General features: G+C 42.0%; 108 protein-coding genes (2 of these 108 cut by a window edge). 40 read left to right on the top strand and 68 right to left on the bottom strand.

Annotated features, from left to right (window positions below; all coding sequences use genetic code 11):
* Together P2W82_RS00795 and P2W82_RS00790 are read right to left on the bottom strand one after the other, a co-directional pair.
* Positions 1-2,064, bottom strand: partial view of a choice-of-anchor tandem repeat GloVer-containing protein gene (locus P2W82_RS00795; RefSeq protein WP_336513921.1) — the 5' portion only. 1,050 nt of this gene lie to the left of the window's left edge; only the first 2,064 of its 3,114 coding nucleotides appear in the window; it begins with the start codon at positions 2,062-2,064; its stop codon lies off the left edge, out of view.
* 250 nt (positions 2,065-2,314) lie between these two features.
* A complete protein-coding gene (locus P2W82_RS00790) occupies positions 2,315-3,733 on the bottom strand; it encodes a Gfo/Idh/MocA family protein (protein WP_336513920.1) in 1,419 nt (472 codons plus the stop codon).
* Between the two features lie 251 nt (positions 3,734-3,984).
* Between P2W82_RS00790 and P2W82_RS00785 the strand changes: the two genes are divergently transcribed.
* The 6 genes from P2W82_RS00785 (at position 3,985) to P2W82_RS00760 (ending at position 11,639) form a co-directional block, all read left to right on the top strand.
* Positions 3,985-4,323, top strand: a complete 339-nt coding sequence (locus P2W82_RS00785; protein ID WP_336513919.1) for a tRNA-binding protein — start codon at positions 3,985-3,987, stop codon at positions 4,321-4,323.
* A gap of 5 nt (positions 4,324-4,328) precedes the next feature.
* Positions 4,329-4,847, top strand: a complete 519-nt coding sequence (locus P2W82_RS00780) for a methylated-DNA--[protein]-cysteine S-methyltransferase (protein ID WP_336513918.1) — start codon at positions 4,329-4,331, stop codon at positions 4,845-4,847.
* A gap of 709 nt (positions 4,848-5,556) precedes the next feature.
* Entirely contained in the window at positions 5,557-5,763 is a 207-nt protein-coding gene (locus P2W82_RS00775; RefSeq protein WP_336513917.1) for a thioredoxin domain-containing protein, read from the top strand.
* Between the two features lie 443 nt (positions 5,764-6,206).
* Positions 6,207-7,253: an efflux RND transporter periplasmic adaptor subunit gene (locus P2W82_RS00770; protein WP_336513916.1), complete on the top strand. Its 1,047-nt coding sequence runs from the start codon at positions 6,207-6,209 to the stop codon at positions 7,251-7,253.
* A gap of 23 nt (positions 7,254-7,276) precedes the next feature.
* Positions 7,277-10,372: an efflux RND transporter permease subunit gene (locus tag P2W82_RS00765; RefSeq protein WP_336513915.1), complete on the top strand. Its 3,096-nt coding sequence runs from the start codon at positions 7,277-7,279 to the stop codon at positions 10,370-10,372.
* On the top strand, positions 10,335-11,639 hold the full coding sequence (locus tag P2W82_RS00760; RefSeq protein ID WP_336513914.1) for a TolC family protein: 1,305 nt from the start codon (positions 10,335-10,337) through the stop codon (positions 11,637-11,639). Before P2W82_RS00765 ends, P2W82_RS00760 begins: the two co-directional genes overlap by 38 nt.
* 165 nt (positions 11,640-11,804) lie before the next feature.
* On the opposite strand, the gene P2W82_RS00755 is transcribed toward P2W82_RS00760, so the two are convergent.
* From P2W82_RS00755 to P2W82_RS00745, 3 genes are all read right to left on the bottom strand, one after another.
* Positions 11,805-12,290: a cytidine deaminase gene (locus P2W82_RS00755; protein ID WP_336513913.1), complete on the bottom strand. Its 486-nt coding sequence runs from the start codon at positions 12,288-12,290 to the stop codon at positions 11,805-11,807.
* Positions 12,291-12,329: 39 nt separating this feature from the next.
* On the bottom strand, positions 12,330-13,862 hold the full coding sequence (locus P2W82_RS00750) for a S26 family signal peptidase (RefSeq protein ID WP_336513912.1): 1,533 nt from the start codon (positions 13,860-13,862) through the stop codon (positions 12,330-12,332).
* Positions 13,863-14,048: 186 nt separating this feature from the next.
* Positions 14,049-15,212: a sigma-54-dependent transcriptional regulator gene (locus tag P2W82_RS00745; RefSeq protein ID WP_336513911.1), complete on the bottom strand. Its 1,164-nt coding sequence runs from the start codon at positions 15,210-15,212 to the stop codon at positions 14,049-14,051.
* Positions 15,213-15,278: 66 nt separating this feature from the next.
* Between P2W82_RS00745 and P2W82_RS00740 the strand changes: the two genes are divergently transcribed.
* Positions 15,279-16,049, top strand: a complete 771-nt coding sequence (locus P2W82_RS00740) for a DUF4846 domain-containing protein (protein ID WP_336513910.1) — start codon at positions 15,279-15,281, stop codon at positions 16,047-16,049.
* Positions 16,050-16,350: 301 nt separating this feature from the next.
* On the opposite strand, the gene P2W82_RS00735 is transcribed toward P2W82_RS00740, so the two are convergent.
* The 7 genes from P2W82_RS00735 to P2W82_RS00705 all read right to left on the bottom strand — a co-directional run bounded on the left by P2W82_RS00735 (position 16,351) and on the right by P2W82_RS00705 (position 25,259).
* Positions 16,351-18,441 (bottom strand): TonB-dependent receptor, encoded by a 2,091-nt coding sequence (locus tag P2W82_RS00735; protein WP_336513909.1) that lies wholly within the window; start codon positions 18,439-18,441, stop codon positions 16,351-16,353.
* Between the two features lie 249 nt (positions 18,442-18,690).
* Positions 18,691-20,097 (bottom strand): glycoside hydrolase family 140 protein, encoded by a 1,407-nt coding sequence (locus tag P2W82_RS00730; protein ID WP_336513908.1) that lies wholly within the window; start codon positions 20,095-20,097, stop codon positions 18,691-18,693.
* Positions 20,098-20,428: 331 nt separating this feature from the next.
* Positions 20,429-21,415, bottom strand: a complete 987-nt coding sequence (locus P2W82_RS00725; protein ID WP_336513907.1) for a pyruvate dehydrogenase complex E1 component subunit beta — start codon at positions 21,413-21,415, stop codon at positions 20,429-20,431.
* A gap of 296 nt (positions 21,416-21,711) precedes the next feature.
* Positions 21,712-22,143: a hypothetical protein gene (locus tag P2W82_RS00720; RefSeq protein ID WP_336513906.1), complete on the bottom strand. Its 432-nt coding sequence runs from the start codon at positions 22,141-22,143 to the stop codon at positions 21,712-21,714.
* Positions 22,144-22,390: 247 nt separating this feature from the next.
* On the bottom strand, positions 22,391-22,981 hold the full coding sequence (locus P2W82_RS00715) for a hypothetical protein (protein ID WP_336513905.1): 591 nt from the start codon (positions 22,979-22,981) through the stop codon (positions 22,391-22,393).
* A gap of 119 nt (positions 22,982-23,100) precedes the next feature.
* Entirely contained in the window at positions 23,101-24,282 is a 1,182-nt protein-coding gene (locus P2W82_RS00710; RefSeq protein ID WP_336513904.1) for an acetyl-CoA C-acyltransferase, read from the bottom strand.
* Positions 24,283-24,365: 83 nt separating this feature from the next.
* Positions 24,366-25,259 (bottom strand): alpha/beta hydrolase, encoded by an 894-nt coding sequence (locus P2W82_RS00705; protein WP_336513903.1) that lies wholly within the window; start codon positions 25,257-25,259, stop codon positions 24,366-24,368.
* Positions 25,260-25,692: 433 nt separating this feature from the next.
* Between P2W82_RS00705 and P2W82_RS00700 the strand changes: the two genes are divergently transcribed.
* Positions 25,693-26,097: a hypothetical protein gene (locus P2W82_RS00700; RefSeq protein ID WP_336513902.1), complete on the top strand. Its 405-nt coding sequence runs from the start codon at positions 25,693-25,695 to the stop codon at positions 26,095-26,097.
* Positions 26,098-26,232: 135 nt separating this feature from the next.
* On the top strand, positions 26,233-26,925 hold the full coding sequence (locus tag P2W82_RS00695; RefSeq protein WP_336513901.1) for a YceI family protein: 693 nt from the start codon (positions 26,233-26,235) through the stop codon (positions 26,923-26,925).
* A 34-nt stretch (positions 26,926-26,959) separates the two neighbouring features.
* On the opposite strand, the gene P2W82_RS00690 is transcribed toward P2W82_RS00695, so the two are convergent.
* Both P2W82_RS00690 and P2W82_RS00685 read right to left on the bottom strand, forming a co-directional pair.
* Positions 26,960-27,781, bottom strand: coding sequence for a CHRD domain-containing protein (locus P2W82_RS00690; protein WP_336513900.1), 822 nt, complete (start codon positions 27,779-27,781; stop codon positions 26,960-26,962).
* 161 nt (positions 27,782-27,942) lie between these two features.
* Positions 27,943-28,782: a CHRD domain-containing protein gene (locus tag P2W82_RS00685; RefSeq protein ID WP_336513899.1), complete on the bottom strand. Its 840-nt coding sequence runs from the start codon at positions 28,780-28,782 to the stop codon at positions 27,943-27,945.
* Between the two features lie 565 nt (positions 28,783-29,347).
* Between P2W82_RS00685 and P2W82_RS00680 the strand changes: the two genes are divergently transcribed.
* Positions 29,348-29,752: an RNA recognition motif domain-containing protein gene (locus P2W82_RS00680; protein WP_336513898.1), complete on the top strand. Its 405-nt coding sequence runs from the start codon at positions 29,348-29,350 to the stop codon at positions 29,750-29,752.
* A gap of 60 nt (positions 29,753-29,812) precedes the next feature.
* On the opposite strand, the gene P2W82_RS00675 is transcribed toward P2W82_RS00680, so the two are convergent.
* A complete protein-coding gene (locus tag P2W82_RS00675; RefSeq protein ID WP_336513897.1) occupies positions 29,813-30,523 on the bottom strand; it encodes a hypothetical protein in 711 nt (236 codons plus the stop codon).
* A gap of 663 nt (positions 30,524-31,186) precedes the next feature.
* Between P2W82_RS00675 and P2W82_RS00670 the strand changes: the two genes are divergently transcribed.
* Entirely contained in the window at positions 31,187-32,431 is a 1,245-nt protein-coding gene (locus P2W82_RS00670) for an exo-beta-N-acetylmuramidase NamZ family protein (protein ID WP_336513896.1), read from the top strand.
* Positions 32,432-32,702: 271 nt separating this feature from the next.
* Here the strand turns inward: P2W82_RS00670 and P2W82_RS00665 are convergent, their stop codons facing one another.
* Positions 32,703-34,070, bottom strand: a complete 1,368-nt coding sequence (locus P2W82_RS00665; protein ID WP_336513895.1) for an MATE family efflux transporter — start codon at positions 34,068-34,070, stop codon at positions 32,703-32,705.
* Positions 34,071-34,387: 317 nt separating this feature from the next.
* Positions 34,388-35,347, bottom strand: coding sequence for an App1 family protein (locus P2W82_RS00660; protein WP_336513894.1), 960 nt, complete (start codon positions 35,345-35,347; stop codon positions 34,388-34,390).
* A gap of 70 nt (positions 35,348-35,417) precedes the next feature.
* Between P2W82_RS00660 and P2W82_RS00655 the strand changes: the two genes are divergently transcribed.
* Positions 35,418-36,296, top strand: coding sequence for a diacylglycerol/lipid kinase family protein (locus P2W82_RS00655; protein WP_336513893.1), 879 nt, complete (start codon positions 35,418-35,420; stop codon positions 36,294-36,296).
* Here P2W82_RS00655 and pulA read toward each other — a convergent pair.
* Positions 36,293-38,248: a type I pullulanase gene (gene pulA, locus P2W82_RS00650; protein ID WP_336513892.1), complete on the bottom strand. Its 1,956-nt coding sequence runs from the start codon at positions 38,246-38,248 to the stop codon at positions 36,293-36,295. The genes P2W82_RS00655 and pulA overlap by 4 nt on opposite strands.
* Positions 38,249-38,379: 131 nt before the next feature.
* Here pulA and P2W82_RS00645 point away from each other — a divergent pair, with 131 nt between their 5' ends.
* From P2W82_RS00645 to P2W82_RS00635, 3 genes are all read left to right on the top strand, one after another.
* Positions 38,380-39,261, top strand: coding sequence for a bestrophin family protein (locus P2W82_RS00645; protein ID WP_336513891.1), 882 nt, complete (start codon positions 38,380-38,382; stop codon positions 39,259-39,261).
* Positions 39,262-39,318: 57 nt separating this feature from the next.
* Entirely contained in the window at positions 39,319-39,711 is a 393-nt protein-coding gene (locus tag P2W82_RS00640; RefSeq protein WP_336513890.1) for a hypothetical protein, read from the top strand.
* A gap of 97 nt (positions 39,712-39,808) precedes the next feature.
* On the top strand, positions 39,809-40,012 hold the full coding sequence (locus P2W82_RS00635) for a dodecin family protein (RefSeq protein WP_336513889.1): 204 nt from the start codon (positions 39,809-39,811) through the stop codon (positions 40,010-40,012).
* Between the two features lie 47 nt (positions 40,013-40,059).
* On the opposite strand, the gene P2W82_RS00630 is transcribed toward P2W82_RS00635, so the two are convergent.
* Positions 40,060-42,195: an elongation factor G gene (locus P2W82_RS00630; protein ID WP_336513888.1), complete on the bottom strand. Its 2,136-nt coding sequence runs from the start codon at positions 42,193-42,195 to the stop codon at positions 40,060-40,062.
* A 122-nt stretch (positions 42,196-42,317) separates the two neighbouring features.
* Positions 42,318-42,698 carry a hypothetical protein gene (locus P2W82_RS00625; protein ID WP_336513887.1) on the bottom strand — a complete coding sequence of 127 codons (381 nt, stop codon included), beginning with the start codon at positions 42,696-42,698 and terminating at the stop codon, positions 42,318-42,320.
* Positions 42,699-42,913: 215 nt separating this feature from the next.
* On the opposite strand from P2W82_RS00625, the gene P2W82_RS00620 reads away from it, so the two are divergent.
* From P2W82_RS00620 to P2W82_RS00585, 8 genes are all read left to right on the top strand, one after another.
* Positions 42,914-45,271 carry a PSD1 and planctomycete cytochrome C domain-containing protein gene (locus P2W82_RS00620; protein WP_336513886.1) on the top strand — a complete coding sequence of 786 codons (2,358 nt, stop codon included), beginning with the start codon at positions 42,914-42,916 and terminating at the stop codon, positions 45,269-45,271.
* A 2-nt stretch (positions 45,272-45,273) separates the two neighbouring features.
* The gene (locus P2W82_RS00615) at positions 45,274-46,725 is read left to right on the top strand and encodes a DUF1501 domain-containing protein (protein ID WP_336513885.1); all 1,452 of its coding nucleotides are present in this window, start codon (positions 45,274-45,276) and stop codon (positions 46,723-46,725) included.
* Between the two features lie 41 nt (positions 46,726-46,766).
* Entirely contained in the window at positions 46,767-48,938 is a 2,172-nt protein-coding gene (locus P2W82_RS00610; protein WP_336513884.1) for a c-type cytochrome domain-containing protein, read from the top strand.
* A gap of 122 nt (positions 48,939-49,060) precedes the next feature.
* Positions 49,061-51,013, top strand: coding sequence for a DNA primase (dnaG, locus tag P2W82_RS00605; RefSeq protein ID WP_336513883.1), 1,953 nt, complete (start codon positions 49,061-49,063; stop codon positions 51,011-51,013).
* 333 nt (positions 51,014-51,346) lie between these two features.
* Positions 51,347-52,138, top strand: a complete 792-nt coding sequence (locus P2W82_RS00600; RefSeq protein ID WP_336513882.1) for an NUMOD4 domain-containing protein — start codon at positions 51,347-51,349, stop codon at positions 52,136-52,138.
* 174 nt (positions 52,139-52,312) lie between these two features.
* Positions 52,313-52,807: a hypothetical protein gene (locus P2W82_RS00595; RefSeq protein ID WP_336513881.1), complete on the top strand. Its 495-nt coding sequence runs from the start codon at positions 52,313-52,315 to the stop codon at positions 52,805-52,807.
* A 90-nt stretch (positions 52,808-52,897) separates the two neighbouring features.
* Complete coding sequence (locus P2W82_RS00590; RefSeq protein WP_336513880.1) at positions 52,898-53,437, top strand: cupin domain-containing protein; 540 nt, start codon at positions 52,898-52,900, stop codon at positions 53,435-53,437.
* Between the two features lie 34 nt (positions 53,438-53,471).
* Complete coding sequence (locus P2W82_RS00585; RefSeq protein WP_336513879.1) at positions 53,472-53,960, top strand: DUF1579 family protein; 489 nt, start codon at positions 53,472-53,474, stop codon at positions 53,958-53,960.
* Positions 53,961-54,115: 155 nt separating this feature from the next.
* Here P2W82_RS00585 and P2W82_RS00580 read toward each other — a convergent pair whose 3' ends face one another.
* The gene (locus P2W82_RS00580) at positions 54,116-54,283 is read right to left on the bottom strand and encodes a hypothetical protein (protein WP_336513878.1); all 168 of its coding nucleotides are present in this window, start codon (positions 54,281-54,283) and stop codon (positions 54,116-54,118) included.
* A gap of 658 nt (positions 54,284-54,941) precedes the next feature.
* Between P2W82_RS00580 and P2W82_RS00575 the strand changes: the two genes are divergently transcribed.
* From P2W82_RS00575 to P2W82_RS00560, 4 genes are read left to right on the top strand one after another with little or no spacing between them, the layout of a single operon-like run.
* Positions 54,942-56,567: a carboxylesterase/lipase family protein gene (locus tag P2W82_RS00575; protein WP_336513877.1), complete on the top strand. Its 1,626-nt coding sequence runs from the start codon at positions 54,942-54,944 to the stop codon at positions 56,565-56,567.
* Positions 56,568-56,572: 5 nt separating this feature from the next.
* Positions 56,573-56,941: a DUF1304 domain-containing protein gene (locus P2W82_RS00570; protein WP_336513876.1), complete on the top strand. Its 369-nt coding sequence runs from the start codon at positions 56,573-56,575 to the stop codon at positions 56,939-56,941.
* 11 nt (positions 56,942-56,952) lie between these two features.
* A complete protein-coding gene (gene gloA2 / locus P2W82_RS00565) occupies positions 56,953-57,336 on the top strand; it encodes an SMU1112c/YaeR family gloxylase I-like metalloprotein (protein WP_336513875.1) in 384 nt (127 codons plus the stop codon).
* Positions 57,333-57,926: a DapH/DapD/GlmU-related protein gene (locus P2W82_RS00560; protein WP_336513874.1), complete on the top strand. Its 594-nt coding sequence runs from the start codon at positions 57,333-57,335 to the stop codon at positions 57,924-57,926. The genes gloA2 and P2W82_RS00560 overlap by 4 nt, the downstream gene beginning before the upstream one ends.
* On the opposite strand, the gene P2W82_RS00555 is transcribed toward P2W82_RS00560, so the two are convergent.
* The 11 genes from P2W82_RS00555 to P2W82_RS00505 all read right to left on the bottom strand — a co-directional run bounded on the left by P2W82_RS00555 (position 57,923) and on the right by P2W82_RS00505 (position 67,165).
* Positions 57,923-58,684 carry a hypothetical protein gene (locus P2W82_RS00555; RefSeq protein WP_336513873.1) on the bottom strand — a complete coding sequence of 254 codons (762 nt, stop codon included), beginning with the start codon at positions 58,682-58,684 and terminating at the stop codon, positions 57,923-57,925. The two genes, P2W82_RS00560 and P2W82_RS00555, sit on opposite strands and share 4 nt — an antisense overlap.
* Positions 58,685-58,983: 299 nt before the next feature.
* On the bottom strand, positions 58,984-59,367 hold the full coding sequence (locus P2W82_RS00550) for a DUF3037 domain-containing protein (RefSeq protein ID WP_336513872.1): 384 nt from the start codon (positions 59,365-59,367) through the stop codon (positions 58,984-58,986).
* Positions 59,345-60,133: a HipA family kinase gene (locus tag P2W82_RS00545; RefSeq protein ID WP_336513871.1), complete on the bottom strand. Its 789-nt coding sequence runs from the start codon at positions 60,131-60,133 to the stop codon at positions 59,345-59,347. The genes P2W82_RS00550 and P2W82_RS00545 overlap by 23 nt, the downstream gene beginning before the upstream one ends.
* Before the next feature lie 35 nt (positions 60,134-60,168).
* Positions 60,169-60,687, bottom strand: a complete 519-nt coding sequence (locus tag P2W82_RS00540; RefSeq protein ID WP_336513870.1) for a class IV adenylate cyclase — start codon at positions 60,685-60,687, stop codon at positions 60,169-60,171.
* 74 nt (positions 60,688-60,761) lie between these two features.
* A complete protein-coding gene (locus tag P2W82_RS00535) occupies positions 60,762-61,271 on the bottom strand; it encodes a hypothetical protein (protein WP_336513869.1) in 510 nt (169 codons plus the stop codon).
* A 115-nt stretch (positions 61,272-61,386) separates the two neighbouring features.
* Positions 61,387-62,205 carry a M48 family metallopeptidase gene (locus P2W82_RS00530; RefSeq protein WP_336513868.1) on the bottom strand — a complete coding sequence of 273 codons (819 nt, stop codon included), beginning with the start codon at positions 62,203-62,205 and terminating at the stop codon, positions 61,387-61,389.
* A gap of 85 nt (positions 62,206-62,290) precedes the next feature.
* Positions 62,291-62,950 (bottom strand): glycerol-3-phosphate 1-O-acyltransferase PlsY, encoded by a 660-nt coding sequence (gene plsY / locus P2W82_RS00525; RefSeq protein WP_336513867.1) that lies wholly within the window; start codon positions 62,948-62,950, stop codon positions 62,291-62,293.
* A gap of 81 nt (positions 62,951-63,031) precedes the next feature.
* Positions 63,032-63,853 carry a 50S ribosomal protein L11 methyltransferase gene (gene prmA, locus P2W82_RS00520; protein WP_336513866.1) on the bottom strand — a complete coding sequence of 274 codons (822 nt, stop codon included), beginning with the start codon at positions 63,851-63,853 and terminating at the stop codon, positions 63,032-63,034.
* A 141-nt stretch (positions 63,854-63,994) separates the two neighbouring features.
* Positions 63,995-66,157, bottom strand: coding sequence for a polyribonucleotide nucleotidyltransferase (gene pnp / locus P2W82_RS00515; RefSeq protein WP_336513865.1), 2,163 nt, complete (start codon positions 66,155-66,157; stop codon positions 63,995-63,997).
* A gap of 79 nt (positions 66,158-66,236) precedes the next feature.
* Positions 66,237-66,509, bottom strand: a complete 273-nt coding sequence (gene rpsO, locus P2W82_RS00510) for a 30S ribosomal protein S15 (protein ID WP_336513864.1) — start codon at positions 66,507-66,509, stop codon at positions 66,237-66,239.
* 119 nt (positions 66,510-66,628) lie between these two features.
* Entirely contained in the window at positions 66,629-67,165 is a 537-nt protein-coding gene (locus tag P2W82_RS00505) for a hypothetical protein (RefSeq protein WP_336513863.1), read from the bottom strand.
* A gap of 128 nt (positions 67,166-67,293) precedes the next feature.
* Here P2W82_RS00505 and P2W82_RS00500 point away from each other — a divergent pair, with 128 nt between their 5' ends.
* Entirely contained in the window at positions 67,294-68,379 is a 1,086-nt protein-coding gene (locus P2W82_RS00500; protein ID WP_336513862.1) for a glycosyltransferase, read from the top strand.
* The gene (locus P2W82_RS00495) at positions 68,380-69,501 is read left to right on the top strand and encodes a glycosyltransferase (RefSeq protein WP_336513861.1); all 1,122 of its coding nucleotides are present in this window, start codon (positions 68,380-68,382) and stop codon (positions 69,499-69,501) included. It begins immediately after the preceding gene.
* Here P2W82_RS00495 and P2W82_RS00490 read toward each other — a convergent pair.
* Complete coding sequence (locus tag P2W82_RS00490; RefSeq protein WP_336513860.1) at positions 69,482-70,171, bottom strand: cell division ATP-binding protein FtsE; 690 nt, start codon at positions 70,169-70,171, stop codon at positions 69,482-69,484. The two genes, P2W82_RS00495 and P2W82_RS00490, sit on opposite strands and share 20 nt — an antisense overlap.
* A gap of 131 nt (positions 70,172-70,302) precedes the next feature.
* On the opposite strand from P2W82_RS00490, the gene P2W82_RS00485 reads away from it, so the two are divergent.
* The 4 genes from P2W82_RS00485 (at position 70,303) to P2W82_RS00470 (ending at position 74,508) form a co-directional block, all read left to right on the top strand.
* The gene (locus tag P2W82_RS00485; RefSeq protein ID WP_336513859.1) at positions 70,303-70,665 is read left to right on the top strand and encodes a BlaI/MecI/CopY family transcriptional regulator; all 363 of its coding nucleotides are present in this window, start codon (positions 70,303-70,305) and stop codon (positions 70,663-70,665) included.
* Positions 70,662-73,106 carry an N-acetylmuramoyl-L-alanine amidase gene (locus P2W82_RS00480; RefSeq protein WP_336513858.1) on the top strand — a complete coding sequence of 815 codons (2,445 nt, stop codon included), beginning with the start codon at positions 70,662-70,664 and terminating at the stop codon, positions 73,104-73,106. The genes P2W82_RS00485 and P2W82_RS00480 overlap by 4 nt, the downstream gene beginning before the upstream one ends.
* Before the next feature lie 83 nt (positions 73,107-73,189).
* Positions 73,190-74,197: a S41 family peptidase gene (locus P2W82_RS00475; RefSeq protein ID WP_336513857.1), complete on the top strand. Its 1,008-nt coding sequence runs from the start codon at positions 73,190-73,192 to the stop codon at positions 74,195-74,197.
* Positions 74,198-74,289: 92 nt separating this feature from the next.
* Complete coding sequence (locus P2W82_RS00470; protein WP_336513856.1) at positions 74,290-74,508, top strand: hypothetical protein; 219 nt, start codon at positions 74,290-74,292, stop codon at positions 74,506-74,508.
* A gap of 170 nt (positions 74,509-74,678) precedes the next feature.
* On the opposite strand, the gene P2W82_RS00465 is transcribed toward P2W82_RS00470, so the two are convergent.
* Positions 74,679-75,851 (bottom strand): AIR synthase-related protein, encoded by a 1,173-nt coding sequence (locus P2W82_RS00465; protein ID WP_336513855.1) that lies wholly within the window; start codon positions 75,849-75,851, stop codon positions 74,679-74,681.
* 78 nt (positions 75,852-75,929) lie between these two features.
* Between P2W82_RS00465 and P2W82_RS00460 the strand changes: the two genes are divergently transcribed.
* Complete coding sequence (locus tag P2W82_RS00460) at positions 75,930-76,874, top strand: bifunctional riboflavin kinase/FAD synthetase (RefSeq protein ID WP_336513854.1); 945 nt, start codon at positions 75,930-75,932, stop codon at positions 76,872-76,874.
* A gap of 113 nt (positions 76,875-76,987) precedes the next feature.
* Here the strand turns inward: P2W82_RS00460 and holA are convergent, their stop codons facing one another.
* Complete coding sequence (gene holA / locus P2W82_RS00455) at positions 76,988-77,989, bottom strand: DNA polymerase III subunit delta (RefSeq protein WP_336513853.1); 1,002 nt, start codon at positions 77,987-77,989, stop codon at positions 76,988-76,990.
* A 23-nt stretch (positions 77,990-78,012) separates the two neighbouring features.
* The gene (locus tag P2W82_RS00450) at positions 78,013-78,738 is read right to left on the bottom strand and encodes a ribonuclease H-like domain-containing protein (RefSeq protein WP_336513852.1); all 726 of its coding nucleotides are present in this window, start codon (positions 78,736-78,738) and stop codon (positions 78,013-78,015) included.
* Positions 78,739-78,779: 41 nt separating this feature from the next.
* On the opposite strand from P2W82_RS00450, the gene P2W82_RS00445 reads away from it, so the two are divergent.
* Positions 78,780-79,760, top strand: a complete 981-nt coding sequence (locus tag P2W82_RS00445; RefSeq protein ID WP_336513851.1) for a hypothetical protein — start codon at positions 78,780-78,782, stop codon at positions 79,758-79,760.
* A 235-nt stretch (positions 79,761-79,995) separates the two neighbouring features.
* Here the strand turns inward: P2W82_RS00445 and P2W82_RS00440 are convergent, their stop codons facing one another.
* The 17 genes from P2W82_RS00440 to P2W82_RS00360 all read right to left on the bottom strand — a co-directional run bounded on the left by P2W82_RS00440 (position 79,996) and on the right by P2W82_RS00360 (position 98,617).
* Positions 79,996-80,346 carry a four helix bundle protein gene (locus P2W82_RS00440; RefSeq protein WP_336513850.1) on the bottom strand — a complete coding sequence of 117 codons (351 nt, stop codon included), beginning with the start codon at positions 80,344-80,346 and terminating at the stop codon, positions 79,996-79,998.
* A gap of 173 nt (positions 80,347-80,519) precedes the next feature.
* The gene (locus P2W82_RS00435) at positions 80,520-83,927 is read right to left on the bottom strand and encodes a hypothetical protein (RefSeq protein WP_336513849.1); all 3,408 of its coding nucleotides are present in this window, start codon (positions 83,925-83,927) and stop codon (positions 80,520-80,522) included.
* Between the two features lie 422 nt (positions 83,928-84,349).
* Positions 84,350-85,426, bottom strand: a complete 1,077-nt coding sequence (locus P2W82_RS00430) for an iron-containing alcohol dehydrogenase family protein (protein ID WP_336513848.1) — start codon at positions 85,424-85,426, stop codon at positions 84,350-84,352.
* The gene (kdsB, locus tag P2W82_RS00425) at positions 85,426-86,163 is read right to left on the bottom strand and encodes a 3-deoxy-manno-octulosonate cytidylyltransferase (RefSeq protein ID WP_336513847.1); all 738 of its coding nucleotides are present in this window, start codon (positions 86,161-86,163) and stop codon (positions 85,426-85,428) included. Before kdsB ends, P2W82_RS00430 begins: the two co-directional genes overlap by 1 nt.
* Entirely contained in the window at positions 86,160-87,362 is a 1,203-nt protein-coding gene (locus P2W82_RS00420; RefSeq protein ID WP_336513846.1) for a DegT/DnrJ/EryC1/StrS family aminotransferase, read from the bottom strand. The genes kdsB and P2W82_RS00420 overlap by 4 nt, the downstream gene beginning before the upstream one ends.
* A gap of 593 nt (positions 87,363-87,955) precedes the next feature.
* Complete coding sequence (locus tag P2W82_RS00415) at positions 87,956-88,573, bottom strand: DUF3667 domain-containing protein (RefSeq protein ID WP_336513845.1); 618 nt, start codon at positions 88,571-88,573, stop codon at positions 87,956-87,958.
* 123 nt (positions 88,574-88,696) lie between these two features.
* The gene (locus P2W82_RS00410) at positions 88,697-89,092 is read right to left on the bottom strand and encodes a VOC family protein (RefSeq protein WP_336513844.1); all 396 of its coding nucleotides are present in this window, start codon (positions 89,090-89,092) and stop codon (positions 88,697-88,699) included.
* Positions 89,093-89,130: 38 nt separating this feature from the next.
* On the bottom strand, positions 89,131-89,619 hold the full coding sequence (locus P2W82_RS00405; protein WP_336513843.1) for a YdeI/OmpD-associated family protein: 489 nt from the start codon (positions 89,617-89,619) through the stop codon (positions 89,131-89,133).
* A 378-nt stretch (positions 89,620-89,997) separates the two neighbouring features.
* On the bottom strand, positions 89,998-90,408 hold the full coding sequence (locus tag P2W82_RS00400) for a VOC family protein (RefSeq protein WP_336513842.1): 411 nt from the start codon (positions 90,406-90,408) through the stop codon (positions 89,998-90,000).
* Between the two features lie 268 nt (positions 90,409-90,676).
* Complete coding sequence (locus tag P2W82_RS00395; protein WP_336513841.1) at positions 90,677-91,618, bottom strand: NADP-dependent oxidoreductase; 942 nt, start codon at positions 91,616-91,618, stop codon at positions 90,677-90,679.
* Between the two features lie 172 nt (positions 91,619-91,790).
* On the bottom strand, positions 91,791-92,582 hold the full coding sequence (locus P2W82_RS00390) for a nuclear transport factor 2 family protein (protein WP_336513840.1): 792 nt from the start codon (positions 92,580-92,582) through the stop codon (positions 91,791-91,793).
* 209 nt (positions 92,583-92,791) lie between these two features.
* Positions 92,792-93,184 carry a tRNA (N6-threonylcarbamoyladenosine(37)-N6)-methyltransferase TrmO gene (tsaA, locus tag P2W82_RS00385; RefSeq protein ID WP_336513839.1) on the bottom strand — a complete coding sequence of 131 codons (393 nt, stop codon included), beginning with the start codon at positions 93,182-93,184 and terminating at the stop codon, positions 92,792-92,794.
* A 123-nt stretch (positions 93,185-93,307) separates the two neighbouring features.
* Complete coding sequence (locus tag P2W82_RS00380; protein ID WP_336513838.1) at positions 93,308-94,954, bottom strand: M28 family metallopeptidase; 1,647 nt, start codon at positions 94,952-94,954, stop codon at positions 93,308-93,310.
* Positions 94,955-95,066: 112 nt separating this feature from the next.
* On the bottom strand, positions 95,067-96,257 hold the full coding sequence (locus tag P2W82_RS00375; RefSeq protein WP_336513837.1) for a DUF2911 domain-containing protein: 1,191 nt from the start codon (positions 96,255-96,257) through the stop codon (positions 95,067-95,069).
* 88 nt (positions 96,258-96,345) lie between these two features.
* Positions 96,346-97,146, bottom strand: a complete 801-nt coding sequence (locus P2W82_RS00370) for a class I SAM-dependent methyltransferase (protein WP_336513836.1) — start codon at positions 97,144-97,146, stop codon at positions 96,346-96,348.
* Positions 97,147-97,218: 72 nt separating this feature from the next.
* Positions 97,219-97,869, bottom strand: coding sequence for an SDR family oxidoreductase (locus tag P2W82_RS00365; protein ID WP_336513835.1), 651 nt, complete (start codon positions 97,867-97,869; stop codon positions 97,219-97,221).
* 115 nt (positions 97,870-97,984) lie between these two features.
* A complete protein-coding gene (locus P2W82_RS00360; RefSeq protein WP_336513834.1) occupies positions 97,985-98,617 on the bottom strand; it encodes a hypothetical protein in 633 nt (210 codons plus the stop codon).
* Positions 98,618-98,837: 220 nt separating this feature from the next.
* Here P2W82_RS00360 and P2W82_RS00355 point away from each other — a divergent pair, with 220 nt between their 5' ends.
* Positions 98,838-99,380 carry a hypothetical protein gene (locus tag P2W82_RS00355; protein ID WP_336513833.1) on the top strand — a complete coding sequence of 181 codons (543 nt, stop codon included), beginning with the start codon at positions 98,838-98,840 and terminating at the stop codon, positions 99,378-99,380.
* A gap of 71 nt (positions 99,381-99,451) precedes the next feature.
* On the opposite strand, the gene P2W82_RS00350 is transcribed toward P2W82_RS00355, so the two are convergent.
* From P2W82_RS00350 to P2W82_RS00295, 12 genes are all read right to left on the bottom strand, one after another.
* On the bottom strand, positions 99,452-100,345 hold the full coding sequence (locus P2W82_RS00350; RefSeq protein WP_336513832.1) for a bestrophin family protein: 894 nt from the start codon (positions 100,343-100,345) through the stop codon (positions 99,452-99,454).
* A gap of 64 nt (positions 100,346-100,409) precedes the next feature.
* Entirely contained in the window at positions 100,410-100,784 is a 375-nt protein-coding gene (locus tag P2W82_RS00345) for a cupin domain-containing protein (protein WP_336513831.1), read from the bottom strand.
* Between the two features lie 53 nt (positions 100,785-100,837).
* Complete coding sequence (locus P2W82_RS00340) at positions 100,838-101,227, bottom strand: DUF1398 domain-containing protein (protein WP_336513830.1); 390 nt, start codon at positions 101,225-101,227, stop codon at positions 100,838-100,840.
* 64 nt (positions 101,228-101,291) lie between these two features.
* Positions 101,292-102,056, bottom strand: coding sequence for a helix-turn-helix transcriptional regulator (locus P2W82_RS00335; protein ID WP_336513829.1), 765 nt, complete (start codon positions 102,054-102,056; stop codon positions 101,292-101,294).
* Between the two features lie 443 nt (positions 102,057-102,499).
* Positions 102,500-102,880: a cupin domain-containing protein gene (locus tag P2W82_RS00330; protein ID WP_336513828.1), complete on the bottom strand. Its 381-nt coding sequence runs from the start codon at positions 102,878-102,880 to the stop codon at positions 102,500-102,502.
* Positions 102,881-103,043: 163 nt separating this feature from the next.
* Positions 103,044-104,246, bottom strand: coding sequence for a DUF418 domain-containing protein (locus P2W82_RS00325; protein WP_336513827.1), 1,203 nt, complete (start codon positions 104,244-104,246; stop codon positions 103,044-103,046).
* Between the two features lie 29 nt (positions 104,247-104,275).
* Complete coding sequence (locus P2W82_RS00320) at positions 104,276-104,926, bottom strand: hypothetical protein (protein WP_336513826.1); 651 nt, start codon at positions 104,924-104,926, stop codon at positions 104,276-104,278.
* A gap of 75 nt (positions 104,927-105,001) precedes the next feature.
* Positions 105,002-105,961 (bottom strand): NAD(P)-dependent alcohol dehydrogenase, encoded by a 960-nt coding sequence (locus P2W82_RS00315; RefSeq protein ID WP_336513825.1) that lies wholly within the window; start codon positions 105,959-105,961, stop codon positions 105,002-105,004.
* Positions 105,962-106,081: 120 nt separating this feature from the next.
* Positions 106,082-107,362: a M24 family metallopeptidase gene (locus P2W82_RS00310; RefSeq protein WP_336513824.1), complete on the bottom strand. Its 1,281-nt coding sequence runs from the start codon at positions 107,360-107,362 to the stop codon at positions 106,082-106,084.
* A 69-nt stretch (positions 107,363-107,431) separates the two neighbouring features.
* The gene (locus tag P2W82_RS00305; protein ID WP_336513823.1) at positions 107,432-107,734 is read right to left on the bottom strand and encodes a hypothetical protein; all 303 of its coding nucleotides are present in this window, start codon (positions 107,732-107,734) and stop codon (positions 107,432-107,434) included.
* Positions 107,735-107,803: 69 nt separating this feature from the next.
* A complete protein-coding gene (locus tag P2W82_RS00300; RefSeq protein ID WP_336513822.1) occupies positions 107,804-108,397 on the bottom strand; it encodes a hypothetical protein in 594 nt (197 codons plus the stop codon).
* Positions 108,398-108,517: 120 nt separating this feature from the next.
* Positions 108,518-108,946 carry a hypothetical protein gene (locus tag P2W82_RS00295; RefSeq protein ID WP_336513821.1) on the bottom strand — a complete coding sequence of 143 codons (429 nt, stop codon included), beginning with the start codon at positions 108,944-108,946 and terminating at the stop codon, positions 108,518-108,520.
* Positions 108,947-108,988: 42 nt separating this feature from the next.
* Here P2W82_RS00295 and P2W82_RS00290 point away from each other — a divergent pair, with 42 nt between their 5' ends.
* Positions 108,989-109,384 carry a hypothetical protein gene (locus P2W82_RS00290; protein WP_336513820.1) on the top strand — a complete coding sequence of 132 codons (396 nt, stop codon included), beginning with the start codon at positions 108,989-108,991 and terminating at the stop codon, positions 109,382-109,384.
* Positions 109,385-109,424: 40 nt separating this feature from the next.
* Positions 109,425-110,963 (top strand): GMC family oxidoreductase, encoded by a 1,539-nt coding sequence (locus P2W82_RS00285; protein WP_336513819.1) that lies wholly within the window; start codon positions 109,425-109,427, stop codon positions 110,961-110,963.
* A gap of 58 nt (positions 110,964-111,021) precedes the next feature.
* On the opposite strand, the gene P2W82_RS00280 is transcribed toward P2W82_RS00285, so the two are convergent.
* On the bottom strand, positions 111,022-111,783 hold the full coding sequence (locus P2W82_RS00280) for a hypothetical protein (protein ID WP_336513818.1): 762 nt from the start codon (positions 111,781-111,783) through the stop codon (positions 111,022-111,024).
* 518 nt (positions 111,784-112,301) lie between these two features.
* On the opposite strand from P2W82_RS00280, the gene P2W82_RS00275 reads away from it, so the two are divergent.
* Positions 112,302-113,036, top strand: coding sequence for an O-methyltransferase (locus tag P2W82_RS00275; protein WP_336513817.1), 735 nt, complete (start codon positions 112,302-112,304; stop codon positions 113,034-113,036).
* Positions 113,037-113,238: 202 nt separating this feature from the next.
* Here P2W82_RS00275 and P2W82_RS00270 read toward each other — a convergent pair whose 3' ends face one another.
* Positions 113,239-113,637, bottom strand: coding sequence for a GreA/GreB family elongation factor (locus P2W82_RS00270; RefSeq protein ID WP_336513816.1), 399 nt, complete (start codon positions 113,635-113,637; stop codon positions 113,239-113,241).
* 5 nt (positions 113,638-113,642) lie between these two features.
* Entirely contained in the window at positions 113,643-114,974 is a 1,332-nt protein-coding gene (locus P2W82_RS00265; protein ID WP_336513815.1) for a glutamate synthase-related protein, read from the bottom strand.
* 317 nt (positions 114,975-115,291) lie between these two features.
* Here P2W82_RS00265 and P2W82_RS00260 point away from each other — a divergent pair, with 317 nt between their 5' ends.
* Positions 115,292-115,343: the 5' end (the start) of a hypothetical protein gene (locus tag P2W82_RS00260; protein WP_336513814.1), read on the top strand. Its footprint extends 77 nt past the window's final position; only the first 52 of its 129 coding nucleotides appear in the window; the start codon lies at positions 115,292-115,294; the stop codon falls past the right edge of the window.

Raw genomic sequence — 115,343 nt, 5'->3', positions numbered from 1 at the left:
GGAGAAAACAACACCCGCAGCTGCGGCTCCGCCACTTCTGGTCATCCCATATAATTTGCCATCATTTCCCTGTGTGAGACTTCCCTCGGGATAATGTCCGTAGATATACCTGAAATCATACAGTCTGGTATATACATTTAAACGAGGATCAAATGAAAAGAGGACACCAATATTGTCTTTTCCTCCAATCCGCGTTAATCCATATAAATTTCTGTCTTTAGCCTCGAATAAATTACCCGCATTATTTCCACCATTCACACCGTCAAAATCATAGTGAACTGACGTTTCTCCCGTCAGTGTATCATATGAGTATATTATCCCGAAATTGTTTGCACCACCTGCTGCCATTCCATACAGCCGGCCATTACTTGTTTGAATAACATTTGCCACAGGATATTGACCTTTATGTGAGTCAAAATGAAACAGCACTTCGTAACTGCTATCAGTAAGGTCGAATGAAAACAACACACCGAGATTTAAGTTCCCCCCGGTTTGTGTGGTGCCAATCAATTTGTCTGTTTGGGTGATCAGCAGGCTACCTTCGGGACCATTACCATTGCTGCCGTTGAAATCGAATAACCTGGTAAAGATATGGGTGGCCGGATCAAATGAATAGATAGTACCGAAACCATATTGCCCGCCTCCACCTGTCAAACCGAACAGTTTTCCATGTTGACCTTTGACGAGTTTACCAGATGGATTGGCTCCGTCTGAAAAATTAAAATCGTACAGTTTTGAATACCGGTTGAGCGTAGTATCAAAACAGAATAACACCCCCAGCCCATTATTTCCACCGCCGTTTGTAACACCATATAGTTTTCCTGAGTTACCAAATACAAGGCTTTCCTGGGGCCTTGAACCATGTACATTGCGGAAATCGTACAATAGTTCGTCTGACCCGTCAGTCGGATTGAGCGCATATAGTGTTCCAAGTTCCGGAATCCCGCCGGCTTCAGTAGTCCAGTACCATTTTCCATCGTTCGCCGCAAGGATCTCGGTACAGTGAAATTTTCCCAGTGTTTGTGAAAGATCAAGATTTGATGTAAATATGTGATGAGCTATATCGAAAGATTCAATAGTTCCCTCAGCGCCGTCTTCTCTGTTTTTAAAACCCACCAGCCGCATTTCATCCTTTTTAAGGAAACTAATAGTGATCGCAGTATCAGCAAGCTTAGTATATTTTTTAGAACGCGGATCAAATGAAAAGATCACGCCTTTATCCGAAGTTCCACCTTCAGCGGAACCGTATAAAATACCACCAGGACCAGCAATCAGATGACTGGTTGGATCTATGGCTTCGGAGGGTTGAAGCCTGTATAATTCCTGAATTGAATTTTGGTAAACGCTGAAAACTATTCCGCTTCTTCCGATTCCATAGATTCCTCCACTACTGCTCACCGTTAGTCTGCTGTAAAATGAATATCTGTCGACATCGGTCGAATTAAATATCAGGTAATATCCGCCGCTTTCAGGATCAATACCATATACAGTCCCATACGATACCGGAGTTTGCGTGGGAGTAGTCCCATAGAGTTTTCCGTCAGGTGCCGCTACCAGTCCTGAGACCGGGCTGACCCCCGGGAATGCCGAACTGAATTCATGTAACTTGTTATAGACATGAGAAACCGGATCAAAGGAAAAAACGACGCCGGAGATACCACTTTCTCCCTGTGTTACGCCGTAAAGCAAGCCATTTCTCGCCTGCACTAACGGACCTACCGGGTTCACACCGTTTTCCGGAGAAAATTCAAATTCTTTCTGGAAAATTTTGCCAACAGGGTCCCAGGAAAAAATTGAACCAACTCCGAATTTTCCCCCGTTGCGCGTCATCCCGTACAGTTTCCCATCTTTTGCCTGCATTAGTCCTCCTGCCGTGGCAGGATTCAGAATATCTTCAGGAAAACCGTACAATGAAGTAATGGTGCCCGTGGAAGTTTCCACCTTTATAATATCACCATTATTATACCCTTCAGATTGAGTCACACCATACAATACCGGCTGGGCAAACAGCATTTTCACCGGCCAGATCAGGCACGAAAGAATAAGAATAGGTAACCGTTGCATTCAATATCTGTTAGTGAACTTCAGAAGATATCTTCTGCATGCAGAAAAAAGTCTTTCAAAATAAAATACCAGTTTCGGAAATCCGAGGATGCAGATCACCTGTTGGTATGATTGAAATCATTTCATACCGGGCTGAGATCAGGTAGGTATAAAATGAAAACCACCCGGGACGGGTGGTTTGTTATCTATTAAAATATCCTCGTTTAGCTCAACCGGACTTTTACATATCCTGAGAAAAGTATGTTTTCGTTTAGAACTTACGGTACACTCTTTTTACAAACTGATTGGCTGGTTCAAAATTCGTGATGCGCATGTTCTTTCCGTCCCACAACAATTGCTTGCGACCAGCATAGGCACTGTCTCCTTTTTTAGAAGGATCGCGATAAGCGTAGCTTCGGGTGGCAAGATTTCCCATCAGCACCGTTTCTGTAAGAGGCCCTGCCAGAGAAAACGCGGAGCTGGTATAGGTACCCCATCCTTTTTTGCAGGCATTGGTCCATTGGGTCTGGTGGCCTTCAGAACCGCGAGGTACAAATTCCTGTTTTGCCTTAGGTAACGCAGCCTCATTCATATTTCGGGTAGGCAATAACGTTGGCTTCCTTCCGAAAAGGCCTGCCATCAGTTTGCCTTTGGTACCTTCGAAGATAATGCCGCCATCCCACTCTCCCATCGCTTCGTCGGGGAGCAGCTCTGCCGGACGTTTGGGTTTGATCCCTCCATCATACCAAATCATTTCGACAGGCACCATGTTATTTCGCGCAGGGAACTGGATGTGTATTTTTGCAGATGGCGGACAGCTGTCATCGTAATGAGCTTCCTGGAAAAAGCCTGTGTACACCGAACCAACACTGCATTCTACCGCTGTCGGGTAACCGAGTCGGAGTGCACGGAAAGGGACATCGATAAAGTGGCACCCCATATCACCCAGAGCTCCTGTTCCATAATCCCACCAGCCGCGCCAGTTGGTAGGCAGGTACACATGATTATATCCACGTTGCGGAGCTGTGCCCAGCCAGAGATCCCAGGCAACTTCTTTGGGAACCGGTTCTACTTCTTTTGGTGTCGGGATACCCTGCGGCCATGCGGGTCGGTTCGTCCATACATGAACCGTATGCACATCTCCGATCACCCCTTCCTGAATCCATGTTTCTACTTTGCGTGTATCATCACCACTGCTTCCCTGGTTGCCCATTTGGGTAACTACTTTGTATTTCTGTTCTGCTTCTGTAAGTAACCGAGCTTCAGAAATATCATGTGTCAGTGGTTTTTCTGTATATACATGTTTCCCCAATTGCATTGCCGCAATGGTCTGTACATAGTGCATGTGGTCAGGCGTACTTACAAGTACTCCATCGATTCTTTTTCCTTCCTTATCCAGCATCTCCCTGTAATCTTTATAATAAGGAGCATTGGGCCAGTTTTTGCGCGCCTCAACAGATTGACGATCGTCGACATCACAAAGCGCTACAATATTTTCAGCACCTTTATTATAAGACAGGTTCAGATTGACAATACCCTTACCACCGGTTCCGATTGCTGCAATGTTGAGTTTATCGCTCGGAGAGATATAACCTTTACCAAGAACATGACGCGGTACAATATAAAAGCCCGCAGCAGAAAGGGAGAGATTGCGGATAAATTTTCTACGGGATCCAGATACATATGGCATAATTGGAATTTTTTTTTAAGGTAGGAAAAAAATGTGAGAGGGAGTTGAAAGTTGAAGATTGAATGTTTACAGTAGTCATAGTTCATAGTTCGTAGTTCATAGTGAAACAGCCGTATTTTTGGGAGATCAGAATACAGCTTTTGAAAACTGAAAACCGAAAACTGAAAACTGTAATAAAAAATCAGGTTAACTGTTATGTAGAAACAGAAACAGAAAGAGAAACAGTAAACCGGCTGTTCAAAATATGAACTATGAACTATGAACTTTCGTGGGAAGATTTTGAAAAAGTAGATATGCGTGTTGGTACGATAATAAGCGCGGAAACATTTCCGAATGCAAGAAAACCTGCATATAAATTACAAATCGATTTTGGTGATCTGGGAATTAAAAAATCATCGGCACAGATCACCAAATTCTATTCACCAGATGAGTTGACAGGAAGACAAATTATCGCTGTTGTGAATTTTCCTGTAAAACAGATCGGCAATTTTTTCAGCGAATGCCTGGTGCTGGGAGTATATAATGAAGAAAAAGATGTCATTCTTCTTCAACCGGGTATGAAAGTAACCAATGGAATGAAAATCGGTTAGGCCTGATGGTAGAACAGTTAACAACTTACGGGTTTTTAAGTCCGGCAGGGATGCTGCAAATCAAGGCCAGTGATAGAAGCCTTGTAGCATTGCACTTTATAAGTAACGACCCGATGCAGCCAAGGGGCGAAATTAAAATGAATGAATTGCCCGACAATATCATTATTTATGAAACTGTGGCACAATTAAAGGAATATTTTGCAGGCAGCAGGATTGATTTTTCCATACCCCTTCGCCCCGAAGGGACAGAGTTCCAGTTAAGAGTTTGGGAAAAACTAACACATATCCCCTACGCCAGGACCATCAGCTATCAGCAACTGGCAATCCTACTAGGCGATCCTAAATGTATCCGGGCTGCAGGTACCGCGAATGGCAGAAATCCCATTGCTATTATCATTCCATGTCATCGGGTGATTGGCTCCAATGGCTCTATGGTGGGATATGGCGGCGGTGTTTGGCGGAAACAATTCCTGCTCGCACTCGAAAACCGAATTGGAAATGGTGCAGCAGAATTGTTCGATTGATCTTCCTATAACAATTCTTCAATACAATGCGGGCCTGTAATATCAGTACTTGAATCCGGGAACCAACTCCATCCATACATTCCAGAACAGAAAATATTCGCGACGTTGATTGACATAGTAAGGTCATGGAACGAAGAAAATGAATGGATAAACAATCTCTGTTCAAATGACAATGTTTTCTCAATTCGTTTCTGCCGCTATGCTTATCCGTTACCTGTATGGACGTACAGGGACAGGAAGTATACGAAAAGTTCAGTGTATTAAGAGATCGGAGCGACAATGGTAAAGACACTACCTGTGCCATGAATTTTTTGGGGCGACCTGGTGTAAACTCTGTGTGGAAGTGTGACCTATTTTTAAAGAGCTTTCTGAAAATAAGGCTGGAAATGGTGCGCCGTTTAAATTGATTCTCATCAGCCTGGATTTCAAAAATGATCTGGAGAAAAATGAACTAATTAATTGCGGATTTTGTAAAGCAGTAATATCAACTTTTCATCGATAAAAACCGGTTATGAAATGAACATCAAAAATCGGTATCACAAAGTTGTTGCTTTTCATTGGGACAGCAGCTTTTCCTAATTCCAGCGATGGATATCAACTGGGACAAAAAGCGGATGATTTCAGATTAAAAAATTTATACGGTAAAATAATATCACTTAAGGACTATTCAAGGGCTTTCTCGTGATATTCACGTGCAATCATTGCCAGGTTGCGAAAGCATATGGGCAAAGGAGTATCGATTTTAGTAATAAGTCTGCATCACAGGTTTATCCTGTTTATCGCGAATAATCCTGCAAATCCGGATCTTTTCGCAGATGATGGCTTCGAAGCTATGCAGGCCAGAGCAAAAGAACAGAAACGTTTTATCTGCCTTTTTGATGAGGACAAAAAGTATATCCAACGCTCGGGGCAATAAAAAATTTTCATGTGTTCCTGCTGTCTAAGGACAGGATTTAAATACATCGGTGCTATTGACGATAATTCACAGGACGCTTCAGCTGTGAAAGTCAAAATTGGTGGAAAATGCAATAGCCGCATTGGATAAGGGTTCTATGTCTGACCCCTCATAGAATAAGGCAGTGGCCTGCGGAATCAAATAGCTAAAACATGATATCATTCATTAAACGGGAAATCTGAATCTTCCCGTTTTTTACTATCAGCTCCGAATCAGAATCGATGATTCTCATTGCCCATCACCTGCAAAATTTCTCACAAATTGGTTTCAGCCCAGCAAGTTATTTAAAGCGAAGGCATCTAAACACCGTCACTCGAATGGACCTTTTTGATCCATATGCCATCAATCCGATATATTAACATTTTCAACCTATTATTTTGGGGATGGCTTAATTTCGCAGTCTCATGAAAAAAAACAGCATTTGTTTCCTTGCTTTTTTGTTTTTAGTCGCTTCCTGTAAAGAGAAAAAAAATGTGGTTGCGGCGCCTCCTCCCGGCTCACCAAATGCAGCCGCAGTTTCTGTGGAAGGATTTATGATCAAGCCTACTGCGATCAGTGAAACCTTTGATGTTACCGGAAATATTCTGCCGTACGAAGCGACCGAGATAAGACCTGAAATTTCAGGCCGGGTAGTTCAACTGAATATTAAAGAGGGAACCAATGTCGCCAGGGGTACATTGCTGGTCAAATTATTTGACGGTGATCTCCAGGCCGAATTGAAAAAGCTGAAAGTCCAGCTGCAGATCGCTGAAAAAACCGAGGAACGCCAGCGGGAACTTCTGAAGATCAGCGGTATCAGTCAGCAGGATTACGACTTAAGTCTTCTTTCGGTAAATAATATTAAGGCAGATATTGAACTGGTAGAAGTGAATATAAGCAAAACGGAGATCAGGGCACCTTATGCAGGCAGGCTTGGACTACGCAACATCAGTCCTGGGGCATATATCACTCCTGTTAATGTATTGACTACAATCAGCCAGGTCAACCAGATGAAAATGGAATTCAGTATTCCTGAAAAATACAGCTCACAGATCAGGAACGGTATGGATGTCAATTTCAGGATTGATGGAAGTAATGAAAATTACAAAGCCAAAGTGGTAGCCACTGAAAGCAGTGTTGAACAGAATACAAGAAACCTGCGGGTGAAAGCGGTGATTAACGCGGCTGATAAATATCTGGTTCCGGGAAATTTTGCAAAGGTTGAAGTGGTATTAGGGAAAAATAACGAAGCAATCATGATACCAACAGAAGCTGTAATTCCGGTTTCAAGAAACAAGCAGGTGGTTTTGTACCGGGGCGGAAATGCTTCTTTTGTTGATGTGTCAACGGGTATCAGGGATTCTAGTATGATACAGGTAACGCAGGGGTTGAATTTTGGAGATACGCTCATAACAACAGGTTTACTGTTCTTACGTAACGGCTCCAAAGTAAAGCTGTCCAATATTAAATAACGATTAGCCGAAAAAAGGATCTGATGAATTTATCAGAAATCAGTATAAAACGGCCGGTACTCGCTGTTGTATGTTCTATCGTGATCATCATCTTCGGTGCTATCGGTTATACGTTCCTGGGAGTAAGGGAGTATCCGGCCATTGACCCGCCGGTGGTAAACGTTAACACCTCTTATATTGGTGCGAATGCTGAAATTATTGAACAGCAGATCACCGAGCCATTGGAAAAAGCAGTGAACGGTGTTGAAGGCGTAAAGAGCATAACTTCTTCAAGTGCACAGGGTTCCAGCAGTATCAACGTGGAATTTGAATTGGGTGTTGACCTGGAAAAAGCTGCAAATGATGTACGTGAAAAGGTTTCACAGGCGAGTCCTAATTTACCGCAGGATATTGATGCACCTCCAACTGTGTACAAGCAGGATTCGGATTCCGATCCGATCATCTTTCTCCAGATGCAGAGCAGTAAACGCACATTGCTTGATCTGACTGATTTTGCTGAGAATATTGTACAGGAAAGATTGCAGACAATCAGCGGGGTTAGCGGCGTTAATATTTTTGGGCAGCGAATTTCAATGAGGATATGGTTTGATCCGGTTCGCCTGGCGGCCTATCAACTGACGATTGCCGATGTAAGAAATGCATTAGACCGCGAAAACATCGAACTGCCTGGTGGAAAAGTAAGAGGAAGCAATACAGAACTTACTGTTAAAGCATATGGAAAACTTACGACAGAAGATGATTTCAATAACCTGATCATCACACAGGATGCAGGCCGTATCATCAGGCTGAGAGATATTGGTTATGCGCAACTCGGACCAGAGAATGAAGAAAGTTCTACCAGGAAAAATAATATTAAATCCGTAAACCTTGCAATAGTTGCATTGCCTGGCTCCAACCAGGTAGCAATAGCGGATGAAGTTTATAAAAGACTCGAAGTGATCAAAAAGGATATGCCTGATGATATCCTTCTTGAAATTGGATTTGATCGTTCAACGTTTGTCCGTAAAGCCATCGATGAAGTTGAAGAGACATTAGTGATCGCCATAGGATTGGTAGTAATCATTATTTATCTCTTTTTCCGTGAGTGGTCGATCGCATTCCGTCCCTTGATTGACATCCCGGTTTCATTGATTGGTGCATTTTTCATCATGTACATTGCCGGCTTCTCGATCAATGTACTTACTTTATTATCCCTTGTACTTGCGACCGGTCTTGTGGTGGATGATGGTATCGTTGTGACGGAGAATATATTTAAAAAGATGGAACAGGGTATGGACAGATTCAAAGCTGCCCGTGAAGGTTCCAACGAAATCTACTTCGCCGTAATCGCAACTTCCATTACACTCGCGATTGTATTTCTACCGATCATATTTCTGCAGGGATTTGTCGGACGGCTCTTCCGTGAATTCGGCATCGTTGTAGCCGGCGCTGTTTTGATATCTGCATTTGTATCACTAACGCTGACGCCTGTACTTAATATTTACCTGACGCGCAAAGGTGGCATCAGGCATTCCTGGTTTTACAGAAAGTCAGAACCGTTTTTCCGCGGAATGGAAAATGGTTACCGAAATGTACTGGCAGGCTTCATGAAAGCCAGATGGGTTGCATTGATTATTGTTCTTGCCTGCGTTGCTTTGATTTATCTTATTGGTAAAGGGTTACCCTCTGAGCTGGCACCGCTGGAAGACAGAAATCGTTTAAGGGCAACTATTCTGGCACCTGAAGGAACCGATTTCGACTATATGGACAAAGTAGTCTATGACGTGGTAGAGAAAATAATTGATTCAGTGCCCGAACGTTTTGTCGTGCTATCTTTTGCACCTGGCTTCCGGGGATCTGGTGGTTCAAATTCTGCAATTATCAGCATGGGGCTGACTGACCGTGAGGAGAGAGTGAGAACGCAGGATCAGATTGCCGCCCAAATGAACCGGATGTTTAGAAATTTTTATGAAGTTCGTGTTCTGACCGTCCAGGAACAGACGATATCCGTGGGGTCAGGTGGACGTACTTCCCTGCCGGTACAGTTTGTAATTCAAAACCTGAGTTTTGAAAAACTAAAAGAAAAGGTTCCCGACTTTATGGACGAAGTTGGAAAAAGCCCGGTGTTCCAGGGATTTGATGTGAATCTGAAATTCAACAAACCGGAACTACAGGTAACAATCGATCGTTTGAAAGCAAGCGAGCTCGGAGTTTCCATCCTGGATATTACGAACACTTTGCAGATGGCTCTCAGTGGACGACGCTTTGGGTATTTCATCCGCAATGGTAAACAGTACCAGGTGATCGGGCAGGTAGATCGTAAGGACCGGGATGCTCCTCTGGACCTGAAAGCCTTTTATGTCCGCAACAGAAACGGACAACTTTTTCAACTTGACAATGTTGTCAATGTTGCTGAAGCTGCGAACCCGCCTACGATTTATCATTTCAACAGGTTGAAGAGTGCCACCGTTCAGGCGGGTCTTGCACCGGGCAGAACACTTGGAGAAGGCATCAAGGAGATGGAAAGGATAAAAGAAAAAGTGCTTGATGAAACTTTCAGTACTTCATTGAGCGGTTCATCCCGTGACTTTGCTGAAAGCTCATCCAATACCATGTTTGCATTCGTGCTTGCCATCGTGTTGATCTATCTTGTACTTTCTGCACAGTTTGAAAGTTTCGTCGATCCGTTCATTATCATGATCACGGTACCACTTGCGCTTGCGGGTGCTGTAGTAAGTCTTGCGATATTCGGTCAATCGCTGAACATATTTTCACAGATCGGCATTATCATGCTGATAGGTCTTGTGACAAAGAATGGTATTCTTATTGTGGAATTTGCAAACCAGATCCGTGAGTCCACAGGTAAAGATAAATTTGCTGCGGCGCAGGATGCAGCTGTAGCTAGGTTGCGCCCGATCCTGATGACAACTCTTGCTACATCACTTGGTGCGTTACCGATTGCTGTTGCGTTGGGTTCTGCGGGAGCGAGCCGTGTTCCGTTGGGAATTGTGATCGTCGGTGGGATGTTATTCGCACTCGTACTGACTCTTTTCGTTGTACCTGCTTTATATAGTTATATCTCGAGGAAAAAACATAAAGTTCATGAAGAGGAGCCTCTTGTTCATAAGTCTGATCATTAGTGTTGGTGTCAGTGCGCAGGATAGTTTACTTACTGCGCAGCAGGTATTGGATATGGCCATTCAGAATAACCTAAGGGTTCAGATTGCCAGGGCAGATATCGATATTGCAAAAATCAATAACAACTGGGGTAATGCCGGCAGGTGGCCGGTAATTACTGCGGGCATTTCCAATACTGAAGCATTTACCAATATCAATCAGAAGTTAACCAATGGTAACGAGATCGTCAGTAAGGGAGCTACCAACAATATTCTTTCTGCTAACCTTTCGGTGAACTGGAGGTTGTATAACGGTATGCGTGTTGTTGCCACTAAAGAACGCTTCAAAGAACTGGAGAAAATTGGCGAGATCGCATTCAGACAGGAAGTAACGCAACTGAGCTACGATGTGCTTATCGTATATTATAACCTCGTGCGATTGCATCAGCAGGTGCAGGCTACTTCCGGCATTATTGCTTTATCTGAAGAACGCTTCAAAATAGCTGAAACAAGATTTAATGTAGGTAGTGCTGCGAAAACAGACATGCTCCAGGCTGAAATAGATCTGAATGCACAAAAAATAGTACTCGAAAATCTCCAACAGCAAATCCGCCAGACTAAAATCATTCTTAACAATCTTCTCAAACGTGAACCCGAACAACCAGTCGATGCAGCAGACACTGCAGTTCTGATTCAGCCGATATCATTGAAAGACTATACTGCACGGGCAGATACACAGAATTTTCAGCTGCTACTTGCGCAGCGCGACAGAGCAGTATTGCTGCAGGACAGAAGAATCATCAATGCTCAAAGACTGCCTGTTCTCAGTCTTACCAGTGTGACCAACTATAACCGAAATGTCGCTTCTGCAGGTTTCTTCCTTACCAATCTTACCTACGGCCCCAATATAGGTATAGGGCTGGCGGTTCCTATTTTTAACAGCAATATTGTAAAAACCCAGTTGCGTGTCAATGAGGTGCAGCTTAAACAACAACAGTTACAAACCGATCTGCTTCGAACACAGATTCAAAGTGACCTGCATGTTGCTTTCCAGGAATACCTGACAGCACTGCGTGTTGCTGAAGTAGAAAAAAAGAATGTTGACATTGCAGAAGAGAACAACTTTATTGCAACTGAAAGATTCAGAAAACTGCAAAGTAATTCCATCGAACTCAGGCAGGCGCAACTGAGCTTAACAGATGCGCGTGACCGTTATATCAATGCACAGTATCGGGCAAAACTCGCAGCGACGAATATTCAATTGCTGGCGGGAGAAGTGATGATCTATTAGGTTGAACGTTATACGTTCAACGTCAAACGTAATAACCCATGAGTGAAAGAACCTGCTGAATTGCAATTGTTTCTTTCCGGTAATTCGTAGGACGGGAAAAATCTTCCGGACAATCATCCGCCAAAAAATCGCAAGCGCTCACGTTCTACGTTCTACGTTTAACGTTCAACGCAATTCGGTTCCTTCAAAAGCAAATGGCAATAAGCTTTTAGCGGATTCAAATACAAACACTTCGCCTTTCATTCCGCTCAGGATTAGTCTCACCGGGTGTTTCATCCTGTCTTCGAATTCGGCAAGACTCTGACGGCAGATTCCGCAAGGTGCCACGGGATGATCGCTTCCGTCGCGGTGGTTATCGTAGCTCACTGCAAGCGTATCAATTGATTCACCAGGACAAACAGAAGAAACAGCCGCAAGTAATACGCGTTCGGCGCAAAGGCCAACAGGAAAAGATGCATTCTCCTGGTTAGTACCATGAATGATTTCACCGCTATCCATTCGTGCTACAGCAGCTACATGATAGTTGGAATATGGTGCATAAGACAAGCTGGTTTGTGATCTCGCTTCATTCAGCAGCCATTGATCATCCTTTCCCAGTTCATCGATTGATGTATAAGAAGTGTATTGAATCAGCTTTTGTTTTTTTTCCATATGCAATCCATGTTTCGCAAAGCAGAAAAAAATCATGCTTTACCTGATCGACTTAAACAACCTGTTCCACCTTGGCCCATGTTGCCAGCTGAAAAATATCAGGGAAGCTTTACCAACCACATGGTCCTCGGGTACAAAACCCCAGAATCTTGAATCCTGTGAGTTGTGCCGATTATCACCCATCAGCCAGTAATAATTCATCTTAAAAGTATATGTCGTTGCAGGAACCCCATTGATGATGTATTTACCACCCTGGATATCAAACTTATTATTTTCATAAACTTCGATGATCCTTTGGTATAATGCAATGTTTTCGGGTGTGAGCGTCACTGAACTTCCTTTTGCCGGTACCCAAAGCGGACCAAAATTATCTTCTGACCACCTGAAGTGAGCAGTGTCGTGAGGAAAAGTATTACCGAAGCCCGCGCGATTAAGATCTTTCATCACTGAACCGCGAATCACAAAAGGAAAACTCATCACTTTCCTTGCCTGCTCTTCAGTCATGTTTATCAACCAGGTATTCGGTTTGCCCGGTACCTGCATCATGTCACGCTGACCATCATCATCACCTGTAATATTCAGCTCTTCGGTAAGAAACTCTTCCGGGAACGTTCCCTTGCCATCTGTGGTGACGTAATAAGGAACTTCAGATTTCGGTGGTACTTCACCGGGTTTTCCATTCACATACAAAAGCCCATCTTTAATCTGCAATGTATCACCAGGTATTCCCACGCAACGCTTAATGAAATTCTCTCTTTTATCTACTGGCCTGACGAGAATATCATCGCGTTCCGCAAGCAGCGTCTCCCTTGTTCCGCCAGGTCTGAACGTAGGATAACTCCTGAGATAATCATAATAGTTGACCTCTGATTGATATTCCGCAATGACTGTATCTCCCACGGGGTAGTTGAAAACAACAACATCATTTCTTTTCACCGGGCTTTCGAACAATCTCTTGTAAGGAAGTTCAATCCACTCGAGGTAAGATTTCGAATTAGTAATAGGTAAAGTATGATGAACAAAAGGAAAGGATAAAGGAGTTTTTGGAAGACGCGGACCATAACTGGTCTTACTGACGAAAAGAAAATCATTCACCAGCAAAGTCTTTTCCATTGATCCCGTTGGAATTGTGTATGCTTCAAAAACGAAAGTGCGGATAATCGTAGCTGCCACAATTGCAAACACACCTGCGTCTATCCATTCCCGTGCGGAAGATTTTTTATAGTTATCAACAACCTTTTTCCCTGCGAATCTTTCATTTTTCGAGTACCCGAGATAAGGAAAATAAATGAATGGAAAGAAAACGGCGGCTGCATGATGTAATACTGAAAACCGACCGAAATATTCTACAAATCGTATGTACAACCAAATCGTGATGAACTGACCGGCGATCGGAATAAACTGCAGGAAAAACCAGTATTTTTTGATCTGCATTTTATTCACCATCTCCCATGTGTTATAATATGGGATCAGTGCTTTCCATGGTTCAATTCCGGCTTTGCGGAACATACCGTACAAGCCTATGTGAAAGCCGATGGTACAGACAATAAATATAATCCAGCCAATACTCATTCAATCAGGAATTTAGGGTGCAAAATTAGTGTAAAATGAACGATTCCCTTAGTTTGTCGCAATTGCAGTTTAAAAATTACAGATCCCGTGGCGATGGCCATAAAAATGCTGAATTCACCCAACGGGGGATTGTTCACAATACATACTGCATTTCAGTCAGATGATCTGTAAAGCAGGCAGTTCTGACTATTTACGGGGGATCACATAATTACTTACATCAGAGGATGAAATAGATTTTCCTGAAAGGATTATTAATCTTTCGACAACATTTCGCAATTCCCTGATATTACCTGTCCAGTTATGCGACTTTAAAGCCTCTATTGCATCACTATCAATGGCTTTCCTGGCGATCCCGTATTCCTGACAGATATCATCAAGGAATTTCTCTACCAGCAGCGGGATATCATCTTTTCTGTCGTTAAGCGATGGAACATGAATGATGATAACACTTAGTCGATGGTAAAGATCAAGGCGGAATTGTTTCTCTTCCACTTCTGCCAGTAAATCCTTGTTGGTTGCTGAAATGACTCTTACATCTACACTGATATCTTTATCGCCGCCTACGCGGGTGATTTTGCCCTCCTGCAATGCACGTAAAACTTTGGCCTGCGCACTCAGACTCATATCTCCTATTTCATCCAGAAACAGAGTTCCTCCGTGAGCCTGTTCAAATTTTCCGATCCGTTGCTTCACGGCAGATGTAAAAGATCCTTTTTCGTGACCGAAGAGTTCGCTTTCGATCAGTTCGCTGGGGATCGCAGCGCAGTTGACTTCAATCAGCGGGGATTTATTGCGATTGCTTTTTTCGTGTAGCCAACGGGCTACCAGTTCTTTACCGACTCCGTTTTCACCGGTTACCAGCACACGGGCATCTGTAGGTGCAACTTTCTCTATGGTATCTTTTATTTTGACAATCGCAGGGGACTGGCCAATCATTTCATCCACCCTGGTGACCTTTCGACGCAGAACTTTTGCTTCGGTAACGAGGTTGGTTTTGTCGAGCGCGTTACGTATGGTAATCAATAAGCGATTGAGGTCTGGTGGCTTTGCGATGTAGTCATAAGCACCCTTTTTAACCGCCTCTACCGCTGTTTCAATGGTGCCGTGACCGGAGATCATGATCACAGGTACATCAGCGTTCAATTCATTCGCTTTGTCAAGAAATTCGAGCCCATCGATTTTTGGCATTTTGATATCACAAAGCACCACGTCATAAGCCTTCTCTTTAAATTTTTTCAATCCTTCTTCACCATCGCCCGCCTCTTCAATTTTATATCCTTCATAGGAAAGTATTTCTGATAAAGTTTTTCTGATGGCTTTTTCGTCATCGATAATCAGAATATTCGACATAAGTTTTAACAAACTTTTTGTATGGATTCACAATAGCGATACATCTCCGGGTAAAAATAGTAAATAATGATTTCATTGCCGGGCCAGCTGCTTTTTTTATCCCTTTTCCTTTCCACATTATTATCAACCAAATATTCAGAAGATTCATTACCAGGCTCATCCGAGAACGGAAGCTACGCGCAGATTAAACAGATACCAGCCCCCGAAGGTTTCTATCGTCCATCCCTGAAACCTGGCGAATTCGGCTACTGGTTGCGGCATATAGAATTAAAAAAAGACAATACTGTTTATTTATTCAATGGTTTGCAAAAGGCAAATCAGTCTGCACAATTTGCAGTTCTGGATATTTCTGTCGGTGATAAAAATCTGCAGCAATGTGCTGATGCTGTTATGCGCTTACGGGCTGAATGGCTTCGTTCAATAAATCGCAGAAGCGATATTGTTTTTTATGACAATAACCGAAAAGCCTATCGATATAACGGAAGCGATTCGGACAAGGATTTTAAAAAATACCTTGAATATGTGTATTCATGGTGTGGTACCGCCTCCCTTGAAAAACAGCTTCACTTACTGAAAAGTACAAACGAAATTTCACCAGGTGATGTAATTATCCAGGGAGGATCACCTGGTCATGCAGTAATTATTGTCGATGTTGCGGAGAACAGGAAAGGAGATCATATATTTTTACTGGCTCAAAGTTATATGCCCGCTCAGGATATTCATATACTGCGTAATCCAGTTAACAGCGACAGTAATCCATGGTATTCATTATCTATTGGGTCTGGAACTGTTACTCCGGAATGGAATTTCCCTGCGAAGACGATCAGGACCTGGTAGAAGAGAAACAGAAAACAGAGAAAAAAGATAGAATACGGAACACAGGAAGAAAATACAACAGCTTGCTTGATACTGAAGCTTACATTTTAAATCTCCTGCCTCAGCCGAAACTGAAAACTGTATCACAAATGCAAGAATAGCAAATTTAACAGAAACGTCCTGTAACTGTTCTGACAACCGACAACTCAATTGGAATACGGAATACAGGATACAGGAACTATGTGTCACAACACGCATGATTCTATCAACTAAATACTAACCCTCCTGCCTCCTGCCTCCTTACTCCTCCCTCCTGCTTTATTCAGAATTTAAAAATCGCGCCGCCGTAAATATTGCTGGTGGCCGCAGGGTTATAGTATCGGCCCCCGAATGCATTCAGATCATTACCTAGACTATATTTCTCATTCGTCAGATTATCTCCGCCAATGAAAAGCTCAAGCCTTGTTGGATTGAAATTTTTCTGCCATCCGAGGCGAAAACCTAACAGCGAATAAGGATCAGCAAAAACATCGTTTGCATCGTTCAATGGCATTGACGAAGTATAATTAAAAGTTGTATTGAGGTAGAAATTTTTCAGGAACCGGATATCTATTCCTGCAACAATTACTTCTCTTGGAACACCTGTGATCCTGTTTCCGGAATATTCATTGCTGTTTACGGTGTACTCTTCAAATGTAAAATCGTTAAGTGTAACGGTGGTGAACAGCCGAAGTTGGCTTATCACAGAAGAAGCGGGTTTCTGAATCAGCCAACCTTCGAGATATGCTTCTATTCCATTCTGCTTTGTGCCACCTGCGTTAATAAAGTATTCTGCTCCGGACGGATTAGTTCTTCTCACGATCGCATCTTCCAGGTTAAACCGGAAAAAGCTCAGATCGAACTGGAGACGACTCCTGATCAGGGTTCCTTTCACTCCAAATTCATGACTCCAGCCTTTTTCTGCCTGTAACCCGGTAGAAATTCCTCCCGCAGAAGGCCTTATCTCGGCTGTAGAAGGCGGAGAAAAGCCCCTGGAAGTTGAGACGTGAATCGCCAATGTGGGAACAGGCTTATACAAAAATCCGATGCGTGGCGCTACCTGCGCGTTAAAGTCAACAGGGACCTTTCCATTTTGCGGCTGACCGACAACACGCTCAAAACTGTTTTTGAAATCATTTACACTTAAACCAGCCTGTAGTATGAGTTTGGAAATAAACTCAAATTGAAGCTGTGTGAAAGCAAATTTTTGCGATGCCCGGACCTTATCACTTACAAGGTTCCCATCCGGTTGCCCTTTAACGTTACCTGTGCTGTCTATCCGGTAATAACCCTCCTGCCATTCAAATCCGGTGATCCAGCTCACTGGTGTATTGCCCCAGTTTCCCTCATAAATCAGCTTCTCTCTAACGCCAAAATTGTTCTCATTTCTTTTTTCATAATTTGAAATGAAAGGATTTTTGAAATCAGTAAAAGAAAAAGTTGCTGATAATGTATTTGACCAATGCGGATTGAATCTGTAGATGTCAGAAACACCGAATAGCGCCGTCCGGTTGTAGATACCTGCCTTTTGTTCTGTGGCTGAAGGCAATGCGGGAGTTGCAGGCCTTGCCTGTCTTGGATCAACTTCCATCTGTGCCTTCGTGAGTCCTCCGGGCGTCGCATAGAAGAGATCGCTTAATAGTATAAGTGCTTCGATCCTGTTTTTTTCACCGGTATTTGCCTGGAGATTTGCCTGTATCACTTCCCGCCTCATCCTGCTGTTCTCCCGGTATCCATCTGCCTGGTAATGCCCTTGCATGAATTGCCATTTTATCTTTTTCGTCCCGGAACTCCATCTGAATTCTTCAGAAAATTGTCCATAAGCACCACCGGTCAATTGAAGAGTAAAATCCTGTTTCTTTTTTAAAGTATCGACATCGGGTAAACCTGCCGGACTTTTCAATACCACAACCCCACCAGTTCCTGCACCATACATACTTCCGGCTGGTCCTTTCAGTAATTCAATATTTCCTGCTGAATTAAAATCAACCAAATTCAGATACGTGTTTCCACCAGCATCAGTCAATATGAAATCATTCCAGTAAATCTTAATATTCCTGATTCCAAACGGAGATCGAAGTAAACTACCGCGCATGGATAAACGATAACTACCTGGAGAACGCTCTTCCATTCTCACGCCTGCAACTGTATTTAAAACAGGAACGAAACTGGTATTCGAAAATCTTTGCAAATCCCGGGTACTGATATTACTTACCGAAGCCGGGATGTCCAATCTTTTTTTACCTGTTTCAAAACCCTTTACAGTTATCTCGCCAATTGATGGAATACTGTCGGCCTCTGCGGGTTGGACATCCTGCGCATTAGACCAAAAGCCAGAAAGAAGTATTGTGATCAGAAGCAAAAATCTGCACATAGAAATCAGTTTGGTTTCCGGAGCGCTAACCGGCAAAAAATCAGCCCTTTCTAATCCGGGTTTAATCTGTAAAATTAAGCCTTGAAGCCATTCATCAAAATGGCAGTTTATTGTACCCTTCCCTATAAATTTTTAAACAATCATTTATATCAGGGGTTGATCCAGTTACAGACGTATAACGGCTTTTGCGTTGATAAAAAAACCCTGCCGGGTTATAATGAGTTCCTGCCTGAATAGATAGGATAGATTTTACCGCGACGTTGGTACCGGATAATTTTTTGAAGCATCATCCACCACCAACACCCAATCATTTCCATAATCACTACTGGGAGGCTGAAATTTCACAAATGACTTTTTATTGTCTGCAGCCGGAAGGGATTGCGTTTGTCCATTCCTGGGATTGTACCAGAAAGCCGAATAGGTTGAGCCGCTTATTTTCCCGGTTTGAAGTTCAAATGATTTTCCCTGCGTACTATAGACGATGATATAACTGTTTCCCCTGCTAGCCTGTATACGGTCATGCTCAGCCGAATTTTCTTTCAATATCGTCTGATCCGGTACCCTTTCCAGCATCGGCCTGGATTCAATCAATCTCCGCAGGTACTTCATTTGTAAGGCGCCTTGCAGATTGACTGCCTCATACCAGGGAATATGTGCACCGTTCACCGGTTCCCGCTCCGGCGTATACATTTGCCAGATATCATGGCATCCATAGGTATGACCAAACCCTCCCGCCATTACATCCAGCCATGCATGTTTGCGGATATCATAGGCACTTGAAATGCCATTCTCCTTCGCATTGAAACAGACCGGGTGATCCTCGTAAAGGGTTTCCCCGTCAATCACAGGTTTGGTGGGTTTCAGATTATAGGCCACCTGCAATCTGTCCCAGATGCGGTTGTCCCGGCAATGACCTGTCTGAAACATATTGAAATCCAGCCAGGCATCATTATGAAACCATTTTGCAGAACCTGCATCCTGCAAATCATTCGGCTGTGGATGGAATGTCATTAACGCCTTATCAGCTCCTCCTGCCCCTGCTTCTATTCCTGCAGCCATTGCCCTCCAGATAGCGATATCCTGGTCATTTCTCGGATTACGATCACCACCAAGAATCCAGATAATATTTTTTCTATCTGCATATCTTTTTCCGATCCATTCTCCATAAATCCTGGCATTTGTTGGATTGAAAACTTCAGGACCCGCCCCCCATCTGTCTTTAAAAACTTTATCACCCCAGGTTGGCAAAAGACCGATGTAAAGTCCCAGCGAAGCGGCTTTATCAATGATATAGTCTACATGTTTGAAGTAAGCCTCCCTCGGCTTTGTGGGATCTGCATCTTCCAGCGGCTTCTCGTTATATGCATTTGGTGTATTGATGCCATCCATTTCAGCCAACACGACCGCCTGGATCACCGTGAATCCCTGAGAAGCCCGGATACCAAGATATTTGTCGGCCTCCGCCCTGTTCAACCGATGAAACAATTCCCAGGCTGTATCGCCTAGCCAGAAAAACGGCGTTCCATTTTCGGCTACCAGGTACCGTTTATTTTCGCTTACGCGTAGCTGTGCGTATGAATTAATCTGAATAGAAAGAACCAGAAGGAAAACAAAAACAGATTTTATTGAAACGAAAGATCTCTTTTTGGCGTGCATCGTTCATTTGGAGTTTGAAACCTAATGTACGAATTAAGAAGTTCTTGGTTCTTAGTTCTTAGTTCTTAGCCTGCCTGTCGGCAGTTTTGAACAGCCGGTTGTTCGTTCATCGTTGTTCGAAACGGGCGGCTTTTAGTTTGAAGAAGTCCGTAGTTGATTGCTTGTAAATTAAACAGTCGTAAAAAATCTATTCACTGAGTTTTTGGGAAACCGAGAACCGACTCAAACTGGCTTCTCAAAAATTCCGTAACAAATCGAGTCGACGAATTCAGGGGTTTTCGCTACACGTTCTACGTTTAACGTTTGACCCAAACTTTCCACTTTAAACCTTCTACTTCTTCAGGTACATAACTTCCTTCACCAGTTTCACCGTGCGCGCAACATCAGGAAGATATAGTGCCACGAGATTGGGCGCATAGTGCATGGGAGCATCTGCAGCTGTTATGCGGCGAACAGGCGCGTCCAGGTAATCGAACGCTTCTTTCTGAATGCGGTAAGCGATTTCGGAAGATATCGATGCAAACGGCCATTGTTCTTCAACAATCACCAGGCGGTTGGTTTTCTTTACGCTTTCCAGGATGGTATGCCAATCGAGTGGACGGATAGTACGCAGATCAATGACTTCTGCACTGATGCCTTCTTTTTCCAGTTCAACAGCAGCATTCATTGCTACTCTCATCATTTTATTAAATGAAACGATGGTCACATCTGTACCGGGGCGTTTTATATCTGCTTTTCCTATAGGAATTAAGTACTCTTCCTCTGGAACTTCCCCTTTATCTCCATACATCACTTCACATTCCATAAAAACGACCGGATCATTATCACGAATGGCGCTCTTCAAAAGTCCTTTCGCATCGTATGGATTAGCAGTAGAGATAACTTTTAGTCCGGGGATATTAGCATATAAACTTTCAAAAGCAGTGGAATGCTGAGCACCCAGCTGACCGGCTGAACCACCCGGTCCACGGAATACGATCGGGCATCCGACCTGGCCGCCACTCATGGCAAGCATTTTTGAAGCGGTGTTAAGAATCTGATCCAAAGGCAGAACGGCAAAGTTCCAGGTCATAAACTCAACAATCGGACGAAGTCCGTTCTGAGCGGCACCAACGGCTATGGCTGCAAACCCCAGTTCCGCGATAGGTGTATCTATTATTCTTTTAGGTCCGAACTCATCCAGCATTCCCTGGCTCACTTTATAGGCACCATTGTATTCTGCAACTTCCTCTCCCATCAGAAAAACTCTCTCATCACGACGCATTTCTTCCTGCATTGCTTCCCTGAGTGCTTCCCTTAAAGCGATCGATCTTGCCATAGACTCTTTTTGAGGCAGCAAAAATATTGCAAGCTCATCATTCCAGCAAATGATGTTTATTCAGGCAGGATGCAGGAGTATGGAGGCAGGAGTATTAGTTTATAGTAGTTCGTGCTGCGGCCAATTCTTTCCGTATTCTGTATTCTCTGTTTCTGTATCGTTTCCCTGTTTTCAGTTTTCTGTTTCTCGTTCAGCGAGGAGGCAGGAGTGAGCAGGCAGGAGAGTTAGTAGCCAGATGTACACTATTGCATTTCTTCCTGTATTCTGTATTCTTCTTCCTGTATTCTGTTTTTCCTCTACGCTTTTCCCCAAAGCTCAAAAACAGCTTTCTGATCGCCGTAGTTTTTTGTGTCGTACCACAATTCCACTTTCACGACCTTATTCTTTTTTGCAGGCAATTGAATAATACGGCTATCCATTCCGGAGGGAATGTCGTTACGCATTTCGACAGTCATCTTTTCGCCATTGCTGTAATAGAAAGTACAACGATGAAGATTGATACCTCCCTGAATGGAGCGGATTTTTACAGCACTGAATGCACGATTTTCCTCAGAAAGATTGATTTCGTATTGATTCAGTCCCTGGTTGAGTTTTGCTTCGGCAAGTTTTTCCCACTCACGTGGTACATTAACCGAATTAACCGATGCCTTTGCCTGGTTCATCATGGATGATGCAGAGACCAGCACCATGGTCATCAACAGCATGAAGAAGATTTTTTGCTTTTTCATAGTTGAAGGTTTGGGTTTAAACAAGTAGATTCTGACTACCAATTTACTGAGTATTAACCATTCATGCAATATAGTAGTCATCCTAAAATATTGCCCTGACCTGCTTTTAATTTATGCACAGACTAATTGATTGAAGTTCTGAGAGTTAAATAATTTATTGTGGAAACGTTCACGGAAAAACAAGCAAATCTGTGACAAAAAAAAGCAGCCTTTCCGGGCTGCTATTTCAAAATTTTCTGTGTTCTTATCAGAAGTTGAACAGGGCACCCATCCCGTAGATAGCGGTTTTCTGGTTGGTTACGCCCTTACCATAGGTAAAATAAGTTTCTATATTTTTCTGGTGTTTTCCCACAGCGATTCTGAAACCTGCATTGGCTGATGGACCGAAAGTTGCACCGTACTGTGTATCATAATATTCGTAGTTGCCTTCTACTCGCGTTACACCATAATCACCATAATGCAAACCAAAACCTCCACCTATGAAAAATCCGAATCTTTTTTCATTTTGTTTTGTTGAACCTGCACCTACGTTCAGGTTAATCATCATCGGCGCATTGATCATGAAACGAATAGGGGCAGCTTCATAATAATAACCACTGTAATCAACAACATAAGATTCGGCAAATCCCACATTCAGCGGAATACCAACTGAAACGGAAAGCGCTTCTGTCTCGTAAAAATTATACTTTGGAGAGTAAGTTATGGTTCCGAAAGCACCAAGATCTGTTGACGGAGCATCAATAACAAAAACTCCAAAACCGACACCATGCGTAAATCGTTGTGCATTGGCAATATGAATCGCAGATACCAATACAATCAGGAGGAGAAATTTTTTCATAGAATAGGGTTTTTAAAACTATTTCCGGATAAACGAATCCGGGAATAAAAAATTTTAATAATGCCAGCCAAGTGTTAGCTGGCATTATTAAAAAATATATAATCCTTTGACGCTAAGTATCAGGATAAATTTTCAATGACCATTGCGGAGGCGCCTCCCCCACCGTTGCAAATTCCGGCAGCGCCGTATTTTGCTCCTTTTGTCTGGAGAATATTAAGCAGGGTTACAACAATTCGCGCACCACTTGCACCCAGCGGATGTCCGATAGAAACAGCGCCACCATGGATATTGACTTTTTCAGGATCCAGTTTCAATCTCCTGGAGTTTTCAATGCCAACAACAGAAAAAGCTTCGTTGAGCTCCCAAAAGGAAATATCCTCCATCTTCAACCCCGCTTTTGAAACAGCTTTTGGTAACGCTATTGCGGGAGTTGTAGTAAACCATTCAGGGGCTTGTTCAGCATCAGCGTACGACAAAATTTTTGCAATAGCTTTTGTTCCTGTTGCATCCAGTTGTTCTTTACTCATCAATACAAATGCTGCTGCTCCGTCATTAAGCGTAGAAGCATTTGCGGCAGTCACTGTTCCATCTTTCATAAATGAAGGACGCAATGAGGGGATCTTATCAAACTTAACATTAAAAGGTTCTTCATCGATTGACACAAAAGTTGATTCTCCTTTTTTCCCTTTCACTTCAACCTGTACCACTTCATTTTTGAAGGTTCCATTTTCCCATGCCTGCTGGCTGCGACGGTAACTTTCAATAGCAAACTCATCCTGTTGTTCTCTTGAAATACCACATTCTTTTGCGCACAGTTCCGCAGCAAATCCCATGGCCTTTCCATCATATACATCGGTTAATCCATCTTTCGCCAGCCCATCAATACATTCAACATTACCATATTTATTCCCCCATCTCATGCCGGGAAGATAAAACGGGATATTGGTCATACTCTCCATTCCACCGGCAACAACAATTCCTGCATCGCCCAGGCGAATACTTTGCGCTGCCAATGCAATTGATTTCATCCCGCTTGCGCAAACTTTATTTACTGTGGTGCAATTGACTGTGTCAGGAAGGCCGGCGAATCTCGCTGCCTGCCGCGCCGGAGCTTGTCCCAGGTTGGCCTGTATGACACATCCCATCAATACATCATCAACCCTGGAAGGATCTACGCCTGATCTTTCAAGAGCTGCTTTAATGGCGAACGAACCCAATTGTGTTGCTGTAAAATCTTTCAATGCGCCACCAAAACTGCCAATCGGTGTCCTAACTGACGAAACGATATATACTTCTTTCATATAGTTCTGCTTAAAAAACAATCTGTAAAATTAATATTTAACGCCGATCAAATGAAGTATGTACGGCTATAACTGCTTTCTACTTATTTCTGATGAAAGCTTTCACCGATAAATGCAAGAGCGTCAACGATTCCTGTACGCCAGTACGTCCAGTTATGCGCACCATCCCTCACACGGAATTCGTGAGGAACCGCTTTTTCAGTTAGCGCAATATGCAATGTACAATTACCCCTGATCAGGAAATCATCATCGCCGCAGTCAATCCAGTACCTTACTTTTTTAAGATCATTTGCAGATTTATCAGCAACAATTTTCAGAATATGGTTATCGAGAAAAGTTTTTGTGACACGCTCCTGCCCTTTTAATCCGCGTCCAAACAACTGACCGAAAGTGGCATTATAATTTGCTTCAGGCATTTTTACCAAAGCATCTTCTTCCGTAACAAACGCACTGAGAGGAGCTGCGGCAGCAAAAAGTTCAGGATATTTCAACGAGTAGATCAATGTACCGTAACCACCCATGGAAAGTCCAGCTATTCCACGGAACCTTTTTTCAGATTTTATTTTCCAGGTCTTTTCAACAGCAGGAATAAATTCTTTAATAAAAAAGTTTTCATAATCTGCTTTACCGTCGTATGCATTGATATAGAAAGTAGAATCAGCATTTGGCATTATTATAATCATCGGCGGTATTTTACCTTCGGCAATTGCTTTATCTGCATACCTGTTGATTTCACCAAACTGCAGCCAGCCTGTATTGTCATCTGTATAACCATGCAGCAGGTATACAACAGGGTAAGTACGATCGGATGATTCATAATCTGCAGGCAGGTAGATGGTATACTTTACATCTTTTTTGAGGAGAGCGCTTTTAACAATTCTTTCCTGGATCACTTTACCCGTTGATTGAGAGGACGCAGAAACAGAGAAAAGAAACAGGAAAAGGAAGAGTGATGAGAGGCGGAATGCTGATGGCATAGCTTGATTTAATTTTTGTAAGTGATATTTTAAAGAAAAATGTGTCAAAACGATAAGACGTATGCGAAAAAGTTAGTCACAATACTAAGGAAATGTTAACGAGAGCCGCTAAATCATGCTAAAACACCCGTACTAAAACGTTTTGGCATAAGTTGATCAAATCGTCCAAATGCAGTACCGGCAAGGGTTTTTAGAAAAAATTGGGTGTTTAGGGATGATGAAAATGATGAAAATTAGTGTTGCATACAAACGCGGCTACTGATAATTTTGCTTCATCAAACATCGTTAGTACAAAAGCATCAGGCTACTAACCATTCTTCGAAAGCTGCCCGCTCACAATCTTGCTTCCATAACTGAATTTCCGAAATGAATGCTGCCGTATCAAGAGTTTATTTCGACAAATAATTTTATTAACCGTATTAAAATTTTAATTATGAAAAAAGCAATGAAAAACTACAGCAAACTGGCAATGGTATTTTTTGCCGCAGCAGCAATGACAATCAGCACAAGCGCATGGGCAGGAACAGAAAACAACAACACTACAGCTGAACTGAGATTCGTAGGAACTTTAAATGCACTTCCTTCTTTTCAGCTCGCTTTAAATAACGCAGCAGCAGGGGAATTCCTGGTTGTAGTGAGAAATGCAGACAAGGAAATTCTGTTCTCTGAGAAACTGAAAGGTGAAAACATTTCACGCTTATACAAACTGGATTCTAAGTCATTCGACCTGATCGATGGTACTACTTTTGAAGTTACCGACCTGGCTACTAACAAAACCAGCACTTTCAAAGTAAACAAAATCGTTAAGGAAGTTGTGGATGTAACAGTTTCTAAATAACCAAAAAAAATACCCGAACCGTATCTCATAACCGCAAAGCATAACCGCTTTGCGGTTTAATTTTTTAAGCAAATTCTAACAAACGGCTCAAAACAATTCTGCAGGCCGGTTGTTTCTTTGTAAAAAAGGGACATTATGAAAACAATAAAAGTTGTTTCATTTGCGGTAATTGCGTTCGGTCTTTTCGCTTGTAAAAATGCGCCCGATGCAGTTAAAGCGGAGGCTACTGAAGCAAAAGATGCAGCAAGCTCATCCGGAGCTGTTTACAAGGTGGATACCACAGCAAGTAAGATCGAATGGATTGGTACTAAAGTCAGCGGCTACCATACAGGTACGATTGGCGTAGGAACAGGAGAACTAAGTGTAAAGGATAACCAGCTTACAGCGGGTAATTTCATTCTGAATATTGCGAAATTAGAAGTGACCGGTCCGCCCGGATCGGATACAGCCGCCAACAGAAAGCTCCTTGGCCATTTGAAATCAAAGGATTTTTTTGACGTCACAGCATTTCCTGACGCGAAATTTGTGATCACAGAAGTGAAACCTTTTTCAGGCACAGTAAAAGACAGTACAGATCCAAGACAGGAGAGTATCAGCAGATACAAAGTAGCAGATCCGACACATACCATAGCAGGAAATCTTACAATAAAGGGAGTAACGAAGAATATTGAGTTCCCGGCGAAAGTGACCATCAATGGAAACAATATTGACGCACTTGCAAAATTCAATATTGACCGCACTGAATGGAATATTGTATATCCCGGAAAACCGGATGATCTTATCAGGAATGATATACACCTCGGCATAGAAATAAAAGCTTCCAAATAATGGAAGCTTTTATTTTCTGAGCTGGAAACCGTCGCTATCTGATTTGACCCCGAACTATTCCTCCACCATGGTTAGTAGAATGGGCGTTTACATACACCGGATCATTTTTCAATGCAGCTATCACCGCATCGGTAAGCACGAAATTTTTGCTGATTCCAAAGTCTCCTGCGTTAGCACACAATGCCTGCAGTACCCCACCATTTGCACCTGCCGCACCTGAGTGGATATGGGCAGCTGTCAATGCATCACCGGCTTCGACATTTGTTACAGTAATATTGCTGTACAGAGTTTTGTCTGTAGTTAATCTCAATAAAGCCCGGCCAGTAGCGGTTGTGACTACCGGGGGAACTTCATTTTCACCCTTCAGATCAACATCAACGGCGTAGTCGATGGCCTTATCCATCTGTCCCCGGACAAGGCCACTGCCTACCTGTGTTGAATGGACATTGACGTACACAGTTTGAGTAAGAATTGAATCTACCAGTGATTGACGAATGCCTGTAACTTTTCCTAGAGCCATACTGCCCGTGAAAGTTGGATTGAAATTCAGAATTACGGGACCGTTAGTAACAGGGTCGCCAAAGTGAATATGCGAAGCAGTTAGTGCGTCACCTCCGGTCAGGTTGTTCAGCATTATATGGTAGTCCATAGAGTTGTCTGACCACAGGTCCAACGATGCAGTTCCGGTCTCTGTTCTACCTGCAGGAGCCGGATTTTCATATTTGGCACTTAATGCAATTTCCCAGTGCTTCACCAGGGTTGGAGTCTTAGGGGGTTCAGTATCATCCTTGGAGCAACTGAGAGTGAGTGTCAAAAAAGCAATTGGAAAAATCCTGGATAGCAGCGCTGGTTTCATCGCAGTTTGTTTTTCAGTTGATTAATCGTAGCATCAAAAATCAGTTACGGGGTTCAGCCTATTTTGGTTGTTTCGACATAAAAAAATGAGGCCGAAAAATCAGCCTCATTTTTTAATAAGCCTCCTGAAAGCAGGCTATTTATTCTTTTTATTTTGCGTGATTATCTGATCTGGCCACGAACCAAACCGTTTGCCTGGTTCTTGGAAGCTATTGTCACATAGACCGGATCACTTTTTAACTGAGTGATCTGCTCGTCCGTCAGCGTATCCGCTTTGGTTATTCCAAAATCAGCATAACTGTCAGCAAACTGTTGCATTAAAGTTCCGTTAGCATCTGCTGCTCCCAGGTACAATGCGCCGGTTGTTACAGAATCACCAGCTTCAATATTGTTCACAGTAGTGGTTGAATACAGAATTTTATCGGTCGTCAATCTGAAGTACGATTTACCATCGGCAGTCGTATTAACAGCGGGAACAACATTTGCGCCAGTCATATTAACGTCTGTGGCGAAATCAATGGTTTTATCCAATTGACCGCGAACCAACCCGTCTGGAAAATCTTTAGAATGCACATTCAGATAAACAGCGCCTGTTTCGATTGAATCAGCCAGCGACTGACGAAGGCCGGTTATCGTATCGGAAGCTACGCCGTTGACAAATGTTGGTGCCAGATTAAGGATTACCGGACCGACGGTCACCGGATCACCGGAGTGCAAATGAGCCATTGTCAGTGAATCCCCTGCGGTTACTGAAGGCACGTTAATAGAATACCGTAAAGAGTTATCTGACCATAATTCCAGGACCGCATTACCGGTTTCTGTTCTGCCGGCTGGAGCAGGGATTTCAAAAGCAGCACTGATTGGGATTTCCCATTTTTTAACCATTGTGGGGTTGCTTCCTCCCGGATTGCTTGGATCATTGTCATCTTTCGTACAGGAATTCATAACAAACAGTGATGCGACTGTAATGGCGCCAAAAAATAATTGCTTTGCAGTTTTCATACCTTGAGGTGTTTATAATTTTAATTGTAAAGGTTTCTCACAGACATTACCATGTATATCTGATGCGCGCCGAACGCGGGAGGTCAATCTCCAGAATCACCTAAAAACTTTCAAACGATATGCCATAGGTATTCGCAGAATTCTGATTTTAACATTGATGGTTAAGGCCTTAAAATCTGAATAATACGATTAGACTATTTTCTTAGTTTAACCAGATGGGCAACATACTGGCATTTGTGAATTTTTCTATTCTGTATTGTGGCATATTTCGCCTCAGAATAGTTGAGTAAAGCTCTATACCCGAAAATTTTGTGAGGCAAATTTTTTACAACCAAATTTTAATAAAATTTTCAGGTTGGCCGATTCTTTAACAAATGAACGCCGGCATTAATTCCCGATTGAAGAAAGGATTGTTTTCGGAAAAGGCTTCCTGTAAAAGACAACAACCCGAAGCAGAAAACGCATTTCTACGTAATAATTACGGAGTAAAAATAATTTTCAAATATGGTATAAGTTCCATTCTGCAATACGGCTGAAGTTGCTTATTTTTACAAAAACCGTTTACATGAATCTTTTTGTTGCCGGCCTTCCCTATGATCTGGATGACGCCGAATTGATGGAAATTTTTGAGAAATTCGGAAAAGTTAATACCGCAAAAGTTGCGATGGACAAGGAGACCGGCAAGAGCAGAGGTTTCGGCTTTGTTGACATGCCAAACAGTGTTGAAGCAAAGGACGCCATTGATAATCTGAATGATATTTCGCTTGGTAAGAAACCACTTGTAGTAAAAGAAGCTGAAGAAAGATCATCGGGTGGTGGTGGCGGTGGCTTCCGTGGTAACCAGGGTGGTGGCGGAGGCGGCTATCGTGGCGGAGGCGGTGGAGGCGGTCAACGTGGCGGCGGCGGCGGTGGTGGCTACAACCGCGGCGGTGGCGGTGGCGATTCTTACCGTGATAGAAACAGATATTGATTTCGTTCAATAATTATTGCATTCTGCAACAGGTCACTGTTGCAGAATTTTTATTTTCTTTCAATCCAGCTTCATTTCCTTCCTGAATTTTTTCAGACTGTCATTTGTGTACATCAGCATTTCCTCTCTTGATTTTCCCACACAGAATTCATAGCTGGGCCGGTATTTTCTCATAAATAAATCTAACGTATCGCCGCGCAAACCGGTTAATCTTCCCACATAGTCTTTGGCGAATACATGGTCGACATAGTCATTCCGTTCATCCCTGATCAATTTTTTATGCAGCCGCCGCTGGTCCCTGGCTTCTTTTGAGAAATAACTGAAAGGACTGATGCTGACTCCTACTCCATCGGTAGGACGGTTGTAACCAGTGAGGGGTGTTTGCTTCTTAAATTCCTGCGCGTAATACTCACGTTGGGCAAGCGAATCTGCACGATAAATATTCTGAGCATCGATGCTTACTCCCGGAAGCAGTACAGATTCCGGAACAAGGGAAATATCATAACCAGTTTGAAACATATGCGCCTGCACAACGATGGTATCGGCGCGGAAGCCCGCCATATAAAAAAGAATGCGGTCACCTTCGACCGCACGTATCACATAATTTCCTGAACGATCCTGATGTGAAACGAGATTGCGCGAAAGATTCTGAATACGGCAACTGGTTAAAATAGAATCACTGTTGAAATCATATATCTTTCCCCGAAGTGTATCCTGTGCATGGATATCAAGAACCAAAATTAAAAAAGCAACAAGTAGAATTCCTCTCATTCGTCAATGTACAATGGAAGTTTTGTTTGATCAGAAACTTTTTTGTTAAAGTAAGTTGCCCCATTTTCGGCTTGCCTGCCATCAGGCTGTTTGTAAGAAAGCCGGCTGAACCCGGTAAAAGAAAATTCTTTTAATGAGGGAGAATATTCTGTCGTGTCGAAGTTTTTTTCACTTGTTTATTTCATAATTGATTTCGAAATTGCTGAAAGCTCCCAGGTATCCGATACTTGCAAGTATCGGATACCTGGCGAAAAAATTTTCAAATCGATTTTTTAGCTATTGCCGCTTATCACTCCCCATGGCACAATTTTTTGTATATTAATGAAAACATAATTCAAATGCAGAACTGGTTGAGAACCCTTATCGCCGGCGGGGCTGCCTACAAATGGGGCGGCGGATGTTTAGGAACCATCGGTGTTTTTCTCGTCGTGTACTGGCTACTTGGACATTGCTAGTTACCATTACCCGACACCGTTATTGATTTACCTGGAAAAGAAAAATTTCTGAATTGCTGCTGCTATTGGATAGACTTCAATATCAGCAGCAGTTTTTTTAAGTGTGTAATTATTCAGTGTTCCAAAAGCCAAAACTTCCATTCCTTAAATCCACATCACTGCTCCAGGCATCTTTCTTATATTTGTTATAATAATGTCGCCAATTCGAATGAAAACCATTCTCCTAATCTCAGCAATTGCAGCCATCATTGGTTTTTGCACTCCCTCGAATGTTTCTCGAAATACAACTGCACCTATAGAAGCTGTCAAAGAGAGCAGTAACGCCCAGACAATAAAAACCGGTGCTGAGCAAACAGAAAAATATCTGCCGCTGCTCAAAGGCAAAAGGGTTGGAATTCTGGGTAATCCCACAACCGTCATCGGTAAAACTCATCTTGTCGATTCCTTAAAGAAACTTGGTGTACAGATTATCAAAGTGTTCGGACCTGAACACGGTTTTCGTGGAAATGCAAGCGCAGGGGCTGTTGTGAAAGATGAAACTGATATTGCCACCGGAATAAAAATTGTTTCACTTTATGGGAAGAAAACGAAACCCTCTGCTGAAGATCTGAGTGATGTCGATATTTTGATCTTCGATATCCAGGATGTCGGTTGCAGGTTCTATACCTATATCAACGTGTTGTCCCATGTAATGGAAGCCTGTGCCGATAATAACAAAGAACTACTTATACTTGACCGACCTAACCCCAACGGTTACCTGGTGGATGGACCGATACTGGACATGTCATTGAAATCTGGCATCGGAATATTTCCAATACCCATTGCACACGGAATGACCATTGGTGAGTTTGCGCAAATGATCAATGGTGAGGGCTGGTTGCCGGAAAAAAAACAGTGCAAGATTAAAATCATACCTGTCGCGAATTACAATCACGACATGGCATATACATTACCTGTGCCTCCATCTCCCAATCTCAATACGCAACAATCTATTTTGTTGTATCCCTCGTTATGTCCTTTTGAAGGAACAATACTGAGCCAGGGTCGTGGTACTCATTTTCCTTTCACTGTACTTGGCGCTCCGGCATTAAAAGGCAAATACAGTTTTGAATTCACACCGGTAAGTATCAAAGGAATGGCAGAAACGCCTTTGCACCAGGATAAAGCCTGTTACGGTCTTGATCTGCGAAAATATCCTGTTGAGGATCTTCGCGCATCAAGAAAACTGAATCTCAAATGGATGATGGAATTGTACAAAGCTTATCCGGAAAAAGAAAAATTTTTCGATTTCTCACAGAGCAAACAAATGGGAAATATTGACAAGCTGATCGGTGTAAAAGCATTCAAAGAGCAGATTGCATCGGGAGTAACAGAAGAAGTTATCCGTGCAAGCTGGGAACCTGGATTGAGCAATTATAAAAAGATGCGCACGAAATATTTATTATATCCCTGACGGTGGGCTTAAGATGCGGAATTCAATTCCATTTTGAGTTTGTTTTCTCAAATAATTTTTTAGTCGCTTTCTACGTCGTCGTTTCAATCTGTCGGGCTGGTGTGCATCTGATTTCCCGTTTACTCCTTGCCGACTGCGAAATCTCATATTGAATATGTAGTATCACAGGTATGCCAGGCAACGTTAAAATGTTCTTCGAAAAAATTCAATAAAGGCGAGGTTTTCATTACACCAGTAGTTTTAAAATATCGAATTGCAGTTCAAAGATCAGCTACAAGGCTTTTGCAACAATATCAGAAAGTATTTCTTCTTTTCCCTTTTTCCCTGCCATTCTCAAAAAGCGAATGATCAGAAAAACAGAAGCGGAGGAAAGACCAATGATGAACCCAAGCCACATCCCCGAAGCACCGAGTTTCCCATTAAATGCAAGAAGATAACCTGCTGGTATTCCAATCACCCAATAAGCAATCGTAATCAGAACAGTCGGCGTTTTTACATCTTTAATACCTCTGAGTAATCCGGCACCAATGGCTTGCGTCGCATCCGAAATCTGGAAAAATGCTGCGAGCAGCAATAATCCGGCAGCCATCTCCATCACCATCGGATCCTTATTAAATAGTGCCGCGAGCGGATGACGAAGAACTGTAAACAAAATGGCGCAGAATACTCCATAGATCAAAGCAGTAACGATCGTACTCTTACCAATAACCGAAATTTTTAGCCAGTTTCCGGTACCATAGGCATTACTTACCCTGATCGACCCGGCCTGGGCTAACCCCATCGATACCATAAATGTAAAAGAAGCGCAGCTCAATGCAATCTGGTGTGCCGCCTGCGCCATCGCGCTGATGGTACCAATGATAATACCTGATACTGCAAAAGCACCGGCCTCCATCCCTATCTGCAGACTGCTGGGCACACCGATGTGCAGCAACTCCTTTATCGTTTTTGATTTGATTTTCCACTGACGGCTGCTCACCCACATAAATCTTTGAAACGTTCGGTGTTTAATTACCACCCAGCCCAATGCTATAAACATCAGCATCCTTGTGATTAATGTCGCCCAGCCCGCTCCTATCAGTTCCAAACGCGGAAAACTCCAGTTACCATAAATAAGTAACCAGTTGAGAAAAATATTCACCGGCATTCCGCCTAAAGAAAGAATCATCGCTGTACGCGTGTACTCCAGACCGTCAGTAAACTGCTTCAGGGTCATGAACAACAACATCGGGATGATGGAGATACCCATCAACCTTAAAAATGGTTTTGCATATTCGACCACTTCCGGATCCTGGCCAAGGTGTTTCAACAATCCCTCGGTAGAAATGATCAGTAAGCTGATTATTACCGCTGTTACGGTACAAAGCCAGAAACCATTGTATAGATAATGTGATACCTGTTGCGAATCTCTTCGTCCATGCGACATCGATACCATCTGTGAAACCGAAATTGTCATGCCGATTCCCAATACAAACGGAATATTCATTACACTGATCACGAGTGATGCAGCTGCCAGTTGTTTGTAGTTGATTGCACCGATCATAGCAGCATCAATGATGTGCAATGCCATCTGTGCCAGTTCACCGACGATGATCGGCAGTGCCAGTTTCATTGTATTTGCCGCCTCCTGACGCATCATAACCTGTCTGCTCTTTTGTGGGGAGCAAATGTAGGGAAAGTTGGAATGCTGGAGAATCACCGGATTTGGGACTTGTTGTTCGTTGTTCGTTGCTCGTTGTTCGTTGTTCGTTGCTCGTTTGAACAGCCAGCTTTCCCGATGGGCGAAGACAGGTGAGGTACAAACCGCCTGATTCGGAAAACGATGAATGACAAAGGGCTGCTGCGGACAACGAACAACGAGCAGCGATGAAAGACAACAGGTTGTTCCTGACAACTGACAACCTGCCTGCCGCCTGCCCGTCCGGCAGGCAGGGCAGGCAATCCGACAACCAGCAACTACAAAATCAGCCCGATTTTCCGTGAATGCTGAATAGCTTCTTCGCTGTCTCTAAATAAGCAACAATGAACTCCAGTTTCATTTTGAAGTGCATCGAGAATTTCGCGGGTAGCAGCCTCCCGGCCGGAACGTGCGTTGCGGATGTAAATGGCATGTACACGACCTGGGTATTTCCGGGCAATACTATTATAGATAACTGGATCACGCTGTGTATTATCACCTAACAGGATAAACCGCTGGTTCGGAAACGTGTGCAGAATACGCGCAATCCTCATCAGTTTTCCGTTATGATTTGTTTTCCCTGATAAGAAGAATTCATACCATCTTTTAACATGATTTAAAAGAAATGCGCCCTTTGGCATTTTATTATGATCAAAGAAATCCACCAAGTAGTCGTAAAGATTCCATTCACTGCTGGAAACATAGAAAAAAGGGTTGGGCGCCTCCGGTGTAGTATTTGAGTGTGCAAGCAACTGGTAATGTTTCGCTGCACCACTGAATATATCCCGTGTCCTTGGATTTGACGACACCAGTTCCCAAAGTCTTTTAAAAATTGAAGCAGAATGAGAAACGAGGATAGTGTCATCGATATCAGAAATAAAAGCGTACTGTGTAACATGTGGAACAAATAACTCGCCATGCGCGGAAATAATTTCTCCACTTACATGGTGTTGTACATGAACGGGGTGCCATCCCGCGGGCACGCTTTTTTCCGAACGCCACTCGAGGTGTATGAAACCATCTGAAGCGGTATAATTACTAACGGTACTTTTATCCCAGAACAACTGTATCTTCTTAAAAGGCACAGGCCTGAGAAAAAACAGCCGGATCAAATGCCAGGTGTTGCGTAACACACTATTGCTGTATCGTTTCCTTACAATTGGTTTGTTTTCGAATAAATGCCCGTAGATCACAAGATCGTGTGTATGACCAAAGCCGTAATAAAGTTTAATATGCATCTGTTATATTTCAAACTGAGTTTTATTCCTATTTTACATCACCAGAAAATATTATTCCATCAATTATAGCATGGATCAGTTTTCCAAAAATACACGACTTCTTTTTGTAGTCAACCCCGCCTCCGGGAGCAACAATACTGACTGGCAAAAAATAATCTCTGATTTTTTTTCAGAGACAAGCCATACTATCGAGTTCCTGGTGCTGTCAGAATTTAGCAAGCCTGAAAATATTAAAAATAAAATAAACAGTTTCCAACCTGAAAGGGTAATCGCAGTTGGTGGTGATGGAACAATCAAGATGGTTGCGGAAAGTCTTCTGCACACCGATATTTTACTGGGTATTATTCCTGCAGGATCTGCAAACGGAATGGCGCGGGAACTACTGATTCCGAAAGATATCCAGGAATCCATTCAAGCCACGCTTTCAGAAAATACAAAAACGATTCATGTTATCAGCATAAATAATCAGATCTGTATTCATCTCAGCGATGTGGGCTTTAATGCATTTATCGTTAAAAAATTTGAACGCGAAAACGTCCGGGGTAAATGGGGGTATCTGCGTGCTGCATGGAAAGTTTTCTGGAAGCACCCTACTATGGATGTTTCGATTCATGTAAATGATAAAGTAGTAGAAAGAAAGGCTGCCATGATCGTGCTTGCCAACGCAACGAAGTACGGAAGCGGTGCCGTGATCAACCCTGCAGGCCAACTTGATGATGACCTTTTCGAATTGATCATTCTTAAAAAATTATCGATCCGTGAAATTTTCAAAATGATGGTTTCCCATCAGCCTTACGACCGGTCAAAAACCGAACTGGTGCAATGTAATTCGATTTATATCCGTTCTGAAAAGAAACTGCATTTACAGATTGATGGACAGTATATCGGAAAAGTGAATCACCTGCAAGCAGACCTGATTCCCGGTGCACTGAAAATGATCATTCCCTAAGGCATCCTGTATAAAATCAGACAACTAAAAGATTTTATCATTACAAAATGTCTAATGACTTCACCGGAGACATACTGCTGTTGCGAAATCGCAATATGCCATTCAAAAAGCGGAAGTACGATTTGCTGGTTTTTTTCTGAACCATTAAAAATAACGAAAGCTTCCAGCCAAGCATCATTGCAGGTGCGACCATCAATCGTATACGCTACCAGTCCAGGTCGGTTAGGTATAAAATGAATATTTTTTTCTATTGATGCAGCTGATGGCAAACGAAAAACCGGATGATCTTTACGCAGTTCAATTATTCTTCGAACGAATTCAAATACCAGTTTATGCTTAGACTTCAGTGCCCAGTCGATAGCATTTATACTATCGCCTGCATTAAAAGAATTTTCAACGCCACCTTTTGATCTGAGAAATTCCGATCCCGCATGTAAAAACGGAATTCCCTGGCTGGTAAGAACAATAGCCAATGAGAGCATCTGCATATTAACTCTGTCTTCTTCGGAAAATTCACTTCCTGCAATTGCCAGCTTATCAAAAAGATTGTGATTATCATGACAATCGCAATAATTGATCACTTGCTCTGGATTTTTCGCATAGGGTTTATCAGAATAATTTACTCTTCTGTAGTCAACCTGCGGATGATAACATGCTGCAGTTATTCCGAATTTTATCGTTTCTTCAAGCCCCGCCTGTGCTGACACAAATCCTTTTTCCGAATACCTGAACACGCTGCCTTTAATTCCATCCCTTATATCATCACTGAATACAGCAATGTTTTCGAGCTGAGCAACATTATGTTTAACTGCACGCAATGTTTCAGGAAGCGGAGAACTATTGTTTGCGGCCCAGCCTTCACCATAAAGCAGAATATCGGGTCGGATCTTACGAAGACTTCTGCTGACTTCATTCATTGTTTCCAGGTCGTGAACACCCATCAGATCAATGCGGAAGCCATCGATATGAAAATCTTCCACCCAATGGATCATGCTATCAATGATGAATTTTCTGACCATCGGTTTTTCACTTGCAGTTTCATTTCCACATCCCGTGGATGAAGCATAATCGCCATGCCTGTTTTTTCGATAAAAATATCCGGGCACCAATTGTTCAAAGGCTGATGTTTCCCGTAATGCCGTATGATTGTAAGCCATATCGATCACTACCCGTATTCCGGCGCTATGGAGTGCCATTATCATTTGCCTGAATTCAAAGACCCGCACACGACCATCGAATGCATTTGTTGCGTAAGATCCTTCCGGCGTATTAAAATTCAAAGGGTCATAACCCCAGTTGTACTGATCGCTATTTTCGTTTCCTTCATCGACCGAACAAAAATCAAATACAGGGAGTATTTGCACATGAGTAATACCTGTTTCCACCAGGTGATCGAGTGTAGTAGACAATCCTTCCTGGTTTACCGTGCCTCTTTCCGTTAACGAGATGTATTTACCCTTTATGCTGACGCCTGAGCTGCGATGTACTGAAATATCGCGGATATGCAACTCATAAATTATTGCGTGGGGTAAAGATTTGATATCTGCTGTTTCCGCACCGGATTGCTGAGAAAAATAACCAGGAGCAGCATCATCATTCCATCCCGGGGGAGTTGCCGATTGAATGTCTGCAACCATCGCCCTACGCCCATTCACACCAGTGAATTTTGCATAGGGATCAGCTACCTCGTTGGACCAATGCCCTTCATTAAAAATCCGTACAGTATAATATTGAGCTGTCCGCTCATCTCCAAAATTGATTATCCACGTGCCATCATCAGCCTTATTCATTGTCATTCTTCCAAGACAATTACCACCATACCCAGCATCATAGAATATAATTTCTGCAGCTGCAGCAACAGGCGACCATATCCGCAGCTGATATCCATGAGTGGATTTTGTAAGCCCGAGATCTTTGCCGTGGTAGACTGTGAATTGCTTTTCCTGCAACATCATACAGAGTTGAAATCAATAATAGTCATTTAAATCACAATCAAACCATTGTTGTGGTTTCAAAATTTCCTGAATCCGCCAGTTTTATTATTTTTAAGCGGTTGAGAATAGTATAACCGAAAACAGACCTCGTGATAGCTTATAATCCAAAAGACTGGTTCACTTTTATTTTTCGTTTTCATAAATCTGATACTTTCCGCCGTCTGCTGCCGCTGCTTTTTGCCATCGGACTTTATTCGTGGCTGGTGGGATATATGGAGTTGAAATTTGTGAGAACAACGCAACGCGATTTGCTGAAAAATCTGACGCTGCTTCACAGCATGCTCACCTTTGTGATTTCCTTATTACTTGTATTCAGAACAAATACAGCCTACGAACGTTGGTGGGAGGGTCGCCGACTCTGGGGATCACTGGTAAACAGCAGCAGGAACATGGCTATTAAACTGCACGCTATACTTCCCGCTGGCGATCATAGCGACAGAAATTTTTTCTCGAAAGCAATTCCATTTTTTGCTTTTGTTTTAAGAGATCTTCTCCAGGCGGAATCGACCCGTTTTACACTCGATGAAGAATTGCATCCTGAATTTCATGACCTGGATTCGGGAAAACACATGCCTAACCAGGTAGCACGTTCCATAAACGCAAGAATATACCGGCTGCATAAAGAAGGAAAAATCGACGGATTTCAGTTGCAGACATTACTCCCGGAAATGCAGTCTCTTACAGAAATCTGCGGGGCATGCGAAAGGATCAAGAACACTCCAATCCCTATGTCCTATTCCATCTTTATAAAAAAATTCATTTTCTTTTATACGATGACCATGCCGCTGGGTTTTGTATTTTCTCTTGGATATTATATGATTCCGGTAGTCATTTTTGTTTTCTATGTATTAACCAGTATTGAATTAATAGCAGAAGAAATTGAAGATCCGTTCGGCTCTGATTCGAATGATCTCCCTCTCCGGAAAATAGCCGAAAATATTCAGAAGCACGTCAGGGAAATTTTACTGTAAAGAAAATATGCTATCTGGAAAAAAGTTCGGAACTTTAAGATGTTCCAAATTTTTCAGATGCACAGGTTATTCATTCTGTTAATTATTTGCTCGCTGCTGTTTGCGGCATGTGATAAAACAGAAGAATTGCATGATCTCAATAATCCCGGCATCGAACTTATCTATCCTTTCGATATTCCTGAAATCGATCACGGACTTCCGCTTTGTGTGAAAGTTGTTGTTACTGATGATCAGAGTCTAAGAACGGTTGGCTGGGATATTATTGACCCTGGCACTTCCTTTGTCCGCATGCACAAGGAACTGGGTATAACATCCGGACGTTCGCAGGTAATTGATGAAAGTATCCGCCTATCTGAACATCTCAAAGGAAACTATATTTTCAGATTGACTGCGGTTGATGGATCCGGCAACACCAGTAAACTGACGATCCCCTTTACTCTTCTTGATTAAAAAATTCTCCGGCCTTCAGTCGATTAATTTTTTACGGCATTGATCACTCTGATCATACATAAGCAACATTCATTTTTTCACTTCAAAATAAAATCAAATGCCAGTTGTAAAAGTCATTGAAATTATAGCGTCATCTGATAAGGGATTAGAAGATGCAATAAAAACAGGTGTAAAGGAAGCGTCAAAAACAGTGAGAAATATTGATTCATTGTACGTGAAAGACATCAAGTGTCATGTAAAAAACGGAAAGATCACTACCTGGGGTGCGATCTGTAAAATATCTTTCAGACTTGATGAATAGAAAAAAGATCCTGCAACAGTCCGATCATCTGTTGCAGGATTTTTTAATCAGACCAATTCTGCTGTTGCCGTTTTATGATAATCCTCGATCAGCTTTTTCTGCATCTCAAATGGCACGGGGGCATATTCATCAAAGTGCATATGGAATTTTGCGCGGCCCTGTGTTACCGATCTGAGAGATGAAGAATATCCATCCATTTCTGCCAAAGGAACTTTTGCGGAGATTTTTCTGAAATGACCTTCATTGTCTATTCCCTCAACAATTGCACGTCGAGTCTGCAGATCACCCATGACAGCACCGGTAAGATCATCCGGACAGAAAACGTCCAGGTGCCAGATGGGTTCCAGCAACTGCGGATCCGCCTGTTGAAAGGCCTGCTTGAAAGCCATCATTCCCGCAATTTTGAACGAGATGTCATTGCTGTCGACAGGGTGCATTTTACCATCGTAGACGGATACGCGGATATCACGAACCTTGGATCCCGTAAGTGGTCCCTCATGCATTTTCTCCATAACGCCTTTCAGAATTGATGGGAGAAACCGCGTGTCGATGGCACCACCCACAATGCAATTGTAATATACCAGCTTACCACCCCACTCCAACGGATGCTCTTCCCTTGAGCGAACAGTAAGACCCTTAGGATCAGGCATTCCTTCATGCCAGGGTTCAATACGCATAAAGACTTCGCCAAATTGCCCGGCTCCTCCTGATTGCTTTTTATGCCGGTAGGTTGATTCGGATGGTTTGCGGATCGTCTCACGGTAAGGGATACGCGGCTTTGTAAATTTCACATCAACTTTGTGCACATGCTCTATTTTCCACTTTGCCACTGCCAGATGCATTTCTCCCTGCGAATGAAGCAGGATCTGTTTCAGTTCGGGAGAAACTTCAATGGTGATTGTAGGATCTTCCTCCCGGATAGCATGTAATGCCTGTGACAATTTATCCTCTTCACCTTTTTTCAGGGGCTCGATTGCTACGGTCATGTTTGCCGCAGGAAACTCAATCGGATTTAAAGCGTAATTTTTTCCTTTTACATGGAGAGTGTTATTAACATGCGTATGTTTCAGCTTCAGTGTAGCGCCGATATCACCGGCAACGAGTTCGTTTACCGCTGTTCTTTTATTTCCTTCCACAATAAAAAGCTGATTGATCTTCTCTGTTATGTTATTCTCTTCATTGACCAGTTCCATTCCCGATTTCACAACACCCGAATAGACTTTGAAGAAGGATAGTTCTCCAACATGTGGTTCCGAAGTCGTCTTGTAAACAAATATGCAGGCAGGACCGTTAGGGTCACAGGTAATGCTTTCACCACCCATCGTTTTTTGTGGTGGCATCTCGTTGGCGCTGGGGCAAACATTGTCGATAAAGCCCATCAAGCGACCGCTGCCCATATCTTTTTCTGCAGAAAGACAAAACACAGGAAAAATATCATGCCTGATCAGCGATTTTTTTAACCCTTCACGCATTTCATCTTCATCCAGTTCACCTTTTTCAAGGTAATGTTCCATAAGTGTTTCATCATTCACTGCAACTGTTTCCACCAGATCTTTATGCAATTGTTCTGCCTTTTCTTTTTCTGACTCCGGGATGGGCTTTTTCTCCGGCTTTCCACCTCCTGCAGGAAAAACATACATCGTCATTTTTAAAACATCGATGATGCTATTGAATCCCGGACCGGTTTCCAGTGGGTACTGAACAGCAACAACACCCGATCCAAAATGTGCTTTGGCCTGCAGTAATGTTTTATCGAAATCTGCTTTTTCATGATCCAGCTTATTGATGGCAAGTATCATGGGCGTTTTAAATTTTTCAGTATAGTCCCAGATGATATCTGAACCAACCTCAACGCCCATAGATGCGTTTAACAACAATACACCGGTGTCGGCTACACGAAGAGCAGATATCACTTCGCCATTAAAATCATCATAACCGGGGGTATCTATGATATTGATTTTGTAGCCGCGCCAGCGCGTGTGCATGAGTTTTGAAAAAATGGAATTTCCTCTTTCCTGTTCAAGCTCGTGGTAGTCGCCGACAGTGTTCTTATCCTGTACTGCACCGCGGCGATTGATGATGTTTGCTTCGAAGAGCATGCATTCCGCTAAGGTGGTCTTACCCGATCCGGCATGACCGAGCAAGACAATATTTTTTACATGAGAGCTATCAAATTCAGGCATGACAAACAATTTAGAGTGTGAAGAAATGACGACACTTCAAACCGGCCCGCCAGCTGGTCAATAGCTGATCGCTGCAGTTAAGTAAAATGAAAATCAGATCGGGCCCGAAAGTATCGTTGCTGTTATCCGACCTTAGTTACAAATGAGCTGAAATCGTTTTTTAATTCCGATATGGTATTTTCCAGTCGCTGGTACTCATCATGAAGCTGTTCATGTTTTTCCCACAAAATTTCAGCAGTTGTCTGATTCTTCTGAATAAAATCTGCTGAGGCGAGTCGTTCATGCTCTTTGATAGCATGCTTGAGGTGATTGATGTTCGAGAGCTGAATGTCGAACTGATTGTCGTAATGTTCTACTTCCGGGAGTGCGGCCTTACTAATAGGATGAGAAACTACTTCCTGGAGTTTGTTTCTGTAAACGGAGAGTTCTGAGCGGGAATTACGTAAACTCTCTTTCCAGGAGCTGCACTCCCTGGTGAGCTGTGCGAGATCTGTCTGAACCATTGGAAAGCAATTTAGGTTAAAAAAAAGGAGAGAATTCTGGCGGATTTCCAAAAGGAGGGATCATTACTTTAAATTTAAACCCTTTTTCTGAAAATACAAATCAAAGAATAGTTCCTGTTTCACAACATCTGCAGGCGTTTTATTGTTGAGCCGGACTGGCTTTTTTTAATATCTATAGAAACAAAAACTGTATTTTTAACATCCCAATCTTGCATATGATATCAGTGGTAAGGCTTCGTCTGTATCTGTCAAAATTTTCGCTGAGGTTCCCGGTTTTAATCGTTATAGCAATAGTGTTGATCATCGCCGTTTTCTCCCGTTGTAATGGTGATGCAGACGCAGGTGCCAGCGTACCCGGTACTATTGATTTCAATTTTCATGTAAGGCCTATTTTATCCGACCGTTGTTTCAAATGCCACGGGCCGGATGCAGCTGCCAGAGAAGCCGGCCTGAGGCTCGATACGGAAGAAGGCGCCTTTGCCGCGCTTAAAGATGATTCTTTAAGGCATGTACTTGTTGCCGGCGACCCATTGAATTCAGAATTGTTTCTCCGAATTAGTTCTGCCGATACTTCGGTCCTCATGCCCCCTCCTTCCTCTAATCTTGTACTTACGCCAAATGAAATAGAAATTATTAAAAAATGGATCGCCCAGGGTGCGAAATACAAAAAGCACTGGGCCTTTATTGCTCCGGAAAAGCCTGTTGTTCCCGAAATAAAAAGCGATGACTGGTCGAAAAATGAAATTGATAAGTTCATCCTTCAGCAACAGAAAGCAGCCGGACTGAAGCCCAATGAAGAAGCAACTAAAGAACAACTTTTAAGAAGAGCAAGTCTCGATCTCACCGGACTTCCGCCCACATTGTCGATGCAGGATGCATTCATGAATGACAAATCGGACAATGCATATGAAAAAATGATTGATACTCTTCTTGCCAATCCACATTTCGGGGAAAAAATGGCCTTGCCCTGGCTTGACGTTGCAAGATATGCTGACAGTCACGGTTACCAGGATGATGGCACACGTACCATGTGGCCATGGCGCGATTGGGTCATTCATGCGTTTAATGCAAATTATTCTTATGAAAAATTTGTCACCTGGCAACTTGCAGGAGACCTCATGGATAATCCCGGCAAGGAACAACTGCTCGCTTCCGGTTTTAACAGAAATCATAAAATCACTCAGGAGGGTGGAGTTATCGACGAAGAGTATCGACTTGAGTATGTAACTGACAGAACAAACACTTTCGGAAAAGCATTTCTCTCAATAACATTTGAGTGTGCGAAATGCCACGATCACAAATATGATCCGGTTGCTCAGAAAGATTATTATGGAACATTTGCCTTTTTTAACCAGGTAAATGAAAAAGGCCTGGTTGGAGATATTTCTCTCGCATCTCTTGCAGATCCTCCAAACATGAAGATCACCACAAAAGATGTTGATAGTATCCTGCGATTCATCAATAAAAAAGATACAGGCGCCGTAACCGTGATGATCATGAAAGACAGCAGTGTGCGGAGGGTAACCCGTGTACTGAATCGCGGGGTATATGATCAACCCGGCGATACGGTGCAGATGAATCTTCCAAAAGCAATTCTTCCGTTTGATACAATCACTTATCAACCTAACAGGCTGGGTCTTGCGCAATGGTTATTCGATCCAAAAAATCCGTTAACGGCGAGAGTATTTGTAAACAGGATGTGGTTGGAATTCTTTGGAAAAGGGATTGTAAAAACAATTGGAGATTTTGGAATGCAGGGAGATCTTCCCACTCATCCTGAATTACTGGATTGGCTGGCATCAGATTTCCGTGAGCACGGGTGGGATATTAAAAGGCTCGTGAAGCAAATCATGATGTCTTCGACGTATCGCCAGTCTGCAGCCATCAGCAAAAAACAAATGGAAAAAGATCCTGAAAATAAATGGTATTCGCACGCCCCACGTTTACGGCTAACCGCAGAATTAACAAGAGATTATATTCTTGCCAGCAGTGGTTTGTTGAACATGGATATCGGCGGGCCAAGTGTGAAGCCTTATCAACCCAAAGGGATATGGGAGTCCAGTACATCCGGTCGCGGACAGCTCAGTAAATATGTACAGGATCATGGTGATCGTCTTTACAGAAGAGGAATGTATACATTTATAAAGAGAACGGCCCCTCCCCCATCCATGCTGATTTTCGATGCCAGTACAAGGGACCAGTGTGAGGTAAATCGTATTCGCACAAATACTCCATTGCAGGCTTTGGTTATTCTGAATGATCCACAGGTGCTGGAAGCTGCAAGAGTATTATCAGAAAATCTTATTAAAGAATCATCAACAGAAGATGAAAAAATTCTGAAAGCATACCGATTGATTTTATGTCGTCAACCTTCGAAGGATGAAATAAATTCAATCAACGCTTATTACAAAAAAGAGAACGAAAGATTCAGTGCTGACAAAACCCGTGCTGTCCAGTTTATCAGCGTCGGGGAATATAAAGTTGATAAAACTATTGATCCAGTAAAACACGCTTCACTGATGCAGGTAGTACATATGTTGTATAACCTGGAAGAAGCAACAACAAAATCCTGATTATGGACGAATTCAATAAATTCCGGCTAAACACCACGAGAAGACATTTCCTGACAAAGGCCGGTTTGGGAATCGGCGGTGTTGCGCTCGGATCGCTTTTGTTACCGGATCTTTTTGGCAAAAAGGAAGATGACACACAGGCCTTGTTAGCAGGCCTGCCCCACTTTGCGCCAAAAGCGAAAAGAGTCATCTATCTTTTTCAGAACGGTGCACCCTCGCAACTGGAAACATTCGATTATAAGCCTAAGCTTGCTGACATGCTGGGGCAGGATTTGCCTGCATCTGTTCGCATGGGTCAGCGCCTGACAGGAATGACTTCTGGCCAGAAAAAATTTCCACTGGTGGGATCAGCATTTAAATTCGATCAGCATGGTCAGTCTGGTACATGGGTGAGCGAGATGTTTCCCAATATGGCCAGGATTGCCGATGATATCTGTGTGATAAAAACTATCCATACCGATGCCATTAACCATGATCCGGCGCTTACTTTTTTCCAGACAGGTGCACAACAGGGCAACAGACCAAGTATGGGTGCATGGATGAGTTATGGTTTAGGAAGTGATAATAAAAATCTCCCTGCATTTTGTGTACTGCTTTCGCGCGGTCGTGGAAACGGACAAGGTGTTTACAGCAAGCTTTGGACCAATGGATTTCTTGATAGTGTTCACCAGGGCGTTGTTTTCAGCAGCGGAGAAGATCCGGTCCTGTATCTGAAAAATCCACAGGGCCAGGATAAAGTGTCCCGAAGGGATATGCTGGATGAACTGGCAAAGCTGAACAACATGGCATTTGATAAAACAGGCGATCCTGAAATTCAGACTAAGATTCAGCAATATGAAATGTCGTACAGGATGCAGACTGCAGTGCCCGAGCTGACAGATCTGAGCCGCGAGCCCGACCATATCGTAAAAATGTATGGAGCTGATTGTCTTGTGCCAGGTACATACGCTGCAAACTGTCTGCTTGCCCGTAAGCTTTCCGAAGCCGGGGTTCGATTTGTTCAATTGTATCACCAGGGATGGGACCAGCATGGCAATCTTGTTGGCGAAATGCCATTGCAGGCGCAGGACGTGGATCGCGCTTCTGCTGCATTGGTGCAGGATCTTAAACAACGGGGACTTCTTGATGAAACACTCGTAGTTTGGGGTGGCGAATTCGGAAGAACAAATTACTGTCAGGGCGATTTATCAAAAGACAATTACGGAAGGGATCATCATCCGAAATGTTTTTCCATCTGGATGGCAGGCGGTGGAGTGAAGCCTGGAATTTCCTATGGAGAAACTGATGAATTTGGCTATAATATCGTGAAGGATCCGGTAAGTGTGCATGATTTTCATGCGACCATGTTGCACCTGCTGGGCATGCGTCATGAGCAATTTACATATCGACATCTGGGTCGCCGGTACAGGCTTACTGATGTTGAGGGAACCGTTGTGAAAGATATTCTTGCCTAGTAACAGTACCCTATTCTAAAATCAACCCTGAGCAGACCTTCATGTCAACGTATCGTTCGATTCTTGCCAACCTTGTTTTTTTGTTGCAGGGAATCCTGATCATCCTGCTGTTGTTTAAAGATCATCTTGCTGTGCCTGTATGGTTGCAGGGAAGCGGCAGATTTCATCCGCTGTTATTGCATTTCCCGATTGTACTGATTCTCCTTCTTCCTGTATTTGCATTTTTCAGAAAATCTTTTGGTGATCATAATGCAATGGACAATGTATTTGGATTCATTCTCCTTCATGCTGCATTTTTTGTCACGATCAGTGCGCTTACAGGATTGTTTCTTTCGATCGCAGGAGGTTATGATCCGGAATTGCTTAAGACCCATCTGATCACAGGTTCGGTAACAGCTATCCTTTGTTTCCTCATCTGGCTCGGTTATACATATCAGTGGTTTAATGCAAAACTGATTAACGGCCTTGTTCTGTTGGAATGTGCATTCATGATTGCGGGAAGTCATTATGGGGGTTCACTCACTCACGGTGAAGATTTTCTTACCGGCGGGGAGGTTGAAGAAGTTGTTGTTAAAAAACAAAGAGTATATTCTGATAGCAGCGCTGTGTTTGAAGCTGCAGTCGTTCCTATCCTTGAAGCAAAATGTTTTTCCTGCCACAATGAGAAAAAAGCAAAAGGGAACCTGGTGATGACTGATGTCGACCGCATGCTGAAAGGTGGAAAGGATGGTCCGTTGTGGGTGGCCGGTAATCCGCTCAACAGTCATATCATGCAGAGAGTGATGATGGATCCATCGGAGAAAAAACATATGCCACCGAAAGGCAAGCCGCAACTGACTGATCTTGAAATCAATTTAATCGAGACCTGGATTTCCTATGGCGCAGATACCAGGAAAACTTTTCGTGAATATGCCATTGACGACAGCCTGAGAAAAATGGCAGCAGGATTTATCCAGACCGAAAATGAAATTATAACCGATACTACAACATACTCCTTTGCAGCTGCTGATGAAAAAATATTGGCGCAGTTGGTAAGCCCATTCCGTACAATCAGTCCCCGCGCAAAAAACTCACCTGCGCTCAATGTAAGTTTCTTTGTTCGTGCGTACTACAAACCGGAGATGCTCACGGCGCTGCGAACCATCAAAACGCAGATTGTTGGACTCAATCTTTCCAATATGCCGGTAAAAGATGATGTGCTAAAAGAGATTGCCACCTTCAACAACCTCGAACACCTTATACTGAATGGAACCGATATCACAGGATCGGGTTTTTCAGATCTGAAATCCTGCGAAAAACTGACATCGATTTCTCTTGCAAATACAAAAGTGGATTTAAAATATCTTGAAAAACTTAAAGAGATCTCATCCTTAAAAGAAGTATTTCTTTGGAATACGCCTGTTGATAGCAATGCCGTAAAAGATCTTAACAAACGCTTCCCTTTAGTCAAATGGAATCGCGGGTATGTGCCTGATACAGCTGAAAAATTAAGGCTTACAGCTCCGCAGCTTAAAAATCCTGACACACTGGTAGTAGCGAAAGGAAGAGATGTCATATTAAAACATTCGCTGCCCGGCACTATAATAAGATTTACAACAGATGGTAAAGATCCTGATAGTATTACTGGCGTTATTTATAAAGATCCGATCAGGATTGACAGCCCGATGACGATTAAAGCGATTGCAGTTTTACCGGGCTGGTATAGCAGTCCTGTCAGTGAATACCAACTATTTGTTTCTGGAAAAAGTCCGGTGGATGTAAGACTTACGCATGCGCCAGATCCGCGATACGCTCTCGAAGGCGGAAATAACCTGATCGATAACGAAAAAGGAGATATCAGAAATAATCTCATGAACTGGCTGGGTTTCCGGGATCGTCCTTTCGGTGCGGTGGTAACTTTCAAAGAGGCAACACAACTTTCGAAAATTACTTTAAGCCTTGCCGATAATACCGGCGGGTACCTTTTCCCACCGGAAAAAATTGTAATCAAAGGAGGAAACGATTCTGCCCATCTTGTTCAGATCGGTCAGCTGATTCCGGAACAGCCTACTAAATACGGACCTGCGAGAATAAAGCCATACGCGGTCAATATCAAACCAGGCAGTTACAAATACATACAAATTGATGCACTTAATGTTCAGAAGCTGCCTCAATGGCATGGTGGTAAAGGCCAGAAAGGATGGATATTTATCGATGAATTATTTTTTGAATAAGACAAAAAGTGGAAAGTCAAAAGTGGAACAGCCCCTTGTTCTTAAATTCATTTTAAACTCATTGGATTAACTTTATTCTTTTTCTCTACTTTAAACATTCAACTTTCCACTTTTAGCTCATTTTGATTCCGCAGCAGACCATACAGGAGATACAATCTAAAATTGACATTATTGAGGTTGTTGGTGAATTCGTACGACTGAAAAGACGGGGCACCAATTACCTCGGTCTATGTCCTTTCCACAATGAGAAAACCCCCTCATTTACGGTTTCTCCTGCGAAGGAAATTTACAAATGCTTTGGATGCGGCAGAAGTGGCAACACGATTGGCTTTCTCATGGAACATGAGAAGTACTCGTATGTGGAAGCTCTTCGATGGCTGGCGAACCGTTATGGCATTGAAATTGTTGAATCGGAAACAAGTCCTGAATTCCGGCAGCAGCAACAAACTGCAGATAGCTTATATATACTGAATCAATTTGCACAGAAATTTTTTTCTGATCAGTTGTACAATGCTGAAGAAGGAACTGATATCGGTCTTTCCTATTTAAAAGAACGCGGATTCAATGATGAGACCATAAAAAAGTTTCAGCTCGGTTATAACCCGGCTGCGAGAGACAGTTTTGCAAAAGCAGCATTAGCAGCGCAGTACAGCCAGGATCTTCTGCAGAAAAGCGGATTGATCGTTATCAGGGATAACAAACCTGCAGACAACTATCATGGACGCATCATTTTCCCCATTCATAACCAAAGTGGAAAAGTGCTGGGATTTGGTGCGAGAATCATTGCTAAAAATGACCGTGCACCGAAGTACATCAATACTCCGGAAAATGAGATATATGTAAAGAGCAGAATTCTTTACGGTTCTTATTTCGCGCGTCATGCTATCGATCGCGAAAATGAATGTCTGCTGGTGGAAGGTTATACCGATGTTATATCGCTTCACCAGGCTGGAATTGAAAACGTGGTTGCATCCGGAGGTACTTCACTAACACCTGACCAGCTCCGGCTGATAAAAAAATATTCGAATAACCTCACCATCATTTACGATGGAGACAATGCAGGTATCAAAGCCGCACTACGTGGGCTTGATCTCGCTATTGAAGAAGGCTTGAATGTACAGTTGGTACTTATACCTGATAAAGAAGATCCGGATTCTTATGTGCGAAAAGTGGGCGCAGACGCTTTCAAGGATTTTATCAAAAGTTCAAAAAAGGACATCATCCTTTTCCAGGTAGAAAACTCTTTGAAAGAAGCGGGAAATGACAGCACAAGAAAGGCTGCTTTGGTAAACCAGATTGCGGAGACAATCGCCAGATTGAATAAAGCAGAAGATTTTACCAGGCAACAGGATTATATCCATCGGAGTGCTGAGCTCATGAAAATTGACGAGGCTGGTTTAACAACACTGGTGAACCAGTTCATAAGAGAGAAGATTACCAAGGAGGAAAAAAAAGCCGCGAAGACAGCACCTGAAAACAGGACAGATGACGCAACACCAAAGGTTAACGACGGTGGAAAAGATGAAGAGGCGCTTTTTCTCATTTTTAAAGATGAACTGAACGAAAGAGCAATGGTTCGATCCCTGATTGAGTTTGGGAATAAACCCTGGGATGATAACCAGACGGTTGCTGATTTTGTGTTTAGTGAAATGGAGGTAAATGGACTCTACGATCTTCTCGATAATAAAAAGCTGCTTCAGATGATCGAACTGTTCAAGACCTGGTACGAAGAGGGACTCGCCCCGGGACCTAAGAATTTTTTGTATTACGAAGATGTTCAGATCAGTCAGCTTTCAGTGGATATCACAAATACGCAGGATGAGATCAGTCCGAAATGGAAAGAATACTACGATGGCCCTATGCCTACCAGGGAGGAATTATATAAACAGGATGTTCTGTCCAGCGTGAATTATCTGAAGCTTAGAAAGATCCGCAGAATGATCCTGGAAAATCAGCAGGATCTTGAAAAAAACCCAACAGGTGAGGAATTATTAACACTTCTCCAGACTCACCAACACCTCAAAGAACTGGAAATAGATCTTACCAGGCTAACCGGTACGGTTATACTCCGTTAATTGTCTAGACAAGATAAACAGCGTTAAAACCGGAATAAGGCTTATTTAGGGCGGATCTACGTGGAGACTTCACCGTTAGTAACTGATACTCGTTAATTCCGATGAAAGTGTTTACCAGTAAGGATTTACCCCCCTTGTCACACATTTGTTTGTTTTGCATTTTATGATTTTTTATTATTTAAATTTTCAAACTATAATAATTGTAGTATCTTGGCACTTCGAACCGAATGGCTAAATCCGCTAACCGGGGGCACTGGGATTTTCCCGTACTTCTTCAACACCCGGCCGTTTTAGTTTGATCTATTCCCCGAACCATCAGAACATATTGTGATCATGCAAAAAGAGTATTCAGGCGAAATCTGGAAGCCAGTTGTGTTTGATTTTGAGTACGCGAATGAGAGCCGGTTTGAAATATCCAACCTGGGCAGGCTACGTTCCTTTCATAAAAAGAATAAAGAAGGAAATCTACTCAAGGGATCACTGACTAATGGATACAGGATCGTCAGACTGAAATTTTTCAAGGCAAGGGACCCTAAAACAGAAGCCCATTTTGCTTATCTCCAGGAGCAGATCAGTAAACTTTATAAAAAGATCAGTCCCAAAAAGCATGCGTTGAAAATTAAAAAGAAACATGACGCAAGTTATTTTGAAACGAAGAAGGAAGTAGATGCTGCAATGGAATTGCTGACAACTTTGAAATCTTCGCTCAGCAAGAAATATGCGCAGGATCTGAAGAACAGAACAATTCACTACCACGCTTTATATCATCGCCTCGTTGCGGAATATTTTCTTCCTACCCCCACCGCAGAGCAAACGATCGTAGCTCATCTTGATCATGATAAACTCAATAATAAAGTAAATAATCTGAAATGGATGACTCCCGAGGAAAATTACAGTCATCAGCAATTAAGTCCGAAAGTAATCGAAGAAAAAAAACTCAGGACATTCCGCAAGCAGGAATCAGGATCAAATAAACTTACCGTTACAAAAGTGATGCTGCTTAAAAAATTGCTAAACCAGGGTAAGCCGATGCGCACATTGGTAAAACAATTTAAAGTCACAAACACACAGATTCTCCGCATCAAAAGAGGTGAAAACTGGGCGGATGTTGAAGCGGCAAAATAATATGAAAACCTGTTTTCTTTAAGCGAAATCACAACTTCATGTCGGTGTATGCATAAGTTCCTTTTCACTTTGCATATGAAAATTATTTCAAGTGAAATATAAACGGCAAAATTTTTTCAGCATGAGCTTGTCATTTCAAGGTTTTTCTATTTATTTTATTGCTAAACCTTTGAAATGCACATTACAAACACTGCAAAAGCCGCAATTTTACCTGCATTATTGATTTTTCTCTTCTCATGTGAAAAAAGCGAACAGGAAAAACCTGTAGAACCTGAAATCGTTTCTTCCATTGGAATAACGATGGACGTACAGAAAATCCAACCTTACTACATTAGTTTCAACGAAGGTTTTATAGGACTTGCATACCTCGCTCTGGATAAACATGGCAAAGGCAGAATTGAGTTTGCCGGGAAAGACGGAAGAAATATCGCAACCACGGTAAAGGAAAGATTTGATGACTATAAATCTTTTCACCTGAGTGATGGCGACACGATTAAAATTTATAACGACAATAAACTAACCAGGCTTTTTATTACGGCTAAGAAGAATTTTGCAGTCATCACTTTTCCCTCCCCCTATACAGATTCGAATGAGACCGGCGTAGAAATGCTGAATCAGTATATCAATAATACCTTGTCGACGCAAAAGTTTAGCTTCCGTGAAAGATAAACAGTCAGTTCATACAGGCAATTAGTCATTTCACAACTCTCCTTATTTTCCTAGCGAATACTCATTTTTAATTTTACTTAAAAGTGAGCAATGGAAAAAAGAGTATTTGAAAATCCCATTATCAAAGACAGGGTCAACATCATTAAATCGACGAAGGAAACTTCCGGAGAATATCTTTTGTTACAGATCGAGTTAGCACCTGGCGGCGGAAATGGATTGCACTATCACACCAGTTTCAATGAAGAGTTTACTGCTATTTCCGGTAATCTAAGCATTGAAAAAAAATTCGGAAAGATCGTTTTAAAACCTGGTGAAACAGCAACAGCATACATAAACGAATTGCATCGGTTTTTTAATGAATCAAACGAAACCATCGTCTTCCAGGTAAGAATCTCTCCGGGAAATGAAGGTTTTGAAAACGGATTGAGGATTGCCTACGGACTTGCTTCAGATGGCAAAACCAACAGGAAAGGTGTACCCAGTAAATTCGATCATCTTGCGATCATACTGGATCTTACAGACACAAGGCTGACCGGTTGGATGTCATTGATCGAGCCTTTCATTCTTCGTAAAGCAAAAAAAGCACGCCAAAAAGGTGTTGAAGATTTACTTATGCGCAGCTATTGCTAAAGCTGTATTTTAGCTGCACTTAACTTTTAAAAGAATGAGTGGCTCAAAACTGGAAAACTCCCTGGCATCTGGTGGCCATAGTTATCTTCTTCAATTCATTGGTGATTGGAAAGGAACATCAAAAACTTATTTTGAACCTGGCGTTGTAGCCGATGAATCTCCTGTAGTAGCTACAATTGAACCGATGTTTGATAAACGCTTTGTACAACTCAGATATAAAAGTTCATTGCAGGGAAAATCTTTTGAAGGTTGGATGATAGTGGGTTTGCATCTGCTGGATAATTCCTGGCAAATGGCGTGGGTGGATACATTTCATATGGGCACGGGTATAATGCATGCCAGCGGACCTTATACCAGCAATTCATTTAATGTGCTGGGAAAATATTCAACAGGTGGAGAAAATCCTGAATACTGGGGATGGAGAACAGTCATTGAGAAAACCGGGGAAGGATTATCTATCAAAGCATATAATATCGAACCCGGAGGACCGGATCAGCTTGCCATTGAGATGTCTTTTCGTTAAACTTTGAAACCGCCGGTGCGACAGGCGGGTGTGGTACGTAAAATAGAAGCCGCAATTGTAAAAATGCGGCTTCCCGGGGTAAGGATGACTGCGATCAGCATCCTTTTGGTCTTCCTAAAGTATGGACTCTAATGGGGTTTCAAGGAATTTTCATTCTAACGGGCTTCACATATTGGTATCAAGACAACAACCAGGGTAAGGAAATATTTTTCAAGACTTTCATTTTCATTGATGAAAGCCTGATGCATGGCAGAGATGACAATCAATAAAACCATTATACAAATCACCCCGGTAATTTCTACCGATTCTACCTGTTTATCCATAGGTCAGGTTTCAAAGGATACCAGATAACAGATGACTGTCATCGCAGGTGTTAGATTCAAACCTTATTCAGGAGGTTACAATTCAACAGTACTCGTTGTACCGTTTTTAAGAAAGCGAAGAAACATAGATGAGAAACAATCAACAGCAGTTATGGTTTATATGCTTACTGCTTTTCTTACTATACAAATTTCCGCATCTTTCGTTTAATGAAAGGTTAATGTTTGGTTTATGGTTCATAGTTTGACCAGCCAGGCAAGTGGCAACAGGCAACAGATAGGCACAATGAGTATGATGAGTTGGCAACAGTCATTCGGACATTGAAATCTTCAGGTAGATTTTTCTTTAGAACTGGAATGAACCCGGAAAAGCAAGCTGGTCAAAAACATGTGTTGCCAGCCGGCGGTTGGCTAACTGAACCGGCTTTCAACTTTGAACGGGTTTTTTGAACACCCAGGCAAGAGGCGACAGGCAGCAGATCTTGCAATGAGCATCATAAGTTCGTCTCAGTCTTCCGGAAATAGAAAACAGACCTGCCTGCCGGTAGTCAGGCCAGTAACTAACCACTTCTATGGACAATGAACTATAAACTCTGAACTTCCCTGAACTATTTCACTATTTTAGTACTCCATTCAACTATTGCCGTAATCTAAATGAACAATGATTAAAAATCTCTTGGTACTTTCCACTGTTTGGATTGTCCCTGGTTTAAATGCTATTAAAACAAAGACTGAAATTATTAGGTGTGCGACGCTGGTTTTACTGATGCTTGTCTCGACTCAGATTATATTCGGGCAGAATTTCAGCGCGCGGAAGGATGTACGAACAAAATACGGCCCGGTATCGGGGAAACAGGTGAGTGCTGCCGGTGTTTACGCATTTAAAGGAATTCCCTTCGCTGCACCGCCGGTAGGTAATTTACGCTGGCGTGAGCCCATGCCCCCTGCCCCATGGACCGAAATAAAAATGGCAGATCAGTTCGGGCCCAGTCCGATGCAGGCTAAGCCAACTCCTTTCATGGTTTACACGCGTGAATTTCTGATTCCCGAAAATCCAATTAGTGAAGATTGTTTATACCTCAATATTTGGACCTCCGCAAAAACGAGTACAGAAAAGAAACCTGTTTTTGTATGGATCTACGGCGGTGGTTTCACCAGCGGAGGAAGTGCATGTGATATTTATGATGGTACAGCGATGGCTGAGAAAGGCGTAGTGTTTGTTTCATTTAATTATCGTGTTGGGATATTTGGCTTTTTTGCTCATCCTGAACTCACAAAAGAGTCACCTCATCGGGCTTCCGGAAATTATGGTATCATGGACCAGATCGCCGCTTTAAAATGGGTTGCTGAAAATATTTCTGCTTTCGGTGGTGATCCTTCGAATGTTACTATTGCGGGACAGTCTGCAGGATCTTTCAGCGTATGTACATTGGTTGCATCTCCCCTTGCGAAAGGATTGTTTCACAGAGCGATTGCCGAGAGTGGCTCTTCAGTAATTGCAGATCCTAAAGTAAAACCAACTGACCTGGTTATGGCCGAGGCGGAGGGTAAAAAAATTACCGATGGATTAAATGTGTTTACCCTTGCCGACATGCGGAATACATCCGCCGAAACATTGATGAAAGCGAGGATTGCCGGTATCCGTCCGATCGCCGATGGCTATGTATTACCTGCGCCGGTTGCCGAATTATTTAAGAAAGGAAATGTTGCTGACGTTCCTTTGCTCACAGGATGGAATGCTGATGAAGGGTTGGTGTTTGCATATAAATCCAGGGATGCCTATGTAACTGAAGCCACAGCAAAATACGGGACTGACGTTATCGAATACCTGAAATATTTCCCTGCAGAAACAGAAGAGCAGGCGATGGCTTCGCAGGTGGCCATCAGCAGGGATATGATCTTTGCTTTACCGAATTACAAATGGGCATCATTTCAATCAGCACGAAAAAACCCTGCATATGTTTATCATTTTTCCCGAAAGCCGCCGGCATCTCCTGATTATGTCAAATACGGAGCATTTCATACTGCGGAAGTTCCGTATGCATTAGGCAATCTCAAATATTTCAACAGGGATCTGCAGGATATCGATCGTAAAATTTCTGCAGATATGCTTAGCTACTGGGTGAATTTTGCAAAAATCGGTAATCCTAACGGTGAAGGACTACCGAAGTGGCCAGTTTTCACACCTTCAGGAACTGAAGTCATGATTTTTTCTGATAAATCGGCAGCCGGTAAAATGCCAGGAAAAGCAGGTCTTGATTTTCTATATTCATTCATGATGAAATAAATACTATGCAAATCATCATTCAGATTTTTATCGTCGTCGTGATACTAATTCATCTGTATATCGTTTGGCTGGAGATGTTTGCATGGACCACAAGAGCAAGAAAGGTTTTTAAACAATTCAAACCCGAATTATTTGAACCGACAAAAGCGCTTGCGGCCAACCAGGGTCTGTATAATGGTTTTCTTGCAGCTGGATTGATCTGGACCTTTTTTATTGAAAATCATGAATGGAAATTAAATATTACACTATTCTTTCTCACGTGTGTTGCTGTTGCAGGAATTTTTGGAACCGTTACTGCTGATAAAAAGATCTTCTTCGTTCAGGCGTTACCGGCATTAATACCAATAGCCCTGCTGATGCTGGGTAAAATCTAAATGAAAAGTTCATGTTGAAAAAAGTTCATCATATCGCTATTATCTGCGGCGACTACGAAAGGTCAAAACATTTTTATACAGAGGTATTAGGACTGAATGCAGTGCGTGAAGTTTATCGTGCAGAACGACAATCTTACAAACTCGACCTCACATTAAATGGAGAATATATAATTGAGCTTTTTTCATTTCCCGGAGCACCACCACGTCCATCAAGGCCTGAAGCGCAGGGCATGAGGCACCTGGCGTTCGAGGTAGAAGACATAGATGCTGCAATTGCAGACCTCACCAGCAAAGGAGTCGAAACTGAGCCGGTCAGAATTGACCCATATACTGAAAAACGATTTACCTTTTTTGCTGACCCTGATGGCTTGCCCCTTGAATTGTACGAGCAATGATTTCAATTACTAACTACATCGCATCTTTTGCATCAGTTTTTCCTTCAATAGAAAAGCTGATGCCGTGGCATATCACATCCCAATTACCGGAAACCATATCGTCGTTGATTGAGAAACTTGACAGTAATTATTTAATCAATGATAACGTTGCGGTTCACCGCACAGCTGTTGTTGAAACCGGAGTGATAATAAAAGCACCAGCCATTATTCATGCAAATTGTTTTATCGGCGCTCATGCCTATTTACGCGGTGGCGTCATTCTTGAAGCAAACGTCAGTATCGGCCCGTCAGTAGAAATCAAGACAAGTATTTTCTGCAGCCATTCCGCAGCGGCTCATTTTAATTTTATTGGTGATAGTATCATTGGAAGTCATGTAAATATCGAAGCCGGTGCAATTATTGCCAATCACCATAATGATCGCATTGACAAAATGATCCGTATCAAGGTTGACGAAGATATTTTTGAGACAGGAGTTATAAAGTTCGGAGCACTTGTTGGAGATGATTGTAAAATAGGAGCCAATGCTGTTCTTTCACCTGGAAGCATTCTGAAGAAACAAACAATCATTGGCCGTCTGACGCTTTATTAAAAGTCGAAACCAAGTCTGAGAACTGGCCCAAAAGTATCCATATCGTATTTAAACCTGTCAGCTCCTTCACCTGTATCGTAATTTATTCCGATGAATCGATAACCTCCTGTCAGCTGAAACAATTTCGAAAACCTGTATCCGGCATAGGCCTGTACCTGCCAGGCAAATTCAGAGCCGATTCCAAAACCTCCAATTTCTCCCTGGATATTGTAAAGAAACTTCACATCGTTTTTATTTCTAACCCGTGCTATCAACATCGGATCCACCCATGTTTTTGAAATAGCGCGCGAACGGTTCGTTACACCACCACCGACGTTATTCGTGTTCAGGTCTACGTGCATATTTAAAGAGTTCAGCAATCCGCCTATACCCACCTCCAGCCACGGCGTAATCCTGCGTAACGCAGTCAATTCCCATGCAAACTGTTTTGCCGTAACGTTCCCGGAATTTACCAGACGGGAGGAGCTGACTTCCTGTTTGAGTTTCATGTAAATGATATCCGAACCAAAAGCCCATTTATCATTACCGACTTCGAAGTATAACATTGCGCCCATCTTCAGTTTGTGGAATATATCTGCCGCATCTGCATCTATATCTGCATCCGGCAATTCACCTATACCGGTAGTCCCTTTCATCTTCGGAAACATCAGGTATGGCTTTACCGAAACTCTCCACTTATTAGATGCGGAATTTTTTTGCTGAGCCGAAAGCACACTTGCGATCGAAAAGAAAATCAAGAGAGAAAAAAGATGTTTCATTGCAATGCAGTTTAAACTATTTACTACTGTCATCGATATCTTGGTTGGGAAAAATTGGGAAAACCTTAATGCAATTTACCTACGGTCTCATCTGCAAATATTAAAAAATGAAACAAACAGAATCTATTCTGCTTTAAATTTTCAACTGGTTTTAGCCAATCCTTCTGAATTGCCGAATCGATATTAATACACTAGAGTCTGAATATTTTTCCCAATTTACCTGGATTAGAATGATGACCATATTCTGCAGCTATTCAAAAGGTGGAAATCAGGAAAGTATATCTGATACTGCTGACTTGTCAGACAACAAGCTGATCAAATAATTTCTGTAAGGTCAATTTAGGGTCACTCGTGAAGCCGGGATGAACTTTTGAGCTTTGTACGATTGTGCTTCTTGTAGCTGTGAGCCAGCGGAACCGCGAACCCGGATCCAACTTTCCAATAGGGCCTGAATCCGGAGTTCCTGCGCAAACTTTCAGGAAAACACAGAGATATTCTTGAATCTTTTCAAAATCTGCTTCAGCATAAATTGAATACAATTTTGCCTTATTCAGAGAAATGCTGGCTTCCAGGAACTGCTGCTGCTTACAGTAGACAACGATTCCTGCATTGATAAATTCCTCGCGCTCCACACGCGGGACCACGCGTATGACAGCATACTCAAACAACAGCAGATCTGGCATCTTCGGCAGTTTTTACAAAAGTGGCAGAATGCTTTATCCGTTCCGTAAGAAAATCAAAATAAGCAGTACGTATATCGTCTGGACTTTCATCAAAAACAGTTTCTTTTAACCAGGCATCCGGAATCGAAGCAACGATATCGCTGATCATTTTTTCGCTGACGAGATTTTTGAAGAAATGATCAGCCTGTTCGAGTTCGGTTGCCCATGGCAGTAATACATGGTCTTTGATCTGCAAAAACGGTTTCCCAGCCTGACCGGTACGGTTTTCCCAATTGTGATGAAAGTATAATGAAGCTCCGAAATCAATCAGCCAAATTTCCTTATTCCACCAGAGCATGTTTGTATTTTTTACCGTACGGTCAACATTAGTAAGAAACGCATCCAGCCACACCATCCGCGATGCAAACTGCGCATCAGGTTTTGTTACCACAGGATCGAAGGTGATAGAACCTGATAAATAATGAAGACCAAGATTAAGTCCCTGGCTTCTTTTCAGCAGGTCCTGTATTTCTTCATCTGGTTCCGTCCTCCCGAATGCTTCATCAAGAGTTGCAAAGACAAGTTCAGGGATTTTAAACCCGGCTGATCTTGCCAATTCAGAACCGATCAACTCTGCTATCAACGCTTTCACACCCTGCCCCGCCCCTCTGAATTTAATCACATAAAGAAACCCATCATCCGCTTCTGCAATAGCAGGTAAAGATCCGCCTTCGCGCAGGGGTGTCACATAGCGGGTAACCATAACCGATCTTAATTCAGGAAGCATTTACATATTGTTGAACAATGTTGCAATATATTGATTTAATGGCTGCTCTTCCACAACAGGTCACTATACGAAACTGTAACCAGATCCTTTTCTTCAATCCTGAATTCCGACATATAAAATTTACATTGCTGCTCTAGTTTTTGTTGTCCGATAGTTCCCCTTTGATCGATCGCTTCGATTTCGATAAACGATCCAAGTCCATCCACCTCATCGATATGAAATTTCACATTGTCGATGAAATAGATTTCCCGTTTCTTTTTCACGATGGCTTTTACATTCAAAGCTGAAATCAGCATTTCTTTCAGCTTTTTTGACGGATCCGTTGGGTATAAGATCACATGAGATGCTTTGGGCCCGGATTTGTTTTCCCGATGGTAATGTATAAGCGCGTTTTCGATATTTCCTTCACGCAGTTTCATCCGGCCATGTGGTACATCAAAATAAGTATCCGTTTGATGATCGATGCCCGGGTGATCAGCCTGTTGTTTGAGCAGATAATTACGGATGAAGCTTGTGTTGTTCGACCTCGCTTTGATTTCAATATTCAAATGCATAAAAAAAGGATTATCTCAAATTTGAGATAATCCTTTTAATTTCTTTTTTCTTCGCCGCAACGAAGATATCCTCATTAAATCCTGCTTGCTACTTTGCTGTACCTGGAGGATTGTTTAGCAACGGTGATACCCGGCAAAGTTTCTGCAACTTCCTGGTATTGTGACATCATTGCTTCTGTTCCGGCATCTCTGATAGGTATACCACTACGATGGAAACGGATCGCTGTCCACACGTGGTCGAGCGTAGTTTCATGAATACTTTCAAAACCGCGGTTACAGATGCAGTTCCAACTGCATTCCCGGTTAAGGTCGCTAACAATTTTGGATGCTGCTTTTGGATAAGCTATCCACAATTTGGCATCTTCATGAAGCGCAGGAATCACATCCTGCATAATCTGGGTCAGCTGATTCTGATTTACCGCAAATACTAAAGCAAAATCAATTTTTCTTGTACGCAGCAATGGCGTAACATTTTTGGCAAATGAAACCTTGGTGAATTGCTTTTCGATTGATGAAGGTAATCCTTGAATCAGGAGATTCTTCTCTTCATGAAGTTGAAGTTTTTCAAACATTGTTTGCATCATGCTTCAACAGAATTTTTAGGATGAACGGCAAAGGTACACGATTTGCCTGAACTTCACCCCATTTTATCCTGCAAAAGATGATTTTTTATGAAAAAACTTTATGTCAGTTATTATACTACTTAGCTCTCTGAGTTCCAGGTTTGTAATATTTCATCGCCTGTTTAGCATATTGCTGTACTTTTTCAATCCTTGTTTGATCGGAAGGGTGAGTACTGAGAAGTTCAGGTGGCTTTTGTCCGCCGCTCATACTCGCCATACGTTGCCAGAATGATACAGCCTCCTGGGGATTGTAGCCCGCCATTGCAGCGAAAATTAATCCATATTGATCCGCCTCAAGTTCCTGTTTTCTGCTATACGGAAGTAAAACTCCTACATTCGAGCCAATGCCGTATGCGGCCATGAAAAGTTGTTGTGTTTCTGCTGGTTTGCTGGAAAGCGCAACCGACAAAGCAGCTCCGCCAAGTTGCTGGGCCAGACCCTGACTCATCCGTTCATTCCCGTGCAGAGCAAGTGCGTGTGCGATCTCATGCCCCATTACCACTGCAAGTGCCGTTTCAGTCTGGGTTACCGGTAAAATGCCCGTGTACACCACAACTTTCCCACCTGGCATACACCAAGCATTCACTTCTTTGGATTGCACAAGGTTAAACTCCCATTGATAACCGTTCAGGAGCTCTGACTTGCCTTGTTTGCTGTAATAACTGGTAATTGCAGATGCGATACGTTGCCCCACGCGGGTCACCATCTGTTGCTCCGGTGTAGAACCTTTGGGTACCACGGGATTTTGAGAAAGAAAACTTTTGTATTCCTGTAACGCCATTGCGTTGACTTCACTTTCGCTCACCAGCATTAACTGGTTGCGACCTGTTATTTTGTTTTTCTGACAAGAGCTTAAACTGAGCGTTCCGACGAGTAAAAAAAGTAAAATCCGCATAAAAAAAGTCTTTTCCGGACAAATTCAATACTTGTACCAGATTAAATAAAAATAATGTGAGCGGAGAAAGAAATGCGAAAAAGAATCAGAAATCGTCGTTAAGTCTTCTTTCACGGCGACGATCACGGCCTTTGAAGATGGGAGCTTTGCTTTCACTACCGCGAAGCAAGCGTGTGATATTCTTTTGATGTGTTAATATAACCAGCAGCGCGACTGCAATAGCAAAAATGCGGTACGCGTCGTTATCAACATTGAAAATCACGAGGATAAATACCGGAAATGCGAGGCTTGCGAGAATAGAGCTCAGGGAAACAAACCTGGTGAAAAACAAAACAAGTAAAAAGACTCCGATACAACCCAGGGCTGTTATTGGAGAAATAGCGAGCACGAGTCCGAATAAGGTTGCAACGCCCTTACCACCACGGAATTCAGCCCAAATGGGGAAGATGTGCCCCAGGACTGCAGCCAGACCTAAACCGATCTGGAAATTGGTACGGGCGAAATCATTCTGCACATAATAAGGCATCAGCAAAGCGAGTTTTACAGCTGCGAGACCTTTGAGCATATCAATGATCATTACGGTGGTTCCCCAGCGTGCACCTAAAACCCTGAAAGTGTTGGTAGCTCCGGCATTCCCGCTGCCATAATCGCGGATGTCTATATTAAATTGACTTTTACTTATCCATACCGCGGTGGGTATGGAGCCTATGAAATAGGCAAGTATGACGAGTAAAAGTTCGTTCATCGTTCGTTAGGAGGTTGAAATTGAGGGACAAATATACGGCTCTTAATGATTTGTTCTTTAACAGCCTGTTAATGAGTTTCCTCAATTCCTAAACGTTAAAGAAATCCAATTATTTTTTTCGCTGGTAAATAAAGGTTTGCCCAATGGAGATTCAAATGCTGCTTCAATTTCCTGCTGGTCAGAAACCAGCAGACCACTGAGAATTAAGAGACCTTCCTTAACCATTGACCGTACAAGATGTTCCCGGTTCTCTAAAATAACGCCTTTATTAATATTGGCAAGAATGATATCAAATTTTTTATCCCGTTCCCACGAATTATTTAACGATATCTGAATTTTTGAGCATTTGTTCATTCCAATATTTTCAAGTGCGTTTGTTACACTCCATTCATCGTTGTCGATTGCAAAAACAGATCGCGCCCCTAATTGTTCAGCAAGAATGGCAAGAATTCCTGTTCCCGTGCCGAAATCTAATACATTTTTCTCTCTGAAGTCGAGGTCCAGCATCTGTTCCATCATGAGGTATGTTGTTGCATGATGACCTGTACCAAAACTCATTTTGGGGGTGATGACAATTTCATGCTTCACATCTTTCACAGGTGCGTGAAAAAATGCGCGTACTCCAACTTTCGTTGGAATTATGACCGGTTCGAATGATTGCTCCCATTCTTCGTTCCAGTTTTTCTCGTTGATAAAATGGGTTTCACCCACGAGGCCGGTCAAGCGAAGTATTTCATCAAGTTTTTCTTTATCAAGATTTGCAGTGTCAGCAAATGCTGAAAACAGGTCAGTATCTTTTTCTTCAAAACCATCGAAACCCGCTTGCGGAAGTATTCCGCTCAGCAGATCGATCTGATCGGGAGTCAATCCGCGAAAACTGATTTCAAAAAATTGTCGGTTCATCTGTTTCGGTTTTACACCTGGCAGGTCTTAAAACCTGCCAGGTTTTAAGACCTGCCAGGTGTTGTAGACCTAGGAGGTCTTAGACCTCCCAGGTTGTACCCCTGCATCAAAAAAAAAGCTGCTTTTCAGCAGCTTTCTATATTACGAATTTTTCTGATTTTGTCCTGCTGGTGGCGGGCCGCTCATTTCAGGCTTTGCCATCAGTGCCTTGCGGCTCAATTTGAACTTACCTGTTTTCTGATCAACCCCGATAAGTTTCACTTTTACGGAATCGCCTTCTTTCAGAACACCTTCCAATGACTCAAGTCTCTTCCAGCTTACTTCACTGATGTGGAGCAACCCCTGTTTGCCAGGAAGAAATTCAACAAAAGCACCATAAGGCATGATTGATTTAACCTTAGCCTCGTACACTTCGCCTTCTTCAGGTTGTGAAACAATACCTTTGATCCAGGCTACTGCACGATCCAGTCCGTCTTTTACTGGTGAAAAGACACTCACTTCGCCCTGGTTACCCACTTCTTCAATATTAATTGTAGTACCGGTTTCTCTCTGAATTTCCTGGATGATCTTACCCTGCGGCCCGATTACAGCACCGATAAATTCTTTATCGATAAAGAGTTTGATCATGCGCGGCGCATGCGGTTTAACTTCTTCACGTGGCTTGTCGATAACTGCATACATTGCGTCAAGAATGTGCAAACGACCTTTACGAGCCTGCTCTAGTGCTTCACGCATAGTCTCCATGCTTAAACCATCAATCTTGATATCCATCTGGATGCCACAAATGCCTTCACGCGTTCCCGTTACCTTGAAGTCCATATCACCGAGGTGATCTTCATCACCGAGGATATCAGTAAGGATCGCATATTTTCCATCAGACTGACGGGTAATCAATCCCATAGCAACACCGCTCACGTGTTTCTGAAATGGAACTCCCGCATCCATCAGTGCGAGAGAACCCGCACACACAGTCGCCATTGATGAAGAACCATTTGATTCCAGGATATCGCTCACCACGCGCACCGTGTATGGGTAATCGTTACCCGGCATGATCTGCTTCAGTGAACGCTGAGCAAGGTTACCATGACCGATTTCACGACGGCCAGCACCACGAAGGAATTTTACTTCACCCGTTGAATATGGCGGGAAATTGTAATGAAGGATAAACTTACTGTATTCAGATTTTGCAGCACTTTCCACAAGCAGTTCATCAAGTGGGGTACCGAGGGTTATTGTTGTCAGTGATTGTGTTTCACCTCGTGTAAAAAGAGCTGCGCCATGTGGCGAAGGAAGAACATCAACTTCCATATTCAACGGGCGTACTTCATCCAGTGCACGACCGTCCAGGCGTTTACGCTCGTCAAGGATCATATCACGAACAATTTCCCATTTGAAATCATCGAAATATTTCTTTGCAAGCTTGAGTTCTTTCGGATCAGGTTCTTCACCAAAAGCTGCAATCAGTTCTTCAGCAAGTTCCCGGTAAGCATCGCTGCGTTTATGTTTGTCACTTGCTGATCTTGAAATTTCGAGAATTTTAGCTGAAGTAATCTCGCCAACTTTCTTTTTCACTTCTTCATTCTGCGCTGGCTTGGGGTAGTCCCTTTTTCCAGTGATCCCAAACTTGGCGCTCAGTTCATGCTGTGCTGCAATCTGTTTACGGATTGCGTCATGAGCTAATTCAAGAGCAACGATAAAATCTTCTTCAGAACATTGTTTCGCTTCTCCTTCCACCATCATCAGGTTCTTTTCAGTAGCTCCGATCATGAAATCCATATCGGCTTTAGCGAGCTCTGTTCTTCTTGGGTTGATTACGAATTTGCCATCAATACGGGCTACTCTTACTTCAGAAATAACTTCTTTAATAGGAATATCCGATACTGCCAAAGCTGCTGAAGCAGCAAAACAAGCCAGCGCGTCGGGCATGATTTCAGGATCTGAAGAAATCAGTGTAATGATCACCTGAACATCGCATAAATAATCTTCAGGAAACAATGGCCGGAGAGCACGGTCTATGAGACGGCTGATCAACACTTCAGAATCGCTCAGGCGGCCCTCTCTTTTGAAGAAAGATCCGGGGATACGACCTGCTGAAGCAAATTTTTCCATATAATCGACAGAAAGGGGAAAGAAATCCTGGCCTTCCTTCGGTTCTCTATTGGCACATACAGTGGCAAGAATCACGCAATTTCCCTGGCGAAGTGTAACTGCGCCATCAGCCTGGCGGGCTAAACGGCCGGTTTCGATAGTAATGGGCTGACCATCACCAAGGTCAATCACAGATTGGATAGGTTGTTGAAGCATACAAGCTTGTTTAAGGGGAATGACTAGAAAAAACTAATTCCCAACCGGAGTAGTTGGGAATAGTTTGCAAGAAGATGAATTATTTTCTGAGTCCTAATTTTTCAATCAGAGCACGATATCCCTGGAGGTTGTGTTTGCTTAAGTAAGTAAGCAGGCGTTTGCGCTGACCTACCATTTTCATTAACCCTCTATGGGTAGAGAAGTCTTTTTTATTCTGCTGAAGGTGCTGGGAGATATGGTTGATTTTTTCAGTCAACAAAGCGATCTGACCTTCAATTGAACCTGTGTTTTTAGCATTCCCACCAAACTCGGCAAAAATCCTGGACTTTTTTTCAGTTGTTAACGTTGGCATCTCAAATTTTTTTTGGCATCTTTTACATCTTTACGAAACGGGGGCAAAGGTAGGGAAAAAAACCTACAAAAAAAGCCCCGGGCTTGAATCCGGAGCTTTTTTGCTATATATTATTGCGTTCACTCCATATATTTCAGGTTCATTGAGTACAGAATTACGAAGATAATCCCGAAAAAGCCCGTCAGTGCTACGATTCCGAGACTAAACAGGTTAGAAGTTCCAAAAATCATTATCGGCGCCGCAATACCTACAATGGTGCCGGCCACGTAGACCCAGAATCCGGTTTTATTCAGTCTGAACATCATCACTGCGCCGAAAAGTGTAAGAGCACTGGCCAATAGTCCATATAGTGCACTTCTTTTAATATTTTTCGGATTCATGACTTCTGACACACCGGACAGCATTTTGTCGGCGAACTCAGCACCCGCCTTCGAATCGGCCTCTTTCAATTGCTCGCCAACTTCTTTTCTGGTGCTATCCAGTTTCTCCTGAACAAATGCGTCGCTCACATCTGCGGTAAGATAACTATTGATATTGCTGATAACGCTCAATCCGCTCCCGATAAAGGTCAGGATACAGAGAACGGTCAGAAATGTGGGGCGCATTGGCTTCTGAGTAGCAGTGGTTGTGGTTCCCGTAGTCGGAAAATTTTCCATGTGCGGAAGAATTTAAAAATTTCTCCAACATATAAAAAAATCATTGATTATCGAAATTTATCGACGATTGCAGGTAGGCTATCGGGTGAGATTTGTTTCTATATAATAACTTCACCCAAACACCGGCTTTGAAAACATTGACGTTTACAGTTACCAATGATCTCCGCACTGATCAGCGAATGATCCGTATCTGCAGTACACTGGCGGAGGCCGGCTACCTGGTACGCCTGATTGGCGTGCAGTTCAATGACAGCCCTGCATATGAACCCAGAAGTTTTAAACAACATAGAATCAAATGCTTTTTCAGGAAAGGATTTGCTTTTTATGCGGAATACAATACAAAACTTTTTTTCTACCTTCTTCTAAAAAAAACAGACCTGATTTGTGCGATCGATCTTGATACCATTATTCCCTGCTTTTTTATTTCTGTGCTGAAATCCATTTCCAGGGTTTACGATGCACATGAATTGTTTTGTGAGATGAAAGAAGTGGTAACCCGCCCATTTATTTATCGCTTCTGGAAAACTGTAGAAAAGATTTTTGTTCCGAAATTTCAGCTGGGCTATACCGTTAGCAGGCCTATCGCTGAGATATTTAAAAAAGAATACGGAGTTGATTACGGAGTGATCCGGAATATGCCGCGCAAAATATTATTTCAACCCCCAAAACGGGAATCGTTCCTGCTTTACCAGGGTGCAGTAAACGAAGGAAGAAGTTTTGAGACGCTCATTCCTGCAATGGAATTTGTAGATGCCCAATTACATATTTATGGCGATGGCAATTACATGGACCAGGTAAAAAGCCTGATTAAAAAACATCGGCTGGGCGAAAAAGTTTTATTGAAAGGAAAATTATCTCCTGAAGAACTCAGGGTTGTTACAGCCAGCGCAAAAGCAGGTATCACTCTTTTTGAAAATAAAGGTTTGAGCAATTATTATTCCCTCGCCAATCGCTTTTTTGATTACATACAGGGAGGAACGCCGCAGCTTTGTGTTGACTATCCAGCTTACCGTGAAATCAACGAAACATTTGAAATAGCTGTGCTGATTGATGATCTTTCGTCAGCAAATATTGCCCGCCATCTGAACAATTTACTGCAAAATGAGGTTTTGTATAGGAGACTGCAAATACAATGTACAATTGCAGCATTACAACTGAACTGGCAAAAGGAAGAACAAAAATTACTTGACTTTTACCGGCAAATTTTGCACTGATTGGAAAAGCAACTTCATATCGTTTGTCATGATGTTCCCTACCCTGCCGATTATGGCGGCGTGTTCGATCTTTTTTATAAACTCGAAGCACTTCATAAAGCAGGAGTAAAAATTCATTTACATTGCTATGAATACGGCCGCGGTGAACAACCCGAACTAAATAAGTATTGCGTTTCCGTTAATTACTACCAGCGACAAAAAGGTCATAAGGGTTTTTCAATGAAAGTACCTTACATCGTTGGATCCAGAACCGATCCACGGCTAAAAGAAAATCTTCTCTGTGATAATCATCCGATTTTGTTTGAGGGTGTACATACTACCTGGTTGCTGCATGAAAAAGTTTTTCAGAACAGGAAAACTTTTATCCGTATGCATAATGTTGAATACAAATATTATCAGCAGTTATGCAGACAAACGAAATCACTTTTTAAAAAAGCCTATTTCTGGAATGAAAGTCGCTTGCTGAAAAAATATGAACGAGCTCTTGCAAATGAGTCGCCAATAATTTGTGTTTCGCAGAAAGAAGCAGAGTTCTATCATAAAAATTTCAAGGCATCCAGGGTAGCCTATATTTCTGTTTTCACCGGGTGGAAGCATCTGCAAAGCATGGAAGGCGCTGGCAGTTTCTGTCTTTACCAGGGCAACCTGTCTGTTCCGGAAAATGATAAGGCTGCAACCTGGCTCGTGGAAAATGTTTTTGGTGATAGTGACCTGCCGTTTATCGTTGCTGGGAAAAATCCTTCGCCTGGCCTTCAACGATTGATCAAAAAAAATTCCAATACATGCCTTGTTGCAAACCCAGGAGAAAATGAAATGCAGGAATTGATTGCCAAAGCACAGGTCAACATACTTCCATCATTCAGCGACACAGGAATAAAACTGAAATTGCTAAATGCGGTTTTTTGTGGGAAGCATGTACTGACTAACAAGGCTATGGTAGATGGCACTCACCTAGAGTCTGCTTGCCATATTGTAAATGAAATAAAGGATTATAAAGATGCCGTAAAAGAATTAATGCAAACGCCCTTTTCAGGAGATGAAATGATCCTGAGAGAAAGTCTGCTTCAGGAATTTTACAATAACGATAAAAACGCCCGCGAACTTATTGCATGGATATGGTAGCGTTGTCCAGCACCTGTCCTTTTTCCGTTTTTATCATTCTTGCCGGAAATTTATTGATCACGATATAATCGTGCGTAGCCATTACGATGGCTGTGCCAAAATCCCGGCTGATATGGAACAGCAGGTTCATGATCTCGTCCGTGGTTTCCGGATCAAGATTTCCTGTCGGCTCATCAGCAAGGATCAGTTTGGGAGAATTTAAAAGTGCGCGGGCGATATCCACGCGCTGCTGCTCACCGCCCGAAAGTTCAAAAGGATATTTGAAACCTTTGGTTCTTAACCCCACTTTATCCAGCACGTCATTAATCTTATCTTCAATGAGCTTCTGGTCTTTCCAACCGGTGGCACTTAAAACGAATTTCAGGTTGTCCTGAACATTGCGATCATTCAGTAATTGAAAGTCCTGGAATACGATTCCAATATTGCGACGCAGGAATGGTACAGTCTTCCAGGTAAGCTTTTTTAGGTCGAAACCAACCACATCCCCCTCCCCTTCGGTCAACTGCAGCTCGCCATACAGGGTTTTCAATAAACTCGACTTACCCGTACCTGTTTTTCCCACCAGGAACACAAATTCGCCGCGTTCCACCCTGATATTCACATCCTGCAGGATCATCGACTTTCCCTGATAAATATTGGCATTCTTTAATTCCAGTATCTTTTCGGCCATCCCGGTCGGTTTTTCGCCCAAAGGTAATGGTTCAGGGTTTTAAAAGTTCCAGAAAATAATCATAAAACTAAAAAAATAGTTGCTGAACTAAATATTTAGTTATACGTTTGGAGGGTAGTTAAAACAGAAGTATGAAATCACTTACCAAGGCAGAAGAACAGATTATGCAGGTGATCTGGAACCTGGATAAGGCCTTCCTCCGCGAGATACTCGACGAAATTCCCGAACCCAAACCACATCAGAATACAGTAGCTACTATTCTGAAAATCCTGGTGGAGAAGGAATTTGTCGGCATACGCGTGTTTGGTCGTATGCACCAGTATTATCCGCTGGTTAGTAAAGAAGATTATTCGGGCTCAACTTTAAAGAATATGGTGAAGTCCTACTTCGAAGGATCCTTCCCCAATGCAGTGTCGTTTATGGTTCGGGAGAACAATCTCACCGTCGAAGAACTTGAACTACTACTGAATGAGTTAAAAAAATCTTCTAAATGATTGCCTTTGCTTATTACTTGCTAAAAGTAATTATCTGTTCAGGTATACTTTACGGTTACTACCTGCTCTCGTTAAGAAATAAAGCATTTCATTATTGGAACAGGTTTTATCTTCTTTGCACAGTGTTGCTTTCGGTTACGCTGCCGTTGATAAAAATTAAAGTCAACACGCAGAATGAAAGCAGTTCTATCACTTCCATTCCGCTGGTACGCGTAGTGAATACCGGCGATGCATACATAGAAAATTACCATGCTCCCGCAGCCAGGCATGTTGAGCTCACAGACCTGGCTTCATTGGGATATGGGATTATTTCCATGGGAATGTTGCTGGCTTTTCTATTCACACTCTGGCAGATCAGGAACATGATCAAACGATATGAAATCATCCCGATGGATGGTATGTCTTTTTTAAATACTTCTGAAAAAGGCACACCATTTTCCTTCCTGAAATACATTTTCTGGAACAGGGAAATACCTGCAGATTCCATATCAGGCAAACAGATCCTGCTGCATGAGATCGCGCATGTGAGACAGAAACACAGCTACGACAAACTTCTAATGCAATGTGTACTGATTGTTTTCTGGACCAATCCTTTTTTCTGGCTCATCCGAAAGGAAATCGGTATGATCCACGAGTTCATTGCCGACCGGGAAGCGGTCAGAGACCAGGATACAGCTGCTTTTGCAGCGATGATCCTGCAGGCTGCCTTTCCGAAACAGTCCTTTTCGTTGGGAAGTTATTTTTTTCATTCACCCATTAAAAGAAGACTCAAAATGCTGATCAAATCAAATAAACCTGCGCGGTCATATTTCAATCGCGTAATGGTGTTACCGATACTTTTTATAATTGTTGCCGGCTTCACACTAAAAACGAAAGAGACTCACGATCTGCAACTAAACAAAATTTATACTGTCGTTATCGACGCTGGGCATGGCGGTGAAGATAAAGGTGCTACAGCCGAGGGAATTAATGAAAAAGACCTGAACCTTGGCATAGCCAAAAGAATTAAAGCATTAAATCATGATGCTAACCTGAATATTGTTCTTACGAGGGAAACCGACATTTTTAATGATGTAAGACAGAAAGTGAAAGCATCAGCCGCCGCGAATCCTGATGTGTTTATGTCCATTCATATTGCATCTGCACCAGCTTCTAATGTCAAAGGCTTCCAGGTATACGTGAGCGAAAACAAAAACTCATTTCATAATTCAAATCTTGCACTGGCTTCAGCAGTTAAAGAAGAAGTGAAACCGTTTTCTAAAACTCCTGTTGAAATTCTAAGCAGAAAGCAAAAATCAATTCACGTTCTGGATGCTCCGGAAGTAAATTATCCTGCCGTGTTAGTTGAATGTGGTTTCATTACTAATCCTGAAGATCGCAGTTTACTTTCATCATCTGAGGATCTCGATAAAATTGCAAAAAGCTTGCTCAACGCTGCGAAAAAATTTCTGATCAATCAGCAAAATGCAGGCGTAGTATATTCCGAGACTGATCCCGAACAAGACGTCGCAGCTTATTTTGATGCCGCCAAAAAACACGGACCTGCATTACCGGAAACGAATGATACGATCAAAGTCACAGCTGACTCAATTGTTATACATCGACCGGTCACCGGACAGGATGGAATTACAAAAGATGCAACCCCTGTAGCTTTTTACGCAAGGAAAATGCTTATCGTTGAAAACGATACTTTACCAAAGGGAGTGAAGTCGGTCGATGTAACGGAAAAAGGGGATGTGATCGTGATATTTAATAATGGCAAGGCCGAACGAATGAGCTTCGAAGAGGCACATAAAAAAGGTTTCGTCCCCCCGGCCGTTCTCGACAAAAAGTCAAATACAATCCAGATCAATCCGACTACACGTATCCGTGGTGTATCTTCCGGGCCTTTGATTGTTCTCAACGGAGTTGTATTGAAAAAAGGAACAGATATTAAGTCACTTGATCAGCTGATAAACCCGGAAGACATAAAAGAATTACAGGTTTTAAAAGATGCATCAGCGTCAGCTTTGTATGGCGATGATGCAAAGGATGGCGTGATTTTAATTACCACTATAAACAAATCTGACAGCAGCTTTTATACCAAACCAGATGAAAATAGTGTCCAGGAGCTGAATAAAGTCTTTGTAAAAGTGGAAAAACCAGCTTCGTTTCCAGGTGGAGAGTCTGCATTAAATCAATACCTTTTCAAAGAGCTAAATGAAAAAGACGAACAAACAAAAAGGACACTTGCCGGTACAGCTAAAATAAGGTTTGTCGTAAATACAATTGGAGCCATTGAGGATCTGACAATATTATCCGGAGATAATGAACTTACGGCGACATTGTCGCACCTTGTCGAATCAGGTCCTAAATGGATTCCTGCGGTACAGAACGGGAAAAATGTAAGTACCTACTATATACTTCAATTCAGCTATCCTACGATAGTCGGAAAGAAATAAAACAAAATTCATTTCAACAAGGGATTTATTCAATTCATCCTTGCCGTTGTTCGATTATGAGCAACGGCATTTATTTTTACAGGATGCAGAAATCAACCGGCTTTATTCTTATCGCAGTTTTGTTTTCGTTTCAAACATTATGTGCGCAGTCTTCATATGTCAGCAATCTTATCGATTCGACGATCGATGTCATGAAAAAATATGCAGTCAATAAAAAAACTGTCGACTGGAAAGGCATAGCCGATTCAGCAAAATTGCTGGCGAAGGACGCGGAAAAGCCATACCAGATGGGAAATTCAGTCCGTTATATTTTTAAATCGATCAATGATTTCCATGGTGCATTCTTTTATATGGACAGTACATTTCAATGGCAACCAAACCAGGTAAATGTATCGGATAGTTTCAGGAACGAATGGAAAAAAGGTGTGAGAAGTATCACTATGATGCTGGATAAAAATATTGGATATATCCGCGTTCCATCGATGCCGATTGCCAATAAGGAAGAATTCAATATAAAGGCACAGTCCCTTAATGACAGTCTCTGCTCATTACTGTCGAAAAATAATGTGAAGGGTTTAGTAGTTGACCTGCGATTGAATGGCGGTGGCGCAATGCACCCGATGATACTGGGTTTAAAACAGTTACTCACCGATGGGAAACTCGGAGAATTTCATACCGACATAACCGAAAGCTGGATATTGAAAGGAAATCAGTTTCTGATCGATACTGTGGCTATATCAACAATTAAACCGTTTTGCAATATTGATGCTTCAAAAATCCCTGTGGTAATTATTACGAGTCCGATTACGGGTAGTTCAGCCGAAAATCTGATCATGGCTTTTAAAGGAAGAAAGAACACTATCCTGTTGGGATCAAGAACAGCAGGCTATATTACTATCAATAACGGTTTTGCGATTAATGATACTGCGTTTATTAACCTTGCCGTCGGATACAGTTCGGACAGATCAGGGAAATTATATACTGAAGCCATTGATCCGGAAATTCCGATGACCGCAGTTGATAAGTTTAATGATATTCCGAATGATGAAAAAGTGAAGGCGGCAGCAGCGTGGATTCGAAGGAAATTTTAGACGGTAGAAGTGAGTGAGAAACAGAAAAAAGAAACAGTGAAGAAAGAATACAGAATATGGAACGCAATGAAAACAGGAACTGAAAATAGAAAATGAAAAACCAGCAGAATATTGTTTTGGAGAGTTATTGTCTGGCCAACAGCAATTTAAATCACAGGCAACTAAAAACAAATCGCTTCTTCTATGATGATTTCAATTCCCCGCAGCTTCAGCTGGGGATGCCCCCGGGGAAAAAACCCCGGGCAATTGACTCAGAAAAAGAAATAGAATACGGAATACAGGAAGAATGCCCGGAGGAATGCCTGAACTGAAATCCAGTAACTAAATCTCTGCTATATAACCTCAAAATTTGCAGTTGAAAATCAACGATCTGAAGGTAATAGTAGTAATAGTGTCAACTTTTTTTTGGACGTGACACGTGACACCTACTACTTACTACTTCCTACTTCCTACTTACTACTTACTTCCTAATACTTACTACCTATTGGTAAACAATCTCCTCTCCATCATAAGTAAGCAACAAACTCTTCTCACCTGCGGCCTCTACCCTGCCAATAATCTGCGCATCCACACCCCAACGCTTTGCAATTTGAATCATCGCTTCCGTATTATCCGCATCAGTATAAATTTCCATGCGGCATCCCATATTGAATACCTGGAACATCTCGCGGTAGTCTGCTTTACTGGCTTGTTGAATGAGATTGAATATCGGCGGAGCCGCGAATAGATTATCCTTGATCACGCGCATATTACCAGGAAGATACTTAAGACACTTGGTTTGTCCGCCGCCGCTGCAATGAATCAGACCGTGAACGGCATCGAAATGTTTTAGAAGAATTTCGCAAAGTACAGGAGCATATGTTCTTGTAGGACTTAAGATCAACTGTCCTGCATTTCTTTGTTCCGGCAAGTCACTCACTGCGTCGGTTAAGCGATGTTTGCCAATATAAACCACAGCATCGTCGAGAGCTGGATCAAATGATTCAGGAAAATTCTTCGCATAATGTTTCCCGATCAGATCATGCCGGGCACTGGTCAGTCCATTGCTTCCTATGCCGCTGTTGTAATGATCTTCATATACGGCTTTACCAAAACTTGAAAGACCTACAATAAAATCTCCGGGTTGAATTTTATCGTTCGTGATGAGTTTATTTTTTGGCCATCGTACAGTCATGGTGCCATTTACTGCTATAGTACGAACCACATCACCCACATCCGCAGTTTCTCCGCCGAGGTAATGTATATGCACTCCGGTTTTTGCCAACGTTTCAAATAGCTCGTTATTTCCCTCTATAATGGCTTTCAGCACCTCACCCGGTATTTTCTTTTTATTTCTGTCGATGGTGGAATTAAAAACGATATTATCATACACCCCAATACAAAGCAAATCATCGAGGTTCATCACCACAGCATCCTGCGCGATTCCCTTCCACACAGAAAGGTCGCCAGTTTCTTTCCAGTACAAATAAGCCAGGATACTTTTTGTACCTGCTCCATCTGCATGCATCACATTCACCCAGTCTTTATCTCCGCCCAGGTAGTCAGGATACATTTTACAAAATGCATTCGGATATAAACCCTGATCTATATTGCCAATGGCCTGGTGAACATCTTCTTTCTGTGCTGAAACGCCCCGCTGGTTATATAAACTCATGTCTAGCTTTTGGATCGCGCAAAGCTACGTTAAACGTGGAACGTAAAACGTTTTACGTTAAATTTGCCGCTCGCAAATATGCAGGTACATTATAATATCCACCATTTACCTCGTTTCCGGAATGCTGTTGTGACCATTGGTACTTTTGACGGTGTGCATCCCGGTCACAGGCAGATCTTTCAGCAGATGAAAACGGAAGCGGCGGATGTACATGGCGAAACAGTAATTGTTACTTTCCATCCTCATCCGCGAAGGGTCGTTAAAGGCAAATCAGGAGAAGTATTCCTGCTGACTACAATAGATGAAAGAATAGAACTGTTGCGTTCTATCGGGATCGATCACCTGGTCATTGTGCCCTTCACCACGGGATTCTCCGAAATGTCTGCCGAAGACTATATCGAAAACTTCCTGATTAAAAATTTTCAACCCCATAGTATTATCATCGGGTATGATCATCGGTTTGGGAAAAACCGTTCCGGAGACTACCGGCTTCTTGAGCAACTGGCCCCCAGATGGAATTGCGAGGTAAAAGAAATTCCGGAAAAGATCCTGAATGAGGTAACTGTCAGCTCCACTATTATCAGGGACTCGCTTCTTTCAGGAGATATTGGCCTGGCAAATAAAATGCTGGGCTATCCTTATTTTTTCCATGCGCGGGTAATTCATGGCGATAAACGTGGACGAACGATCGGGTATCCTACCGCCAATCTCGAAATAACCGATCCGGAAAAGCTGATTCCCGGCGACGGCGTTTATGCGGTGACGATAGATGTTTCAATTACGGGGAAATCGATTACTCATAAAGGTATGATGAATATTGGTGTACGCCCGACCGTCGATGGAACACGGAGAATGATCGAAGTAAATATCTTTAATTTCCATGATGACATATACGGGGAAATCGTAAAAGTGTCTGTATATCATTTTATCAGACGAGAAAAAAAGTTTTCAGGACTGGATGAGCTGAAGGCACAACTCTTTGCTGACATGCGGGAATCTCTGGCTTATTTTGGTGTAAGGTGAAACGTATAACGAAAAACGTTAGCACAAACCGTTGGAACATTCCCTCTTGAGCATAACAGTTTTGATTTGAAAACCTTGCTGTACAACCGGGTTCAACGGTAAACGTTATACGTTCACCCATTAATCATTTTCACGACCATCTCCTTCAGGAGTTCGGAGCTTGAAGTGCCGCTGTCATTTATACCGATGCTGCGGAGATTATAGTGATGTAATAACAAGAGTATCCTGCAAATTCCCTCCTCACCATATTTTTTTGCAGCATTTTTATATTCATTTACGAAGTAAGACGAATTACCAAAAGCAGCTGAAATACTGCTTTGATTATTTAAATCGATACCAAACAACATATAGACTTTACTGAAATAGGCGTATAATGTGGCATTCACCATTTGTATCGGACCAGCTTTGGGATTAGATTCGAAATATTTGATGATGCGTATAGCTTTGTACAGATCCTTTTGTGCAATGGCTTTCTGCAGTTCAAAAGTGTTAAACTCTTTACTAACGCCGACGTATACCTCAATATCTGCTTCGGTGATTTCTTTTCTTGCACCGAGGTTAAGCATGATTTTTTTTACTTCGCCCGTTAGTACATTCAGATCATTGCCCGTATGATCTGTCAATAACTGTACTGCCTTCTCTCCAATTTGTAAGCCCTGAGCAGAAATATATTCCTCGGCCCATGGAGCAAGGTCCTGGTCACTTACTGGTTTGAAACTATGGAAGGCCGTTTTTGCTTTCACAGTTTTACCAAATGTCGTCCTGCTGTCTACTTTTTTCTCCCGGTAAGCGATGATAAAAATTGTAGAGTGTAAAGGTTGATTGATATAGGGAAGAAGTTTTTCTATATCCTTCATCTGCTGCGCTTCTTTCAATATCACCAGTTGCAGATCGGAGAACATTGGATACTTTCTGCAGGCATTCACAACATCGGCCCATGCAGCATCCTTTCCATACAATACCGTAAGGTTAAAGGAAGCTTCCTGCTCGGAGAGTATCTGGTGCTCAGCGAAATCGACAAGCACATCAATAAAAAACGGCTCTTCGCCTTCGAGCCAGTAAACGGGACTGAATTTTTTCTTTTTCCACTCTGCTAAAATCTTATCAACCGACATGTGCAAAAATTCTGTTAAATGAATCAGGCAATAGAAATGTTTTCTGGTCGCAGCAAAGGTAAATTACGGAAGCGCAAAATTATGTTTGCAACGGCGACGACATCTTTCTGGCAATACTCAACAATCCGTGAAATATTTTTCTCTTCGTAGTAAACCTGGCGCACCATCGATCCGTCGATATCATCTTTTGGAGTTGGTATACCCAGAACAGCCGAGAGTAAGCTAAGTGATGTGTAGTTTTTGAAATCACCGAATTTCCAGAACTGTAAAGTATCAACCAGATTCACTTCCCATGGCTTCATCCCGGAGAAATTCAGAAAGGATGGAAGAGTAATTTGGTTGGCCATTGTGCGGCGACAAATAAACGGGATATCGAACTCTTTAATGTTATGTCCGGCAAACGAAAAACGTGGTCTTTTTTCCCGGAATTTTTCGACCAGATTAAAGAAATTTTTAAGCAGTTCATCTTCCTGATTTCCGGCGATTGACTTGATTTTAAAAAATATTTCTTCGTTTTTTTCGAAGTAGAAGTAACCGGCTGAAATGCAGACCACACGGCCGAATTCGGCGAAAATGCCTGCGCGCTCGGCGTAGCTTTCTTCAGGCAAAATATTTTCTGGCACGGTTTTGGAAATCTTGCCCATCCAGAGGCTCCTCCATGCTTCAGGAAGGTCCTGAAAATGAGGTACACCTGGCACGGTTTCTATATCGATAAAAAGTAAATCGGAGAGCGAAACCTGATCAATCAAAATTGTTTTTTTACTATCAATTAAAAATAAAAATCAACTGTATGAGTTCAACAAATTATCCATCAGCTTCTCCCCAGTTCCAGGAGCCAAAAAAAGACAACCGTGGTTTGATCTATGGTATCCTGATCGCGGCATTATTGGGAACGTGGGGTTATATCATCTACGATAAAAGTAGAACCAAAGAAGTAATCCAGCAAAAAGATGTTCAGTATGCTGCACTTGATTCATCAAAAACTATGGTGCAGAAAGAATACGAAGATGCACTGTTGAGACTGGACGCAATGACCAGCAGCAACAGCCGCCTCGACAGTCTTGTTAAAACAAAAGATAAAGATCTTGATGGCTTGAAATCACGCATCAAAGGTCTTGTTGGCAAACAGAATGCAACAGCGAAAGATCTTGCTGAAGCCCGCACTCTTGTAAAAGAACTGAATGGCAAGATTGATGGTTATCTCCAGGAAATTGAAAGATTGCAGGGAGAGAATCAGACCCTCACTGCAGAAAAAGCAACGCTGACTACTCAGAAGGCTGAATTGGAAACTAACCTCGCAACTACTCAGTCAGAGAAAGCAGCAGCTGAAGAAAAAGTAAACATCGGTCAGACTTTACACGCATCTTCTTTCAAGATCCAACCGATCAATGAAAAAGGAAGTGGTAAAGAAAAGAGCACGACTTCTGCAAAGAAGGCTGATAAATTCAGAATTTCTTTTGACCTCGATGAAAACATGATCACTGAAACTGGTCCTAAAGATCTTTATGTCCTAGTAACAGATCCTGCAGGAAACGTAATCAGTGAAGAAGGTCTTCAGTCTGGTACTTTCACTACACGTAAGGATGGTGAGAAAAAATACACCAATAAAGTATCTGTTGATTACGAACAGGGCGCACGTAAAAATGTAAGCTTTGATCTGAAACAAACAGAGAAATATGTACCAGGTAACTATAAAGTTGAAGTATACAATAACGGATTCAAAATTGGCGAAAGCACAATTACTTTGAAGAAAGGTGGTTTGTTTAGCTAGTATTTGAGCGAAGCGAAATAGTTGAAAGAGCCTGGCGAGAGCCGGGCTCTTTTAGTTTAGAGCCAGGAGTAGGGAGGCAGGAGATTTAGTCAATAGATATTAGCAACAAGCATCATTGATATATTAGCTCGCAGGCAAAACAACGGAGGCAGGAGAATGAGTTTGCAGTATTGAGTTCCAGCACATCCACACAACACTACTCTTCGCGAGTTAAACTTCTGTAATGCTTTAGCGATTAACTAATGATGAGCTTGGAGAGGATTTTAAAAATTTCCATAATCAATCCATTTACAAGTTCACATTCAGACTCTTTCAAAAACCTAAGTAATACAGCCGATTCAAGTTGCGAATCAATTTCTATCGCTGATGACCTTGCTATAGTATAAAATCGGGCACGCTCAGCACCGGATTTTCTTGCAGAGCCTTCAGCAATGTTTGAAGAAACAGAAATTGTTGCTCTCCTTAACTGAGAACATAGATTGAAATTTTCAGTAGACGGAAGTTTGTTAATTAACGGATACAATGAAGCTGTTAACTGCATCGATTTTTGCCAAACGATCATACGTTTATAGCTGAAGTCATTCATATCATTCCCATTTTTTAAATGACTTGAAATAAAACTAATCATTCAACACAAACAACGTCAATTCATCAATAATGCAGCAGAATTTTCTAGGAAATTCAGAGAAAAAAAACACAGTCAGGCTTGTTACTTTACACTACCAACTAAATCTCCTGCCTTCGCTCTCCTGCCTCCCTCTAGAACAACGCCCGCAACTGCGCCCTACCTGTATGTACCACGCCCGACTCACCCGCCTTGCGCCCCTCATACTGCATGCTCAGTTCGAGAAAATTGGTAAGCCGTTGTGTGAAATCAAGATTCCAGAGAAAGTTTTTTCCCGGAAGGAGACCATCCATCATAATATACGAGATCGTCGTGTTGGGGGCACCATTATAGTCGATCTGGTTATAAGTAAACCTTGCGGTGAGTGAAGTATTTGAAAGAACATTGTATTTTACCTCCGTATTCACCGAATTACTCTTCGCACGTTCCGCGCTTCCTTCATTTTTCTTTTCGTCGAGTTTATAACTTAAGTAAGTTCTGAACACTGTCCCTTTTGTGAAACTCAGTTTCGGTTCCAGGCTGCTACCTCTTATGGAGTAGTTTCGGTTATTGAATTGCGGGGTGAGTAATTCGTTGACGACATTTCTCAACACAAGATCCACGGTAAATAATTTCCCCATATTAACACGCGTCTTAGCCGACCAGTCATTCAACCTGCGTGTTTCATAGCCATAAGAAAGGAAGGCGCGACCCGAAGAACGGATGTTATTGAAATCAATCCCCCAGATCGAACTGAATCGGTTAAACGAAATGGTGTTGCTATACAATTGATCCAGGGTTAACAGTGTAGTATCGCTGAACGGATTGTCGAAAGGATTAAATGAGCCTATGCCATCTGCAATCTTTTTCCTGTTGATCTGTAATGCGCTTTGTAAGTAGAACCTGGCAATGAATTTCATGAACTTATTTGTATTGCCCGGTTTTATCGCAGAACGTGGATTGAATGTTAAACTGTAATTGAACTGAAGATAGTTTGCTTTGATAAAATCAGTGGTTGGCGTAAAGATCCTGATGTATTTTGCCTGGTCAGGGAAACGCGCTATTTCAAATTCGTTCAACTGTTGAATGCCATCATTGTTATAGTCGATCCAGGTATATTCACCTTGCCCCGCAGGCACTTCGAGATAACTGAAATCTCTTCTCGGTTCCTGACCAGTACCCAACTCATATAATGCATTTCCACTGATTGCACCTTCCCATAGCGTGGTAAAATATTCTGCACGACCCAACAAAGTTTCGTCAGGCTGAATAAATGAAACCTTGGTATCGTACACCTTCAATTTTCTGAATGTAGTATTAAGCCGGAACTGATGATGTTCGCCTTTCATCAACTCTGTGTAAAGATTTACGTTCTGACTTCTGTCTGCACGCACCAGTTTTCCACCCTGCGGATACTTATCCGAACGGGTGTAATAACTGATACCCCATCTATTGGGCAATTCCGGTGATTTGAAATACAACTGCCACACATCAAATGAAAAACTAGTCAGGTTTAAGGAGTCGTAATTTTTGTACTTGAGCTCGTTGTGTTCAAGAGAATACGATGTACCGATCTTATAATCTTTCCATTTCTTCAGGACTTTGGAAATATCAATATTGGGCCGAAGAAAATATCCTTTCTGGTCGTTGTCTTCAATATGGGTATAACTGAAAACATCCACGATTCTCAAACCGTTAAAATCCGCCTGGTGCTGGATAAGATTTCTGTAACCCGCATAGTTATTACTTCGCAGGAAACCAGTAAAAGTATACTTCACCAGGTGATCCCTGGGGTTTTTTATCTGCAGGGCTCCACTGAATAAATTCTCGGCTGCAACGGGTGGTACATAAGGTAAACCCCAGTCACGGTAAAATTCGACTGTACGTAAGCGTTCGATAGGCCTGAAATTAAGTCCAATCGTCTCGTAGTATAGATCTGTTTTGTACTCCAGTTTTCTCGAAGCTGTGACTGGTCTGATATCCGACACCAGTATTCTTCCCGCAAAACCCTGGTCATTCTCTTTTGCTTTGGAAGAAAAAGTATTTACATCGAGAACACTTACAGCAAGTTCTGTTTTAACGGCTGTATGTCGATTGACCTGGTAATCTGCGCCGAGGTTAAACACCTGTTGCTTTCGTGGCGCGACGAGTAAAATGGCAGGCACGTACCTGCCCTTACGCTGACCAGTAACCGAATCCGGCGCTACCCAGACATACACATTTCCGTTGGCATTATTATTCAGATCCTGTATGTAATCTCCTTTGCCATAACCTACATCAGTAAAAGCAACTGAGTATCGTGTTTCAGCATTGTTGTAGGAAAAAATAAAAATGGAATCACGCAATGCAGAGCTGATCGCAGTATCAATTTTTGCGTATAGTACCTTACCTGTTGATGATGTGTCTGGAATCGCCGAAGGATAATACGCATTCTGAACACTGTCACCTATATCTGCGAGAAACTGTTTCTGTTTGGTATCAAGCGTCTGGTTAATCGGAGAATTTTTTGCATCGTTATTATTATAGAAGCCGACGCGCAGTTTAAATTTTTCATTGAAATTGATTTCATCAGTCAGGTAGATCTGTGCATTCAGATAGTTACGATCAGCATACTCAAATTCGATCTGGATACGCTTATCCTTCGTGATCATTTGTCTTGGTGTAAATGTCACTTCCGCAGTGTTATAATTGATCACATAGTCCTGGTCTTCTCCGCGCTGCATGAGTACTCCATCGATAAAGACGCGTTCGGTACCAGCCAGTACAATAAAGAACAATTCATTGTTTGCACCACGCAACCGGTAAGGGCCCTGGTTACCTTCCAGTCCCTGGAATATGTTTCTTGTAAATTTTCCTTTTGCTACAGCCCCGGAAACGAGCGCACTGTTTTTCGTTTTTGCTCCGATCCTGTTTTCTGTTTCGAAAGAAGCTCCCTGGAGGCGTTTATAAAAGTTGAGAAAATAAGTCTGGTTCTGGCGAATATCAATATCACCTATTGCAAAGCGCCACTTGTTCTTTGAAAACTGGATGTATACACGATCAAACTCATTCAGGTTTTGCGTATTACCATCGGGCTGGATGGGCACATTGTTATCGGAGATTGCGGCAGCAAGGAGTATACTGTCGCCAATATAGCCATTCAATTGCAGGTTCAGACTTGAATTAACCACCACATCCTGGCGGTTACCAAAGCCAAGACTTCGTCCGAAACTTCCGTTGTAATTCAGTTGTCCGAAATCGAAAAGGCCAGCGCCAAACTTTTCCTTTTCCGGCACTACTGGAGTCGCCACAAACTTCCCCATCACGGTATCGAAAGTCATATGGCGTTTGACCATGTCCAGTCTTTGCGGAAACACGCGGTATTCGATAAAGGCACTATCCGATTCCTGCCTTTGCAGCCATTTGATGCTCGCGGTGACGAAATCGATTGAGTACGCTGAGGACGGTACACCCTGGATTTTGATTGTATTCGGAATCAGGCTAAGGGTGTCGATCCGCACGACGGAATCGCGGGTACTTACCCATTTTTTTCGCAGATTGGACGAAGAAATCGGCTGCGCCAACGTTTCCCCCCCTACCCATACCAAGATTAGCAGCCATATTACCCTCATTCGGAACAATAGCGACGCAGTTTGTATATAAATGCCTAAAAGTAGGAATTATTGCATAAGGAGGTGAAAATCAGTGAGGAGTAAGGAGTAGAGAGGCAGGAGAATTAGATATCAGTGGGTAGAATGAAGCATCTAATTTTTAGAGTGAAATTTATAGAATGGACAATTTAACGGAAAGATTGATTTGAAAATAATACCTGACATACCAATGATCTCCTGATGCTTTATTTCTAATCCGGACGATTCTTTTGATGGTCGCGTAGAAATAATCTCACCAGATAACAGGAGGAATACCTTTTAAATATTACAACTAATTGAATTGCAGGGTTGATACTGTCAACTATGCGATAAATCTCCCGCCTCCCCACTCCTGCCTACAGTCTCTCGTACAGTTCTCTCAACTTCTCCCGTGTCATGATCTCGCGCCAGTTTTTGCCGAGGGCATTCTCCCATAAAGGAACCAATCCAAGCGAAACATTAATCATGTTATCAAACTCGACGGAAGACAAACCGCTGGTAACATGCTGAGGAATACAGATGCCGGCTTTTTTAACCATCTCTCTGAATTCTGAAACGCCTTCAGGATAGTATTCATCCAGGTGGTTAAACACGATACAATTGCCAACACCGTGATGAGTTCCGAGAAGATAACTCAAACCATAACTTACTGCGTGGGCAACACCCACCTGCGAGTATGCAATGCTCATACCGCCCGCGTAAGAGGCCATCATCAGCAGATCATCGCTTGCATTATCCCATTGATCCTTTTGACGAAAAATTTTCTGACAACTCTCCAGCGCCTTTTCTCCATAGGATCTGCTGAACTCGTTGATATAGGTTCCCGAGAGGGATTCTATACAATGGATATAGCAATCCATGCCTGTATAAAACCGCTGTTCCTTCGGAACATTGTATATCAATTCCGGATCGAGTATGATCTGGTCAAAGGGTGTAAAGTCGCTGTTGAGGCCGAGTTTTCGTTCAGGTCCTGTCAAAATCGCGGTCCTTGAAATTTCAGCACCGGTACCCGAAAGTGTGGGTATTCCAACTTTGTACACGCCCGGAAATTTTACAAGATCCCATCCCTGGTAATCTTTTGATGAACCGGGATTATTGATCATCAAAGAAACAGCTTTGGCCATATCCATCGTAGAGCCGCCGCCAATTCCTATGATACCTGAAATCGTTCCGTATTTTTTCTTAAGAAATGAAGTAAGGTCATCAACATAAATTGTTTTCGGTTCATGACTGACATCAATAAAGATGACCTCGTCACTTTCTTCTGCGGGGATGCGGGAAAGAAAATCCTGTTTGGTTTGAAAAAAATGATCCACAAAAAAGATCATCGGAAATTTTTCTTTCCGATGTGGTGCGAGAATTTCCTGCAGCTGATCAAAACTTCCTCTTCCGAAGACGACATAATCAACCATCTTAAAATTCCTGAATTTCATTAACGGCGATTTTTAAAAAGTTCATTCGCCCTAACCAGATCCTCGGGAGTGTCTATTTCCACTCCCATATATTTTGTCAGAACCATTTTTAGTTTTACACCATGCTCAAGGTAACGGAGACATTCAATTTTTTCTGCGGCTTCGAGGGGCGTCACCGGCCAGGCAGCAAAATCCATCAAAGCCTGTTTCCGGAATGCATAAACGCCAATATGCTCAAAAACATCCGGTTTCTTTGTATGGTCGCGTACGTAAGGCAGAGGAGACCGCGAAAATAATAAAGAATTGAAATTCAGATCAACAATTACTTTTACATAGTTCGGATCGTTTATCAGCGTTCCATCTTTGAGTACCTGCATCAGTGAAGCCACTTTCACGCTTTTTCCCGCTTCTCCTTCGAAAACTTCAAGCAACTTCTTCAATGCTTCGCGATCTGCGAATGGTTCATCTCCCTGTACATTAACTACTATCTCAGTGTCGATATCTGCTACGGCTTCTGCAATTCTGTCGCTGCCGCTCTCATGCTCTTTTTTACTTCGTACAACCTCTATACTGTATTGTTTTGCGACAGATTCGATTTCATCACCATCTGCTACTACAACTACCCGGTCAAAAAGTCCCGTATTATAAACAGTTTCATAAGTTCTGATGATTACCGGCTTTCCGGCAAGATCCGCTAACAACTTCCCGGGAAACCGGGTTGCTCCGTAACGAGCGGGGATAAGCGCAATTCTGCTCATACCAAAACACCTGCCATGGAAGATAATGTTTCCGATAGTTTCTGCGCTTTCTCCCTGGTGTTATCAATACTCCAGCTCAGGCTTACAGGCATGCTGATGGTACGGCTGAGTATCGAATCAGACTGCGTGAAATTTCTTTCGTTAAGTTTCTGCAACTGGCTCAGTTGATCAGCGTGAAGTCCGTAAAGTGATTGTCCCGCCTTAAGATGATTCCATTTCCGGATGTAGTGCCAGTTGTTATCGAACCAGTAAAACGCAGATAACCCAGCAGCCTGAATTGCTTTGGTTGTTTCTCTGGCCGCTTTCTCATTAGGTAAAAAGAAAGTGAGAAAAGCAGCATTGTCTCCTGCCGGATCAGGTAATTTCCTGAAGCTTATCCCACGAATATTCCCGATGGATTCTTTAAGTATTGCTTTTCGCTCCCGCTGCATCGTCACAAAAGTTTTGAGCTTGCGTAATTGTGCGAGCCCGACAGCTGCATGTAATTCAGAAATACGAAAATTGTATCCAAGAAAAGGATGAAGATCAGCGCCGCGATCTTTTCCCAGGTGATCATGGCCGTGATCAGAAAACGCGTCGCAACTATCGGCAATTGATTTATTATTCGTAATCACAGCACCGCCTTCGCCGCAGGTTATAGTTTTTACAAAATCGAAAGAAAGAGCCCCTGCATTACCGATCGTACCAAGATAATTTCCTTTGAAACTTGCGCCGATCGCCTGGCACGCATCTTCCAGAATCGGAAGATTATATTTTGACGCAATCGATTTCAATGCATCCATATCAGCCATCCCACCGCACATATGCACAGGCATAATGCATCTTGTATTGGGAGTAATAGCTTCTTCAACTGCTTGCGGATCGAGTGTGAGCGTTTCGTCAACATCCGTTAATACAGGACTTGCACCCACAGATAATACCGCTTCAAAACTGGCAACAAAAGTGAAGACAGGCATGATTACTTCGTCGCCCGCACCGATGCCAAGAGATGCAAGTGCCGTTGTAAGTGCAGCCGTTCCGCTGGAAACAACCTGGGCGTGATTTACTTTTAATTCTTTACAAATGGCTGCCTCCAGTTCTTTTGCTTTCCATCGACCCTTTCTTGCAGCATCGAATCCATAACGCATGAGGATTCCGGATTCGAGAACTTCATTTACTTCTTTCCGTTCATCATCGCCGAATAGTTCGAATCCGGGCATGGGGAGTAGTTTTTGATAGAACGAAAATAGGAAAAATCAGTTCATAGTCCATTGTTCAAAGTTCATAGGAATTCTCCTTAGAAAGATTGACGAAAATCAAGCATCGCTAAATCAACTATTCCCCTTTTGTACCCAGCATTGCTAATAACATTTTGATCAGCAACTTTTAAACAAAACCCTAAGCGATTCCACTTTTCAGTTAAGAATCCAATTCGATTAAAGTTGATTTTGCCATTGTGTAGAATTTCGCCTGGTCAGCCGGTCCTTTTGCCAAACGAGCAGTTTCTGTAGTTTAAAGTTTCATGTTTTATTCTTTTCCGCAAATAAGACATTTGTATCTTAAGTAAAAATGTCAAAACACCATTCTTCTACTGTTTGTCTCTTGTAAATCGGTATTTTCTCAAGAGTTTTTATCCATAAACCACAAACTATGAACTGGCTTTTCAAACTATGAACTATTAACCATAGACTACTGCTTCACCAATCTGTAGCGACGAAACTTTCTGTACACAGCGAAAGCAACAACACTGAGAAGAATTAAAACCCAGAGATCTGATAAGCAGATAATCATTCCCTTTTCCGGCAATCATATTCTAAAAAATTACTCCTGCTTTCTCCAATACCATAGCCAGGATTATTGAAAGGATAACAAACGTGAAAAATCCTACAACATAAGCGAGCAGGGCTTTCAAATAGGATACTGCATTACGATGATCATAAAACTGACCAATGGCCCAGACTATATAGAGGAAAAGAATCCAGGGATAATAAGATGTTATAGTTTCAGATTTAAAAACATACCCGGCAATCATAAACAACACACCGATCAGCATTGCAAACCCCGTGACATAACAAAGCAGCACAATATTTTCAAAGTAATTAAATCCCTTGCGCCGAAAAAAAAGGCAGACAAAAAGACCAATAAAAAATATTTCTACAAGGTTTGCGTAAGAATAGTTTTCAGAGATCCAATACAACATTTTTCCCACATTGCCTTCGAGTGTTTGTACCGGTGGCTTCACACCGATTTTTTGATCGAGAAAAGTATAGATAACCGAGCATATAAATAAAAAAGCAATAGGCTTAAAATGTCTGTACCTTGATTCCATGATATACTCACGGATGGAGTGACCCGGCCGGATTAAAAGTTCTTTAGTCGTATAGAAAAATCCTTTGTCAACATGAACAAATTCATGCTGAACTTCATGCAACAGAAAATGAGAATTGATCCTTGGAATTTCTGCCGGGGTTCCGCAGTTGGGGCAAAAGGCTGTATCAATTTGCTGGTGACATTTTTCGCAGCGCTGCTTCAATTTTTTCCCGAAAATAGCCGATTAAATCGACTTCTCAATCAACCACAAATGGCCGAAAGGATCAACCAATTCGCCCTGACGGTAGCCATAATCGTAATCCTGTGCGGGATTGATAATTTTCGCACCGGCTTTCTCTGCCGATTGCATGACTGCGTCAACATCATCTACAAAAAGTCCGATCATTACTGTTGATGACTTTGCTTCGGCCGGAGACAAGCAGTTGATCCGTTCACTCGTCTCATGAAGGTGGAATATCTGATCACCGAGCAAAAATTCTGCTACATGTACAGTTCCATCATCATTACTGAATCGTCGCAGTTCTCTCGCACCCAAACCGTCGACATAAAAACTCACATCCTCCACTCCATGAGGGATATATAACTGTGGGGCAAACGCAAATTTCTTTTCTGAGCTCATAAAATGATTTTAAACAAAGTACGATTTGAACATTCGCTTCAGCGCAAGTGTTTATCTTTTGTCCCTGATTTCAGTTGCACAATTAATTTCCGTACATTTCGATCTATGGTTTCCTGCGATTTTAACCGATAAAGATATCGCAACACTTCTTTTTTTTTCCACATCGTCATCGATTCAAAAACTTTAAGAAGCTTTTGTTTCCTGAGAATCTTCTCCAGAAATTCAGGCATGGGATATACCGATTCCGGCTTTCGCTCATCTTCTCTGATTTCAAATTCAGCCGTTTTTCCAACAGCCGTTTTTGCTCCCTTCATCATGATACTATTTACAAACAAACGGTAAGGATTATTTTTAACAGGAACCAAAGACTTGTCAAACTCAAATCCATTAATCGTTCCTTTTATGCGTACATAACCTTTACCAGCCTTTAATTCAGATGAAATTCGTTCAGGCACGTCTACGCACCAGTTAATACCAGTAACGTAAATCTTTGCTTTGAATTTATATGATTGCTTATCGGTCAGCATCAATTATTGTAAACTTACTAATGTTACAAGGGCTGATACAGCGCACCACTGTTCTTCCTTTTGAAGTATACATCCTGGTAGAATTTATTCCGATTAATTTTTTTTCGTCCCTGATCAAAGCGACATTGGGATACCCAGTGAAGATTGCAAGATAGGAGTTCATATTTCACGGTTCACAGGAATTGACAGTTGTCGGTTATCAGTTATCAGACTGGCACAGTCACCTCACTTCTTTTAGCAAAGCTTTCCACTGAAGTAATTCTGCTCAGCGTTTCTATTGATTGTCACATTAGAAACCCCATGTGGCGAAATGCGCTTCTTACACCTGGAAAACCCATGCATGGCGTCTCCAGTTTTACAACAACTTCCCGTTACCAACTACTTCTTCTGCCAATTAAACACCCAATGCTTGCCAAACTTATCATCCAGTTCACCATACATGCCTCCCCATGGCATATCGCCTATGGGTTGAATAATTTTTCCGCCGTCGCCGAGTTTTGAAAATAATCTGATAAGTTCTTCTTCCGATTCAGCATTTAGGCAAAGATGTACTGCATTCCCTTCCAGCGGTTTTTCCCGGTTAAGGTCGGAAGCCATGATCGTAACTCCACCGCTGACGAGGGTCGAATGCATGATCAGGTCCTTGAAATCTGGTGGCATCTGTGCAGCCATTTCCGGCATTTCGCCAACCTTTTGCATAGTCAGTTCTCCACCAAAACATTCCTTGTAAAAAGTCATTGCTTCGAGGCAATTTTTATCAAAACTCAGATAAGGATTCAGTTTTGCCATAATTGTAGAATTTATACACCTAAGGTATGATTCAATGTATACACGATAGCGTGGGATAACGTCATTATAAGGGGTAGAATGCGGCAATTGAAGAAAATCACAGAATACAAAAAAAGAAAACAGGAACAGAATACAGGGAGAAAATAATTGAAGTTCAACTACCTCCAGCTAAATTGAGGAGCTACAAACTAACACAAGGATCCGGTCTTTAGCGCAAAAACAAACAGCGACGTTGCCGAAGTAAAGTATGGTGAATTTTTAAGCAGATCTATATATCAATTGCTAATTTCCCAACCGTTCTCCCGGTTTCAATTTGCAGATGCGCTTCAGCCATTTGTTCGAGAGAATAACGGTTACTGATATGCGGGCGGATATATCCGGCTTCAAGTAAAGAACCAATTTTCGCCTGGTTTTGACCGTTAGACGATACCAGCATCTTATATCCGGAGAATCCTGCTGCAGCAGCTTTTTCCTCAACACCATCATTTTTTCCAGATGGAATGCTGAGAATTGATGCACCTGGTTTCATTACTTTAAAGGATGCGTCAATATTTTCACCACCCATATTATCAAAGACTTTGTCGATCGATCCGATACTTTGCTCGAGCGGACCTAATGTATAATCTACAAACTCATCTGCACCCAGACCCAATACAAATGACTTGTTTTTTGCTGATGCAGTACCAATAACATAGGCACCCAAATGCTTTGCCAACTGCACTACAAAATGCCCCACCCCACCTGCAGCAGCATGTACGAGAAGACGGTCGCCTTTTTTTATTTTAAGATGATCGACCAACCCTTCCCAGGCCGTAAGAGCAGCGAGTGTAGAAACTGCCGCCTGCTGAAAGCCGATATTTTTAGGTTTCAGCGCGAGATGCGACGCCGGCGCAGCTACATATTCTGCATATGCCTTACCGTGACCTGGAAAATTTACCATGCCGAATACTTCATCGCCTTTGCTGAATTCGGTCACATTGCTGCCAACTGCTGAAACTATGCCGGCTATATCCCAGCCAAGTATAATTGGATCAAAATCTTTTAATCTCTGTGATAATGCTTTTCCGGAACGTGTTTTTATATCTACAGGGTTGATACTGATGGACCTCGTTTGCACCAGTACTTCATCAGCACCAATTTCCGGCACAGCGATTTCTGCAGGATGCAACACTTCTACGCCACCAAAACCTTTCAGGACAATTGCTTTCATTCAAATATTTTTTATGAATTTTCTTATTCCATCGATTGAATAAAAAAATCATCACTTTTGAAGTGATGATATCCGTTCCGAAAATAGCGATTTCCTTCCAGTTTAATTTTTGAAAACATGGAATCTTATTCTTTAGAACAAAGAAATCAGGAATCAGAAAAATATTTACGTACTATTTTCTTGTCAAACGCTCCGCTTCATTTCCTTTTTCGATCACAATCATCTCTTTAATTTTACCCTGCGGATCTTTTCTGAATTCAAAAACAAGATCACGTTCCTTTGAAAAGAACCGGCCATCAGTCTCTGGAAAAATATCAAAATTGCTATTGCCAATCCCGAGAACAAGGAAATCATTTTTTCTTTTCACGTGTACGTCGCCGGTTTGAGTGCCGGTATAAATTCCCGTATACACGTCCAGAGATACAGGCGAAAGTGCGATCATTTTTCTTTTGTTGATGAATGGCGCCGGACCATGATCATAACTGAACACCCGGCTCATTTTCCATTCACCATTGATCAATATCCATAGATTGGAAAATTTCGCAAGGCCTTCGAGGGTTTCATTTTTGTCCTTCTGTTTGTTATAGAAATAATGATCGCCTGACACCAGCACACCATAGATCTCTTTCCCGTTTGACATCGGAAAAGCTTTTACCGTATTTGGTACAGCTTCCCGACGAACCCTAAACTCAGGATTACTGCAAAGATTGTTCTTGATCGACGCGACCATGGCATCTATACCTTTTGTAATGCCGCCTTTATCATGAAAAAATTCTATCCCCGGATCAATCAATCTCTGCATTCCGGCAACATCACAATTGTTGTAAGCTACCCAGAATAAACTATCAAGTCCATACACCTTCTCTGCAACCTGTTTGTCATTCTGCTGGGCGAAAATCTGATTGCTGAAAATGAGAGTAAAAATAAAGCTAAAACAAATCCTTGCTGGCCATCCTGTTTTCATCATAGTATTTTTAATACAATGAAAATAGAAAGAATCGATCACACTGACTGACCGTCTGCATAATTGCATCCGGAACACCGAAATCAGTTTATAGGACGTATTTTAAGCAGGTTCTCTGACACTTTCTTAACCCTGAAGAAAACGGCTCTCTGCGAGATGGTGATTTTCTGGCATCATCCGGGGTTAACTTTGAACATTACACTTTCCACTTACAACACCGGCTTGATATCAATGACAGGTGTTCCGTCCAATACTTCGAGCATTGCAACCTGGATTCTGTTTAAGGGTAAAAGCGCTGTTATTTCTGTCTCGTGCATACCGATGGGATTGGGTCGGTTCGGCGATCGTGTAGAAAAGATGCCGGTTAACTTTGCATTTGGATCATTGCGCGGGTGGGTGTTCAATTCTTTTCTATCGGATAAATGCATCCAGGTTAGAATAATAATTCTGTCACCAGCTTTCAGATCTGCAGCTGCTTTTGCAAATTCGGGTTTTATCTTCAGGATCGCCGTTGGCGCATTTTCGAATTCCTGCAAAGGAGCTTCCTGTATAGATTTTATCTCAGATTCAACATATCCAATAAAGAGAATTTCCGCGTCCATAAAAAGAAAAATACACCGTCAAAAAAAAAGATTATTCACATGGATTTTCAAAGAATTCGTTTTTACTTCGTGAAAGCTCCCAGGTATCCGATACTTGCAAGTATCGGATACCTGGCGAAAAAATTAATTCAACGGCTGCTTCTCCCGAATTGCTTTAAATTCTGAACCTTCCTTCCATCGGGGCCACTTCTCTTCGTTCGCCAACTTGTTACCGACATTAAATAGAATCCTGAGATCTTTTACTGCACCAGCCATTGACCAGGTAGTCGCATTGTATTCATCTGAAGGCTGATGATAATCTTTTGATGTGTATTCATTGTGCAAGTGCTCTCCATATTCCTTTCCCTTACCAACAACATCAACACCTGTTTCAATATACAATGCCGGAATTCCTGCTTTTGCGAAATTGAAATGATCTGAACGATAATAATAACCTGCTTCAGGGTGATTTTCAAAAGCGATATACCCACTGTCTTTTTCAACTTCCGTCTTCAGATAATCTTCCAGCTCTGATTGCCCCTGCCCTACCACTATAATATCTTTTGTCGGTTCGAAACGATTAAGGCCATCCATGTTAATGTTCGCCACTGTGTTCGCTGCAGGATATACAGGATTTTTCGCATAATACGCAGAACCAAGTAGTCCCTGTTCTTCAGCAGTGACAGCCAGGAATACAACGGTTCGTTCCGGCTTTACCGTTAGTGTATTGAAATGCCTTGCAAGTTCCAGCAACCCTGCAGTACCAGTAGCGTTATCAAGCGCACCATTATAAATCGAGTCTCCGGAAGCATCGGGTTTTCCTACACCAAGATGATCCCAATGCGCAGTATACAACACAACCTCATCCGGTCTTTTGGCACCGTTAATTTTTGCAATCACGTTGTATGATTTGCTGTATGTAGATTGTACAGTCATGGAAGTGCTTACTTTTAAACCAAGATCAACGGGTTTAAAACCCGGTACATTTGCTTCCATCAATAGCGCTGAATCTTTACCGGCAGCTTTGAATAATTTATTGGCCGCTGTTTCCGTGATCCATCCGATCATATCACAATTCTTTGTTTCAAGACCGCGGGTGTCAAGTAACAAACGCGAAGTATTAAAACTGTTTTGTTGTACACTGAACGGATAACTTGCTGCTGCGGTATTATGAATGATCAGACAAGCTTTCGCTCCTTGTCTTGCCGCTTCTTCAAATTTATATGTCCAGCGACCATAATAGGTCATCGTCTTTCCTTTGAACAAAGTTGTATCTCCTGCCCAGAATCCCGGATCATTTACCATCACCAATACTGTTTTCCCTTTAACGTCGAGATTCGCATAATCATTCCAGTTGTACTCAGGTGCAACGACGCCGTAGCCTGCAAAAACAAGATCAGAATTATCCAAATTTTCTACTGAATCCGCTTTATCCGTCCACACGATATACTCATCAAAAGCTTTTAAACTGAAACTTCCTTTTGCACCTTTCACTGTCATCGATGGCGCTGCTGTTGCTTTTATGTTAACCATCGGAACTTCCTGCAGATAGCTATCCCCATTGCCTGGTTGAAGACCATATTCCCTGAATTTCTTCTGAAGAAATTCTACAGTTTTTGTTTCGCCTTCGGTAAATGGTTTACGACCAAGAAAGGAATCTGATGCAAGAACAGCAATATTACTTTTCATGGAATCAGCACTGATAGCATCTGCTTTGGATTCAGAACCACCGGTACATGCTGCGAAAAAAGAAACAGATAGAAAACAAATGATGAAAGAAATCTTATACATACCCTGTAAAAATTATCGGGTGAAAATAGGATAAAAGCCATTACCCGAGAAGCTGTTTTCGTTGAAACATCGTGCCGTTTCATCGCATATGTTTTTTGCAAACAAGACTTAGTCAGGGAATAACTTCGAAAGCTGCCACAGCTTCTGTGTCGTCCCAGGCGATAATCAATTCTCCTCCTTTTTTCGAACTATCGATCCGGATCTGAAAATTCTCCCGCTTCTCACTGGCTTTTCTTGATGGGATAGTCACCATTGCAAAATCCTTTGATCGGTCCGGATCGGTTGGCCACCTCGTTAGATTTGAATTGAATATCAGTTGCCATTTCTGTTGATGTGGGATCGTGTAGATGCTATACTTACCCGGAGGAATCACTGTCTTACCAAATCGCAAAGATTTATCAACACTTAAAACAGTCGCTGGTCCGGCACCGGTTCTCCAAACAGAATCATAGGGAACAATCCCACCAAAAATCACTCTGCCACGTTTACGTGGACTGAAATACTTCACCTCAATACCTGCGCCACGGATATTTGCTTTTGCAACAGTATCAGGTGATGGATTTCCAATTCCGTTGGTTTTCGTCATCCGCTTTGCTATTTCATCAACATCAAGCGCCGGTTGCCTTGTGACGATATAATTCCATGGTGTACCAACGCCATTAACATACAGAATCGCGCCGGAATCGTCGGTTTTGATTTGCGTATATTCCAGAAAGGGTCCGCCAAATATTACGCTGTCATTTGTAATTTTTTGAATGCCGATTTCGACGGGACCTCTCACCTGGCTCATCATCTTCAATGGTAAATAAGATTTCCCTGAAGCAGATAATCTTTTTGTGTTCCATTCCATCAATGAAATAAAGGGCACCCAGCCACCGATAAAATCAACCTCTTCTACTGCATGTTTATATGTCTTTTCGCCCGGATAATCGCTGATTGAATTGTAGAAAAAGCAGGAATCGTTTCTGCAGTTCATATTTAAACGGTATTCAAATTTTCCGGAAACTGCTTTAAAGGGTATGGAGCTATTCAATGGGTCCATCGCCTGTACATTCAATTCGCGTATTGATCCATCAGGATAAAAGTGAATACTGAACACACCAATATAATCCTCCGGAACCCGTACAAATGATTTACCATACAGGTGATTGTTGATCACAGAATATGTTTCAACCAAAACGGTATCAACCCCCAATCTTCCAATAAAGGATGAAGTTACCGGCCTATTTACCTGGGCAAATCCAATATGGATAATGCAACAGGTCAATGCTATTGTAAAACAACTGATGATTATTTTTTTCATTGGCGGTGAAAAGGCTTTCAATTAAATGTCACTTACAGGAGAATAAGTAACAAATACAAAACTGCGATTCTGAATTCCAATTTCTGTTTTATTCTCTATAAAATAAAAAAAGATCCTCATCCGGATTGACTCCAAAAATTACGTGCTCTCCTTCTTTAAAAAGGTCGTTATGTTTTTTACGATGAGCAATCAATCCCGCATTTTCAAACTCACACATCAGCCGGCGTTCACTGAACCAACGAACATGATCTTCCTGTCCATAGTATTGTAATCGTAATTCATCGGTATTGATGGATTCATCTTCAAAATTCTCTGTCAGTTTCCGGGAGTAAGGAGTTTGCAAAATCGCCAACCCTCCCGGTCGTAAAACCCTGACGATTTCTGAAAGCGCTTTTTTATAATGGGTCACATGTTCAAGAACGTGATTGCAAATCAGTATGTCAAATTCATTGTCGGTATACGGGATATGGGTGATATCGATTTTCTGTATCCGTTCGTCTGCAGGAAACAAATCTGCTTTTACATACCTGGAAGGTCCAAGCCTTTCAATTTTTTTTACAAGATGTTCTTCAGGAGCGAAATGAATAACAGAGGCATTTGTAAATTTTTCCCATACACCCAACCGGTCAAAATACATCAGCAGGTGACGTACCCGATCATTGATTCCGCAGTGAGGACATCCGAAATTATCGATATCGCTTCCTACCATGTCCAGGCTCAACAGCCATGAATTCAGGTTTCTGAATCCACCCCGGAATTTTGTAAACTCAGGGAATGTTTTTTTACAATGATAACAGCGCTTGTTGTTTTTGTGGATACGAAATTTATCCGCAAGATTATTGTATGATTTATTGATCCATGCATCAAATATTTTTGCAACTGAACTCATTAAACAGCAAGCTTGGTACTTAAGTTAAGGATATTGTGTCAAATCCGATTAACGTGTAAGTTCTTCTTACGGCTAAGAATTCCTGATTTCAGAAATTTCAATAATTTTTATCCGTTGAGATGGTGGAGTTTCAATGGCATAAATAAGTGCATTCAACATCTGTTTCAGATATATCAGACGCAATGCCTTTGCGCGATTAGCAGTGGCCGGCAGCCATTCCAGTAATTTAAAAAGCGGTAGAAAAAACAAAGGCCAGTAGTGTCCGGGACCAATTATGTACCAGGGCCGGAGTATTGTTGCTTTCATCCCTGATTCGTCAATGAGTCTTTCAGATTTAGCGCGGCATAGCTGGTAATCCATCATAATCTTTGTGGGTTCCTGCGCAACACTAACATAAATGAAATGATTGCAGCCGGCATCTTTTGCTGCTTTTACTGAAGCCGTTGCGGAAGCAAGATCGATGGATTCAAACAAATGCTTTTTCTTCGGACCGGGATGAGGTACACCGAACAATTGAACATATGTGGATCCGCGGGGAATGCTGGATTGAAAACTTTCTGCATCAAAAGGATTGCCTATGACCTTAATACAGACGTCCGGAACCTTTCTTTCTGAACCCTTCCTGCAAAGTGCGGTTACTTCATAACCAAGGTTTAACAATTGTGCGATAAGCCTCTTTCCGAGATAGCCGGTACCGCCGGTAATGAAAACCTGCTTTTTCATGAAAACTGCTTCAGGAGTGAAGTAAAAGGTACATCAATTTGATCTGCTACCGTTGGAGAGAGATATATCTTATTTCATTCAATGGAAAAATAAAAAGCAAGGGTTTTGGCTGAAATTATTTCCCGACAGGCTTCCAGATATCACCCGTAACATCTCTATTCGTCAGCATTTTTAATACCCTGAAGAGAAATTCATTTTCGGTTTCACCGCTTTCATCAATCATTCCGCGGAATGCTTTTTCAGACACGGGAAATATCGATGTGAGATCCATTTTCCAGACTTCATATTCCTTATTGAATTCGAAATACAAGGGAGTTTTTTCGTCGTTCACTAACACCTGGCCCTTTGCTTTTTTCCCGTTTATGGTGATGTCTCCAATGCTATTTCTTGCGACACTGTTTTTACCTACCATTCCATTTTTAATAGCGTATACAATCAATCCCTTTCCATCCATTGTCTTGATTTCCTCCACACGAGCCCGGTGGCGAATGGAAAATACCATCAGCTTGTCGAGGAGACTGAGTTGGTCAACAGTAGCGGAATCTGCATTACGCACTTTCGCCAAAACAGATGAATAATAGTTGATGGTGTTCTGATCAACCCAATTTGCAGCATCCTCACCTTTATCATTCATAATTGCTGCCTTGTACTTTTCGAAACATTCTTTGACAGCTTTACCTTCTGCCGTCTGGCCCAGCAGATTAACGGAAAAGAAAATGAAAGCGATAAGAATCTGTGATGTTTTCATAATTTGACGTTAACGAGACATATTTTATCAGTTCCCGGGCGCAATAATTTTTTAAGAACCGGGCGTAAAATAGTAATTGAGCAGATCAAAACCATTGGCTATAAACGATTTTGCTAAAGAATCAGTATGTCTTTCCTTGTTTTTTAAGCTATGTGAAAATTTTCAATAGCTATGCCATATCCGCACAAAAACGTACATTTATTGTCTAAGATTCCCGGAAATGCGCACCCTTCTATTTTGTATTCTCCTGCTTGCTGCCACTTCAACAAGGGCACAGCGTTTTATACCTTCTCCAATTGTTGGATATACGCCGATTGGAATGGGCGGCGCACAGCAATTGATGTACCGGGAAATTCCGGACAAAAAATGGTTTGTGACTTCTAATGTCGGGATTACTACGGGATTCAGTACATGGAAAGGCGGAAGTGCAGGTTATGTCGCTGCGCCTGTTTCTCTTCAACTCAACAGAAGACTTACCGATAATCTCTATGCTTACGGAGCAATAACAGCTGCTCCGACTTACATGAATTTCAACGGCGCGTTTATGGGAGCCAATGCGGGTAAATACCAGCCGACAGGCTTCATGAGGAACGGAAGTTTTAATATGTATTCACGTGCTGAAATGGGATTGTATTATATCAACGATTCCAAAACCTTTTCCATTTCCGGAAGCATCAGCGTCGAACACGGCGGTCATCCGATGATGCCTTACTACTACGCACCGCAGAACAAACAACAACCTGCTGCACAAAACAACAGGTAAGATCTACAGCGTTCTTTCCGGGTTACAGAATAATAAATCGCATGAGCGACGATGACATTTTTATTATTATTTCAAAGCTGATAATAGTTATCATCGTTTGTTTCGAATTCTGGAATCGCCATTCCCAGCAGTTGTTTTATATTGGTTTCAATCGTTTGACAAATAGCAGTTAATGGCGTATCCGAAGGTCTGTTTTCAAATGGATCCTGGAGTTCCCAGGCAGTTTTTTGCAGAAGCAAAAAAGGTAATGTAATGGTCACCATCAATCCGAATTCAAAAAATGGATTCAATTCTTCAAGCGCAACTACTAGACATACCAGGAATACAATGATGAAAAACCGGAGGAACAAATTGTACGTGCGCGGAAAAATAGTATTCTTTATCCTTTCCGCCCTGCCCATATGATCACATAATCTCAGAAGTGTAGTATCTAACTGGACCTGCTGATAATCGTTAACAAAATTCGTTTGATGCAGGTACTGCAGGTCCGAAGATTGATGGTCGAGCAATGCCAGCGGCAGATGCCTGACATTCGCAAGTGTTGCAAACTCCTTTTCAGAAATAAATTCCTGCAGGCTTTGACGGGGATCGAGTCTGCGAAGCGAACGAGCCAGCGAATAATTCCAACCGAGTTGTCTCATGCCCATTCTCTCCACTACCGGCCAGGCCTCTTTGCTGGTACAAAATTGCTTTAACTGTACAACAAGCGTTCGTGAGTCGTTCACAATTCCACCCCAGATTTTTCTCGCCTCCCACCACCTGTCATATGATTGACTTAGTTTAAAAGACAATACAAGCGAAATTGCAGTACCTAAAAATGCAACGACAGCTAAAGGCAAATCAACATCAAAATGAAAAAAATATTTCAGCGAGATAACGAAGATGTTGAACAAAAGCAGGAACACGAAATCCCGTTTGATTTTGTTAACGAGATATGATAGCGGTATCCGCCTGTTGAGAAGCATTCAGTTTGGTTTATGTTGAAGCTAACAAAAATTCAAATTGCAAGTATCAGCCATTGGTTGTTCATCAGATCCAATCCAGTTGCTTTATTGTCATTTCGGATTCCACTTCACCAGTGTGTTTTGTTTCTTTCGGTTCAAACAGCAAATTGAAAACAATTTCGCCATTCGTATGCGGGCGATGCTCGACTCCCTTTGGTACAATCAGGATTTCGCCCTCCTTAACTTCCACTGTTCGTCCATCTCTGAATTCCATCAGTAATGTTCCTTTGAATACCATAAACAATTCATCTTCATATTCATGACTATGCCAAACGAAATCATCTTTCAGTTTACAAAGTTTTACATATTGTCCATTAAGCTCACCGATGATATGCGGCGTCCACTGTTTCTCGAACAGTGAAAACTTTTGCATGATGTTGATGGATTCAATGTTTTGCATTTCCTAATTTATGCAAGTTTGTTGATCCAGAACGAAAAATGAAACCAGGGATTTTATCCGGGAATATTTTCTGTAAGTACGGTATTTCCTTTTTTATCGAAATAGGTACAGGTCATGGCGTTCAGATCGACGATCCACTTTTCAATGCCTGCATCGGCAGATTGTCTGCAAAAAGTCGGATAGTCTGTACCGCCTTTCTGGTGAGTTTGTAGGTCGATTTCAAACTGCGCGGCATTGCAACTTTCCGCAATTGTGAGATTTGCGTATTTCGATTTTGATGAAATCCTCTCCGTAGAACCACCATTGAAGTCAGTATGACCATCAAAAACCCAGGTCTGGTACCAGCTGACACCCAGGGTTTTCAACGAGTTAATATACACCGGGAAATCTGCGCCTGACTTTACTTTCTGATGTTCCTTCTGAATTTGATCAATTGTAAACATGTTGTTGATATTACAATGTAAAATTCATTATTTGCTTTCCCGGGAAATTGTAAAAAATCGTTTTTTATTGAAATCGCCTGAATTGTTCGGGAGTGTTACCGGTGTATTGCCGGAAGTCTTTTATAAAATGCGCCTGGTCAAAGAAGTTATTTTCATAGCAAAGATCCGTGAGCGATTTTCCGCATGAAAGATCTTTCAGAACACTGTTAAACCGAACGATCGAAGCGAATTTTTTGGGGGATGTTCCGACTAATTTTCTGAATCTTTTTTCGAATGGACTTTGACTGATCAGCAGTTTTTTATTCAGTTCACTGATCCTGATAGCTCCTTTTGAATCATAAATGAGCTTTACAGCTTCGATAATGAGTTTGTCGGAATGGATGTCTTTCAACAGGGAAAGAAAGAAATTCTCTGTTATTTTAACACGCTGCTGATCTGTGTCAGCATTACCCAGCTTTTCCTCAAGTTCGGCTATCCGTGATTTCCCAAATACATCTTCAAGAGCGACGCTCTGATTAAACAATTCGTGAACCGGATTTGAATTGAAATGAGAAAAACCTGTTTCCGTAAAATATACCAGTATCGTTCCTACACCGGCACTGCTTTTGAAAATTTTGCAGCTTTCACTGATACCTGTTACACCTGCGGAAGCAAGTGGTGTTTCTTTGTGTTGATTGATCATCGTTAATTTTCCACGATACTGAAAACCCGCTACCAGTCCAGGCGAAGGGAATACTTTGTACTCGGCGATTTTATCATTTTCGGAGATAGCGAAATAACTGATGTAAGGTTGAAGTTTTTGTGTCGGTATGACTTTTTCAAATCTCATTATGAGAAATGAAGATAAGGCGATTTTCAGATCCGGCTCATTGCAGTTTATGGTAAATTTTATAGTGCTGCAGCACAAGTCATCTCAGTCCGGAATACGACATGTACAAATATTTACGTGGATCTGCTCAAACCAAATACCCGCAGAAATCGCAGCAATACCTCGGAGAAAATCTGCGCCTTCCTTTAGCGCAATCAGCAAGGGACAAATAAGCATGCGAGTGCCGGCAGTTTAATACAGGAAATGCAAGTTAAAGTTGAATTCCCTATTATTAATTTTGTTCAATACTTTACGGCAGAAAATTATATCCTGATTTAAATCATAACCTGATTTTTATTGCACTTTAAACTGATATGCCAAAATAGTTCGTATTGACAACACAAAACTTCACTCCGAAATTCTTATTCACAAAAAAACGTGTTTTGACTGACTTTGTCCTGCAATCACGCATTGCCCATCTCCGCGATTCTCTTCGCGACATGCGCCAATACCTCTTCCAGTTCTTTCTCCGGACTGAAGTCAAGCAGCTTTGCATCTTTGGTGACTTTGGCTGTATGTCCTGGTGGTAGATAAAATGCATCGCCGGCACTAATCGTTTCTTCAAATCCATCGTTGTACAGGACAATCATCTCTCCATCAACCATATAACCCCAGTGAGGGCATTGGCATTTGTCGTTTTTCAATCCTGCCAGCAGCGGAGCAAAATCAGTACCTGCGGGTAACTCATTGAAAGCAACAGTCATTCCGCCATAACCGGAAAGATTACGCATAACCGTGCCCGGACCTTCCATCTTAACTGGAATTTTCTCTTTTCTGATTTTCATAACAATCGTTTGAAATGTTGAAATGACTGATTTGTCAACACGTGGCAATCAGAATAAATACATCAATAGCGGCACAGATTGATTGGTCGATAGCAGATTAATAGCAGGAATTAAGTTGTACGGATCAAGAGCAGATGAAGTTAGTATAAAATCACAAACGGACTCAAGGCGAAGTTTTTCTAAGCGGTAGCTTCCGGCCATAGCTCACTTGGCGCCAGATCCATTCAGCGGGTCCGTACCTCATGTATTTCAGCCATATACTGCAAAAGCCCACCTGTGATAAATAGATCAAAACAGCTATCGGGATCGTCCATTGTAAATGCATTTTCCCCAGCAAACCGAACCCGGTCCCATAGAAAATCAAAACAAAAAAAAGTGTCTGTGCAAGGTAATTCGTTAATGACATGGTGCCAATCAGCCGGAACCATGAAAATAGTTTTGTTCCAGGGTAATAACTGTACAACCAACTTAATGATAGGACATAAAAACTGGTGAGACTTAAAATGCCCACCCGTTCGAAAGCAAAATGAAGTGTCTTAAGTCCGATAGATTTTATTTCCATTCCGGAATATTTCAGGAATGGAAATTGCAGAAGATAAATTAATGCGATTGCGAGCGCAATGGACCAGTATATTCTGATCAGTTTTATGTTAAGCACACCTGAGAAAAATCCCGAGCGCATGATAAAAAAACCAAGCAGGAATTTTGCAAGAATTTCAGACATGTCCTTCAACTGCCCCATCGTCACAATAATGATATACCAAAGAGATTTGTAATTGTATTCAACTATCGATGCTATTTTTCCCGAAAGCATTGCATCCACATATTTAAACTGAAGATTACTAATGACTTCGACATTATTTGGAATGAATGCCCATCTGAAGGCCTGAACGATTGGCGTGATCAATAACAACATTATCAAACCGGATATCAAAAGTTTTCTATTATTCATGTTGCGAAACAAAAGGAGCAGGAACCCGCATAGTGCATAAGTACTCAGGATTTCTCCCCACCAGATGGCAAGGTGAATGATACCGATAAGTAGAAGAAAAAACATCCGTCGTGAAAAGAACGACACCACATCCAGGCCCTTTGTTTTCGTTCGATCGATAATCACCCCAAACCCGTAACCGAAAAGCAAAGCAAAAAGTGTGATGAATTTATTCTCAACAAAAACGGTTACAAATTTCTCTGTAGCGATATCTGCTGGAGTCGATATCAATAATTTCATCATTGCTTCCGGCAATGCATAGGCGATAAAACCGGTGAGATTGGCGATCAATACTCCGGTCAGGGCAAATCCGCGAAGGGTATCGATTAATTTATTTCTTTCAGAAAGCGAAATGGGCGTAGAATTATTCGTCATGTAAAACCGGAGTTTGATTTGACTCTGAGTCAGAGATATATCTCGTGCTTATATTTAGGCGATACCAGCTTTACTTTTTTGTCGTGCCTGTTTTGCAAGGTGATGATCAATCCTTTTTTTAAGAAACTCTCGTTCTCGGTTTTATATATCTCCTGACCCTTATCACAATCTTCATATTCTTTTTTTATTACGAGCCAGCCCGTCGAAAGATTAAAATCCACATCTTCCCAATATTCGCAGGGCTTACCATAATTATTGCTGAAACCAATCAGATAAAATTCGTCATTCTGAAACCGGTATTTGTCTGTATGTCCCCATTTCCAACTGCTCCCTCCCGCGTGGCTGATCATTAAAATCCCATTCTTAATTTCCATCATTTCGTATGGATCACCCATCATTCCGCCATCCCTGCTTCCGAGTAATGCCTGCAGCGATTGTTTCCAGCTGATCCATTTGTCTTTTTCTTTTTTATAGATGATCAAATCTCTGATCACACCTTCTGAATCTTCGGATGTTTTGTCCGTATTATAAGCTACAACAAGTTCTTTGATTCCGTCTTTGTCAAGATCACCAGAAACTGTATCAACAACAGAATACTCTGTCGGCAGTGGAATCTCCTGTGCGGTAATCCCTAAATGAACAACTGTTAAAATTGCCAGGAGAAATATAGATCGGTTCATGATACAGTAGTGAATAGGCTGATAGCTGTACTACTAATTTAGGTGAATTCATCATGGACTGAAAGTCTCAACCAATTAAATAGTTATCACCACTTTCCCTTTGTGCTCTCCTCTGACGAAAAGTCCGATGGCAGATTGAAAATCTTCGAGTTGAAAAGGTCCGTCAATAATTGGTTTGAATTTCCCGGCAGTATAAAGTTCATTACAATAAGCCAGATCTTTGTTTGGTTTTAGCGAAACGATACTCATCCGTTTTCCGGAAAACAGACGGATGGCGCCACCAACAATTAAAGTCTGCAACAAACGACTGATCGACCCACCCACCGTAGCGTATGTTCCACCGCTGTTTAACGCCCTGGCATAATCGAAAACAGGACGATTGGTTTTTACATCAAGTATAAGGTCGTATTGCTGACCTGTATTTGTGAAGTCGGTTTTGGTATAATCCAGCACATAATCAAAACCGATTTTGCTCAGCATTTCCAGTTTTGATCCAAGATCCACTCCAGTGATCTCAACATCAAATTGTTTGGCAAGCTGAACTCCAAAAGTTCCTACGCCACCGCCCGCACCATTGATCAAAACTTTCTGACCAGACTTAATCCTGCCAACATCGATCAGCCCCTGCACCGCAAGCATAGCTGCCTGGGGAATAGCAGCGGCGTCAACAAAACTCATTACAGGGGGTTTATGCTCCAGCATCTTTTCCTGCGCACAAACCCATTCTGCAAAACCTCCCCATCGACCGCTAAGATCTCCATATACTTCGTCACCGATTTTAAACTTTGAAACCTTTTTCCCGCAGGCTTCCACCACTCCCGCAATATCGGAACCCAGTATTGTTCGCTTTGGTTTCGCAAATCCATTCAGCATCCTGTTTACAAAATCTCCATTCATCAATGCGATATCCCAGTCGTTGATGGAAACGGCATGTACTTTAACCAGTACTTCGTCATCTGCAGGAACTGGTTTGGAAATTTCTTTTAATTCCAGGACATCCGTATTGCCGTAAGCAGTGTAGACTATTGCTTTCATGTTCGTTGTTCGTTGATTGTTGATCGTTGTTTGTTGTTCGTTCTATGATGCATGTTTTTCTACATTGATCAACTGCTGACCTTACCGAACAACGATGAACGAACAACGAAAAACGATGAACTACCCAAAGGGTTCCTGTATCGATTTGCCTGGCTTCGAAAACCATTTCGGACCTTCTGCAGTCATGTACACACAATCTTCAAAGCGTACACCAAATTCACCAACAATGGCAATGGTCGGTTCGATACTGAAACACATACCGGCCTCCAATGGTTGCATATTGCCTTTGACCATATTGCCCCATTCATGTCCGTCCATACCGATGCCATGACCGGTGCGATGAGGTATGCCGGGAAGTTTATAACCGGGCCCGAAGCCGGCATCAGTAACTACTTTACGTGCCGCGGCATCCACTGCGTCGCCGGTGGAACCAATTTTTGCCGCGGCAAAACCCGCGGCCTGTGCCTGCTTTTCAAGATTCCAGATTTCCTCCTGGCGTTTGGTGGGCTCCGCACCAAAAACGATTGTTCTCGTTACATCTGAATTGTAGCCATGCACATTACACCCGCAATCCATTAAAACGATATCTCCTTTCTTCAGCAGTTGAGGCTCGCGGGTACCATGCGGAAATGCAGAGGCTTTACCAAAAAGACAAAGTGCAAAATCTGCACTGCCGCCCAGATCATTTTGTGCTTTCATAATGATCGAGGCAAGAACACTCTGACTCATTCCTTCTTTCAACTGCGCAACACTGTTTTTAATAGCAGTAAGAGTAATATCCGTTGCTGTCTGCATCAGTTTTATTTCTGCGGGCGACTTAATAATGCGACAGGGAATAGTTACAGGATCACCGCTTACTATGTTTACACCGGGCGACTCCCTGCGAATACCATCAACAATAAAAAAACGTGTTCTTTCTTCAACTCCAACATCGCCTGATGCTACTCCCGCATCTTTCAATGCGGAAACAATCAGTTTATAAGGACTCTCGTCTTCCTGCCAGGCATATACTTCTTTTCCGATAGTGATCTGCTCTCTTAATCTCGCTTCCTCAAAGGCAGGACAAACATATTTTACTTCACCTTTAGCAGGAATAATCGCAATCATGGTACGTTCGCTTGGCCACCATTGTACTCCTGTAAAATAAACCATCGAGGTACCACAGTCGAGAATTAAAGCCCCGATTTTATTTTCAGTCAATAATCGTTGTGCTTTGGCTACGCGTTCAAGTCTTTCTGCATTTGAAATGGGCACGGCATCTGCAGACATGGATTTTACTGCAGCGGGAACAGCAGTTGATTCATTTTGATTTTCCGAAGAACAGGAATTCAGCGAAGACAACAATCCGCCCGATGCAGCAATAGCACCAAGGCCAATAAAATTTCTGCGTTTCAAACTCATAAGCAGGGTTGAAAAATGTTATGATTTTGAATGTATGAATTTTTCAGAAGTTTTATTCGCCGTGAGGGATCAATCTGAAGTTTTATTTTTTTGCAACCTGTTACCTTCACGATAGTATTGCCAGAAAATCAATGCCGACAAAACCAGTAAAAGAAGATTTCCACTATTGAGAAACAGCCATATTCCAACAAGAGAAAAAATAATTCCGAAAAACATGTACCATGAACGCATGTCGTAATAATGCGGAGCAAAGACTTTGACGATATCCTCGTTTGAATAACCTTCTTTCATTAATTGCTCTCTCATTTCTCCTTCCGGAAAACCTGCGCGGATTTTTTTTCTGATGGCTTTTATTTTTTCCTCAGTGATCATTATAAATAAAATCGGTTAGCGATGTGATTTTGAAAGTATAATGTTAATCTCACCAATGCTTAAAAAGAACTAATATGCTACACCACTAAGAACACCAATTCGCCGCCATATCCCTCCTTTTAAAATTTCAATATCTATCACTGATTCCCCCGAATCGTGCAGGAAATATGCGAAATAGCTGACGCGAATTGTTTTTCCTCTAATATATATTGGTTCAGCAATAAAATATGCCCAACTCCAAAAACGGCCGAGCTTTTTTCTTATGTCGATAGTATCTCCTTTTGATTTTAGTAATTCATAACCTTCCCTATATTTTTTGGAAAGGAAATCACAAATTGTGTCCGAACCCAGGCGCCTGGATTCCGGAAACAGCTGATCGGGAACACCACTATCAATAAGCTTAGGCAACTTTCGTTTGAGAAATTTCCTTTCTTTTCTGGTAAAATCTACTCCTTTCTTACGAATTTCTTCGAATCCCCCATTCATTCCCTTTAATGCATCGGGAAATATCATTTTCGATGGATGATCGCCGTAATAAATAACATCCGGGGAATGCATCGCCATGATCTTGTTGTAGACGGATTTGATATAACTTGAATCAAATTGTGCATTTGCAAAAAGTGCTGAGGACAAATACAGAACAAGAAAAAGTCTATTTTTCACTCTAATGGTTAAATTCTATTGGCACTATTTACTTACTAATATTCCTCTTTTTTTTTGCTTCTGAGCATTTTAATTAAGTATAGGAAAAACCGGGAACTACCACACGTTAACTAATATCTATCACTTCAACACCATATAAAGCAGCATAAACCCGAGTACACCTCCTGTAATTCCCGCAATCCCCAGGAATACTCCCGCAAAGCCAATGATCTTATTGATATTACTTTTTCTCCTGAAAGATTTGTACAATCCAATTGCAGATAAAACCAACCCCGTGAGGCCACATGGTGCTAACGACACAAGAAATATTACCCAGAACCACATTTCCGATCTTTTGACAGTCAGCTGATCCAGGATAAAAATAAAAAGAGAGACAAATGGGAAAAGATAAAAACCCAACACAAAATAATATATCAGAAAAATGTTCAATCGCTTGAACAGGCCTGCCGCAGTGTTTTTCGCCATCATGTAAAAGCAATCTAATAAATATTCTTTTGCTTCTATAATTTGAAAACCATCATGAAGAAAATTTAATCTGAATATTGTCATATATTACTATTCCCAATTGGAAAAATTCAATGGTTTGTTTGTATGATGAACAGAACTGAATTTCTCAGACTTTCAGCGTTTGCTGCTGCGGCCATAAGTTTTCCTTTGTTGTCGTCATGCAACTCAGGAAATAATATTCAGAAAAGCTGGGCCGATCCAAAATTTCTTTCCCGATTATTTGATCGCGAAACAATAATAAAAGCGGGTCAGGATTACCTTAAAAAGAATCCCGATGAAAACAACCCAGACAAACTGGTCGGCATACTTGTCGACAAAAATTCTGTCGCTGAACTAAAGGACGAGAAATCAGTACATCAATATCTCGACGAAAAGATCAAAAAAGATTTTTCAGATGGGAATACCGTGATGGTGCAGGGCTGGATTCTTTCGAAAACCGAAGCACGTCAATGTGCATTGTTTGCTTTGATCAACTCTTAAATAGCAATTCTAAAATCATCCATCAGAATAAATCATCTGCATGCACATTGATGCAAAAAATCTTGAAAACAATTCACTGATCGAGGGAGATATATGTATTGTCGGTGCCGGTGCTGCAGGCATCAGTATGGCGATGGAATGGAACAATACGCCGCACAAAGTAATCCTGTTAGAAGGTGGGGGATTCAAATATGAAGATGAGATGCAGGAATTGTATGCAGGCAAGTCGACCGGGCAGCATTATTATCCGATGAAATCCATCCGCCTTCATTATTTCGGCGGTACAACAGGACATTGGGCCGGGTGGTGCGCAGTATTTGACGAAATTGATTTTAAAAAGCGCGACTGGATTCCGCAAAGCGGATGGCCGATAACGTTAGCCGATATCAACCCCTTTTATCCCCGGGCACAGCGATATGTGGAAGTGGATAAAGATGATTTTACGCTTGACCACTGGCTGAAAAAAGACAAATCATTCAAGCCATTTCCGCTGGACGAAACAAAAGTCTGGAGTAAAATGTGGCAATTCAGTCCACCTACACGGTTTGGCGAAAAGTATAAAGACAGTATTGTAAATTCGAGGAATGTGCATTTGTATACGTATGCAAACGTTGTTGATATCGCGGCTGATGAATCTGTTTCAGCAATCAGGGAAGTCACGGTGAAAAATCTTGCGGGCAAACAACATCGTGTGCGTGCAAAATATTTTATCCTCGCTTGTTGTTCCGTTCAGAATGCGCGATTATTGCTTGCGTCAAACAAGCAGGCTAAGAACGGGTTGGGAAATGATCATGATAAGGTAGGCAGGAATTTCATGGAACACCTGGAGATGAAAACCTCGAGTTTATGGGTCGCGGACCCGGCAGATATCAATCTGTACAAAATGGATTTTGGCAAAACCAAGGCCCGTGCAGAACTCGCTATTGGTGAAAAATTACAGGAGAAATATAAAATACTGAATGGCACATCTTCACTTACTCCTTTGGAAATAGCCATTGACCGGCCGGCATTTATTGAGATCTGGCAGGATGAGGAAAATGCATTAAAGAAGGGAATAGCCAAATATGATGAAACAAAAAAACAACCAACAAAACTGGATATACCGAAAGGCTTTAAAGCATATGAGTTGTTTACGAGAATGGAACAGGCACCTAATCCAAATTCCAGGATCACACTCGATACAGAAAAAGATGCTTTGGGAATGCCAAGAGCAAAATTGCATTGGGAATTAACGCACCTGGAGAGAGATAGTCTGCGCGATATTAACAGGATCATTGGTCAAGAGGTCGGTCGCGCATCCATGGGACGTGTAAAAATATATGATTATCTGCAAAAAGATGGTGATCCTGAGTGGCCTTCATTCACGGGTGGAGGATGGCACCATATGGGAACAACGCGTATGAGTGAGGATCCGAAGCAGGGTGTTACCGATGCAAATTGTAAAGTCCATGGAATAAGAAATCTGTATGTGGCAGGCGCATCCAACTTTGTCACAGCGGGGGCAGTAAACCCTACACTGACATTGATTGCGTTGACAATGAGATTAAGCGATGAGTTGAAAAAGAAAATCAAGAAATGATATTGAACACCAAATCAACTTGACAGTATAAAATTAAATCTTCAAGATTATCCACGAATTACTTGCAGATGTAATAACCAAGGGTTTTATCAAAATTCAAATATTTACACCAGTTATCAAATCTGACTATGTAGGCGTCATTCTTGATTTTCTCCTTAACCTCAAACAAATCATTCAAAGCATCCTGATATGACGTGTATTTTCCAATACAGGTTCTAAATGACCTGTTTCGGAATATAACATCAACATTACTAAACCCTGCCTTCGTAAATTTTGCCTGCTTAAATTTGGCCCTTTCAAGATTTGAATCACCGCCAGCTACAATCGTCCAGGAAAAATCACCCTGCAATGACACCGCAGTACTATCTGTTTTCGCGTTTTTCTGAATCAAGTTTGCGCCAGCAAAATCGATATTTTGCAGTTGCTGCTTTTGCAGGCCGGGCGACAGATTTTCATCCATTAATTTTGGAAGCAGGTTTTCCGAAATGAATTTCTTTTTTCTGAATTTTCTGATTTTTGACGAATCCAGTGAGAGCATTCCGTTATCCTGAAATACCAAAAGCATGTCCGAGAATTCATCATAGTTTTTTGCTTCCGTTGCTTTAAGAAGTAGCGTTGACTGAAACTTTTTATCCTCCAGAGCAGTTATAGATTTGCTGTCATAATATTTCAAAACAATTCCTGTTATGAGTGTGATTAGACCGCCAGCGATAGAAATGACCAGAGGAGTGAAAATCGTTTTGCTTTTCTGTTCCTGGATTTTCAGATCCAGTTCCTTTTTTCGGATTTCCAACTCCTCCATTCGTATTTGCTGCTCCAATTCAAATCGTTTTAATTCTAAATCTCCTTTTGTAATCGTACCCATTTTCATCTTTCATTTTGAAGTCTGTGTTTCCGAATATCAGCATCACAGATACAAATATTATCTGTTTAGGTCGGAAGAAATAACCGTTTAAACACTGGAATTTTTAAGGAATCAATGATGAAAAAACCAGAGCAGGGAATCCATTCGTAGCAGCTGCGATCAAGAATGGGAACTTTTTATCCGACACAAACTTTAAATTTTATTAATGGAAAAAGATTTAAAAAAAAAGCATCTGAATTCATATTGTTTATAATTTTATACTTTTCGGTCAAACTTATTCCTACAAATAATCGGCGCGACAGGTAATAGGCAACTATCACCTGTAATGCTGTTCGCTTTTCAACCAACGTCTCTTGCTTGAAGAAAGAAAACTTTATTAATCGTAAGGTTTCGTATCATTTATTAAAAAAGAAAACTAACCCCATTGATTCGGCAATACCTAAACGTTTGCTGATTTTTAAATAACACCAATTATGAGCCAATTACTGGATGAAGTTTTTAAGGCAAGATCATTTACCAACAGCAAAGGAGAACTGGTAAAAGTTCACTCTGAAACGAACAGGGATCAATGCAAATTTTTACAGCAGATTATCCGGGATAAGAAAGCGTCAAAAACTATTGAAATAGGTTTTGCATTTGGGATTTCCACTTTGGCAATAACAGAGGAAGTTGCAAAAAACGGTCATAGGCATGTGGTTATTGACCGATTCGAAAATACCGGCTGGCACGGGAATGGCCTTGAATTATTGTCCATGGCAGGCCTTTCTGATGCAATCGAATTCTATGAAGAGTATTGTTACATCATTCTGCCGGAACTGTTAAAACAGGGAAGAAAATTTGATTTCGCATATGTCGACTCCACGAAGCTGTTTGATTGGTTAATGGTTGATTTTTTCTACCTGGATAAGATGTTAGAGCCAGGTGGTGTCATCGTTTTCGACGACCTGATGTTTCCTGGTATAAGAAAGCTGTTTAGATATCTTGTACAGTTTCCGCATTATCAATTGTATGGTGTATACCCTGAAAACAAAAAAATCACAGGAGTAAGAAAAGCCGTATCCTTTTTACGCCACCTCCCGAAATCACAAAAGTATATTAGTCCTGAAGTCATCTTAGATGATTATAAACTCGGTATCAACTCCAACTGTGTTGCTTTGGAAAAAGTTGGTGAAGACGAACGAAGATGGGACTGGCACAAGACTTTTTGATAAGCAGAAAGAGAAAACAGAAACAGGTAAAACGAAATTGAAAACTGAAAACCTGCCTGTCCGGAAGGCAGGGCAGGCAGGCTGAAAACCAGAAGAATGCAGAAACAGCTCAACATTCCCTGGCATTTAAAGGGTTTTGTTCAATGAAAAAGCAGCATCCCGAAGGATGCTGCCGCAAACATCAAAAAGCAAAACAAAACAATCATCCTGGAAATGCATCGCGGATGAAAAACTCCCTGGCACCCGAAGGCATTTTCCAGGTCACCAGCTGCCCCTTCCGGTACCCCATAAGCGCTATTCCCAAGGGAGAAAATATCGATAACCGTCCCTGCCCCACATTCGCCTGCGATGGCAGAACGATTTTGAATTTCATCTGTTTTCCTGACTTCTGATCTTCAACTGTTACGTTGGAATTGAGTTGCACCACATCATTGTGGATTGCATCATCTTCTTCAGCAATTTCGGCTTCCATCAATTCCTCATAGAGTTGAGTTGCATTGCGATAATCATCAGAAAACGGTGTGAGTCTTTCATATATGTACTTCATCAGCAATTCATAGTCGAACCTCTTTAAAAGAAGTTTAGTTTTTACTGTATCCATAATCGTTAATTTATTTCGAGGTTATAAAATCTGTTTTTGGTTTGACCTGTAACATTTACCAGTTTTGAACTAAATGCACGCGGTTGGTTTAGTTTTCCAAGAAAAGCGGACACAGAAATCTCATCAAGCTTTTCGAATCCAAATGCGTCCATGAGACTTTTTGTTTCCTTGATGACTTCACCGTGGAAATTTGCAACACAGGATTTTGAATCGGCAATGACAGGTAAATGATACCGCAACATCTGGATATCATCTGCCGCCAGCATCATCGTACCTGAACCGTAACATGCATCCGCTCCCAGGGACAATACTTTAATTACTTCGAATCCATTTCTAAATTCCCCGTCAACAAAAATTCTTATCCGGTGCTTTAAGCGATAATGCTCAATGGTTTTTGATACAAAAGCGATTGCTTCGTATAAGGGCATCGAATGATGTTTTAAAAATTTAATCGGTGTTTGTCTGAAGTCATATCCACCTTCAATCGTAATAAAATCCGGCACTATTCCCGTCCTGTGTATGGAATAACATATTTCAAAAAAATCCTTTTTACATTCTACGCTTGTTCGGATTCCGACAGGCTTACCTGAAGAACCCTCACGTATCGATTGCAGGAATAATAAAGCTCCTTCTGCAGTTCTGAATGCAGAGCCTTCACTGTTTTTACAAGCCGACAACTTCAATTCAATCATTTTCACTTCGGGTTTTCCTGCAATTGCTCTGAATTTCCTGAAATCGAAATGGTCATTTTCATCACAGCATTCAGCATTATCTGCGCTTACCTGCCAAATCAAATCTCCTCCTTTCAAATGCCGGGATTCGATACGGAAGTCACCCGTATGCTGAGCAAAATTGCCTTCACGGGCACCCATGTTCAGGGCCTCGAAAATCGCCTCACTGTAAATCCCGCGATGTTTGGCGCCTATATTGAGAATACTTGCAGAATAGGGCTGCTGACATTGATCATTCCCGACAGTCACGCGTAAATCGTCTCCTGTAAAACGCTGTGACCGTATTGGATAAGACTGCCATTGATCGCCGGACCAACCACGGTGTCCATATAGATCAAAAGCATCGTTCTGCTTCTCGGCATCTGAACGATAAACCAAAACAGATCCCGCATTTTTATCGATTGATGTCGTGCTGATTTGCGGTGTAAAAAACAGTTCATATTTCATCAGCATAATCGCTGCGATCAGTAAGGGTACTGTGATGAAAAGAAGCCAGTATATATTGAATTCGCCGGTCAAGCTATATTTCAGGATGATTGCATTGATTAACACAAGCATTAAAATAATAGCAGCGCCCGGCGAAATCTGTTTAAGATTTCGGAACATGTCATTTGATTTAATACTACTGAATAAATGTTAGTGGATACCACCCGGGTGACTAAACAAAATCAATCCCGGGTTTAAGCATCGAAGGCTTTCAGTGTGGGATAAAACTGAAATACAGCACCCGTTGCACAACGAAAGTTTGCATATAAAGAAATGAAGTATATGGGTGAAGATGAATGCATGTTCAACGAATGTAAAACGAAAATCGGAGGAGAGAAATTAGAATGGTCTAATTGCCATTTGTTTAACGAATGATAAAAATGAACGCAATCATCATTTAATGCAACAAATTAAAAAAGAAAATTCTCTTCAATTCCGTGAAAAATACTAATCGTGCAGCGCTTGAAATGGCGAACTTTGCAATTACAA

The organism is Pollutibacter soli (genome assembly GCA_029269725.1).
GTDB classification, from domain to species: Bacteria; Bacteroidota; Bacteroidia; order Chitinophagales; family Chitinophagaceae; genus Pollutibacter; species Pollutibacter soli.
The sequence above is the reverse complement of the archived record's forward strand: the minus strand, read 5'-3'. Positions and strand labels throughout refer to the sequence as shown.

Bases quoted from the DNA above. Each gene is read 5' to 3' on its own strand.
- P2W82_RS00790 (WP_336513920.1), bottom strand. From the start codon at position 3,733: ATGCCATATGTATCTGGATCCCGTAGAAAATTTATCCGCAATCTCTCC.
- P2W82_RS00785 (WP_336513919.1), top strand. From the start codon at position 3,985: ATGAACTATGAACTTTCGTGGGAAGATTTTGAAAAAGTAGATATGCGT.
- P2W82_RS00780 (WP_336513918.1), top strand. From the start codon at position 4,329: ATGGTAGAACAGTTAACAACTTACGGGTTTTTAAGTCCGGCAGGGATG.
- P2W82_RS00770 (WP_336513916.1), top strand. From the start codon at position 6,207: ATGAAAAAAAACAGCATTTGTTTCCTTGCTTTTTTGTTTTTAGTCGCT.
- P2W82_RS00765 (WP_336513915.1), top strand. From the start codon at position 7,277: ATGAATTTATCAGAAATCAGTATAAAACGGCCGGTACTCGCTGTTGTA.
- P2W82_RS00760 (WP_336513914.1), top strand. From the start codon at position 10,335: ATGAAGAGGAGCCTCTTGTTCATAAGTCTGATCATTAGTGTTGGTGTC.
- P2W82_RS00755 (WP_336513913.1), bottom strand. From the start codon at position 12,290: ATGGAAAAAAAACAAAAGCTGATTCAATACACTTCTTATACATCAATC.
- P2W82_RS00750 (WP_336513912.1), bottom strand. From the start codon at position 13,862: ATGAGTATTGGCTGGATTATATTTATTGTCTGTACCATCGGCTTTCAC.
- P2W82_RS00745 (WP_336513911.1), bottom strand. From the start codon at position 15,212: ATGTCGAATATTCTGATTATCGATGACGAAAAAGCCATCAGAAAAACT.
- P2W82_RS00740 (WP_336513910.1), top strand. From the start codon at position 15,279: ATGATTTCATTGCCGGGCCAGCTGCTTTTTTTATCCCTTTTCCTTTCC.
- P2W82_RS00735 (WP_336513909.1), bottom strand. From the start codon at position 18,441: ATGTGCAGATTTTTGCTTCTGATCACAATACTTCTTTCTGGCTTTTGG.
- P2W82_RS00730 (WP_336513908.1), bottom strand. From the start codon at position 20,097: ATGCACGCCAAAAAGAGATCTTTCGTTTCAATAAAATCTGTTTTTGTT.
- P2W82_RS00725 (WP_336513907.1), bottom strand. From the start codon at position 21,415: ATGGCAAGATCGATCGCTTTAAGGGAAGCACTCAGGGAAGCAATGCAG.
- P2W82_RS00720 (WP_336513906.1), bottom strand. From the start codon at position 22,143: ATGAAAAAGCAAAAAATCTTCTTCATGCTGTTGATGACCATGGTGCTG.
- P2W82_RS00715 (WP_336513905.1), bottom strand. From the start codon at position 22,981: ATGAAAAAATTTCTCCTCCTGATTGTATTGGTATCTGCGATTCATATT.
- P2W82_RS00710 (WP_336513904.1), bottom strand. From the start codon at position 24,282: ATGAAAGAAGTATATATCGTTTCGTCAGTTAGGACACCGATTGGCAGT.
- P2W82_RS00705 (WP_336513903.1), bottom strand. From the start codon at position 25,259: ATGCCATCAGCATTCCGCCTCTCATCACTCTTCCTTTTCCTGTTTCTT.
- P2W82_RS00700 (WP_336513902.1), top strand. From the start codon at position 25,693: ATGAAAAAAGCAATGAAAAACTACAGCAAACTGGCAATGGTATTTTTT.
- P2W82_RS00695 (WP_336513901.1), top strand. From the start codon at position 26,233: ATGAAAACAATAAAAGTTGTTTCATTTGCGGTAATTGCGTTCGGTCTT.
- P2W82_RS00690 (WP_336513900.1), bottom strand. From the start codon at position 27,781: ATGAAACCAGCGCTGCTATCCAGGATTTTTCCAATTGCTTTTTTGACA.
- P2W82_RS00685 (WP_336513899.1), bottom strand. From the start codon at position 28,782: ATGAAAACTGCAAAGCAATTATTTTTTGGCGCCATTACAGTCGCATCA.
- P2W82_RS00680 (WP_336513898.1), top strand. From the start codon at position 29,348: ATGAATCTTTTTGTTGCCGGCCTTCCCTATGATCTGGATGACGCCGAA.
- P2W82_RS00675 (WP_336513897.1), bottom strand. From the start codon at position 30,523: ATGAGAGGAATTCTACTTGTTGCTTTTTTAATTTTGGTTCTTGATATC.
- P2W82_RS00670 (WP_336513896.1), top strand. From the start codon at position 31,187: ATGAAAACCATTCTCCTAATCTCAGCAATTGCAGCCATCATTGGTTTT.
- P2W82_RS00665 (WP_336513895.1), bottom strand. From the start codon at position 34,070: ATGATGCGTCAGGAGGCGGCAAATACAATGAAACTGGCACTGCCGATC.
- P2W82_RS00660 (WP_336513894.1), bottom strand. From the start codon at position 35,347: ATGCATATTAAACTTTATTACGGCTTTGGTCATACACACGATCTTGTG.
- P2W82_RS00655 (WP_336513893.1), top strand. From the start codon at position 35,418: ATGGATCAGTTTTCCAAAAATACACGACTTCTTTTTGTAGTCAACCCC.
- pulA (WP_336513892.1), bottom strand. From the start codon at position 38,248: ATGTTGCAGGAAAAGCAATTCACAGTCTACCACGGCAAAGATCTCGGG.
- P2W82_RS00640 (WP_336513890.1), top strand. From the start codon at position 39,319: ATGCACAGGTTATTCATTCTGTTAATTATTTGCTCGCTGCTGTTTGCG.
- P2W82_RS00635 (WP_336513889.1), top strand. From the start codon at position 39,809: ATGCCAGTTGTAAAAGTCATTGAAATTATAGCGTCATCTGATAAGGGA.
- P2W82_RS00630 (WP_336513888.1), bottom strand. From the start codon at position 42,195: ATGCCTGAATTTGATAGCTCTCATGTAAAAAATATTGTCTTGCTCGGT.
- P2W82_RS00625 (WP_336513887.1), bottom strand. From the start codon at position 42,698: ATGGTTCAGACAGATCTCGCACAGCTCACCAGGGAGTGCAGCTCCTGG.
- P2W82_RS00620 (WP_336513886.1), top strand. From the start codon at position 42,914: ATGATATCAGTGGTAAGGCTTCGTCTGTATCTGTCAAAATTTTCGCTG.
- P2W82_RS00615 (WP_336513885.1), top strand. From the start codon at position 45,274: ATGGACGAATTCAATAAATTCCGGCTAAACACCACGAGAAGACATTTC.
- P2W82_RS00610 (WP_336513884.1), top strand. From the start codon at position 46,767: ATGTCAACGTATCGTTCGATTCTTGCCAACCTTGTTTTTTTGTTGCAG.
- P2W82_RS00600 (WP_336513882.1), top strand. From the start codon at position 51,347: ATGCAAAAAGAGTATTCAGGCGAAATCTGGAAGCCAGTTGTGTTTGAT.
- P2W82_RS00595 (WP_336513881.1), top strand. From the start codon at position 52,313: ATGCACATTACAAACACTGCAAAAGCCGCAATTTTACCTGCATTATTG.
- P2W82_RS00590 (WP_336513880.1), top strand. From the start codon at position 52,898: ATGGAAAAAAGAGTATTTGAAAATCCCATTATCAAAGACAGGGTCAAC.
- P2W82_RS00585 (WP_336513879.1), top strand. From the start codon at position 53,472: ATGAGTGGCTCAAAACTGGAAAACTCCCTGGCATCTGGTGGCCATAGT.
- P2W82_RS00580 (WP_336513878.1), bottom strand. From the start codon at position 54,283: ATGGATAAACAGGTAGAATCGGTAGAAATTACCGGGGTGATTTGTATA.
- P2W82_RS00575 (WP_336513877.1), top strand. From the start codon at position 54,942: ATGATTAAAAATCTCTTGGTACTTTCCACTGTTTGGATTGTCCCTGGT.
- P2W82_RS00570 (WP_336513876.1), top strand. From the start codon at position 56,573: ATGCAAATCATCATTCAGATTTTTATCGTCGTCGTGATACTAATTCAT.
- gloA2 (WP_336513875.1), top strand. From the start codon at position 56,953: ATGTTGAAAAAAGTTCATCATATCGCTATTATCTGCGGCGACTACGAA.
- P2W82_RS00560 (WP_336513874.1), top strand. From the start codon at position 57,333: ATGATTTCAATTACTAACTACATCGCATCTTTTGCATCAGTTTTTCCT.
- P2W82_RS00555 (WP_336513873.1), bottom strand. From the start codon at position 58,684: ATGAAACATCTTTTTTCTCTCTTGATTTTCTTTTCGATCGCAAGTGTG.
- P2W82_RS00550 (WP_336513872.1), bottom strand. From the start codon at position 59,367: ATGCCAGATCTGCTGTTGTTTGAGTATGCTGTCATACGCGTGGTCCCG.
- P2W82_RS00545 (WP_336513871.1), bottom strand. From the start codon at position 60,133: ATGCTTCCTGAATTAAGATCGGTTATGGTTACCCGCTATGTGACACCC.
- P2W82_RS00540 (WP_336513870.1), bottom strand. From the start codon at position 60,687: ATGCATTTGAATATTGAAATCAAAGCGAGGTCGAACAACACAAGCTTC.
- P2W82_RS00535 (WP_336513869.1), bottom strand. From the start codon at position 61,271: ATGATGCAAACAATGTTTGAAAAACTTCAACTTCATGAAGAGAAGAAT.
- P2W82_RS00530 (WP_336513868.1), bottom strand. From the start codon at position 62,205: ATGCGGATTTTACTTTTTTTACTCGTCGGAACGCTCAGTTTAAGCTCT.
- plsY (WP_336513867.1), bottom strand. From the start codon at position 62,950: ATGAACGAACTTTTACTCGTCATACTTGCCTATTTCATAGGCTCCATA.
- prmA (WP_336513866.1), bottom strand. From the start codon at position 63,853: ATGAACCGACAATTTTTTGAAATCAGTTTTCGCGGATTGACTCCCGAT.
- pnp (WP_336513865.1), bottom strand. From the start codon at position 66,157: ATGCTTCAACAACCTATCCAATCTGTGATTGACCTTGGTGATGGTCAG.
- rpsO (WP_336513864.1), bottom strand. From the start codon at position 66,509: ATGCCAACGTTAACAACTGAAAAAAAGTCCAGGATTTTTGCCGAGTTT.
- P2W82_RS00505 (WP_336513863.1), bottom strand. From the start codon at position 67,165: ATGGAAAATTTTCCGACTACGGGAACCACAACCACTGCTACTCAGAAG.
- P2W82_RS00490 (WP_336513860.1), bottom strand. From the start codon at position 70,171: ATGGCCGAAAAGATACTGGAATTAAAGAATGCCAATATTTATCAGGGA.
- P2W82_RS00485 (WP_336513859.1), top strand. From the start codon at position 70,303: ATGAAATCACTTACCAAGGCAGAAGAACAGATTATGCAGGTGATCTGG.
- P2W82_RS00480 (WP_336513858.1), top strand. From the start codon at position 70,662: ATGATTGCCTTTGCTTATTACTTGCTAAAAGTAATTATCTGTTCAGGT.
- P2W82_RS00475 (WP_336513857.1), top strand. From the start codon at position 73,190: ATGCAGAAATCAACCGGCTTTATTCTTATCGCAGTTTTGTTTTCGTTT.
- P2W82_RS00470 (WP_336513856.1), top strand. From the start codon at position 74,290: ATGAAAAACCAGCAGAATATTGTTTTGGAGAGTTATTGTCTGGCCAAC.
- P2W82_RS00465 (WP_336513855.1), bottom strand. From the start codon at position 75,851: ATGAGTTTATATAACCAGCGGGGCGTTTCAGCACAGAAAGAAGATGTT.
- P2W82_RS00460 (WP_336513854.1), top strand. From the start codon at position 75,930: ATGCAGGTACATTATAATATCCACCATTTACCTCGTTTCCGGAATGCT.
- holA (WP_336513853.1), bottom strand. From the start codon at position 77,989: ATGTCGGTTGATAAGATTTTAGCAGAGTGGAAAAAGAAAAAATTCAGT.
- P2W82_RS00445 (WP_336513851.1), top strand. From the start codon at position 78,780: ATGAGTTCAACAAATTATCCATCAGCTTCTCCCCAGTTCCAGGAGCCA.
- P2W82_RS00440 (WP_336513850.1), bottom strand. From the start codon at position 80,346: ATGAATGACTTCAGCTATAAACGTATGATCGTTTGGCAAAAATCGATG.
- P2W82_RS00430 (WP_336513848.1), bottom strand. From the start codon at position 85,426: ATGAAATTCAGGAATTTTAAGATGGTTGATTATGTCGTCTTCGGAAGA.
- kdsB (WP_336513847.1), bottom strand. From the start codon at position 86,163: ATGAGCAGAATTGCGCTTATCCCCGCTCGTTACGGAGCAACCCGGTTT.
- P2W82_RS00420 (WP_336513846.1), bottom strand. From the start codon at position 87,362: ATGCCCGGATTCGAACTATTCGGCGATGATGAACGGAAAGAAGTAAAT.
- P2W82_RS00410 (WP_336513844.1), bottom strand. From the start codon at position 89,092: ATGAGCTCAGAAAAGAAATTTGCGTTTGCCCCACAGTTATATATCCCT.
- P2W82_RS00405 (WP_336513843.1), bottom strand. From the start codon at position 89,619: ATGCTGACCGATAAGCAATCATATAAATTCAAAGCAAAGATTTACGTT.
- P2W82_RS00400 (WP_336513842.1), bottom strand. From the start codon at position 90,408: ATGGCAAAACTGAATCCTTATCTGAGTTTTGATAAAAATTGCCTCGAA.
- P2W82_RS00395 (WP_336513841.1), bottom strand. From the start codon at position 91,618: ATGAAAGCAATTGTCCTGAAAGGTTTTGGTGGCGTAGAAGTGTTGCAT.
- P2W82_RS00390 (WP_336513840.1), bottom strand. From the start codon at position 92,582: ATGAAAACAGGATGGCCAGCAAGGATTTGTTTTAGCTTTATTTTTACT.
- tsaA (WP_336513839.1), bottom strand. From the start codon at position 93,184: ATGGACGCGGAAATTCTCTTTATTGGATATGTTGAATCTGAGATAAAA.
- P2W82_RS00380 (WP_336513838.1), bottom strand. From the start codon at position 94,954: ATGTATAAGATTTCTTTCATCATTTGTTTTCTATCTGTTTCTTTTTTC.
- P2W82_RS00375 (WP_336513837.1), bottom strand. From the start codon at position 96,257: ATGAAAAAAATAATCATCAGTTGTTTTACAATAGCATTGACCTGTTGC.
- P2W82_RS00370 (WP_336513836.1), bottom strand. From the start codon at position 97,146: ATGAGTTCAGTTGCAAAAATATTTGATGCATGGATCAATAAATCATAC.
- P2W82_RS00365 (WP_336513835.1), bottom strand. From the start codon at position 97,869: ATGAAAAAGCAGGTTTTCATTACCGGCGGTACCGGCTATCTCGGAAAG.
- P2W82_RS00360 (WP_336513834.1), bottom strand. From the start codon at position 98,617: ATGAAAACATCACAGATTCTTATCGCTTTCATTTTCTTTTCCGTTAAT.
- P2W82_RS00355 (WP_336513833.1), top strand. From the start codon at position 98,838: ATGCGCACCCTTCTATTTTGTATTCTCCTGCTTGCTGCCACTTCAACA.
- P2W82_RS00350 (WP_336513832.1), bottom strand. From the start codon at position 100,345: ATGCTTCTCAACAGGCGGATACCGCTATCATATCTCGTTAACAAAATC.
- P2W82_RS00345 (WP_336513831.1), bottom strand. From the start codon at position 100,784: ATGCAAAACATTGAATCCATCAACATCATGCAAAAGTTTTCACTGTTC.
- P2W82_RS00340 (WP_336513830.1), bottom strand. From the start codon at position 101,227: ATGTTTACAATTGATCAAATTCAGAAGGAACATCAGAAAGTAAAGTCA.
- P2W82_RS00335 (WP_336513829.1), bottom strand. From the start codon at position 102,056: ATGAGATTTGAAAAAGTCATACCGACACAAAAACTTCAACCTTACATC.
- P2W82_RS00330 (WP_336513828.1), bottom strand. From the start codon at position 102,880: ATGAAAATCAGAAAAGAGAAAATTCCAGTTAAGATGGAAGGTCCGGGC.
- P2W82_RS00325 (WP_336513827.1), bottom strand. From the start codon at position 104,246: ATGACGAATAATTCTACGCCCATTTCGCTTTCTGAAAGAAATAAATTA.
- P2W82_RS00320 (WP_336513826.1), bottom strand. From the start codon at position 104,926: ATGAACCGATCTATATTTCTCCTGGCAATTTTAACAGTTGTTCATTTA.
- P2W82_RS00315 (WP_336513825.1), bottom strand. From the start codon at position 105,961: ATGAAAGCAATAGTCTACACTGCTTACGGCAATACGGATGTCCTGGAA.
- P2W82_RS00310 (WP_336513824.1), bottom strand. From the start codon at position 107,362: ATGAGTTTGAAACGCAGAAATTTTATTGGCCTTGGTGCTATTGCTGCA.
- P2W82_RS00305 (WP_336513823.1), bottom strand. From the start codon at position 107,734: ATGATCACTGAGGAAAAAATAAAAGCCATCAGAAAAAAAATCCGCGCA.
- P2W82_RS00295 (WP_336513821.1), bottom strand. From the start codon at position 108,946: ATGACAATATTCAGATTAAATTTTCTTCATGATGGTTTTCAAATTATA.
- P2W82_RS00290 (WP_336513820.1), top strand. From the start codon at position 108,989: ATGATGAACAGAACTGAATTTCTCAGACTTTCAGCGTTTGCTGCTGCG.
- P2W82_RS00285 (WP_336513819.1), top strand. From the start codon at position 109,425: ATGCACATTGATGCAAAAAATCTTGAAAACAATTCACTGATCGAGGGA.
- P2W82_RS00275 (WP_336513817.1), top strand. From the start codon at position 112,302: ATGAGCCAATTACTGGATGAAGTTTTTAAGGCAAGATCATTTACCAAC.
- P2W82_RS00270 (WP_336513816.1), bottom strand. From the start codon at position 113,637: ATGGATACAGTAAAAACTAAACTTCTTTTAAAGAGGTTCGACTATGAA.
- P2W82_RS00265 (WP_336513815.1), bottom strand. From the start codon at position 114,974: ATGTTCCGAAATCTTAAACAGATTTCGCCGGGCGCTGCTATTATTTTA.